The 115,343-nt window shown below is 57.8% G+C and carries 97 protein-coding genes, 6 tRNA genes, 3 rRNA genes and 1 pseudogene (2 of these 107 only partly in view); 60 read left to right on the top strand and 47 right to left on the bottom strand.

Annotated elements, in window-relative coordinates; translation table 11 throughout:
* Positions 1–608: the end of an HD domain-containing protein gene (locus ACZ5D1_RS11665; protein WP_011368441.1), read on the top strand. Its footprint begins 631 nt before the window's first position; the window shows 608 of its 1,239 coding nt (coding positions 632–1,239); its start codon lies beyond the left edge, outside the window; its stop codon occupies positions 606–608.
* A gap of 188 nt (positions 609–796) precedes the next feature.
* Entirely contained in the window at positions 797–1,273 is a 477-nt protein-coding gene (locus ACZ5D1_RS11660; protein WP_011368440.1) for a CBS domain-containing protein, read from the top strand.
* Between the two features lie 208 nt (positions 1,274–1,481).
* On the opposite strand, the gene ACZ5D1_RS11655 is transcribed toward ACZ5D1_RS11660, so the two are convergent.
* On the bottom strand, positions 1,482–3,797 hold the full coding sequence (locus ACZ5D1_RS11655; protein ID WP_464554951.1) for a DUF3536 domain-containing protein: 2,316 nt from the start codon (positions 3,795–3,797) through the stop codon (positions 1,482–1,484).
* 137 nt (positions 3,798–3,934) lie between these two features.
* The gene (locus ACZ5D1_RS11650) at positions 3,935–4,282 is read right to left on the bottom strand and encodes a DsrE family protein (protein ID WP_011368438.1); all 348 of its coding nucleotides are present in this window, start codon (positions 4,280–4,282) and stop codon (positions 3,935–3,937) included.
* Positions 4,283–4,569: 287 nt separating this feature from the next.
* Between ACZ5D1_RS11650 and ACZ5D1_RS11645 the strand changes: the two genes are divergently transcribed.
* The 3 genes from ACZ5D1_RS11645 (at position 4,570) to rnr (ending at position 9,329) form a co-directional block, all read left to right on the top strand.
* Positions 4,570–5,271, top strand: coding sequence for a Bax inhibitor-1/YccA family protein (locus ACZ5D1_RS11645; protein ID WP_011368437.1), 702 nt, complete (start codon positions 4,570–4,572; stop codon positions 5,269–5,271).
* A 55-nt stretch (positions 5,272–5,326) separates the two neighbouring features.
* Complete coding sequence (gene lpxK, locus ACZ5D1_RS11640; RefSeq protein WP_464554950.1) at positions 5,327–6,397, top strand: tetraacyldisaccharide 4'-kinase; 1,071 nt, start codon at positions 5,327–5,329, stop codon at positions 6,395–6,397.
* Positions 6,398–6,719: 322 nt separating this feature from the next.
* The gene (gene rnr / locus ACZ5D1_RS11635; protein ID WP_027181808.1) at positions 6,720–9,329 is read left to right on the top strand and encodes a ribonuclease R; all 2,610 of its coding nucleotides are present in this window, start codon (positions 6,720–6,722) and stop codon (positions 9,327–9,329) included.
* A 199-nt stretch (positions 9,330–9,528) separates the two neighbouring features.
* On the opposite strand, the gene ACZ5D1_RS11630 is transcribed toward rnr, so the two are convergent.
* The 6 genes from ACZ5D1_RS11630 to rdgC all read right to left on the bottom strand — a co-directional run bounded on the left by ACZ5D1_RS11630 (position 9,529) and on the right by rdgC (position 15,856).
* Positions 9,529–11,025 carry a hypothetical protein gene (locus ACZ5D1_RS11630; RefSeq protein WP_464554948.1) on the bottom strand — a complete coding sequence of 499 codons (1,497 nt, stop codon included), beginning with the start codon at positions 11,023–11,025 and terminating at the stop codon, positions 9,529–9,531.
* A gap of 25 nt (positions 11,026–11,050) precedes the next feature.
* Positions 11,051–12,664 (bottom strand): DNA repair protein RecN, encoded by a 1,614-nt coding sequence (locus tag ACZ5D1_RS11625; protein WP_464554947.1) that lies wholly within the window; start codon positions 12,662–12,664, stop codon positions 11,051–11,053.
* Between the two features lie 134 nt (positions 12,665–12,798).
* Complete coding sequence (locus ACZ5D1_RS11620; RefSeq protein WP_011368432.1) at positions 12,799–13,656, bottom strand: ABC transporter permease; 858 nt, start codon at positions 13,654–13,656, stop codon at positions 12,799–12,801.
* Position 13,657: 1 nt separating this feature from the next.
* Complete coding sequence (locus ACZ5D1_RS11615) at positions 13,658–14,608, bottom strand: ABC transporter permease (RefSeq protein ID WP_049753953.1); 951 nt, start codon at positions 14,606–14,608, stop codon at positions 13,658–13,660.
* Between the two features lie 84 nt (positions 14,609–14,692).
* Positions 14,693–15,226, bottom strand: coding sequence for a hypothetical protein (locus ACZ5D1_RS11610; RefSeq protein WP_011368430.1), 534 nt, complete (start codon positions 15,224–15,226; stop codon positions 14,693–14,695).
* 15 nt (positions 15,227–15,241) lie between these two features.
* Positions 15,242–15,856 carry a recombination-associated protein RdgC gene (gene rdgC / locus ACZ5D1_RS11605; protein ID WP_011368429.1) on the bottom strand — a complete coding sequence of 205 codons (615 nt, stop codon included), beginning with the start codon at positions 15,854–15,856 and terminating at the stop codon, positions 15,242–15,244.
* A 454-nt stretch (positions 15,857–16,310) separates the two neighbouring features.
* On the opposite strand from rdgC, the gene ACZ5D1_RS11600 reads away from it, so the two are divergent.
* The 5 genes from ACZ5D1_RS11600 (at position 16,311) to rrf (ending at position 21,455) form a co-directional block, all read left to right on the top strand.
* Positions 16,311–17,852 (top strand): 16S ribosomal RNA (locus ACZ5D1_RS11600).
* A gap of 66 nt (positions 17,853–17,918) precedes the next feature.
* Positions 17,919–17,995 (top strand) — tRNA-Ile (locus tag ACZ5D1_RS11595).
* A 14-nt stretch (positions 17,996–18,009) separates the two neighbouring features.
* Positions 18,010–18,085: transfer RNA gene (locus ACZ5D1_RS11590), tRNA-Ala, on the top strand.
* 205 nt (positions 18,086–18,290) lie between these two features.
* A 23S ribosomal RNA gene (locus tag ACZ5D1_RS11585) occupies positions 18,291–21,221 on the top strand.
* Between the two features lie 119 nt (positions 21,222–21,340).
* Positions 21,341–21,455 (top strand): 5S ribosomal RNA (gene rrf / locus ACZ5D1_RS11580).
* Together the 16S, 23S and 5S rRNA genes with 2 tRNA genes alongside form the textbook arrangement of a ribosomal RNA operon.
* Before the next feature lie 2,058 nt (positions 21,456–23,513).
* Here rrf and ACZ5D1_RS11575 read toward each other — a convergent pair.
* Positions 23,514–23,589 (bottom strand) — tRNA-Lys (locus ACZ5D1_RS11575).
* A gap of 82 nt (positions 23,590–23,671) precedes the next feature.
* The gene (locus tag ACZ5D1_RS11570; RefSeq protein ID WP_464554945.1) at positions 23,672–25,579 is read right to left on the bottom strand and encodes a protein-disulfide reductase DsbD family protein; all 1,908 of its coding nucleotides are present in this window, start codon (positions 25,577–25,579) and stop codon (positions 23,672–23,674) included.
* A 95-nt stretch (positions 25,580–25,674) separates the two neighbouring features.
* On the opposite strand from ACZ5D1_RS11570, the gene ACZ5D1_RS11565 reads away from it, so the two are divergent.
* Positions 25,675–25,750, top strand: a tRNA-Lys gene (locus ACZ5D1_RS11565).
* A 96-nt stretch (positions 25,751–25,846) separates the two neighbouring features.
* Here the strand turns inward: ACZ5D1_RS11565 and ACZ5D1_RS11560 are convergent.
* The 3 genes from ACZ5D1_RS11560 to ACZ5D1_RS11550 are packed head-to-tail and all read right to left on the bottom strand — an operon-like array spanning position 25,847 to position 27,650.
* Positions 25,847–26,677 carry a DnaJ domain-containing protein gene (locus ACZ5D1_RS11560; RefSeq protein ID WP_464554944.1) on the bottom strand — a complete coding sequence of 277 codons (831 nt, stop codon included), beginning with the start codon at positions 26,675–26,677 and terminating at the stop codon, positions 25,847–25,849.
* 50 nt (positions 26,678–26,727) lie between these two features.
* A complete protein-coding gene (locus tag ACZ5D1_RS11555) occupies positions 26,728–27,234 on the bottom strand; it encodes a YkgJ family cysteine cluster protein (protein ID WP_464554943.1) in 507 nt (168 codons plus the stop codon).
* Between the two features lie 5 nt (positions 27,235–27,239).
* Positions 27,240–27,650, bottom strand: coding sequence for a CoA-binding protein (locus ACZ5D1_RS11550; RefSeq protein WP_011367287.1), 411 nt, complete (start codon positions 27,648–27,650; stop codon positions 27,240–27,242).
* Positions 27,651–27,876: 226 nt separating this feature from the next.
* Here ACZ5D1_RS11550 and ACZ5D1_RS11545 point away from each other — a divergent pair, with 226 nt between their 5' ends.
* A complete protein-coding gene (locus ACZ5D1_RS11545; RefSeq protein WP_464554941.1) occupies positions 27,877–29,121 on the top strand; it encodes a M24 family metallopeptidase in 1,245 nt (414 codons plus the stop codon).
* 200 nt (positions 29,122–29,321) lie between these two features.
* On the opposite strand, the gene ACZ5D1_RS11540 is transcribed toward ACZ5D1_RS11545, so the two are convergent.
* The 3 genes from ACZ5D1_RS11540 to ACZ5D1_RS11530 all read right to left on the bottom strand — a co-directional run bounded on the left by ACZ5D1_RS11540 (position 29,322) and on the right by ACZ5D1_RS11530 (position 31,650).
* Entirely contained in the window at positions 29,322–30,527 is a 1,206-nt protein-coding gene (locus ACZ5D1_RS11540; RefSeq protein WP_455696160.1) for an iron-sulfur cluster carrier protein MrpORP, read from the bottom strand.
* 100 nt (positions 30,528–30,627) lie between these two features.
* Complete coding sequence (gene hypB, locus ACZ5D1_RS11535) at positions 30,628–31,287, bottom strand: hydrogenase nickel incorporation protein HypB (protein WP_011367290.1); 660 nt, start codon at positions 31,285–31,287, stop codon at positions 30,628–30,630.
* Positions 31,288–31,296: 9 nt separating this feature from the next.
* A complete protein-coding gene (locus tag ACZ5D1_RS11530) occupies positions 31,297–31,650 on the bottom strand; it encodes a hydrogenase maturation nickel metallochaperone HypA/HybF (RefSeq protein WP_011367291.1) in 354 nt (117 codons plus the stop codon).
* A 172-nt stretch (positions 31,651–31,822) separates the two neighbouring features.
* Between ACZ5D1_RS11530 and ACZ5D1_RS11525 the strand changes: the two genes are divergently transcribed.
* The 3 genes from ACZ5D1_RS11525 (at position 31,823) to ACZ5D1_RS11515 (ending at position 34,338) form a co-directional block, all read left to right on the top strand.
* Positions 31,823–32,614: a tetratricopeptide repeat protein gene (locus ACZ5D1_RS11525; RefSeq protein WP_027181490.1), complete on the top strand. Its 792-nt coding sequence runs from the start codon at positions 31,823–31,825 to the stop codon at positions 32,612–32,614.
* Positions 32,615–32,640: 26 nt separating this feature from the next.
* Positions 32,641–33,462, top strand: coding sequence for an AMIN domain-containing protein (locus ACZ5D1_RS11520; RefSeq protein ID WP_464554940.1), 822 nt, complete (start codon positions 32,641–32,643; stop codon positions 33,460–33,462).
* Positions 33,463–33,684: 222 nt separating this feature from the next.
* On the top strand, positions 33,685–34,338 hold the full coding sequence (locus ACZ5D1_RS11515) for a peroxiredoxin-like family protein (protein ID WP_162147951.1): 654 nt from the start codon (positions 33,685–33,687) through the stop codon (positions 34,336–34,338).
* 113 nt (positions 34,339–34,451) lie between these two features.
* Here ACZ5D1_RS11515 and ACZ5D1_RS11510 read toward each other — a convergent pair whose 3' ends face one another.
* Positions 34,452–34,658: a cation transporter gene (locus tag ACZ5D1_RS11510; RefSeq protein WP_011367295.1), complete on the bottom strand. Its 207-nt coding sequence runs from the start codon at positions 34,656–34,658 to the stop codon at positions 34,452–34,454.
* A 140-nt stretch (positions 34,659–34,798) separates the two neighbouring features.
* Here ACZ5D1_RS11510 and ACZ5D1_RS11505 point away from each other — a divergent pair, with 140 nt between their 5' ends.
* The gene (locus tag ACZ5D1_RS11505; protein WP_464554938.1) at positions 34,799–37,405 is read left to right on the top strand and encodes a heavy metal translocating P-type ATPase; all 2,607 of its coding nucleotides are present in this window, start codon (positions 34,799–34,801) and stop codon (positions 37,403–37,405) included.
* 120 nt (positions 37,406–37,525) lie between these two features.
* Here ACZ5D1_RS11505 and ACZ5D1_RS11500 read toward each other — a convergent pair whose 3' ends face one another.
* From ACZ5D1_RS11500 to ACZ5D1_RS11490, 3 genes are all read right to left on the bottom strand, one after another.
* The gene (locus tag ACZ5D1_RS11500) at positions 37,526–37,948 is read right to left on the bottom strand and encodes a hypothetical protein (RefSeq protein WP_011367297.1); all 423 of its coding nucleotides are present in this window, start codon (positions 37,946–37,948) and stop codon (positions 37,526–37,528) included.
* 195 nt (positions 37,949–38,143) lie between these two features.
* Positions 38,144–39,616, bottom strand: a complete 1,473-nt coding sequence (locus ACZ5D1_RS11495) for a UTP--glucose-1-phosphate uridylyltransferase (protein ID WP_464554936.1) — start codon at positions 39,614–39,616, stop codon at positions 38,144–38,146.
* A 271-nt stretch (positions 39,617–39,887) separates the two neighbouring features.
* On the bottom strand, positions 39,888–40,514 hold the full coding sequence (locus tag ACZ5D1_RS11490) for a YigZ family protein (protein ID WP_011367299.1): 627 nt from the start codon (positions 40,512–40,514) through the stop codon (positions 39,888–39,890).
* A 127-nt stretch (positions 40,515–40,641) separates the two neighbouring features.
* Between ACZ5D1_RS11490 and ACZ5D1_RS11485 the strand changes: the two genes are divergently transcribed.
* The 4 genes from ACZ5D1_RS11485 to ACZ5D1_RS11470 all read left to right on the top strand — a co-directional run bounded on the left by ACZ5D1_RS11485 (position 40,642) and on the right by ACZ5D1_RS11470 (position 48,145).
* Entirely contained in the window at positions 40,642–43,059 is a 2,418-nt protein-coding gene (locus ACZ5D1_RS11485) for a type IA DNA topoisomerase (protein ID WP_464554934.1), read from the top strand.
* A 289-nt stretch (positions 43,060–43,348) separates the two neighbouring features.
* Positions 43,349–43,846 carry a rubrerythrin family protein gene (locus tag ACZ5D1_RS11480; protein WP_011367301.1) on the top strand — a complete coding sequence of 166 codons (498 nt, stop codon included), beginning with the start codon at positions 43,349–43,351 and terminating at the stop codon, positions 43,844–43,846.
* 280 nt (positions 43,847–44,126) lie between these two features.
* Positions 44,127–46,160 (top strand): methyl-accepting chemotaxis protein, encoded by a 2,034-nt coding sequence (locus ACZ5D1_RS11475; RefSeq protein ID WP_273195953.1) that lies wholly within the window; start codon positions 44,127–44,129, stop codon positions 46,158–46,160.
* 146 nt (positions 46,161–46,306) lie between these two features.
* Entirely contained in the window at positions 46,307–48,145 is a 1,839-nt protein-coding gene (locus tag ACZ5D1_RS11470; RefSeq protein WP_011367303.1) for a UbiD family decarboxylase, read from the top strand.
* 111 nt (positions 48,146–48,256) lie between these two features.
* Here ACZ5D1_RS11470 and pgl read toward each other — a convergent pair whose 3' ends face one another.
* From pgl to ACZ5D1_RS11385, 17 genes are all read right to left on the bottom strand, one after another.
* Positions 48,257–48,997 carry a 6-phosphogluconolactonase gene (gene pgl, locus ACZ5D1_RS11465; protein ID WP_027181482.1) on the bottom strand — a complete coding sequence of 247 codons (741 nt, stop codon included), beginning with the start codon at positions 48,995–48,997 and terminating at the stop codon, positions 48,257–48,259.
* A 147-nt stretch (positions 48,998–49,144) separates the two neighbouring features.
* A complete protein-coding gene (locus tag ACZ5D1_RS11460) occupies positions 49,145–49,747 on the bottom strand; it encodes an ABC transporter ATP-binding protein (protein ID WP_011367305.1) in 603 nt (200 codons plus the stop codon).
* Complete coding sequence (locus ACZ5D1_RS11455; protein ID WP_455696153.1) at positions 49,740–50,663, bottom strand: ATP-binding cassette domain-containing protein; 924 nt, start codon at positions 50,661–50,663, stop codon at positions 49,740–49,742. Before ACZ5D1_RS11455 ends, ACZ5D1_RS11460 begins: the two co-directional genes overlap by 8 nt.
* A gap of 13 nt (positions 50,664–50,676) precedes the next feature.
* Positions 50,677–51,507, bottom strand: a complete 831-nt coding sequence (locus ACZ5D1_RS11450; protein ID WP_011367307.1) for an ABC transporter permease — start codon at positions 51,505–51,507, stop codon at positions 50,677–50,679.
* 1 nt (position 51,508) lies between these two features.
* Entirely contained in the window at positions 51,509–52,582 is a 1,074-nt protein-coding gene (locus ACZ5D1_RS11445; RefSeq protein ID WP_211232553.1) for an ABC transporter permease, read from the bottom strand.
* Complete coding sequence (locus ACZ5D1_RS11440; protein ID WP_464554930.1) at positions 52,567–54,165, bottom strand: ABC transporter substrate-binding protein; 1,599 nt, start codon at positions 54,163–54,165, stop codon at positions 52,567–52,569. The genes ACZ5D1_RS11445 and ACZ5D1_RS11440 overlap by 16 nt, the downstream gene beginning before the upstream one ends.
* A gap of 255 nt (positions 54,166–54,420) precedes the next feature.
* On the bottom strand, positions 54,421–55,167 hold the full coding sequence (locus tag ACZ5D1_RS11435; protein ID WP_464554929.1) for an N-acyl homoserine lactonase family protein: 747 nt from the start codon (positions 55,165–55,167) through the stop codon (positions 54,421–54,423).
* A 144-nt stretch (positions 55,168–55,311) separates the two neighbouring features.
* On the bottom strand, positions 55,312–55,884 hold the full coding sequence (locus ACZ5D1_RS11430) for a hypothetical protein (RefSeq protein WP_011367311.1): 573 nt from the start codon (positions 55,882–55,884) through the stop codon (positions 55,312–55,314).
* Positions 55,885–55,930: 46 nt separating this feature from the next.
* Positions 55,931–56,686: an acyl-[acyl-carrier-protein] thioesterase gene (locus ACZ5D1_RS11425; RefSeq protein ID WP_464554927.1), complete on the bottom strand. Its 756-nt coding sequence runs from the start codon at positions 56,684–56,686 to the stop codon at positions 55,931–55,933.
* Positions 56,687–56,794: 108 nt separating this feature from the next.
* Positions 56,795–58,030, bottom strand: a complete 1,236-nt coding sequence (locus ACZ5D1_RS11420) for an ABC transporter permease (RefSeq protein WP_011367313.1) — start codon at positions 58,028–58,030, stop codon at positions 56,795–56,797.
* Position 58,031: 1 nt separating this feature from the next.
* A complete protein-coding gene (locus tag ACZ5D1_RS11415) occupies positions 58,032–59,396 on the bottom strand; it encodes an ABC transporter permease (RefSeq protein WP_027181476.1) in 1,365 nt (454 codons plus the stop codon).
* A gap of 150 nt (positions 59,397–59,546) precedes the next feature.
* Positions 59,547–61,142, bottom strand: a complete 1,596-nt coding sequence (locus tag ACZ5D1_RS11410) for a sodium:solute symporter family protein (RefSeq protein WP_011367315.1) — start codon at positions 61,140–61,142, stop codon at positions 59,547–59,549.
* Positions 61,132–61,308 (bottom strand): symporter small accessory protein, encoded by a 177-nt coding sequence (locus tag ACZ5D1_RS11405; RefSeq protein WP_011367316.1) that lies wholly within the window; start codon positions 61,306–61,308, stop codon positions 61,132–61,134. The genes ACZ5D1_RS11410 and ACZ5D1_RS11405 overlap by 11 nt, the downstream gene beginning before the upstream one ends.
* Positions 61,309–61,593: 285 nt before the next feature.
* Positions 61,594–62,292, bottom strand: coding sequence for an ABC transporter ATP-binding protein (locus ACZ5D1_RS11400; RefSeq protein ID WP_011367317.1), 699 nt, complete (start codon positions 62,290–62,292; stop codon positions 61,594–61,596).
* The gene (locus tag ACZ5D1_RS11395) at positions 62,292–63,536 is read right to left on the bottom strand and encodes an efflux RND transporter periplasmic adaptor subunit (protein ID WP_027181474.1); all 1,245 of its coding nucleotides are present in this window, start codon (positions 63,534–63,536) and stop codon (positions 62,292–62,294) included. The genes ACZ5D1_RS11400 and ACZ5D1_RS11395 overlap by 1 nt, the downstream gene beginning before the upstream one ends.
* Before the next feature lie 104 nt (positions 63,537–63,640).
* The gene (locus ACZ5D1_RS11390; RefSeq protein WP_464554925.1) at positions 63,641–64,165 is read right to left on the bottom strand and encodes a GNAT family N-acetyltransferase; all 525 of its coding nucleotides are present in this window, start codon (positions 64,163–64,165) and stop codon (positions 63,641–63,643) included.
* 178 nt (positions 64,166–64,343) lie between these two features.
* On the bottom strand, positions 64,344–65,249 hold the full coding sequence (locus tag ACZ5D1_RS11385) for a hypothetical protein (RefSeq protein ID WP_011367320.1): 906 nt from the start codon (positions 65,247–65,249) through the stop codon (positions 64,344–64,346).
* 183 nt (positions 65,250–65,432) lie between these two features.
* Between ACZ5D1_RS11385 and ACZ5D1_RS11380 the strand changes: the two genes are divergently transcribed.
* The 8 genes from ACZ5D1_RS11380 to ACZ5D1_RS11345 all read left to right on the top strand — a co-directional run bounded on the left by ACZ5D1_RS11380 (position 65,433) and on the right by ACZ5D1_RS11345 (position 73,421).
* Positions 65,433–65,840, top strand: a complete 408-nt coding sequence (locus ACZ5D1_RS11380; RefSeq protein ID WP_027181472.1) for an Hsp20/alpha crystallin family protein — start codon at positions 65,433–65,435, stop codon at positions 65,838–65,840.
* 13 nt (positions 65,841–65,853) lie between these two features.
* Positions 65,854–66,219, top strand: a complete 366-nt coding sequence (locus ACZ5D1_RS11375) for an Hsp20/alpha crystallin family protein (RefSeq protein ID WP_011367322.1) — start codon at positions 65,854–65,856, stop codon at positions 66,217–66,219.
* Between the two features lie 295 nt (positions 66,220–66,514).
* Positions 66,515–67,051: a hypothetical protein gene (locus tag ACZ5D1_RS11370; RefSeq protein ID WP_011367323.1), complete on the top strand. Its 537-nt coding sequence runs from the start codon at positions 66,515–66,517 to the stop codon at positions 67,049–67,051.
* Positions 67,052–67,342: 291 nt separating this feature from the next.
* Entirely contained in the window at positions 67,343–67,822 is a 480-nt protein-coding gene (locus ACZ5D1_RS11365; RefSeq protein ID WP_148204119.1) for a FlxA-like family protein, read from the top strand.
* Positions 67,823–67,893: 71 nt separating this feature from the next.
* Positions 67,894–68,433, top strand: a complete 540-nt coding sequence (locus ACZ5D1_RS11360; protein WP_051363864.1) for a FlxA-like family protein — start codon at positions 67,894–67,896, stop codon at positions 68,431–68,433.
* A 654-nt stretch (positions 68,434–69,087) separates the two neighbouring features.
* Complete coding sequence (locus ACZ5D1_RS11355; RefSeq protein ID WP_011367326.1) at positions 69,088–69,642, top strand: hypothetical protein; 555 nt, start codon at positions 69,088–69,090, stop codon at positions 69,640–69,642.
* A gap of 69 nt (positions 69,643–69,711) precedes the next feature.
* Positions 69,712–70,614 (top strand): EamA family transporter RarD, encoded by a 903-nt coding sequence (gene rarD, locus ACZ5D1_RS11350; protein ID WP_011367327.1) that lies wholly within the window; start codon positions 69,712–69,714, stop codon positions 70,612–70,614.
* A 92-nt stretch (positions 70,615–70,706) separates the two neighbouring features.
* Entirely contained in the window at positions 70,707–73,421 is a 2,715-nt protein-coding gene (locus ACZ5D1_RS11345; protein ID WP_051363863.1) for a putative bifunctional diguanylate cyclase/phosphodiesterase, read from the top strand.
* A gap of 59 nt (positions 73,422–73,480) precedes the next feature.
* On the opposite strand, the gene ACZ5D1_RS11340 is transcribed toward ACZ5D1_RS11345, so the two are convergent.
* Positions 73,481–73,873: a winged helix-turn-helix transcriptional regulator gene (locus ACZ5D1_RS11340; RefSeq protein WP_011367329.1), complete on the bottom strand. Its 393-nt coding sequence runs from the start codon at positions 73,871–73,873 to the stop codon at positions 73,481–73,483.
* 193 nt (positions 73,874–74,066) lie between these two features.
* Here ACZ5D1_RS11340 and ACZ5D1_RS11335 point away from each other — a divergent pair, with 193 nt between their 5' ends.
* The 3 genes from ACZ5D1_RS11335 to ACZ5D1_RS11325 all read left to right on the top strand — a co-directional run bounded on the left by ACZ5D1_RS11335 (position 74,067) and on the right by ACZ5D1_RS11325 (position 75,582).
* A complete protein-coding gene (locus ACZ5D1_RS11335) occupies positions 74,067–74,576 on the top strand; it encodes a nitroreductase family protein (protein WP_027181469.1) in 510 nt (169 codons plus the stop codon).
* A 103-nt stretch (positions 74,577–74,679) separates the two neighbouring features.
* Positions 74,680–74,985 carry a hypothetical protein gene (locus ACZ5D1_RS11330; RefSeq protein WP_464554923.1) on the top strand — a complete coding sequence of 102 codons (306 nt, stop codon included), beginning with the start codon at positions 74,680–74,682 and terminating at the stop codon, positions 74,983–74,985.
* 132 nt (positions 74,986–75,117) lie between these two features.
* Positions 75,118–75,582, top strand: coding sequence for a rhodanese-like domain-containing protein (locus ACZ5D1_RS11325; RefSeq protein ID WP_464554922.1), 465 nt, complete (start codon positions 75,118–75,120; stop codon positions 75,580–75,582).
* Positions 75,583–75,594: 12 nt separating this feature from the next.
* Here the strand turns inward: ACZ5D1_RS11325 and ACZ5D1_RS11320 are convergent, their stop codons facing one another.
* From ACZ5D1_RS11320 to ACZ5D1_RS11300, 5 genes and pseudogenes are all read right to left on the bottom strand, one after another.
* Positions 75,595–75,816, bottom strand: coding sequence for a SlyX family protein (locus ACZ5D1_RS11320; protein WP_011367333.1), 222 nt, complete (start codon positions 75,814–75,816; stop codon positions 75,595–75,597).
* A complete protein-coding gene (locus tag ACZ5D1_RS11315) occupies positions 75,813–76,280 on the bottom strand; it encodes an EVE domain-containing protein (RefSeq protein ID WP_027181467.1) in 468 nt (155 codons plus the stop codon). The genes ACZ5D1_RS11320 and ACZ5D1_RS11315 overlap by 4 nt, the downstream gene beginning before the upstream one ends.
* 32 nt (positions 76,281–76,312) lie before the next feature.
* Positions 76,313–77,740, bottom strand: coding sequence for a DNA integrity scanning protein DisA nucleotide-binding domain protein (locus tag ACZ5D1_RS11310; protein ID WP_464554920.1), 1,428 nt, complete (start codon positions 77,738–77,740; stop codon positions 76,313–76,315).
* 40 nt (positions 77,741–77,780) lie between these two features.
* Positions 77,781–78,287, bottom strand: coding sequence for a hypothetical protein (locus tag ACZ5D1_RS11305; protein WP_011367336.1), 507 nt, complete (start codon positions 78,285–78,287; stop codon positions 77,781–77,783).
* 85 nt (positions 78,288–78,372) lie between these two features.
* Positions 78,373–80,312: pseudogene (locus ACZ5D1_RS11300) on the bottom strand (YgiQ family radical SAM protein).
* A 181-nt stretch (positions 80,313–80,493) separates the two neighbouring features.
* On the opposite strand from ACZ5D1_RS11300, the gene ACZ5D1_RS11295 reads away from it, so the two are divergent.
* Together ACZ5D1_RS11295 and ACZ5D1_RS11290 are read left to right on the top strand one after the other, a co-directional pair.
* Complete coding sequence (locus tag ACZ5D1_RS11295) at positions 80,494–83,406, top strand: hybrid sensor histidine kinase/response regulator (protein ID WP_464554919.1); 2,913 nt, start codon at positions 80,494–80,496, stop codon at positions 83,404–83,406.
* A gap of 46 nt (positions 83,407–83,452) precedes the next feature.
* A complete protein-coding gene (locus tag ACZ5D1_RS11290; protein ID WP_027181464.1) occupies positions 83,453–85,414 on the top strand; it encodes a FapA family protein in 1,962 nt (653 codons plus the stop codon).
* A gap of 369 nt (positions 85,415–85,783) precedes the next feature.
* Here ACZ5D1_RS11290 and ACZ5D1_RS11285 read toward each other — a convergent pair whose 3' ends face one another.
* The 3 genes from ACZ5D1_RS11285 to ACZ5D1_RS11275 form a co-directional block, all read right to left on the bottom strand.
* Positions 85,784–86,185, bottom strand: coding sequence for an EF-hand domain-containing protein (locus ACZ5D1_RS11285; RefSeq protein WP_011367340.1), 402 nt, complete (start codon positions 86,183–86,185; stop codon positions 85,784–85,786).
* 229 nt (positions 86,186–86,414) lie between these two features.
* Positions 86,415–86,490, bottom strand: a tRNA-Asn gene (locus ACZ5D1_RS11280).
* Between the two features lie 533 nt (positions 86,491–87,023).
* Positions 87,024–87,099, bottom strand: a tRNA-Asn gene (locus tag ACZ5D1_RS11275).
* 276 nt (positions 87,100–87,375) lie between these two features.
* Here ACZ5D1_RS11275 and lysS point away from each other — a divergent pair.
* The 15 genes from lysS to ACZ5D1_RS11200 all read left to right on the top strand — a co-directional run bounded on the left by lysS (position 87,376) and on the right by ACZ5D1_RS11200 (position 102,854).
* Complete coding sequence (gene lysS, locus ACZ5D1_RS11270) at positions 87,376–88,881, top strand: lysine--tRNA ligase (RefSeq protein WP_464556548.1); 1,506 nt, start codon at positions 87,376–87,378, stop codon at positions 88,879–88,881.
* Positions 88,882–88,955: 74 nt separating this feature from the next.
* Positions 88,956–90,182, top strand: a complete 1,227-nt coding sequence (locus ACZ5D1_RS11265) for a lipoprotein-releasing ABC transporter permease subunit (RefSeq protein WP_011367342.1) — start codon at positions 88,956–88,958, stop codon at positions 90,180–90,182.
* Positions 90,179–90,874, top strand: coding sequence for an ABC transporter ATP-binding protein (locus tag ACZ5D1_RS11260; protein WP_011367343.1), 696 nt, complete (start codon positions 90,179–90,181; stop codon positions 90,872–90,874). The genes ACZ5D1_RS11265 and ACZ5D1_RS11260 overlap by 4 nt, the downstream gene beginning before the upstream one ends.
* A complete protein-coding gene (gene bamA / locus ACZ5D1_RS11255) occupies positions 90,858–93,539 on the top strand; it encodes an outer membrane protein assembly factor BamA (RefSeq protein ID WP_011367344.1) in 2,682 nt (893 codons plus the stop codon). Before ACZ5D1_RS11260 ends, bamA begins: the two co-directional genes overlap by 17 nt.
* A gap of 178 nt (positions 93,540–93,717) precedes the next feature.
* Positions 93,718–95,532, top strand: a complete 1,815-nt coding sequence (locus ACZ5D1_RS11250) for an N-acetylmuramoyl-L-alanine amidase (RefSeq protein ID WP_011367345.1) — start codon at positions 93,718–93,720, stop codon at positions 95,530–95,532.
* A gap of 133 nt (positions 95,533–95,665) precedes the next feature.
* Complete coding sequence (locus ACZ5D1_RS11245) at positions 95,666–96,199, top strand: OmpH/Skp family outer membrane protein (protein WP_011367346.1); 534 nt, start codon at positions 95,666–95,668, stop codon at positions 96,197–96,199.
* 27 nt (positions 96,200–96,226) lie between these two features.
* Positions 96,227–97,255: a UDP-3-O-(3-hydroxymyristoyl)glucosamine N-acyltransferase gene (gene lpxD, locus ACZ5D1_RS11240; RefSeq protein WP_041277132.1), complete on the top strand. Its 1,029-nt coding sequence runs from the start codon at positions 96,227–96,229 to the stop codon at positions 97,253–97,255.
* Entirely contained in the window at positions 97,255–97,719 is a 465-nt protein-coding gene (gene fabZ, locus ACZ5D1_RS11235) for a 3-hydroxyacyl-ACP dehydratase FabZ (RefSeq protein ID WP_011367348.1), read from the top strand. Before lpxD ends, fabZ begins: the two co-directional genes overlap by 1 nt.
* A gap of 1 nt (position 97,720) precedes the next feature.
* The gene (lpxA, locus tag ACZ5D1_RS11230) at positions 97,721–98,506 is read left to right on the top strand and encodes an acyl-ACP--UDP-N-acetylglucosamine O-acyltransferase (protein WP_011367349.1); all 786 of its coding nucleotides are present in this window, start codon (positions 97,721–97,723) and stop codon (positions 98,504–98,506) included.
* A gap of 165 nt (positions 98,507–98,671) precedes the next feature.
* Positions 98,672–99,514: an LpxI family protein gene (locus tag ACZ5D1_RS11225; RefSeq protein WP_011367350.1), complete on the top strand. Its 843-nt coding sequence runs from the start codon at positions 98,672–98,674 to the stop codon at positions 99,512–99,514.
* A 32-nt stretch (positions 99,515–99,546) separates the two neighbouring features.
* Positions 99,547–100,719 (top strand): aminotransferase-like domain-containing protein, encoded by a 1,173-nt coding sequence (locus tag ACZ5D1_RS11220; RefSeq protein ID WP_027181460.1) that lies wholly within the window; start codon positions 99,547–99,549, stop codon positions 100,717–100,719.
* A gap of 10 nt (positions 100,720–100,729) precedes the next feature.
* Positions 100,730–101,011 carry a hypothetical protein gene (locus ACZ5D1_RS11215; RefSeq protein WP_464554916.1) on the top strand — a complete coding sequence of 94 codons (282 nt, stop codon included), beginning with the start codon at positions 100,730–100,732 and terminating at the stop codon, positions 101,009–101,011.
* Positions 100,998–101,798, top strand: coding sequence for a hydroxyethylthiazole kinase (thiM, locus tag ACZ5D1_RS11210; RefSeq protein ID WP_011367353.1), 801 nt, complete (start codon positions 100,998–101,000; stop codon positions 101,796–101,798). Before ACZ5D1_RS11215 ends, thiM begins: the two co-directional genes overlap by 14 nt.
* Positions 101,799–101,803: 5 nt before the next feature.
* Positions 101,804–102,451, top strand: coding sequence for a thiamine phosphate synthase (thiE, locus tag ACZ5D1_RS11205; protein ID WP_041277133.1), 648 nt, complete (start codon positions 101,804–101,806; stop codon positions 102,449–102,451).
* 64 nt (positions 102,452–102,515) lie between these two features.
* Positions 102,516–102,854: a NifB/NifX family molybdenum-iron cluster-binding protein gene (locus tag ACZ5D1_RS11200; RefSeq protein ID WP_011367355.1), complete on the top strand. Its 339-nt coding sequence runs from the start codon at positions 102,516–102,518 to the stop codon at positions 102,852–102,854.
* 100 nt (positions 102,855–102,954) lie between these two features.
* On the opposite strand, the gene ACZ5D1_RS11195 is transcribed toward ACZ5D1_RS11200, so the two are convergent.
* Entirely contained in the window at positions 102,955–103,707 is a 753-nt protein-coding gene (locus ACZ5D1_RS11195) for an FAD/NAD-binding family oxidoreductase (protein ID WP_464554914.1), read from the bottom strand.
* Positions 103,708–103,888: 181 nt separating this feature from the next.
* Here ACZ5D1_RS11195 and ACZ5D1_RS11190 point away from each other — a divergent pair, with 181 nt between their 5' ends.
* From ACZ5D1_RS11190 to ACZ5D1_RS11135, 12 genes are all read left to right on the top strand, one after another.
* Positions 103,889–106,843 carry an NAD-glutamate dehydrogenase domain-containing protein gene (locus tag ACZ5D1_RS11190; protein ID WP_464554912.1) on the top strand — a complete coding sequence of 985 codons (2,955 nt, stop codon included), beginning with the start codon at positions 103,889–103,891 and terminating at the stop codon, positions 106,841–106,843.
* 200 nt (positions 106,844–107,043) lie between these two features.
* On the top strand, positions 107,044–107,220 hold the full coding sequence (locus ACZ5D1_RS11185; protein WP_011367358.1) for a hypothetical protein: 177 nt from the start codon (positions 107,044–107,046) through the stop codon (positions 107,218–107,220).
* A gap of 49 nt (positions 107,221–107,269) precedes the next feature.
* Positions 107,270–108,085, top strand: a complete 816-nt coding sequence (locus ACZ5D1_RS11180; RefSeq protein ID WP_011367359.1) for a transporter substrate-binding domain-containing protein — start codon at positions 107,270–107,272, stop codon at positions 108,083–108,085.
* A 166-nt stretch (positions 108,086–108,251) separates the two neighbouring features.
* A complete protein-coding gene (locus ACZ5D1_RS11175) occupies positions 108,252–109,265 on the top strand; it encodes an amino acid ABC transporter permease (protein ID WP_011367360.1) in 1,014 nt (337 codons plus the stop codon).
* Positions 109,262–109,993: an amino acid ABC transporter ATP-binding protein gene (locus tag ACZ5D1_RS11170; RefSeq protein ID WP_011367361.1), complete on the top strand. Its 732-nt coding sequence runs from the start codon at positions 109,262–109,264 to the stop codon at positions 109,991–109,993. The genes ACZ5D1_RS11175 and ACZ5D1_RS11170 overlap by 4 nt, the downstream gene beginning before the upstream one ends.
* Positions 109,994–110,267: 274 nt before the next feature.
* Positions 110,268–110,954 carry a LysE family translocator gene (locus ACZ5D1_RS11165; protein ID WP_011367362.1) on the top strand — a complete coding sequence of 229 codons (687 nt, stop codon included), beginning with the start codon at positions 110,268–110,270 and terminating at the stop codon, positions 110,952–110,954.
* A gap of 59 nt (positions 110,955–111,013) precedes the next feature.
* Entirely contained in the window at positions 111,014–111,469 is a 456-nt protein-coding gene (locus ACZ5D1_RS11160) for a hypothetical protein (protein ID WP_011367363.1), read from the top strand.
* Between the two features lie 62 nt (positions 111,470–111,531).
* The gene (locus ACZ5D1_RS11155) at positions 111,532–112,380 is read left to right on the top strand and encodes a MogA/MoaB family molybdenum cofactor biosynthesis protein (RefSeq protein ID WP_011367364.1); all 849 of its coding nucleotides are present in this window, start codon (positions 111,532–111,534) and stop codon (positions 112,378–112,380) included.
* Between the two features lie 61 nt (positions 112,381–112,441).
* The gene (locus tag ACZ5D1_RS11150; RefSeq protein WP_011367365.1) at positions 112,442–113,704 is read left to right on the top strand and encodes an HD-GYP domain-containing protein; all 1,263 of its coding nucleotides are present in this window, start codon (positions 112,442–112,444) and stop codon (positions 113,702–113,704) included.
* Between the two features lie 30 nt (positions 113,705–113,734).
* Positions 113,735–114,592: a 4-hydroxybenzoate octaprenyltransferase gene (locus tag ACZ5D1_RS11145; RefSeq protein WP_011367366.1), complete on the top strand. Its 858-nt coding sequence runs from the start codon at positions 113,735–113,737 to the stop codon at positions 114,590–114,592.
* A gap of 27 nt (positions 114,593–114,619) precedes the next feature.
* Complete coding sequence (locus ACZ5D1_RS11140) at positions 114,620–114,934, top strand: hypothetical protein (protein WP_464554910.1); 315 nt, start codon at positions 114,620–114,622, stop codon at positions 114,932–114,934.
* A gap of 214 nt (positions 114,935–115,148) precedes the next feature.
* Positions 115,149–115,343, top strand: the 5' end (the start) of a protein-coding gene (locus ACZ5D1_RS11135) for a hypothetical protein (RefSeq protein ID WP_148204121.1). Its footprint extends 222 nt past the window's final position; only the first 195 of its 417 coding nucleotides appear in the window; the start codon lies at positions 115,149–115,151; the stop codon falls past the right edge of the window.

Here is a 115,343-nt window from a genome sequence, read left to right as displayed (position 1 = left end):
GCTGGTCGCAGACACCGCGCATCCCCGAAACGTCAGTGCTCGGCCATATGTTTCTGGTGGCATGCTATTCGTATTTTTTCAGCCTTGCCGTCAACGCATGCGGCGCGCGCAGGCAGAATAATTTTTTCATCGGTCTGTTTCACGACCTACCGGAGCTGCTGACCCGCGACATTATTTCTCCTGTAAAAAAATCGGTGGAAGAGCTGGACGCTGTGATAAAGGAATACGAAGAAGCCGAACTGCGCCGCAAGGTGCTGAACCCGCTGGAAGAAGAGGGCTTCGGGGGCATTGCCGCGCGTCTGTCGTATTATCTTGGTCTGGAGGTGGGGTCGGAGTTTACAGAGGCGGTTGTGGATAACGGCAATGTACTGGCGGTGGACTTTGAGCTTTTGCAGAGCAGGTACAACCACGACCGGTTTGACCCGCGCGACGGAAGAATGCTGAAAACCTGCGATACGCTGGCCGCGTTTATCGAGGCGTATACCGCTGTGCGCAACGGCATCAGTTCTGATCAGCTGCAGGCGGCTTTGTGGCGGTTGCGTGACAAAAACCGCCGCACGGTCATCGGGCCGGTGCATGTGGGAGCCCTTTTTGCCGACTTTGACTGAAATGTTGCATAGGGTGCTTGTGCAATCTGCCGTTCTTATGGATTTTTTTGCAGCCCTGCTGTATGGTGGTGTTGTATATACGCTGCAAAGGGCGTTGCTGCGCCGTTCTGCGGACATGGGTGTCCGCTTTGCCAAACAGTTTTCTGCGGGCCGCTGCGGCACGGGCGGTCTGCGCGGAGGAGCCTGATATGCTGTTACGTAAACGAGCCTGGGATATAGCCCGGGAAGAGTTTCCCGTTGTCCGCACCACCGATTCACTGGCCGAGGCCATGCGCCGCCTCAGAGAATTTCAGGCGCGGGATTCCGCCTGTATCTGCGCTCTGGTCAACGATGAGGGCGGCAGTTTTGCCGGTGCAATTTCCGTATGGGACACCATGCGTTTTATGGAAAGGCATCTGCTGCGCGGCAGTGCCTTGAACGGATTTGACGAAAGCGGTTTTGACAGGGTGTTTCACAACGCCTGTAAAGTTGCCGGCTCAACCCCTGTCAGCAAGATAATGGACAGGCATGTGACCGTGCTGCGGCCTGATGAGCCCCTGCCGCTGGTGCTGGAACAGATAGTACAGCGTGGCCGCAGCTATGCCGTGGTCAAAGAAGGACCCAAGGTCATCGGTGTGGTGATGATTACCGACCTGTACCGTGAAATAAGCGGCGAGATGACCTGACCGCGCTTGCCGCCGGTCTCTGTAGGGTCATGCCGCCGTTCCCTGTAGTGGCATGCTGCCGGTCGTTGTGGGGGGATGCTGCCGGTTCCTGTAGGGGCATACGCTATCGGTCGCCGCTATTTTTATTGCAGACAAAAAACGCCGCAGCATCTGCTGCGGCGTTTTTGTGTACGGAAACATCATATCGGGGAACACCGCTGCGCGCGGACTACTGCGGGTCGTCCGGCCTGAATCCCAGCGCGCGGGCTGCCGCACCTGCCTGCGCGTTCCACGGACGCATGGCCCATACGCGGTTCTGCACGGGCCACCAGTCCAGTCCGGCCACATGTTCCGACAGGGTGCGTACCAGTTTTTCCAGCGCCGTCCACTGCACAGGGGACTCCAGCAGTTTCAACGCGGTCTGCTGGGCTGTTGCTTCCAGCCTGCGGCGCGCACCTGCCGGCAGTTCCACCTTGTAAAGCCATGCCGCGGCGGCCTGTGCGCGGGCGTCCTGCGGGCCCGTTCCGGTGGCCAGCGCCAGCAGCATCTCCGGCGCAAATTCCTCCCACAGGTGTGCGTCCGGCTGATCCTGCTGCGCTTCCTCCCACGGCAGGAACAGGGCAAGGGCATCGGGCGTGCGGGCCAGCGCATCCGCCCGCCGCTGGGCCACCGAATGCAGAATGTATGTCATGGCCAGCGCCTGTTTTTTGTTCCATGGCAGCTGGTCAAAGCCGCACGACGAGTCGCCCCCCTGTGTGCCGGTCACCGTAACCTGCAGACCGTCGGGCGGCGACAGCAGAATGTTGCCGCCGCGCCGGAGCGTCCGGCCGCAGGTGTTGCACAGCTCCCAGCTGAACGGCTGATCCCATGCCGCTGGATGCCAGCGTATCCGGGCCGTGCCGCTGGCGGCGGGCGCGTTCCGGCTGTTTTCCGCGGGTTGCCCGTCCGTGCCGGCGGGAACGACTGTTATTTCCACATCCACTGCCGGCCACGAGGCACAGGCCGGTACTCCGGCCTGCAGTCTTCCCTGATAGGCTGTGGTCAGCAGGGCCTGCAGCACCAGCGATGCCTGTGTTTCGCAGCGCGAGAGCACGCGGTTTTCAAAAATGGTTCTGCCGGTGCCTTCTTCCGGCTTGTTTGACAGGGCCTTTTCAAGCTGCTGTAGAAACTCTTCGGGAATGTCTCCGCCGCCTGTCTGGCGCCGGATTTCCAGTGCCCGCAGGGCATAGGTCAGAGCGTTGACCGGTTCGATGCGCGAAAGCTCGTCAAAAAACCAGGCGCAGCTGGCATATGCGGCCAGCATCTGTTCTTTCATGGTCAGCAGTTTCCAAGCTGAACCGGCCGCGGCGTCATCAGCTGACAGCATGATATGCCGCGCGGCGAAGTCCTGCCGCTGCTCCGCACCGCACAGCACCAGTCCGAAACCTGAGAGCGCCTGTTGCGGGTTTGTGAAAAAAGCCGGTGCCTTGCTTTCGAAATGGGCGTCAACAGCATGGCTTGCAATGTCCAGTGCGTCCCGTAGCGGTTTGCGCCATGCCTGATTCCAGCCGGGATGCCCGCCGTCCGTGCAGCCGCAGTCCGAACGCCAGCGTTCCACGCCGTGAACGCAGCTCCACGAGGATGGTTCGTGCAGTTCTGCGCGCCATTCTGCAGGGTGCCGGGCCAGAAAGGCCGCCATGTTGGTGGGACGGATGCCGTCTCTGCCGGAATAGGCCTGCGCAAGGACGTGGGCCAGTGCCATCTCGCCGAAGGTGAAGTGGTGGCCGTAGGTTTCTCCGTCTGTGCACAGTGTCAGCAGACCTTCGCCTGCTGCTGCGGCTATGCGGTGCCAGAAGCTTTCTCCGTCGCGCAGCAGCTTTTCAAACGCCACGGCGCGCGAGATGGCACCGTGATAGAAAAATACAGTGATGCGGGCGCCGGAAGGCAGATCTATACGATAGGGCCGTCTTACATCCAGAGAATGTTCGTCCACGGCGTTCCAGCTGCCGTCCGGCGTGCAGATCCGGCGGGCCTGCCGGGGAGCCAGCACGGTGAAACGCACTCCGTGTGCAGCCAGTTCTTCCAGTGTAGCGGTGTCTGCGGCGCTTTCTGCCAGCCACATGCCTTCGGCCTGTCTGCCGAAACGATGGGCAAAGTCGTCAAGTGCCCATTGTATTTCCAGCCTGCGTTGTTCCTTGCCGGCCAGCGGCATAATGATGTGGTGATAGACCTGCGCCAGTGCGTTGCCGTGGCCCCAGCGCGACATGCTCAGCCTGTCGGCTTCCAGCATGCGGGCATAGGTGTGCGGATCATCTCTTTCCAGCCAGCGCATCAGGGTCGGGCCGGCATTGAAGCTGATCCATTCATAGCAGTTCAGTATGTCTGCAATGCGTCCGGAGCCGTCCAGCCTGCGTGCCCAGCCCATGGGGGCATAGCTTTCACGCAGTATGCGCTCGTTCCAGTTGCAGGCCGGTGCGGCGCTGCCTTCGGGCAGCACGGTGCCCAGCCACGGGTCTTCGCGGGGGGGCTGGTAAAAATGGCCGTGAATGCACAGGTATTTGTCCATGCCGGACCTCCGGAGCGGTAAAGATGTCTTGGCAGGGCGCCGGTAAACACAGTCAGCATACACCGTTTTTGCAGCGGCGGACAGGCAGGTGCGCAAAAAGTGCGCGGCGGCCCGCATGTGGCGGCCGCCGCGTTACGTCAGGGTTTTATATAGGCGAATCCTTTCTGCTGCAGCTGCACTATTTCAACCACGCCCGCGGGCACGACAATGCAGTCTGCCAGCAGATCCTGCCGGGCTATGTCGAATTTGCGCAGCGCATTGGCGCACAGGCGGAAAGAGGCTCCGCGTTCCTGCAATGCCTTGATTTGCGCGGCATGCGGGGCTTCAGCGGTTTTAAAAAGCTGCACCGCGGGGCCGTTGACAACCATGACTGTTTCAAACTGCTCTTCGGGCAGGGCGTTCAGGTAGTTGTCGATATTGGTCAGAGCCAGCCCCAGACGGGCCGGGTCGGCAAGGTCAACATGGAATACGACGGAATAAGACATGGCAGCTCCCGTTGGGTGTCCGGCAGCCGGGGTGCCGGAGCGCAGAGGTTCAGCCGTCAGAGACGGAACTTTACTTACTGCGGGCATTGTTCCATATTGTTCTACCCTTGCCAAGCGGTGCAAGCGTTGTTACCCATTATATCACAACGCACCTGCCGGTACCGCACCCGGTAGAACCCTGTTTCGCACCCGGTTCCGCCGGATGCGTTGCACGCGCCTGCTGCTTTTGCAGACAGGGCAGGCCCGTTAAAAATTTGTATTCAATTTCCCAAGGAGGGATAATTACAATGTTGAGAACCGCCCAGCGCAGCCAGAGCCGTACTGAAGTCGTCAATGCCTTCATGCGCGGCGTGTACCAGTGGATGGCGGCAGGACTGGCCGTAACAGCCGTATCCGCTTTTGCGGTGGCCAGCAGCCCCGCGCTGCTGCAGCTTATTTTCGGCACCCCCATGCTGCCTCTTGTGCTTATGATCGGCCTTGTGGGGCTGGTGTTTTATATGTCGGCCCGCATCGGCACCATGTCTGCAGGCACGGCAACCACGCTGTTTATGGTGTACAGCGCGCTGAACGGCGTTGTGCTCTCCAGCGTGCTCATTGTTTATGCCACAGCTTCGGTTTTTCAGGCTTTTGTCACCGCGGCGGCCATGTTCGGCGCCATGACGGTGTATGGCATGACCACCAAACGCGACCTTACATCCATGGGCAGCTTCATGTTCATGGGGCTTATCGGTATTCTTATCGCCTCGGTGGTTAATATCTTCCTCGGCAGCTCCATGATGGAGCTGGTTATCAGCGCCATCGGCGTCATTGTGTTTACCGGGCTTACCGCGTACGATAGCCAGCAGCTGCGCCAGATGGGTGAAACCGCTCCCATGGATGATCCGGTGGCCATACGCCGTGGAACCATTCTTGGCGCGTTGCGGTTGTACCTTGATTTTATCAACCTGTTCCTGATGCTTCTCAGGCTCTTCGGCGGAGCACGGGATTAACCGTCAAATGAGTACACGAAGGGAGCCGTGAGGCTCCCTTTTTTGTGGTGGCTGCATGTCTTCTCTGCCGTTGCAGAAATCTCTTTACCCCCTGCTGCGTCCGCTGGGCGCGGCATATCGTGTATTGATGCGGGCGCGCAGACGCCGGTACGAAAACGGCGCCGCCTGCCGCACTGATGTTCCGTGTGTTTCCGTGGGCAACATCGGCTGGGGCGGCAGCGGCAAGACGCCGGTGGTGCAGTGGTTGCTGCAGTGGGCTGCCGTACACGGCCTGCACGCCGTGGTGCTGACGCGCGGTTACAAGGCTTCGCCGCCCGGACTGCCTTATGTGGTGACGCCGCAAAGCCCTGCGGCACATGCGGGGGACGAACCGCTGATGCTGGCGCGCAGCTGTCCGCAGGCCACTGTGGTAGTGGACCCTGTGCGCAGCCGGTCCGCCCGTTGGGCGCAGGAGCGGCTGGCTCCCGATTTTTTTGTGCTGGATGACGGATTCCAGCATGTGCAGGTAGCCCGCGATACTGATCTGGTTCTGCTGAAAAAAGATGATCTGCACGCGGAATGGGGGCGTGTATTGCCTGCCGGTTCATGGCGCGAAGGGCCGGAAGCCCTCTCACGCGCAGCGGCGTTCTGCATAAAGTGCGGCAGCGGTGAATTTTCCGGTCTTGTTCCGGATTTTGAGAACCGGCTGGGCAGCTTCGGAGTGCCGGTGTTCGGTTTTTCACTGCGGCCCGGCGCCCTGATACCTGTCTGCGGTGCGCATGAAGGTGCGCAGCTGCCTGCGGGGGCGCCGTATGTGCTTTTCAGCGGTGTGGGCGACCCTGCTCAGGTTGCAGTTACCGTCAGCAGTTTTTTAGGGTATGATCCCGTCAGGCATCATGTGTTTGCCGACCATCACGGGTATACACGGGCGGACATGGACCGCATGGCCGGTTACGGGCTGCCGCTGGTGTGTACTCCCAAAGATGCGGTAAAACTGACGGCACCGTGCGGGGTTCCGGTGTGGACCCTGTCGCTGGAGACAAATTTTCATTCCGTATGGAACGCGCAACCTCCGGCAGGGCAGGCCGGTGAAGGTTTTGCGCAATGGTGGCAGTGCCGCTGGCAACGGCTGGCAGGCCTGCGCTGAAGGTGCGGCATGCCGGATATACGGTGGCGTATGTCCGCATGTTGCCGGATGACGGCAGCATGACAGCTGCCGGTTTTTTAAAGGTTCTTTCGGGGCCGGTTTGCACCGGCCGCGGTCTGCATGCCTTTCATGCCGCTTGCAGCGGTATGCCGGCATCTGATGCAGACAGGCACCCCTCAGGCTTTTTTCTTTACAGAAAGCGGGCAGAGGGCTGCCGTCCTTGCCGGTACTTCCCGCGGCTCAATGCCGGGCAGGGATGATCCGGTTACAAATTTTTATACGTTTCCGGCTTGTTTTCATTCCGGATTCATGAGGTTTTTTTATGGGTAAAAAGAAAAGAAAGCAGGCCGAGAGTCTGCCTGTACGCAGCGGTGATCTGCTGCAACTGTTCAAGGACGAAAAACGCCCTCTTAAACTGCAGGATTTCTTCCGGCTGCTGGGACTGAGCAAAAGCTACAGGGCGGCGCTGGAGGAAGCGCTGGAAGACCTGCGGGCCAAAGGGCGCATTCTGCAGCTGCGCGGCGGCTCGTGGGGTCTGGCGGAACAGTTGAAAATGGTTACCGGCACGCTGGAAGTGCAGCGCTCAGGAGTGGGCTTTGTTTTGCCCGAAGACAAGCGCCGGGCCGATATTTTTATCAGTCCCGCGCAGATGGGGCAGGCATGGCACGGTGACAAGGTTATGGTGGCGCTGCTTTCCGAGCGGGCAGGCAGAAAACCCGAAGGCCGTATTGTGCGCGTACTTGAACGCGGGCACGAGCTTGTACCCGCCCGTGTGGTCAAGCTGATGGGCAAAGCCGGTGTGCTGGCGCAGCCTGCCGACACACGTCTTAGGTTCAGCATGCTTGTCAGCAGGGGGGCTCTGGACGGCAAACCGCGTAAAAACGAGCTGCTGCTGGTCGAACCGGGCGAACGGCTGGAACCCAACCTGTGGTCCGGTGTGGCCGTTGAAAGTCTGGGTGTGGAAGAGGATGTTTCCACACAGGAAGTGCTGGTCAAGCTGAATCATAACGTGCCCACGGAGTTTCCGCAGGAGGTTCTGGATCAGGCCGCTGCATTGCCCGACCAGCCATCCGAGGACGATTTCGCCGGTCGTGTGGATTTGCGGCATGTGGATTTCGTGACCATAGACGGTGCCAAAGCCCGCGATTTTGACGACGCCGTCTATGTGGAAGAGCAACACGACGGCTGGCGGCTGTGGGTGGCCATAGCGGATGTGAGCCATTATGTGCAGCCGCGCACCGCACTGGACGAGGAAGCGCTGACCAGAGCCAACTCGTATTATTTTCCGCAGTCTGTCGAGCCCATGTTTCCCGAAGCGCTTTCGAACGGATTGTGCAGCCTCAATCCGCGGGTGCCGCGTCTTGCCATGGTGGCCGAGGTGTATTTTTACGCCGACGGAACTCCGGGCAAAAGCCGCTTTTATCCCGCTGTTATTGAAAGCAAGGCACGCCTTACCTACGGGCAGGTGAACAGGGCCGTGCTGCAGAAAGACCCGCACGAGCGCAAGCTGCTGGGGCCTGTGCTGCCCATGCTTGAACAGGCGGAGCAACTGGCGCGCGTGCTCAAGCGCAGGCGGCGTGACAGGGGGTCGCTCGATTTTGATCTGCCCGAACCGGAAATTATTTTTAACATTTACGGCGAAACAGTCGATATCGGCCGCCGTGTGCGCCATTTCGGTCACCAGATGATCGAGGAATTCATGATAGCCGCCAACGAGGCGGTGGCCCGTTTTCTGACGGAAAAAGAAACAGGCCTGCTGTACCGTGTGCACCCTGCGCCGGACATTGACAAGCTGGAGAATTTCTTCAAGCTTATGCGCGGCACGGCGCTGGCGCACAAGGTGCCGCCTCAGGCCGGTGCCGCCCAGCTGCAGACGCTGCTGCATGCGGCCGAAGGAACAGAGCAGGAGTTTCTGGTAAACAGGCTGGCACTGCGCACCATGATGCAGGCACGGTATACACCGGACCTGGAAGGCCACTTCGGTCTGGCATCAGAGTGTTACTGCCATTTCACCTCTCCCATCCGCCGTTATGCCGATCTGGTGGTGCACAGGGCGCTTAAGCACGCGCTGGGACTTGCCGGTGCCACGCCGCCGCCTGCGCCGCGCACGCTGCTGCGTATCGGCGATCAGCTGAATATCCGCGAAAGGGCGGGTATGGAAGCAGAGCGGGAAATTTTAAAACGTATCACCGTGCTGTACCTGCGTGACCGTGTGGGCGAGGAATTCAGCGGTGTTATTTCCGGTGTTTCCGATTTCGGCTTCTGGGTGGAACTCGGTGAGGTCATGGCGGAAGGACTTGTGCGTCTTTCTCTGCTGCATGACGATTACTATGAGTTCATCCCCGAACGTCAGGAGCTGATGGGCGAGCGTACGGGAAGAACCTTCCGGCTGGGTCAGAGCGTGCGGGTGCTGCTTTCCGGCATCAATGTACCCCGGCTTGAGGTTGACCTTGAACTGCTGGAGCATGAAGACAGCCGTGTGCCGCAGCGTAAAGAGGGAAACCGTTCCGCAGAGCGTGACCGGCGCCGTGGCGGTTCCGGTGACAGGAAAGGTATGACCGTTGCCGCGCAGGCCCGCAAGGCGGAAGCACGCCTGAGGGCGCAGGGCGGGGCACCGCAGGAGCACGAAGACTTTCAGGCCCCCGCAGCGCAGTCCGGTGATGCGGATGTGCTGGTACGTGCCGAGGATGGTTCCTTGATTGTTGCCGATGATGCAGATGACCGCCCCGCCGCCAGCGGCAAGCCCGCACGTGGCAGGTCACGTCGTTCTTCCGGAGGCAGGACCGGCAAAAAAACGGCCGGAGCTTCAGGCAATTCCGCAGGCGGTAAAAACGCAAAACGCGGCGCGCGTCCCGCAGCCGCCGGAGCAAAGAAGAAAAAACCAGCCGCGAGGCCTGAAAAGGCGGGCGGTACAAAGAAAAAAACTGCCTAGCGCAGACACTCCGGCACGGCGGATGCCGCTGTTTTAGACGGCCGGCAGAGCATTGCCGGTGGAGTGAATAACCGTACACCATATCGCCGGAGGCAGTGAAAGCTGTCTCCGGCGTTTTTGCGCGGTTCCGGAAAAATGAACTATGTGCCGCCTGCCGCAGAAGTTGTGTCCGCCGCGCGGCCCGGCGGGGGGGATCAGGTCAGAGCCTGCTGATGCCGAAGCGTGCCAGAATTTCAGCCAGTTTCTGGTTCAGGTTGGTTGTTGTGCGTGAAAGCAGCTCAAGATTGATGTGCACCCTGATATCGACTTTGAACGCAGCGGAATCCCACAGCTTTGTCACTGCGTCAGTCAGAGCCGCTTCCATCTGGAAAAGGTGCATGATGTTTTGCAGTTCCTGTACTGAGGCCATCAGAAAAAGCATGGATTCATCATCATCCGGATCCTGCCGCCATATCTTGTTGCGGCGTATACGGTTCATGCCCAGTTTTTCCAGATCAGCCACTGCAGCCGCAGGTACGCGGCGTTCCCTTACCGTGCGTATCTGCATTTTACCGGCATCCTCGCCGAAGCACCGGCGCAGAATGGCGATAAACTGGCTTTCCAGCACAAAGCTGATCACACGGTGCAGCCCTCTGAGACTGAACGGGCCCAGCAGAGCGCGGATAACGGAAAGTTCTTTGGGGGTAAGCATCTGCGGCGCACGCAGAAAATCTTCACGCATGACGTTAAGGCCGATGATGGCCCCGGCGGCGATGGCCGCCACCTGTTCCAGCACAAACAGTGCGCTGTCCCGCGTAAAAGTTGTGCCTTCGGGCTGGGCGCCGGAATGCAGAAAAGTTCTGGCCGCATCAAGCTGGGCGGTGCAGGGATCGATACAGATAAGCTGGCTGACGTGGGCCAGATCCGATTCACTGCACGGCTTGCCGGTTCGGGCCATTTCCGCGCGCAGAAAATCCATCACCAGCTTGCGGGTGCGGCGTGATTCAAAGCTGGCGTCTTCATCCTCAAAACGCAGCTGAATCCGGCTTTTTTCGGGGGCGGCAGGTGAAACGTCCAGTGTGCGCAGCAGGTTGTCAAAACGGTAAGTAAGCACCAGCAGGTTGCCTTCCCGCCCGAGCGAAAACTGCTCTTCGCGGGTCATGGCGGCAAAGGCCGTCTCCACCGAACTGTCGATGAAAGCTTCAAAGTACCGCTGCCACAGCCTTACGCCCAGTTCTTCTTCCTGAATGATGGTATCAATGGTCTTGTAAGCCTGCTCGCCGAAATAGCCTGTGAGCGTTTCGGAAAGATTATCAAGCGTGAGCGCCGAGACAAACACCACCCCCTGAATGCTTTTGACCAGCAGCACTTCCAGATTGGAAAGTTCCGGTATCAGCTGCTGTGTTTCGTCGGGGTTCTGGTTTTCCAGCGCTTTTCCGTATTTATTCAGACACTGTATAAAACCGGTGATGATGTTTTTCACGCGCTCGTACTGCGGGTCTTCCAGCCCCCGCAGAGTGAAAAGCTCCGAAATGGATCGCTGCTGCGCTTCAATGAGTGGAAATTCGTTGATGCGGCCACGGTTGATTCTGATAAATTCAAGCAGCAGCTCTCTTTCCAGAATCTCGCGTACCGCGCGGCTTTCTTTCATTTTGCTGAGTCTGGCCGCATACGCGGAAAACCGTTCCTGCTGGGACATGTTGTCCGTTGGTTCCATGCGGGTCTCCTCGGTCTTTTCCGCTTCAGCGATGCTGCAGGTGCGGTGTCAGCAGATTGCCTGCAAAGGCTTCTCCCTGTTCACCGCCGCCGGCCATGCGGCTCAGCTCGTTGCTTATGCCTTTTGCATCCAGTGCCGTGCAGTAGGTGTATGTGGCGTCGTCATGTACTTCTTTGCGGACATGAAAGTGACGCTGGGCCTTGGCCGCCAGCTGCGGCCAGTGTGTTATCAGCAGCATCTGCCGTTGCGATGCCAGCGAGCGCAGGCGCTCTGCAACGCTGTTCAATGTCAGTCCGCCCACGCCGGAATCCACCTCGTCAAAAATCAGCGTGGCTGATTCCTCTCTGGCCATCAGTCCCACCACGGCCAGCAGAAAACGTGAAAGCTCACCGCCGGAGGCAATTTTATCCAGCGGCTGGGGGGGCTGGCCCGGGTTGGGCAGCCACAGCATTCCGGCTTTTTCTTCAATGCAGTTTTCTGCCAGCTTGTGCGGAGTATGGGTAAAACGTACCTGCACCTGATCGGAAAAACCCAGCCCTTTCAGCTCCGCAACAATGTCCGCCGCCAGTTTTTCACCTGCTTTGCGGCGTGCCGGATTCAGCTTTTCCAGCAGAGCGGCCAGCTTTTCACGGGTTTCCTGCTCCTGCCGTGCTATCCGCTTCAGGTCCAGCCCGCACGAATCTAAAAAAGACAGGTTTTCCTCGATTTCCCGCTGCAGGTCAACAATCTCATCCAGCGAGCGTTTGAGCTTGCGCTTCAGTTGCGCAAGTTCGTACAGCCGGGCTTCGATTTCTTCCAGATCTTCCTCGTCTGCATCGTGCACGGGCTGACGGCGCAGGCGTCCTTCGATGTCATGCAGCGTCTGCCTGAAGCCGGACACGGTGGTTGCGTCCTCCTCGTATTCCGGCAGAGCCGCGGCCAGCTGGCGCAGAGTGCTTTCCAGCGTGCCCAGCGCGGGAATGATACCGCCCTCGTACCCGCCAAGACACGAAAGCGCATCCTCAACCAGTTGCTTTGATTGAGTCTGGCCCCGCAGCAGGCGTTTACGTTCAAGCAGCGCATCCTCTTCACCGGGCTGCGGGTCAACCTTGGCTATCTCCTGCTGCTGAAATTCCAGCAGTTCCCGCCTGTCGGCCAGCGACCGGCTGCGTTCATGCAGGGCTTCTTTTTCTTCGGCAAGGGTGCGCAGGCTGCGTAACAGGCTGTCCCGCTGCTCCAGCAGGTCGGGGCGGTTCATGTACGTGTCCAGCAATGCAGCCTGAAAAGAGGGCTGCAGCAGTTTCTGCTGCCCGTGCTGGCTTGTATGGATGATAAGAGAAGAGCGCATGTCGCGCACGGTTTCCTGCGAACTCAGCTTGTCGTTGATAAAAAGACGGCTGCGTCCGCTGTGGGCGGTCAGTTCTCTGCGGATGATAAGATCGCCGTCGGAAAGGGCGAACAACGCCTCAACCGTGGCTTTATCAGCTCCGGCGCGCACGATGTCGGCTGACAATCTGTCGCCGGTAAGAAAATTGAGCGCCTTGAGGATAAAGCTTTTACCGGCACCGGTTTCACCGGTGAGTACATTCATACCGGGAGCGAACTCCAGCTCCATATCTTCGATCAGCGCGAGATTTCGGATTCTAAGCAGTTCTAGCATGATTCAGTGCACTACATACTGGTGACAGGTTTGGGCGAAAACTTTTTTTACCGTATCTACCCTCAAGAGTATAGGGCGGCAAGAGGTAATGCCGCATAACAACGCGGGAAAGGCTTGCGGTGACCGGTGCGGAGTCAGCGGCGCAACCGCGGATCCAGAATGTCGCGCAGGCTTTCTCCCAGCAGGTTGTAACCCAGAACGGTGATCAGTATGGCCGCACCGGGAAAGAGAGACTGCCACGGAGCAAATTCCATCACGTCTTTGCCTTCCATCAGCATGTTGCCCCAGCTGGGCATGGGCGGCTGAACTCCCAGCCCGAGAAAGCTCAGGGCGCTTTCCGTCAGTATGGCGCCGGCCACGCCCAGTGTGGCGGCCACCAGCACCGGCGCGATGGCGTTGGGCAGAATGTGCATAAAAAGAATGCGGACCGTACCTGCCCCGGCAAGGCGTGATGCCGCAATGAAATCCCGCTCCCGCAGGGTCAGCGTTTCGGCACGCACCAGTCGGGCCACTCCCATCCACGATGTCAGGCCGATGACGATCATTATGTTGCCAAGGCTCGGTTCCAGAAAGGCAATGACCGCGAGAATGAGAAAAAATGAAGGAAAGCAGAGCATCACATCGACAAAGCGCATGATGATTTCATCGGTCAGTCCGCGGAAATAGCCTGCCACCAGCCCAAGAACAGTGCCGATGGCCGCGGCAATGCCTACCGCCACAAACCCTACCCAGAGAGATACCCGCGCGCCGTACAGCATGCGCGAAAAAATGTCGCGCCCCAGTGCATCTGTTCCGAAAGGGTGCACCGTGCTGGGCGGTTGCAGTATGGCATGAACATTGAGAAGCGTGGGGTCATAGGGTGCTATCCACGGTGCCAGCAGCGCCAGTACGGACATGCTGCCAACTATGGCTGCGCCGGTCCACAGCATGCCGTAACGTCCTGCTGCTTTGCGAAAGAAAAGACCGACGCGCAGGGGAAATAAACCGGCCATGTCAGCGAGCCTCCCGTGCAGAGCGGATACGCGGGTCGGCCAGTCCGTAGCAGACGTCCGCCAGCAGGTTGCCTGCCAGAGTAAGCACCGCACCCAGAACAAGGTTTCCCATAATAAGCGGATAATCACGGGCCATGACGGCACCGTAGAAAAGCTGCCCCAGACCGGGCAGGGCAAAAATGGATTCTATGATCACGCTGCCGCCTATAAGGCCGGGTACAGAAAGCCCCAGAATGGTTATGACCGGAAGCAGGGCGTTGCGCAGTGCATGGCGGAAAATTACCGTGCCCAGCCCCAGCCCTTTGGCGCGGGCTGTCAGTATGTAATCCTGCCGGAGTACCTCCAGCATGGAAGAACGCATAAAGCGTGACATGCCGGCAAGGCTTCCGAACGTATAGATAAACAGCGGCATGGCAAGGTGCGCTGCCACATCAAGTATTTTGCCCGTGGTGCTCAGCTGGGCGTAATCAAGAGACGTTATGCCGGAAATGGGCAGCCAGCCGAGATGAATGCCGAACAGCAGCATCATAAGCAGCGCAAGCCAGAATCCCGGCATGGCAAAGCCTATGAATACAAGCACGGTGCTGGCGCGGTCAAACCAGCGCCCCTGCCAGTAAGCCGAAGCAATGCCGACAGGCAGGGCAATGAGCAGCGTTAGCAGCATGGAGGCAAGGTTCATCCCCACGGTCAGCGGAAGTCGCTCGCTGATTTTGTCCCATACGGGCCGCATGTCTCCGGACATGGACATGCCGAAGTCAAGCCGGATTAGCCGGTTAACCCATTGCCCGTATTGCACATGCAGCGGCTGGTCCAGCCCGTACAGCTTTTCCAGCCGCATGCGGGCGTCGGCTCCGGCCTGCGGGTTCAGAGTTGTCTGCAGGTCGGTGGGCGACCCCGGCGCCAGATGTATGACGGCAAAGCTGATAAGCGTAATGCCCCAGAACACCGCCATAACCCATAAAAGACGTCTGCCTGCCCGTACGGCCAGTCCGGCAGCCTTCCGTCCCGCTGCTTCTGCCGTTGCCGCGTTCACTGCCTAGTCTCCGGCTGCAAGCCAGTTGCGCAGAGCTTTGACTTCTTCCTGCCAGTCGGCGGGAGCCAGACGTACCGTAAGAAACTGCCTGTACACTTCATCAATATACCCGAGACATGTCTCGATCAGGTATATCTTTTCCAGAAATGCAGCATCGGGGTCGTCATCTTCACCGTCTTTTTCAATAACCGGTGTTTTCAGGCTGTTCATCTGAAAGTCTTCAGCTTTGACGGAAACAGTCCATGTGTCGGCATCGCGTTCGATGCGCAACAGTGCCCGGTTGACTTTTTTGCCGGTGGAAAGACCCAGCCGTGCTTCGCGCAGCTCGGACATGGGGCCGGAAACAGTGGCCGTTTCCAGGCTTTCACCTTCTCCGCCCTGAACGGATATGCGCTGTTCCATGAACAGTCCGAAAGTGACCCCCTCAGGGGTGCGGAACTGCCCGTTGCCGGCTTCGCTTCTGAACCAGAGCCATGTAAGAAATTCCTGCCCCAGAACAACATCCGTCAGTTCACCCATATATGGTGTGTCGCTCATTATATATCCTTAAGGTTACGCAAAGCTGGTAGGTTCAACGGCGTCCAGTCTGGGCTGTATCTCTTCTCCCAGCAGACGCAGCGCCAGTGAGTACGGTGTCAGTTCTTCCAGATGCAGATCAAAGGTCAGAGTGAAATAGTCGGTAAACAGGTCGACAACCTTTGACTGGGTGGAAGCAAAGTAAACATCGTTGGTCTGCATGTTCCAGACAACATTGAATTCTGCCGGAACCGGCAGCGTGCGCGCCATCAGTTTAAGCTTAACCTGTTCTTTCAGCTCTGTCTTGCGCGCGCGTGATATGAACTTCTTCCCCTGATCCTTGTTGCGGGCTTCTTCGTCGCGCAAAGCCAGGGCGAGGTGCTTCTTGATCACCGCGGCAGACAGGCGCCGCGTATCAAGCCGCAGAGAAAATGTTATGTAGCTGCCTTTTTCCGGCGGAGCGGCACGCCACCACGGATCCAGCATATCATCAAAACAAACCCAGCCCCAGCCGCGTTCATCGGCTGTGTCCTCTATTTCTTTAAAGCCGAACTGCTTGAGTTTTTCCGGTATCTGTCCCCACAGTTCCTTGGGTATGTCGTCGGTAATCCTGAAGCGCGTAAAGCTGCTGCTTGCATTTAAAAAACCCATTTGGTTCTCTCCGGTCAATGAAATGTGATTGCTGTGTGTAGCGCATCTTCACGCCGTGCGCCAGCGCATAGGGTGGTACATGCCCTCGGATTATCATGCTGTAACGGCGTTTGTTTCATGACAAAAGTCTTATGAATTAAGAGTGTTGAGATGTTTGTTGTTTTTATTTGAAAAAAGCTGTTGACTTTTTCTTGCTTCAGCGTAGATTCCCTCTCCGCGCCAACGAGGCGCAGACAAACGCTCTTTGCAGACACCGCTCAGCGGTTTTTGAAAAAAAAATAAAAAAGTTGTTGACGCGGAAAACGGGTTCGTCTAGAAAGACCGTCCCCGCAGCGAGAAACGCTTTTTGCTTCAAGGGCGGGTCTTTTGGAGTTCTTTGACAATTAAATAGCGAGTTGGACAGGAAATAAGTTCAGCTTTATTTTGGCCATAGAATTTTGTGGCTTCAGTTTTCTAACTGGAGAGTTTGATTCTGGCTCAGATTGAACGCTGGCGGCGTGCTTAACACATGCAAGTCGTACGCGAAAGTTCCTTCGGGGATGAGTAAAGTGGCGCACGGGTGAGTAACGCGTGGATTATCTACCTGCATCACCGGAATAACGGTTGGAAACGACTGCTAATGCCGGATAGTCTTGAAAGGGTAAAGGGGGCCTCTGCTTGCAAGCTTCCGGGTGCTGATGAGTCCGCGTCTGATTAGCTAGTTGGTGAGGTAATGGCTCACCAAGGCAACGATCAGTAGCAGGTTTGAGAGGATGACCTGCCACACTGGGACTGGAACACGGCCCAGACTCCTACGGGAGGCAGCAGTGGGGAATATTGCGCAATGGGCGAAAGCCTGACGCAGCGACGCCGCGTGGAGGATGAAGGCCTTCGGGTCGTAAACTCCTGTCAAGAGGGAAGAACCGTATGCGGAATAATACGCCGCATGCCTGACGGTACCTCTAGAGGAAGCACCGGCTAACTCCGTGCCAGCAGCCGCGGTAATACGGAGGGTGCAAGCGTTAATCGGAATCACTGGGCGTAAAGCGCGCGTAGGCGGCTTGGTAAGTCAGGTGTGAAAGCCCCCGGCCCAACCGGGGAATTGCACTTGATACTGCTAGGCTAGAGTTCAGGAGAGGGTGGCGGAATTCCAGGTGTAGGAGTGAAATCCGTAGATATCTGGAGGAACACCGGTGGCGAAGGCGGCCACCTGGACTGACACTGACGCTGAGGTGCGAAAGCGTGGGTAGCAAACAGGATTAGATACCCTGGTAGTCCACGCCGTAAACGATGGATACTAGGTGTCGGGGACTTGATCCTCGGTGCCGTAGCTAACGCGTTAAGTATCCCGCCTGGGGAGTACGGTCGCAAGGCTGAAACTCAAAGAAATTGACGGGGGCCCGCACAAGCGGTGGAGTATGTGGTTTAATTCGATGCAACGCGAAGAACCTTACCTAGGCTTGACATCCGGAGAATCCCTCCGAAAAGAGGGAGTGCCCTTCGGGGAGCTCCGAGACAGGTGCTGCATGGCTGTCGTCAGCTCGTGCCGTGAGGTGTTGGGTTAAGTCCCGCAACGAGCGCAACCCCTATCTTCAGTTGCCATCAGGTAATGCTGGGCACTCTGGAGAGACTGCCCCGGTTAACGGGGAGGAAGGTGGGGACGACGTCAAGTCATCATGGCCCTTACGCCTAGGGCTACACACGTACTACAATGGCGCATACAAAGGGTTGCGATACCGCGAGGTGGAGCTAATCCCAAAAAGTGCGTCTCAGTCCGGATTGCAGTCTGCAACTCGACTGCATGAAGTCGGAATCGCTAGTAATCCCGTATCATCATGACGGGGTGAATGCGTTCCCGGGCCTTGTACACACCGCCCGTCACACCACGAAAGTTGGTTCTGCCCGACGCCGATGAGCTAACCCGCAAGGGAGGCAGTCGTCTACGGTAGGGCCGATGATTGGGGTGAAGTCGTAACAAGGTAGCCGTAGGGGAACCTGCGGCTGGATCACCTCCTTTAACGATTCCATTTGTCCAACTCGCTATTTAATTTCAAGGAGCTTGACTCTTTGACGCGGGAAGCCTGGGCCTATAGCTCAGCTGGTTAGAGCGCACGCCTGATAAGCGTGAGGTCGGAAGTTCAAGTCTTCCTAGGCCCACCATCACCACGCACCGTGGGGGCGTAGCTCAGCTGGGAGAGCACCTGCCTTGCAAGCAGGGGGTCATCGGTTCAAATCCGTTCGCCTCCACCACTTTACGGTGGCATGGCCCGCGAGTTCTTTTACATAACGGCAAGTCCGACAGCAGCGGCAAAGCATACGGCTTTGCAATTGCAACCCGCACTTGCCGTGCGGCCGGAGCGAAAGCTTCTGCTAAACGCAGTACACTGAACTGCGTAAGAGGAACATATGTTCCTCGCTCTTTGAAAATTGAATAGGGATGGAAAGGAACGAGAATTAATAAGTTATTAAGGGCAACTGGTGGATGCCTAGGCGCCAGAAGGCGATGAAAGACGTGGTAGGCTGCGATATGCTTCGGTTAGGAGCCAAACATCCTGTGATCCGGAGATCTCTGAATGGGGAAACCCAGCGGGAGTCATGTCCCGTTACCGCTTGACTGAATACATAGGTCTTGCGGAGCAAACCCGGGGAAGTGAAACATCTCAGTACCCGGAGGAGAGGAAATCAAACGAGACTCCCTCAGTAGCGGCGAGCGAACGGGGATCAGCCCAAACCGTGTGGATTCGTCCATGCGGGGTTGTAGGACCTTCATAAGAGATCCGTAAGTACGCAGGGGAACAGGCTGGGAAGCCTGGCCATAGAGGGTGAAAGCCCCGTACCTGAAACGGAACACGGCTCGGAAGGCACCTGAGTACCGCGAGGCACGTGAAACCTCGTGGGAATCCGGGAGGACCATCTTCCAAGGCTAAGTACTCTCTGGCGACCGATAGTGAACCAGTACCGTGAGGGAAAGGTGAAAAGAACCCCTGTTAGGGGAGTGCAATAGAACCTGAAACCAGTTGCCTACAAGCTGTGGGAGCATCTTTAAGATGTGACCGCGTGCCTTTTGCATAATGAGTCAGCGAGTTATTCTGCTGTGCAAGGTTAAGCGCAAGTGTAGCCGTAGCGAAAGCGAGTCTGAACAGGGCGACAAGTACAGCGGAGTAGACCCGAAACCGAGTGATCTATCCATGAGCAGGTTGAAGCCAAGGTGAAACTTGGTGGAGGACCGAACCAGTATCAGCTGAAAATGATTTGGATGACTTGTGGATAGGGGTGAAAGGCCAATCAAACTCGGTGATAGCTGGTTCTCCCCGAAATATATTGAGGTATAGCCTCAGGGATTGTCTTACGGAGGTAGAGCACTGACAGGGCTAGGGGGCCTACCAGCTTACCAAACCCTATCAAACTCCGAATGCCGTAAGATGTACCCTGGGAGTCAGACTGCGGGTGCGAAGGTCCGTAGTCGAAAGGGAAACAGCCCAGACCGACAGCTAAGGTCTCCAAATCCATGCTCAGTGGCAAAGGTGGTGGGATTTCCTAGACAGCCAGGAGGTTGGCTTAGAAGCAGCCATCCTTTAAAGAAAGCGTAATAGCTCACTGGTCTAGAGATCCTGCGCCGAAAATGTAACGGGGCTAAGCATGGTACCGAAGCTTCGGGCTCGTCTTTGACGAGCGGTAGGGGAGCGTTCTCTATGGGTCGAAGGTGCGCCGTAAGGCCAGCTGGACTGTAGAGAAGTGATTATGCTGACATAAGTAACGATAAAACAGGTGAGAAACCTGTTCGCCGTAAACCCAAGGTTTTCCGGGTAAAGGTAATCTGCCCGGAGTTAGTCGGCCCCTAAGGCGAGGGCGAAAGCCGTAGTCGATGGGAAACGGGTTAATATTCCCGTACCTGTGTGATCGCGCGATGGAGGGACGCAGAAAGGTAGGCCAGCCGGCTGTTGGATTAGCCGGTGCAAGTGTGTAGGCTTGGAAGACAGGCAAATCCGTCTTCCTCTAAGGCCGAGGCACGATGCGGTGTCCGCAAGGACGTAAGTGGTTGAGCCTATGCTGCCTAGAAAAGCTCCTAAGTATAGTTCATGCAGACCGTACCGTAAACCGACTCAGGTGGGTGGGGTGAGTAACCCAAGGCGCTCGAGAGAACACTAGTTAAGGAACTCGGCAAAATGACCCCGTAACTTCGGAATAAGGGGTGCTCTTCCGGGTGAATGATTTACTCAATAAGCCCAGGAGAGCCGCAGAGAAATGGCGGTGGCGACTGTTTACTAAAAACATAGGTCTCTGCTAAGTCGTAAGACGACGTATAGGGACTGACGCCTGCCCGGTGCCGGAAGGTTAAGGGGAGAGGTTAGCGCAAGCGAAGCTTCGAACCGAAGCCCCGGTAAACGGCGGCCGTAACTATAACGGTCCTAAGGTAGCGAAATTCCTTGTCGGGTAAGTTCCGACCTGCACGAATGGCGTAACGATCTCCGCGCTGTCTCAACTAGTGACTCGGTGAAATTGAAGTCGCGGTGAAAATGCCGTGTACCCGCAGCAAGACGGAAAGACCCTGTGCACCTTTACTATAGCTTGACATTGGGTTTTGGGCTGACATGTGTAGGATAGGTGGGAGGCTTTGAAGCCGGTACGCCAGTATCGGTGGAGCCAACCTTGAAATACCACCCTTGTCAGTCTAAGGCTCTAATTCCTCGCCGTTAGCCGGCAGGAAGACAGTGTCTGGTGGGTAGTTTGACTGGGGCGGTCGCCTCCCAAAATGTAACGGAGGCATGCAAAGGTTCCCTCAGGCTGATTGGAAACCAGCCGTCGAGTGCAAACGCATAAGGGAGCTTGACTGCAAGACAGACATGTCGAGCAGGAACGAAAGTTGGTGTTAGTGATCCGGTGGTTCCGCATGGAAGGGCCATCGCTCATTGGATAAAAGGTACGCCGGGGATAACAGGCTGATCGCGCCCAAGAGTTCATATCGACGGCGCGGTTTGGCACCTCGATGTCGGCTCATCACATCCCGGGGCTGAAGCAGGTCCCAAGGGTACGGCTGTTCGCCGTTTAAAGTGGTACGCGAGCTGGGTTTAAAACGTCGTGAGACAGTTTGGTCCCTATCTGCTGTGGGCGTAGGAGATTTGAGAGGACCTGTCCCTAGTACGAGAGGACCGGGATGGACGAACCACTGGTGTTCCTGTTGTCTCGCCAGAGGCACCGCAGGGTAGCTATGTTCGGAAGGGATAACCGCTGAAAGCATCTAAGCGGGAAGCCTGCCTCAAGATAAGATCTCCCTCTCTTTTAAGAGCTGAAGGGCCCGGGTAGACTACCCGGTTGATAGGCTGGAGGTGTACGCATGGCGACATGCTCAGCTGACCAGTACTAATAGCCCGTGCGGCTTATTGATTCTCATAAATTCCTTTCCACCCTATTTAATTAAAATTTCGGCCAGGCAGTCGTCGACGTGGCGCGGGGAGATATACCCGCCGCCTTACCGGTGACCACCAAGCCCGGCCACGAATTTGCCTTGGTGACCATGGAGGCTGGGGTACACCCGATCCCATTCCGAACTCGGAAGTTAAGCCAGCCATCGCCGATGATACTGCAAGGGAGCTTGTGGGAAAGTAGGCCGTCGCCAAGGCTTTTTCTTTAAAAAGCGCAACAGGCTCTGATCCAAAACGGATCAGAGCCTGTTGTCGTTTCTGAACCCCTCCATCTTCCTCCGCACGCGCACTAGCTCCGTATCTGCCGCCTTGCTCCCTGCCATCCGGTAAGGCTGAAGGGGCTTAATTGATGCTCCACTATTGTGTGGCATGATCAGAACAACCATCTCCCTGCCCGCCGGAGGCAGTTACTGAACAACCCTAAATACGCCTCCGGCGGGCAAGGGGAATGATTCCCCTTGCATCCCCCGTTGCGCCCGCCCTGCACCGGTCAGTTCCACTGCTTCGGGCGTATGGTTGCGGCATACGTTGGGCCTTAGGGTGCCTTCCGTGCAACGCTGCTTTATGGACCAGCTCATCGGGCGATTTATGTCGGTTCGGCAAGGCATGACGTAATTTGGCAGAGCAAACACCGTCCGCCGCGCCGGAGCCTTTTGTCTGCCGCCTGCCAACGCCGCGCATTGCGGGTGCAGGGAGATCATCTCCCTGCCCGCCGGAGGCAGAGACTAAGCAACCATAAATACGCCTCCGGCGGGCAAGGGGAATGATTCCCCTTGCATCCCCCGTTGCGCCCGCCCTGCACCGGTCAGCCCGACTGCTTCGGGCGTACGGCTGCGGCATACGTTGGGCGTTCGGGAGCCTTCCGTGTAAACGATACTTTATGGACCAGCTCATCGGGTGATTGACGGGATTCGGCAAGCCATGACGTAATTCGGGAGAGCAAACACCGCCCGCCGCGCCGGAGCCTTTTGTCTGCCGCCTGCCAACGCCGCGCATTGCGGGTGCAGGGAGATCATCTCCCTGCCCGCCGGAGGCAGATACTGAACAACCCTAAACACGCCTCCGGCGGGCAAGGGGAATGATTCCCCTTGCATCCCCCGTTGCGCCTGCCCTGCACCGGTCAGCCCCACTGCTTCGGGCGTCCGGCTGCAGCATACGTTGGGCCTCAGGGTGCCTTCCGTGCAACGCTGCTTTATGGACCAGCTCATCGGGCGATTATTGATGGGGATTCGGCAAGCCATGACGTAATTTGCAGAGCAAACACAGCCCGCCGCGCCGGAACCATTTCTCTGCGACTTTCCAACGCCGCGCATTGCGGGTGCAGGGAGAACATCTCCCTGCCCGCCGGAGGCAGTTACTGAACAATCCTAAATATGCCTCTGGCGGGCAAGAGGAGTGATTCCCTTTAAAGCACAGTAGGTGATGCTCTGTGTTGGCAAGCTGGAAGGTGTATTTGTTACAAGGTGAAATCTGTAAGGCTGCCGTGATGAAGAAGGCTTGATTTGTAGGCTCGCGGGGTTTACAGCTTTACTATACTGTGCAGTGGCCGGACAGAAGATGTGTGGTGAATGCTTGTTGTTGGGCGACTGTGGACAGTATTTTTTGCTGTGCTGCTGTTGACACTTGTCAGGTGGTTGTGGATAGTGACTGTAAGCGCTGACTAGCTGCTCAAACAAACTGTCTGTGCTGATGGCTAAAACCGTACCACGTTGAAACAATTTGCTACCGGCTGGCTTTCAGCGGATATCTATGCCAGCGTACTGATTCTGTATTTTTCCGCACTGGCTTTTTTTGCGGACGGTATTTGTCCGAGGACTTTCTGTTGCCGTTCATGGCCGGCAAACCTTTACTGCATGCATCGGGCTATTAGGGGCTTGAAAAGATTCTGCGAAGATATGTCCGGTTTCGATGTCATGCGGTAGAGCGGCGCAGATAGTTTTGGGCTGAGGGCTCCGGAGTTTTCCGGAGCCCTCTTTCGTTGTTTTTTCGTGGGATGAGATTGTTTATATGAGTCTGGCAGCGTTGTTACTGAAATTATACATGAGTAGTGTTTTTGCGGGGCTGGTACTGATGTGCTCTGATTCTGCACGGTTAGTTTTGCACGCTGCACCTGAAAAGGAATTGGCGGACGGTCTGGATACAATGAAAATAGGGCGGGCAGCCGGAAGAGCGGTGAAGTGATGTGGGGCGTGGGAAATCGGGTGACGGGTACACAAAAAAAGACTGCAGTGTAACTGCAGTCTTATACTAGCGGATGGTGGGCCATCAGGGACTCGAACCCCGAACCAACTGATTAAGAGTCAGCTGCTCTACCAATTGAGCTAATGACCCGCTCTTGCGTCAAGCGCGGAGTGCAAATTATGCAGAACTCCACAGGTTGTCAACACTATTTTTCCATTTTTTTGGGGTGCGGCTATTCTGTCGCAGGCAGGCCGAATGCCTGCTGCAGAGCCTCCTCCATTTGCTCTGTTGTGAATATATCGCGCAGCACGAGCGGCTTGTCCGAATGTTGTCCGGCAGGGAAAAGAGCCACAACGGGGATGGAACTGCTGCCCAGTGATTTGAGCAGCGATTCACCCTGAACAGACGGCTCTGTAAGATCGACCTGCACGATGCGTGCATTGTACTGCTTCATCCAGCGACGCAGGTTTTCGGCGTGTAGCGTGGTATGCTCCAGCACTTTGCAGTTGGGGCACCAGTCGGCGGTAAAGTCAACAATGACAGGCTGCTTGCCAAGCATCTGTTCAAAGCGGGCAGCCTCGAAGCGTTCCCACCCCGGGTGTGGAGCAGGCGGCTGATTGAGCCACCATGCCGCAGCCATCACAGTCGCTGCACACAGCACTCGCACACAGAGGCGTTGGCGGAATGATTTTTCAAGCCCGGAAAAACGACCCCACACCCACGCGGCAAGGCCGGTGATCCACAGCAATACCAGCATCGACGGCCAGAGGGTTTCAGGAAGAATACGCAGCAGGTAAACGGTTGTTCCCATGAGGAAGAAGCCGACGAGGCGTTCGAGTATACCTATCCAGCTGCCCGGTCGGGGAAAGTGCTTTACCAGTGCGGGAAACACTGCCATGGTGAGATACGGTGAAGACATGCCCAGTCCGACGCTGGCGAATACGGCCCCCAGCACCAGCGGAGACTGCATGAACGCCCAGCCCAGCACGCCGCCCAGAAAAGGGCCCGAGCAGGGAGTGGCAAGCAGGGTAGCCATCATGCCTGTAAAAAATGCCTGCCCGCGCGGGGAGCTTTGCGCTTCTGCGGGGACGGCTTTCAGGTCGAGCACCGGCAGGTTAAATACCCCGAACATGCTCAGACCCAGCGTAAACACCAGAACCACAAGAACGGCAACAAGAGTCTGGCTCTGGAACGCGCTGCCCCAGGCCAGTCCGGCCAGCCCCAGAACTGCGGCAAGCAACAGGAAAAAGCACATGATGCCGGCGGAAAACCAGATATTATGCATTCTGAAATGGTGTATGCGTTTATTCTGGTCCTGAATGCCGCTGGCGGTGAGCAGGGTGGACAGCTTGAGACTGACCACAGGCAGCACGCACGGCATGAAGTTAAGTATAAGGCCTGCAATCAGGCCGAAAAGCAGGGCCTTTCCCATGGAGCGCACTTCCAGTGATTCCATGAAAAATCGCGGGGTGAAGTTCCAGCTGAGCCGTACTTCATTTCCGTCAGCGGGGTGTTGTTTTACAGCCGCCATACCGGCATCAATGCGCCGGACGGCTGAAGGGGTGCGTGAAGTCTGTTCCAGTCGGGCGTATTCGCCCCACCACGGCTGTGCTTCTGCGCGTTGCAGCTGACCGGCCAGTTTCGTAGTGCCTTCGCGCGAGACCGGCCAGCAGTTCGCAGCCGAGCACATAAGGGCCGAAACACTCCATGAGAGCGTCTGTACCGCGGGGTCATCGGGCAGCGGCACATAAAAACGTGCCGGCCCGTCATGCACGTTTACGGTGAGGGAAGGATCAAATGTGTCCGGTTTCGGGGTGCCTTGCGGGTATAGTACCGGCCTTTCCTCATCACCTGCCAGCGCGATGATGGCGACCGGTTTGCCGGCTTCTCCTGCCTCGCGGGCATAAAAATGGTAGCCGGCGGCAGGGGTCAGGGTGATAACCGCCACACGTCGCGCAGGGCCGTTTATGCTGACAGAAAATGCCTGACTAGCGGTTACCAGCGGATCCGGAGTGTCCGGCGTGCCTGCGGCAGAGGATGCAGCAGGAGGCAGCTCAACGGCCCGGGCGGTCAGAAAGGCCGGCAGCAGACAGAGTAAAGTGAAAAGACAAGAGAAAAAAGATATACGAAGTGTCTTCATGGACAGGCACACTACTTTTTTTATGAAGAAACGAAAAGCCGCTTGACATCACGGCCCGATCCACTTAAATCACACTCCGCGCTTGACGCAAGAGCGGGTCATTAGCTCAATTGGTAGAGCAGCTGACTCTTAATCAGTTGGTTCGGGGTTCGAGTCCCTGATGGCCCACCATCCGCAAGAAATAAGGTTACGGTTTGTTCCGTAACCTTTTTTTGTGCCGCGGGCAAGGGATATCAAATGATATCTGAATGCTAGCCGGTAAAATGATTACTGCGGACCGGTTTTTACCAGAATGCGTATGTACAGATCGCCGCGCCATGCGCCGATTTTGCGACCCTGACCCCGCAGGCGGATGGGCCGCCCCACCACAAAGTCAGGGGGCAGGGTTACTTCCAGTGTCTTTTTTTCGCCGGTGAACCCGACAGATATGTTCAGCCGCACTTTGCTGCCCGGCACCAGATTGGCAGGTGGCAGATAAACGGTCTGCTCATCGTCCATCTGCCCGCGCATCCAGCCTCTGATACCTGCAACCAGCCCCTGACTCAGGTCCAGATTCAGCTTTGATTCTCCCCATTCCAAAGCCAGCTTACGCCGTTTCTGCGGTTTTTTGCGGCTCAGTGCGCTGCCTTCGCGCCTGACCTGTGCATAAATGTCTTCAAACACGCGTCGGGCGAAAGGATCTTTAAGGATGTCCTGCAGAACATCTTCCTGCCGGTAATAGAAGCTGCCGGAGGCTGCATCCTGTCCTGCTGCGGTCTTTCGGGTGGTCTGCTCTTTCTGTTTGCCGGTGCCGGAGCGGAAGTTCTGCTTGGCGCGGGAGTATGCTCTGAATGCGTCGTCACGTGCCTGCCTGCCCGCTGCAGCGCCGCCGGAAGGTGCCGCGCCGGAGGTGGTGCCGCCATTACCGGCAGCTGTCCCGCGGCGGGTCAGAATGACATAAGCCTCGTTAAGGCGCCGGAACTGACGACCTGCATCCGGTTTGTCAGGATGCAGGTCGGGGTGCAGTTCAAAGGCGCGGCGACGGTACGCCGCTTTGACAGCTTCGTTGTCCGAGCCTCCGGGAATCTGGAGAATGCGGTAACATTCCTGCAGGGTCACGTTGCCACCTGTGGGTTGTCGCGACTACGCTGCTGCAGTGGTCGCCGTGGTTATCGGGTACCGGCGGGGGTAAGCGGACAGTCCTGCGCCAGCCGGGCGGCTTCGTCGTCATCAATGATAAGCGCTCTTGCCTCCGCGTTTCTGTCGCGGGCCAGCAGGCCCTGTTCGCGCAGATACCGCACCCCCTGTGCCGCAAATTCGGCATGTGTCACATTGCTGCGGATTCCGGGGCAGAAATCTTTGGCCATGGTCAGACTGTTGCTGTCTATCAGATTGCCGCGGAAAAAAGGCCATGCGCGGCAGATGTCAGGTTTGGCCACATGTACCGAGCATCCCTTGTCTTTCTCAAAGAATATACAGTAGTTGTCGCTGTCTGTCCGGATCATCAGCTTGCCACAGCGGCGTTCTCCGTAGGCGGCCTCAAACTCTTGCGGTGTCAGCCCCAGATGCGCGCATATGCGGGCAAGGTCTTTGGGGCCAACCACTATGCCGCCTTTACCTAGACAGCAGTGGCCGCACATTTTGCAGTCAAATGCTTCTTCGTCTTTTATGCTCATATTCTTTACCGCATAACGCGTTGATGTTCCACCATGATGCATCTGTCCTCGATGACGGCCACATGTTTTTCGGCCATCATGGCTCCGGCCTCGGTGCTGCGTATGCCCAGCTGCATCCAGAAAGCAGCGGGCAGCTGCGGCATGCTGAGCACCTCGCGGGCGTGGTCGGGGCAGTACTGCGGGGCACGGAACAGATTTACAATGTCTACCGGTACGGGAATGTCCGTTACCGAGGGATACGTTACCAGCCCCCACACCTCACGCCGCACCGGATGGACGGGGATAACCGTGTAACCGGCTGTGATGAGGTAGCGTCCCACGTTGTCCACAGCCTGACCGGGCTTGTCTTTGGCGCCTATGATGGCGATGGTTCTGGCCTTGGCAAGCAGTTCGCGCAGAGTCTCGTCGAAAAGCATAGTTAGCACCTCGCTGGTCGTGTGGGAATTTTGGCAGAAAAAAACGGCGGCCCGCGCCGGAACGAGCGAACCTATATGATATGCATGCCTGCCGTAAAGTGCAATTGTCGCTTTGGTGCAGGCCGGCTGTGCAGCGTTGCGCCGGTGCGGACGTTGTTCTACAAGCAGATGAGATATCCGGGCGCGCACACGAGCTGCCTTGTCCTTTTACTTTACAGGAGTTGATATGCCTTCAGTTTCAGCGGGGCGTTTTGCCGCAGCGGAAAGAATGCCGGAAGATGAGCTGCAGCAGCGGCATGAGCACCTGCGCGGCATCATGCACCGGCGTGTGCCTGCGGCTTCGGGCATGCTGGTTTTTTCACGCGTCAATATTTATTACCTGACCGGAACGCTGGGCAACGGCGTATTGTGGCTGCCCGTGCAGGGTGACCCCGTGCTTATGCTGCGCAGGGGGCTGCAGCGGGCCCGTGCAGAAAGTCCTTTGCGGCATATCGTGCCCTTCCGTTCGTTTTCAGACGTGATGCCGCGCTGTTCCGATGCCGGTGTGCCTGTGGGCGATGTGGCCGCCGTGGAACAGGGCGGGCTGACGTGGCAGCTGGGGGCCATGCTGCAGGAACGCATGGGCGGGGTGTCTTTTGCACCCGCAGACAGCTGTCTGAGCGCCTGCCGCAGCGTGAAGACAGAGTGGGAACTGAAGAAAATGCGGCTGGCAGGGGCGCGGCATCATCAGGCTTTGCGGCATCTGCTGCCCGACAGGCTGCATGCGGGCATGACGGAGCGTCAGGTGGCCCATGCAGGCTGGCAGGTTTTTTACAGTCTGGGGCACTGCGGCATGATGCGCATGAACGCCGCCGGAGAAGAGATTTTTCTGGGGCATGTCTGCGCGGGCGACAGCGGCAATTATCCCAGCCATTTTAACGGGCCGCTGGGGCTTGTGGGCGAACATCCGGCTGTGCCGGCCATGGGTTATGCCGGAAAGGTGTGGCAGAAAGGGCAGGTGCTTTCGTGTGATATCGGTTTTTGTCTGGAAGGGTACCACACGGACAAGACGCAGATATATTTTGCCGGTGCAGCTGCTGCCGTGCCCGATGTCGTGCGCCGGGCGCATGATGTGTGCGTGATGATACAGCAGAAGACCGCTGAGGCGTTGAAACCCGGTGCCGTCCCTTCCGAACTGTACGCACAGGCACTGCAGACTGCGCGGCGCGAGGGATTTGAGGCCGGATTCATGGGCGTGGACGACAGAAAGGTGGCTTTTCTGGGGCACGGCATCGGTCTGGCCATTGATGATCAGCCCGTTATTGCCGCCCGTTTTGACGCACCTGTGGAAAAAGGCATGGTCTTTGCGCTGGAGCCGAAGATAGGCATTGAGGGAACCGGCATGGTGGGCGTTGAAAACACGTATGAAGTGACGGAAGACGGCTGCCGGTGCCTTACGGGTGACGATTTCGGTATTGTGTGCGTGGAGTAGCCTGCGGCGCGGTCAGGCTCCGGAGTGCGTGTAACCGGTGCTGCGGACGTAGCGGGTTGCTTTTGCTTATTAGCGGAAGGGGCGGAAAAAAGACAGCCCCGTCCGGTCAGGAAGGGGCTGTGAATTGGCTGTGACGGGTAGCGGCGTGTCCGTCTGGTGCTGCGCTGCTGCCGCGCATGCTCCGGCCGGTGGCCGAACGGTCAGCCCGCTGTCAGCCGGCCTTCAAGCCATGCGCTGACTGCCTCCTGCGGCGGGCAGTCGGGAGCACCCGTAACACATGTGATGCCTTCGCGGCGCAGGCGGTTTTCCATCTCGGCGGAAAGCCCGCCGGTGATGAGCACGTTGACTCCCTGCCCGGCGAGCCACTCCGGCAAAGTGGTCGAGTCTGCGGGTGCAGGAACGGTGCGTACCTCTTGCACCTGCCTGCTTTTACCGTCAGCCTGCGCCAGAATAATTTCTTCGCAGTAACCGGCGTGGCGGCACAGCGTGCCTCCGGCGGCAGTGACAGCCACGGTGACCGGCCCGTGCAGTGATGGTGCCTGCGGCCTGTCGTTTTCCGAAAGGGCAAGCACTGTCTGCACCACATGCATGACAGCCTGCGCCGCTGCTGCTTCAGGGCGGGCCTGCACAAACACCAGCCCCTTGTCACCGGACCGCACAACCTGAGGGTCCAGCGGGACGGCGCCAAGAAAAGGCACGCCTGTTTCTTCTGCCAGATCTTTTCCTCCGCCTTTGCCGAACAGCGCCTCCAGATGGCCGCACTGCGGGCAGGCTATGCCGCTCATGTTTTCTACCAGTCCCAGTACTGGATTGCCCAGATCCCGGCAGAACGATATGGAGCGGCGTACGTCGTCAACGGCGACAGCCTGCGGCGTGGTGACAATAAGGCCCTGTGCGTCGGCACCGAGCAGTTGCAGCACCGAAAGCGGTTCATCTCCGGTGCCGGGGGGGCAGTCGGCGATCAGATAGTCAAGGTCGCCCCACACCACGTCGGCCAGCAGTTGCCTGATAAATCCCATTTTTACGGGGCCGCGCCAGACAACTGCCTGATCCATGTCGGGCAGCAGAAAGCCCAGCGACATGACGGAAAGACCGGCACTCCAGCGGACAGGCTCGATATAGTCGTTTTCAATGGTGACGCGGGCATTGTGCAGGCCGAGCAGGCGGGGCACGCTGGGACCGTGGACATCGACGTCTATAAGGCCCACGCGTTTGCCCGCCAGCGCAAGCCCTGCCGCCAGATTGACGGCAAATGTGGACTTGCCCACGCCGCCCTTGCCCGACATGACCACGACTTTGTGGCGGATGCGTTTCAATGTACGCTGCAGGCGCATTTCTTCGGGGTTCAGTTCCTGCAGACCCTGTGCCTGTGCTCCTGCGGTCTGCCCGCAGCCGGTATTACTCATGGCTTTATGCTTCCTGAAAAAAGTTGTGGCGCGGCGGAATGTGCTGCCCGAAAAAAAGCCCGCAGCGCGGTGCGTTGCGGGCCGGTGCATATACGGAAAATCAGGCCGCGCGCTTGGCGGTTACGGCTGTGCGTATCCAGTCGTACCATGCTTGCAGCCCTTCGCCGGAGCGGCATGAAACAGGCAGGAAAGCAAGGTCCTTATTAAGGTGAGTGGCAAACCGGCGTGCGCGTTCCACGTCAAAATCGACATAAGGCAGCAGGTCGGTCTTATTCAGCACCATGGCTGCGGAAAGGTTGAACAGCAGAGGGTATTTTTCCGGCTTGTCGTCACCTTCCGTCACGCTGAGCAGGGCGATTTTAAAATCTTCGCCGCAGTCAAATTCCACGGGACATACCAGATTTCCCACGTTTTCGATGAACAGGATATCCGTTGCTTTCAGGTCGAAATGCTGTACGGCATCCAGCACCATGGCGCTGTTCAGATGGCAGCCGCCGTCGGTGTTTATCTGTACTGCCTTTGCTCCGGTGGCCGCAACGCGCCGCGCATCGTTGGATGTCTGCAGGTCGCCCTCCACCACGGCCATGACGAATTCGTCCTTCAGATCGGTAAGAGTGCGTTCCAGCAGGCTGGTTTTGCCCGCGCCGGGTGAACTGATAAGGTTCAGAACCAGCAGATCGCTTTGAGCAAACAGTTTGCGCAGCTGTGCCGCGGTCTGTTCGTTGGCTTCCAGAACGTTGCGGATAACGGGAATTTCCATGGCGCTTCCTTATTCTGCTTCGATGTGATCGACAAAAAGCTCGCGCCCTGTCAGCACCTCGTGGGCAAACTCGCGCCCGCAGCGGGGGCAGGGCATGTACAGTATGTCCTCATGTTCGGGGGTGAAAGTTTCACCGCACCCGCCGCAGGCAACCGTCAGGGGAACCTCTTCCAGTTCCAGTCTGGCATCTTTGATGCCTGCCTCAAGGCAGGTGGCTTCAAAGCCCATCTGCAGGGCTTCGGGAACGATGTTGGTCAGCCTGCCGTAGCGTACCCGCACCATCAGCAGGCGGGTGGCTCCGTGCTTGGCCATTTCTTCCTTGACGATATCTATCAGGCTTGCGGCGATGGACATTTCATGCATGAATGATAGGTAAATCAAAAGAAACACGGCGTAAAGTGCTGTTGTGATATTCAGGGTTTGCATGGCATGCCGCGTTGCGTGTATGCTGTGGCTGCGTGCGGGATGCGGCGGGCCGCTGTCCGGCCGTATGGCCGCGCATATCAGCTTAATTTGCAATACCAAGGATCATACCGTGAGGCTAGACAGGTATCTGGGTGTATATTCAACTGTGGAAAGCGCGCCTTTTTCCGCCGGAAGGCCCGGAAAACCTTCGTCACGCAAGCGTTACTGGAGTGTCTGGGCAAAAGACGGTGAAGAGGTGCTTGTGCAGCCGCTTACCGGCAGCCTTGACCCCGGCGGTGACATACGGCCTGTGCCCCGCGCCGAACTGGAAAGCCGCTTTATGCACGAACCGGGGCTGACGGCCCTGTTGCCGGCAGAACCCGATGCAGCAGCCGGCGGTCAGCTGAAAATTGAACTGGAAGGCGATGACCCTTTCTACGCGTCAGATGCCGCCGCCGGAGAGGATTACCGTCAGGAGGATGAACGGCCGGCACGGCTTGATCTTGACGAGCTGACGCTGGAAGAGGCCGAAGAAACAGAGCATGCCGCCCGCACCGACTTTGCCTTTGCCCTTACCTATCTGCGCAGGGGCGAAACAGACAGGGCCAGAGCGCTGTTTGAAAGTCTGGCCGCGCCGGATGCGCGTTATCAGCCCGGACACCGGCATATGTTTACCGATTTCGGCATAAGTCTGCGCAAAAGCGGTCTGCCGGAGGTGGCGCTGATGCACCACAAAAGGGCATTGCAGCTCAGTCCGTCCGACGACCATATTCATTTCAATATTGCCAGAGTCTGTTTTGATATGGGAAACATGCGCGATGCGTTGCATCATCTTGAGGCATCGCTTGCGATGAATCCGCAGCTTGAAGCGTCGAAGCGCTTCAAAGAGTATATTCTTAACCATGAGAAACATGGCCGCTAGCGCCATGAGACCACCGGAGTGAATACATGAACCGCGTAATTGCCATGCTGATTCTTGGCGTGCTGCTTACCGCCATGGTGCTGATCGTGGCTAACTACATGTCGCGTCCTGATGTGCCGGCCAACTATGCACAGGAAGAAACCGTGCCTTCCGTGGCTGTGCCTGCCCCGCAGGACGGCAACGCCACTCAGCCGGAAAACGTTGATCTGCGCAGCATGCTGCAAAAGCCTGCCGCCGTGCCCGAAGATCTGCCCGAAACCGTGGACGGCGGGCTGCCTCAGCCCGAACCTGTGGCTCCGGGAGCGGCAACCCCCGGAAGCGGCGAAAATGCGAGCGTGCCCGCTCCGCCGGCGGTTGACCTGAACGCTGTGCGCGCCGCGGCGCCGCAGAAAGACACCGCACAGGATGACGTTGCCGCCGTGTCCGGCGGCAGTGAAGAACCGGTGAAACAGGCTCAGCCTGCCGCACCTTCCGTGGCGGAAAAAACTCAGCCTGCGGCTGCCGCGCCTGTCGTTAAAAAAGAACCCTCCGTGCGCAAAACCGGAGCCATAACAATGGAGGCATCCGGTTTCCGCTTCGACGGCAGCAAGCTTATTTTTTATGTCAGAGGGGCGCGTCCGTTCGAGCATTCGGTGTTTACGCTGAGCAAGCCCGACAGGCTGGTTGTGGATGTGAAGGGGGCGTGGACAAAGGTCAGCACGCCGCAGACACCTTCCAACCGCCTTGTGAAAAACACCCGCTCCGGCGTGTACAAAGATCACGTCAGATTTGTTCTTGATCTTAAAGCTCCTCTTGTGTCGCATACTGCAAAAATGCAGGGTAATGAGCTTGTGATCATAATGAATTGATGTTCTGAAAGCCTATATACTGTTTTTTCTGTTCAAGCGTCCTCAGCCTGCAGGCTGAGGACGCTTGTTTTGTGGTGTGCAAGAGAATGTGCTGTTTCATTTATGACACAGTGTATTTTTGTTTTTAATGTTTGCCAAAAATAACATTCGCCATTATATTTTTATAATAGTTATCGTTTAGTGGCAATTGCGGATCGGATGTGCGCAATCATCGGGGGCTGTATGGCATTGCAGAAGCGGCTTGATGCGGTAAGCAGACGTCTGGAAAGTCAGTTGCCGCGCGAGATAATTGCGGTGATGGATACCGTTGCAACGCAGCTGCGGCTGGCTGATGTGCAGGGAAAAGCGGCACGGCAGGGGGCATATGCTCCCATGTTCAGTATGCGTGATATGCTGGGCAACGTGATCAATCCTGTGGACAGGTTGCTGCAGGGGCCTGTGCTGATCAGTTTTTTCAGAGGAAAATGGTGCAGGTACTGCATCGAGGAACTGCTGGAACTTAATGCGCTGGCGGCACAGGTGCGGCAGGCCGGTGGCAGCATTATTGCTGTTACCCCTCAGTTGCCCCGTTTTAACAGGGCCATGGCGTACGAGTGCTCACTGGGGTTTGATGTTCTGACTGATACGGGCTGCCGCATGGCTTCGGCGATGGGGCTTGCCTATCAGGTGCCGCCGGCGGTGAAGAATCTTTTTGTACATTTCGGCATTGACCTGGCCAGATATAACGGAGCTTCGGGGTGGCATCTTCCTGTCACGTCGCGGTATGTGGTCGGCACAGACGGTCGTATTGCCTGCGCCCATATTGATCTGGACTACAGCAGACGGACACCGCCGGAAGAAACGCTGGGCGTTTTGCGGTCTCTGGGCGCGGCCTGACAATCCCTTCCGGCTGCAACTGCGGCCGGCTGCCTTGTTGCATAAAAAAGACATCGCATTGCGATGTCTTTTTTATGGCGCGGTCATGCTCTGCCGTGCAGGGCATAAAAGGCCTATTCCGCTTCAAATCCTATGCCGGTGATGGCATCTTTAATCTTTTGCACATCCACAGGAGCAGAAGGATCTGCCTCTTCCCATGTTGCTTTGCCTTTTTCCAGATCAACGGACACGTTCTTCAGCCCCTGAATGGCGGAAAGTGCATTGGTGACTGATGTCTTGCAATGGTTGCACGACATTCCTTTTACTGTGATGTCCGGCATGTCTGCCTCCTGTGTTTTGTTCCGCGACGGAATCGTTGTGTATAAAAAGTTGACACTCTTTTTTTTGCACCTGATGAATTGCTTTCGCCCTTGAAATGAGTATGGTATTTTGAGAATCGATGTCAACTGGGAGAGCTCAAATGAAAGACGATTCACAATTGTCAGCCGCGGACGGGGGCGAAACCGGCGCGGCAGGTGTAACGCACGACGGTGCACAGCCGCCCCGTACAGCCAGAATGCCGGTCAAGGGTATGACCTGCGCGGTCTGCGCCGGACGGATAGAAAAAGTTGTCGGCGCCATGCAGGGCGTGCAGTCCGTCAATGTCAACCTTGCTTCTGAAATCATGGACGTGAGCTGGAATCCGGAAGTGGTCCGGCTTGATGATATTACTGCCGGAGTGAAAAAACTGGGCTTTGAGGCGATGCCGCCCCGGGACGAAGCTTTGGAAGAGACTGTGCTGCGTTTTTCTGTGGGAGGCATGACCTGTGCCGCCTGTTCCGGAAGAATAGAAAAAGTTGTGGGCGGCATGGAGGGCGTTGCTTCGGTGACGGTAAGCCTGCCGGCGGAAACGGCCACCGTGGTGCCCATGGCGGGAACGGCGCACCGGGCACTGGTTGACGCTGTGGAAGCGCGCATACAGGCGCTGGGTTTCACCGCGCAGTACATGGTGCCCGAAGCGGCGGACGATGCACATGCTCTGTGGGAAAAGCAGAAGGCCGAAAGCGACGCCCGCCTTGCCGAAATGCGGCGCAGGCTTGTTCCTGCTTTTCTTTTTGCACTGCCGCTGTTTGTCATCTCCATGGGAGAAATGGCGGGGTTGCCCATGCCCGCGTTGCTTTCACCGCATCGGTCGCCGGTGTCGTTTGCCCTTGTGCAGCTTATGCTGGTGCTGCCTGTCATGTGGTCGGGCCGCAATTTTTACCGCGTGGGTTTCAGAAACCTGATCAACGGCGGACCCAACATGGATTCGCTTATTGCAGTGGGTACGGGAGCGGCGTTTGCCTACAGCCTGTGGAACACCGTGGAGATTGTGCTGGGCGTGGATGTGATGCAGCGCGCCATGGACCTGTATTACGAGTCGGCAGCCGTGATCATTGCCTTGATTTCGCTTGGCAAATACTTTGAAGTCCGTTCCCGCGCCCGTACGTCCGAGGCCATACGGGGACTCATGGAGCTGACGCCTGACACGGCTCTGCTGGTTGAGCCGGAAGGCCACCGCGAGGTTCCCGTGGCAGAAGTGCATCGCGGCGACAGGTTGCTGGTGCGCCCCGGTGACAGAATTCCCGTGGACGGGATATTGGTTTCCGGCACTTCAAGTGTTGATGAATCCATGCTGACGGGTGAAAGCATGCCGGTGACCAAGCGTGAAGGCGACAGCGTGGCGGGCGGCACCATTAACGGTACCGGCTCGTTCACCATGCGCGCGGAACGCGTGGGAGCCGACACTGTGCTGGCGCGTATCATCCGGCTGGTGCAGGACGCGCAGGGATCCAAGGCTCCCATTGCCAGTCTGGCAGACAGAGTGTCGTTGTATTTTGTTCCCATTGTCATGGCTGTGGCACTGCTGTCCGGTCTCAGCTGGTTTGCTTTCAGCGGAGAAGGCTTTGCTTTTTCGCTGCGCATTTTCATTGCGGTGCTGGTTATCGCCTGCCCGTGCGCCATGGGACTGGCCACTCCCACTTCCATTATGGTGGGCACGGGACGCGGAGCGCAGCTGGGTGTGCTGATCAAAAGCGGTACCGCGCTGGAAGCCGCCGGCAGGGTGCAGGCCGTGGTGTTTGATAAAACCGGAACCCTGACGGAAGGGCATCCTGTGCTTGAGGATGTGGAGCCGGTAGGCTCTGCGGCACAGCCGGATGTTCTGGTACGGCTTGCCGCGTCTCTCGAATCTGCTTCTGAACACCCGCTGGGCGCGGCCATTGTGGAAGGTGCCCGCAGGCGTCAGCTTTCGCTGTGGCCGGTGGACGGCGTATCTGCCGTGCCGGGACGCGGGGTTACGGGCACTGTCGCTTCACCGGAAGGTGAGCGCAGGATTCATATAGGCAATACCGCCTTTCTGCGTGAAGCAGGTATGCAGGCCGATTGGGACGCTGTGGGGCGGCTTATGCAGGGTCATGCCGAAAAAGGCCGAACCCCCCTGCTGATGGGGGTGGACGGTCAGGTGGCCGGGGTGCTTACGGTGGCTGATCCGTTGAAGGAAAACGCTCCGGCTGTGGTTGCCGGTCTGAAAGATATGGGCATCCATGTGGTGATGCTGACCGGTGACAACGCCACCACGGCGCGGGCCGTGGCGGAGCGTGCCGGTATAGATGACGTGGTGGCCGAAGTGATGCCCGATGAAAAGGATGCCAAAGTGGCGGCGCTGCAGGAGCGCGGCTACAGAGTGGCCATGGTGGGAGACGGTATCAACGATGCTCCCGCACTGGCGCGCGCCGATGTGGGCATAGCCATGGGAACGGGCATCGATGTGGCCGTGGAGGCCGGCGACGTGGTGCTGATGAAAGGAGACCTGCACGGTGTGCTGACTGCGCTGGCGCTTTCGCGTGCCACGGTGCGCAATATCAAGCAGAACCTTTTCTGGGCATTCGGCTATAACGTGCTCGGCATTCCGGTGGCCATGGGGCTTTTGCATGCGCTTTTCGGCGGCCCCACGCTTTCGCCCATGATAGCCGGCGCTGCCATGGCCATGAGTTCCGTGTCCGTAGTCAGCAATGCGCTGAGGCTGCGATTTTTCAGGCCCTCATAGGCATGCGTGCAGAGCTGCTGTAATCTTGTATGACGGCGGGCGTGACAGCCCGCCTTTTTTATTGCCGGCGGGGATGATTGTGCGGGGCTGTAAGGTCCGCAGCGGACTGTACAGGGCGGGTCAGTAGTTTCTTATGTATGCGTCCAGATTTTCTGCTGTGCAGTTCTTGCTTACCCAGAAAGCGGCAGCCCATACGGAAAGCGCGGCGGCCTGCGTATCGTCCAGGCGGCGCAGTTTGGCTTCCAGCGATGCTTTGCCCGCTCCGTGTCTGGTGTGCAGCAGGTTCAGTTCGCAGGCGTCCTGCACGCGCAACAGCAGATAATCAAGCCGCGTCTGTTCCGGCATGAGCCTGATGTCTTTATGCGCTTCGACTATGGTTTTCAGCTCAGGAGCGGTAAATTGATCCTTGATGCTGGATATGGCGCGGAAAAAGGTATCCACTGCCCACGGCAGAATGAATTCGGCTCCCGCACTTTTGGTGCGGAAATAATCTTTGAGCCACTTTTCCTGATCGCCGGAAATTCTGGCGGCTACCTGCGGCATGGCTTCCCCCTGCGCTGTGCGCAAACGCTTGTCCGGTGGGGCGTTCCGGATTTTAGGACAATATCGGAAAACATACCTTGCCCGGAGCCAGAGTTCAAGACATTTTCTAGAGCTTTGCGGAACACTGAAAAAGGCAACGGCTGCAGACCGTTGCCCTGAACTCTGTGTTTTGTATGGATGCGAACGCGTGAAAAACTACAGTATTACTTCGCCTTCAAGTTCCGTATTGTCCGGAATATGTGCGGTTCCGCCGGTTGTGATGGTTGTGTCGCCGCGGATAACCACGTTTCTGCCAAAGGTCACATCGCCTTTTATGGTCAGACTGCTGCACTCTTTCAGCGAAGGCGGACCATATGGAATGCGCTGCAGCAGTTTGTCGTAATGGTCGTAGTACCTGTCGTCCAGAGTGACCTGCGGGGTGGGGTAGCGGCATTCCGGACTGAAGCTCACCGTGCCCTGATTCAGCGCGAAGCAGTCGGACATGACGGCCAGCAGGTCGGAACATTTTTTGACGGGGATGAATCTGTCACGGTTGACCACTACGGCCTGCGCACCGGTAAACATGGAAATACCCGCTCCCATGGCTGTTTCCACCTGCCAGACCGGTTCCGAGCTTTTGTCCCGCGGGTTCACCGTTTTGGGATTGAGGATGACCGGCAGACGCAGGAGTCCCTCTTCTTCAATGCGTTTTTTAAGCGCGTGCAGGTCGACCCACAGGTTGTTGGTATTGAAAAGTCCGTAACGGCGGATATCCTGAAAGGCGTCGGTTTCATCGGGGGGGCACTGCGCCAGTTCGCGCAGTATCAGACCGCCGTCGCGGTGTTGCGCCAGATGACCGCCCTTTTTGTCAGAAGCTGTGCGCGGAGCCACCTCCATGATAAAGGGCAACTCGTTGCCGGCCATGTATCCGAGAATGCGCATATCCAGCACGGCACCCAGATTGTCGGAGTTGGAGACAAAGGCATAGCGGCGCCCGTGGGAGAGCAGATCGTCCAGCACGCCTGAAGTGACCAGCGAAGCATACAGGTCGCCGTGTCCGGGCGGGTTCCATTCCATGTCCGGACTTTGCGGGTACGACACAGGCTGCAGCGTACGGCGTGAAACCTTGGGAAATTTGTGCTGCACAAAGCACACCGGTGTGCACTGGCGGCAGTCTTCTTCGCGTATGTCGGCAAGTGCCTGCAGAGTTTCTTCGTGCGTGCTGAAGCTGTTCATGAGAGCAAGCGGCAGCGGGCCGCCGCACTCTTTTTGCTGCAGCAGGGCCTGCTGCATAATAATGTCCAGAAAGCGCATCTCGCCGAAAACGGGTATAAGCGATTTTGCATGGGTCATGCCCATGCTGGTACCCAGTCCGCCGTTCAGCTTGATAACCACAGCCTGACGCGCCGCCTGTCTGCCTGCTTCGCGGAAGGACTCCAGCGAATCGACATGAGGCAGGTCGGCAGCGGAGACAGGCCGCAGTTCCGCTTCGTGCAGATAGCCGGTGTGGCGGGCCACGATTTCGTCGTAGTAACTGTTAAAAAGGCGTATCAGCCCTTCGGATAGGCCATGCAGCCGCATTTTGCGGGCAAAAGGGGCAAAAGCCGTCTGGCCGTTACCGGCGCGGGGGCTGTCGTCTGCAGCAGGTGTCTGTTGTTCTGTCATGGTACCGGATGGAAAAACCCGCATGGGTGTCACAGGCTCCGTGTGGGTTGCGGTTGTGATGCGGAAAACCGGAAAAACGAACCTGTATATTACGATAACTGTGGTATATTGCCAGTATAAATTTGTCCGCGGTCCAGATGTGCGGGCATGCCCCGCAGCATCGGGAAATTTGGTGTTCAACTGTCTATACTATTTCGTGATTTATGGCAAAGTCCGTGCAGGGCTTGCGGTGCGGCAGACCAACGGACGGTAAAGGCGGAGCATGCAGGCGGGGTGTGCGGGTTCCGGATGTGTATCAGGCCGGCTCTCCGGCTTTTTCTATAAGCACTGTGCCGTTGGTGAGCTCTGTCAGTGCCTGTCGCAGAGCGGCTACGTTCTCCTGCGGCAGGGTTATGGTAAAACCTGCATCAGCGGCGTATTCTTCGTGCGTCACTACGGCCTCGTGTTCTTCAATCAACCGTTTGAAAACGGTCACATGAGTGTATTCCATAATTATATTCAGATGGGCGGGAAAAATTTTTTCACGCACGGGCAGGCTTTCCAGTCCCAGCGAAACCATGCCCCCGTATGCGCGTACCAGCCCCCCTGTGCCCAGTTTGGTACCGCCGAAGTACCGCGTGACCACCACGGCGATTTCTCCCACGCCGCCATGCAGCAGCACATTGAGCATGGGGCGTCCTGCAGTGCCGTGAGGTTCTCCGTCGTCGCTCATGCCCACGCGGGCGGTGTCACCCGGCGCGCCGCACATGAAAGCCCAGCAGTTGTGGGTGGCATCGGCATGGCGGGTGCGGATGCTGTCAATGAACTCTCTGGCCGAATCCGGACACGGGGCATGGGCCAGATAGGCAATAAACAGACTGCGTTTAATGGTGTCCTGCACGGTATGCACTGCCACCGCGGGCACAGGATAGCGCTGATTCATGGCCTGTGCCTACTCTGCAGGCGCGGCGGGGTCAAGATGCGCGCCAGCTGTCATTTGACGCCCGCCTTTCAAGCGGGTAGGTAGCGGCTCAGACTGGCTCAGAGCCTGTCAGGCGGAATCATATATTATGTCTAAAATACTTATTATTGCAGAAAAACCATCCGTAGCGCGGGAAATTGCACCGCTGGTCGGTGCCGTTTCCAGACGTGACGGCTTTCTGGAAGGCCCGACGCATATCGTCAGCTGGGCGGTGGGGCATCTGGTTAACATAGCCGAGCCGGAAGAACAGGACGAAGCATGGGGCGGACGCTGGGCGCTGGAACAGCTGCCCATGATTCCCCGGCAGTTTCGACTGACCGTGCTGCCCGAAGCCCGCAGACAGTATGAAACCGTGCGGCAGCTCATGCATCGCGATGATGTGGCGCATGTGGTTAACGCCACCGACGCCGGACGGGAGGGTGAGCTTATTTTCCGGCGCATCCAGCTGCATGCCGGCTGCACAAAGCCTGTGCAGCGCATGTGGGCCAACGATATGACGGAAGAAGGGCTGCGCCGCAGTCTGGGCAATCTGCTGGAGGATGCCGCCAAGCGTAATCTGGGGCTTGCGGCCTTTGCACGGGCCGAGGCGGACTGGCTTATCGGTATGAATCTTTCGCGCCTGTTCACGCTGAAGGCCGGTTCACTTATTTCTGTCGGCCGTGTGCAGACGCCGGTGCTCAAGCTTATCTGTGACCGGCGTGCGGAAATAGAACATTTTGTTCCTTCTGATTTCTGGACGGTGGAGGCCCGTTTCGGCCGCAGCGCACCCTGTAATGCCGGTGGTGCCGCAGCTGCAGCCGGTTCCGCCGCGCCGGTGTGTTTGTCTGCCGGGGTGGCGGCCGCGCAAGGAGCGGAAAAACACCCCCCGCAGGCCGCTGCGGCAACTGCCGGTCAGGCATCATGCCCGCCGGATGAGAACGCGGATGCCCGAGGCACGGGAACGGAGACACCGGCTGATGATGTGTTCAGTGCCGTGTGGCACCTGCCGCCGGACTTCAAGGAAACACGTCTGGAGCGGCAGGATGATGCCGAAGCAGTCATCGGTCGTTGTCAGGGCGGTACAGGCGTGGTGGACGCCACGGAAAACCGCAAGGGCTCTCAGAAACCTCCGCTCCCCTTCGACCTGACTACCCTGCAGCGCGAAGCGAACTCGCGTTTCGGCTATTCAGCCAAGGAAACACTCGCCATAGCGCAGGCTCTGTACGAACAGCGCAAGCTCATCACTTATCCCAGAACTGATTCGCGATACCTTACCCGTGATTTGTTCAAGGAAATTTTAAAGCATTTCAGAGCGGTATATCATCTGTACCCGCAGGAGACGGTTCCGGCAGTGGAGCGTGTCAAAGCGGGGTGCAAGTTTGACTGTGTCAATGACAAAAAAGTCACCGATCACCACGCCATCATTCCCACAGCTGCCAAAGGCAGGCCTGATGCGCTTTCTGCCGAAGAACGTAATGTTTACGACATGGTCTGCCGCCGTTTTGTGGCCGCGTTCAGCGCTCCGGCCAGTTTCATGTCATCCACGGTACGGGTGCTCTCCGGTGAAGATGTTTTTGTAGCGCGGGGAAAAGTATTCAAGGATATCGGCTGGCTGGCTGTGGAACCGTGGCGCACGGCCGAGGACAACCCGTTGCCCGCACTGCGCAAGGGGACACGGCTGCATGTGCATGAAGTTTCGGCTGTCAGACGGCAGACAAAAGCTCCGGCGCATTTTACCGATGCTTCGCTGCTTGCCGCCATGGAAACCGCGGGGCGGCTGGTGGATGACGAAGAGCTGCGCAATGCCATGAAGGAGCGCGGGCTGGGCACTCCGGCCACAAGGGCACAGATTATTGAAACCCTGCTGGCGCGGGGGTATGTGGAAAAGAAAGGCAAAAGGCTGATTGCCACCGATTCCGGCATGCAGGCCGCGGCGCTGGTCTCTTCCATGCTGCCTGATATGGCCTCGGCGGAACTGACCGGTCTCTGGGAAAAAAAGCTCAAAGATATCGAAGCGGGAAATAATACATACCCTTTGTTCATGCAGGAAATCAGAACCATGCTGGCGCAGAGTGTCGAAAGCATAAAGCCCCGCAATGTCAAAAACATACTGGTAGAAACCGCTGCGCGTCTGGCCTCGCGCGAGCTGGACGGTAAATGCCCGTTGTGCGGGGCAGAAGTGGAAGAGCGGGACAAAGGGTTCGGGTGCAGCCGCTGGAAACGCGCTGACGGCGGGTGTCCCTTTATGATCTGGCGGACATTTATGGGTACGCAGATTGATGCGGGTATGGTACGCGAGCTGCTGGAGACGGGCTGCACCAGTCAGGAACTGCAGCTTACTTCCCGCGGCGGCAATACTTTTTCGGCACGGCTCAGACTGGAGCAGGGAAGAGTGCGCCCCGACCTGCCGGAAAAACATGCCCGTGCGTCCGGCGGCGCTGCACCGTCTGCCGGTGTGGACATGCACGACCCGGCCGAAAATCCTTTTTTCGCGGATGAAAATCCGTTTCCGCCGGAAATGCCCTGATTAACCTGCGTGCTTGATGCCTGCCCGTTTTTGCGCAGCTCAGGCTGACCTGTATGGCTCGACCGGAAAAAGCAGACTTGCTCCGCTTTTTCCGGTCTGTTTTTTGTTCCTGTTGCTTTTTGATGCCGAGATGTTAAGTGTGGCGGTGCTTTTTTCCTCCGGGCAAAAAAAAAATTGCAGAAAAGGGTTTACAAAGAGAAAAAAGTTTGTTTAATAGGAATCGTTACTGATTGAGAGCGGAGTGCTTCCGCAGAATATAACTGAAAACAAAACATACAGGAGCATTGAAATGTCCAAGACCATGGAAAATCTGATGGCTGCTTTTGCCGGTGAATCTCAGGCCAACCGCAAGTACCTTGCCTTTGCCAAGCAGGCAGAAAAGGAAGGCCACCATCAGGTTGCCAGACTGTTCCGCGCTGCCGCCGATGCCGAGACCATTCATGCTCACGGTCATCTGCGCAATGCCGGTAAAATAGGCACCACAGCCGAAAACCTGAAGGCCGCCATTGAAGGCGAGACCTATGAATTTGAAAAGATGTACCCCGTGATGATTGAAGAAGCCGAAGCCGAGGGCGAAAAGGTTGCAGCACGGTATTTCGGGTTTGCCAACAAGGCGGAAGAAGTGCACGCCAATCTGTACAAGAAGATGCTTGCAGCGCTGGAAAGCCCCGAAGAAGTTGACTACTACAACTGTTCCGTGTGCGGATACACCCACGAAGGTCCTTTTGACGGCGATAAGTGCCCCATCTGCGGCGCCGCCTCCAAGGCTTTCTACAAGGTAGATTAATTTACGGGACAGGGTTTTTGCCCTGCCTGAGTTGCCTGCGGGCCGGAAATATATTTCCGGCCCGTTTTTTTTGTGCCGGACGGTGTGCTGTGCGGCTTCCGGGTGGCCTATGGGCGGGTGCAGGCCGGTAATGGTTCCGGATTATTCAGAATAATAACGTTGTATATATCGACGCGTGTCATTTTTTATCCGCTGTTTATGTGCTATGCTCCTTTAAGGTAACCGTGCGCACATCCGGCGGCGCACGGAACGTATGAAAACAATTATTCCGGGGCAGGGTATGACAATTAAGGTAAGGCTGATTGCAGGACTGGGGGTGCTTGTTTTTCTGACAGTTCTGCTGGGCGGTGTGGGTATATTCGCGCTGGAGCAGGGTAAAAAAGATCTCAGCCATCTGATAGACGAACAGGTGGAGCTGCGTGACATGGCGGATGCCATACGCTATGGCGCGGCGCAGCACCGCAGGTTTGAAAAGGACCTGTTTCTGAACATCGGCGACAGAGAGCGGCAACAGCGTTATCTTGCCCGTTTCCGCGAGGCTTCGGCCGCGCTCGGCGCAGATATTGAGCGTCTGGGCCGCATAGTTTCCGCCAGCAGTGCCATGAGCGAACACCGGAGACTGCCGGATGTGCTGAAACAGGCGCACGCGGAGTATGTGCGGGCATTTGAATCGCTGGCCGCGGAAACCATGGATGACCCTGACCTGACTCCGCAGGAAGCCAACAGGCGGTTCGGCTCGGCCAAGGAGCATATCTACCTGCTGGAAAGTACAACAGATGAAATTGTCCGGCTGGTGACACACGGTCTGGACAGTTACATTGAGCTTATTCTCAGCCGTAACAATACATTGCGCCTGTTGATGATCTGCCTGACGGTGTTTGTGGCTGCGGCGGGAGCGGGGGCGGCCCGCTGGCTGTTCCGTTCTGTGGAGGTTCCGCTCGCGGCTGTTATAGAACATACGGAACAGGTGGCCGACGGCAGGCTGGATCATCGCAGCACATACCGTTTTTCCGGTGAAATGCAGACGCTTTTCGGTGCTGTGGAACGCATGGTGCAGTCCATCAAAGAACGAATTCTGCATAATCAGGCTATCATTAACGGTGTACCCGATCCTATTATCGTGACGGATGCCGGCTGTATGATAACCTCGGTGAATGCTGCCGCACTGGAGCTTCTGGGCAAGGATGAAAAGACGCTGGCAGGGCAGGCGCTGACTTCTGTGCTGGGGCGCGATTTTCACGGTGGCGAGTCTCCGGTGGAAACCATTGCCCGCAGCGGCGCAGCGGGGCACGCCCTCACGTTTGCCCATGCTTCGGGAGGGCAGGAGCGGTATTACCATGCGCGGGCCGTGAAGCTGGCGGACGGCGGGGGGCATGTGTACGGCTATATGGAGGTTCTGCAGGATATCACATCAGTCAAGGCGGGCGAGCTGAACGCTCTGCGTCAGTCCGAGCGTCTGGCGGGAATCGCACGCAAGGCTGAAGGAATTGCTGCCAATGTGGCCGAGGCTTCCGGAATTTTGGAAGAGCAGGTTACCGAGGCTGCCCGGGGTGCCGACCAGCAGCAGCAGCGCAGTTCGGAGTCGGCCACAGCCATGGAAGAGATGAACGCCACGGTACGGGAAGTGGCGCAGAATGCTTCGGATACGCATCTGATGACCGAAGACGTGCGCCGCAAGGCGTCGCATGGTGCCGAACTGGTTGACGGCGTGGTGCGTGCGGTGGACGGGCTGGAACGTCAGTCGCTTGAACTGCGTACGGAAATGGAGCAGCTGGGGGCCAAAGCGGCGGATACAGGCAAGGTGCTGGGAGTGATAACGGATATTGCGGACCAGACAAACCTGCTCGCCCTTAATGCGGCCATAGAGGCAGCCCGTGCCGGAGATGCCGGAAGAGGGTTTGCCGTAGTTGCCGACGAGGTGCGCAAGCTGGCGGAAAAAACCATGCAGGCCACCGGTGAGGTGGAGCAGGTCATCATGGGTATTCAGCAGTACACCGCGCGCAGTGTGCAGGCTACGGAAACCGCAGTACGCGCCGTAAGCGAAAGCCGCGGGCTGGCCGGAGAAGCAGGACGTATGCTGCACGAAATAGTGGGTGCGGTGCATACTGCCAGCGATCAGGTAAATTCCATTGCCACCGCAGCGGAAGAACAGGCCGCCACCAGTGAGGAAATTAACAGGATAATTATGGAAGTAAATGAAATTTCTGATGATACGGCACAGCGGATGGCCGAGGCGGAGCATGCTGTGCGCAGCCTTTCCGGCGAGGCTGCCGCTTTGCGGGCTCTCATTGATTCCATGCATGACGAAACCTAGCCGCGGCGGAACACCGTCACAGCGGCAGGAAGGGTATGACAGCGCGGCGTTTAACGACGCCGCGCGCTTGCGCTGAAAGCATATTTGCGCCACTCTTGCGCCTCGACGACACACCTACTCACCTTAACAGAGAAGGAGATGGTTCCGTGCGTTACCGCAACATGACCATGCTTCTGGAAGACCTTGAGCGCCACGGGCAGCTTATCCGTGTGGATGCCGAGGTGGACCCGTACCTTGAAATTGCCGCCATCCAGCGCCGTGCGTATCGCGCGGGCGCACCGGCAATGCTGTTTACCCGTGTGAAAGGCACGCGTTTTCCCATGGTTGCCAACCTGTTCGGCACCATGGACCGCACGCGGTTCATTTTCCGCTCTTCGCTGCGTGCGCTGGAAGGACTGTTCCGGCTCAAGGTTGATCCGTTCGACTTTTTCAAACATCCCTGGCGCTATGCCGGGGTTCCCCGTGCGCTTTTCAGCGCCATGCCGCGCACGGTGAAAAAAGGTTCTGTTTTTGAAAACACCGCTGCCGTCAGCGAACTGCCGCAGCTTGTCTCGTGGCCGCGTGACGGCGGCGGGTATGTGACGCTGCCGCAGGTGTATACAGAAAGCCCCGAGCATCCGGGGTACAAACATTCCAATATGGGAATGTACCGCGTGCAGCTTACCGGCCCGCACTATGAAAAAGACAGGGAAGTGGGGCTGCACTACCAGATACACCGGGGCATTGGGTACCACCACGCGCAGGCACTGCGTGTGGGCGAGTCGCTGAAAGTCAATATCTTTGTGGGTGGCCCCCCGGCCATGACTCTGGCCGCGGTGATGCCTCTGCCCGATGATATTCCTGAAGTGGTTTTTGCCGGTGCGCTGGCCGGGTTCCGTATTCCCATGGTGCGGCGCGGGGGTGACCTGCCCGTGCTGGCAGACGCCGATTTCTGCATCAGCGGCACCATAATGCCGTATCAGAAGCCGGAAGGGCCTTTCGGGGATCATCTGGGGTATTACAGTCTGGAGCACGATTTTCCCGTGCTGCGCGTGGATAATGTCTGGCACCGTAACGGCGCTGTCTGGCCGTTTACCACTGTGGGACGCCCCCCGCAGGAAGATACCGTTTTCGGCGATTTTATCCACGAGCTGACTGCGGCCATGGTGCCGCAGGTGTTCAGCGGGGTGCACGAGATACAGGCGGTTGACGCCGCGGGTGTGCATCCGCTGTTGCTGGCCATAGGCAGCGAACGTTATGTACCCTGGGCCAGCGAACGCCAGCCGCAGGAACTTATCACATCGGGCATGGCGCTGCTGGGCAACACCCAGACCTCGCTTTCCAAGTATGTGATGATCACCGCGCGCGAAGACGCTCCCGCGCTGACAACTCATGACTACGACGGGTTCTTCAAGCATATGCTGGAGCGTACCGACTTTGGCCGTGACCTGCATTTTATCACGCGTACCACGATAGATACGCTGGATTACACCGGTATCAGCCTTAATCAGGGTTCCAAACTTGTCTGGACAGCCTGTGGCGAGAAAAAGCGCGCCCTTGCCCACCATCTGCCTGCGGATCTTACTCTGCCTGCGGGGTTTGGTGATGCGCGGCTGTTCGGGCGGGGTATTGTGGTGCTCAGAGGACCGGCGCATACGGCAGCGCGTGACGAACATGACGAGGCCATGTTCCGGCTTGCCGAGCACCTCGGCGGTATCGGCGGGCTGGAAGGAACACCGCTTTTTGTGGTGGCGGACGATGCCGCTTTTACGGCAGAGGACTGGACGAACTTCCTGTGGGTCACGTTCACCCGCTCTGATCCCGCAACGGATATGTACGGTGCAGGCGCCTTTACCCATTGCAAGCACTGGGGATGCCGCGGGCCGCTCATCATTGACGCCCGGCTGAAATCGTTCCATGCCCCTGCGCTGGAGACAGACCCTGATGTGGAACGCAGGGTGGACGAACTGGGTGCCCCCGGGGGGCCGCTGCACGGATTTGTGTAAGGCGTTTACATACGAAACAAAAGGACGGGAGTACGCTCAGGTACTCCCGTCTGTTTTTTAGCAAATGCCTGCGTCCGCAGCGGAACCGTTATGCTGCGGCCTGCAGAACGCTCAGGCTGCCGGCTGCGCTGCGGCCTGATCAATGACCCAGCTCAGCCTGCCGGCAGCGGGGGCGATGTGCTGTATGGGCAGGAGGCGTGGTTCCAGCAGGTTGAGCGCTTTTGCCAGCACCGGATGTTTCGCGTGACCGCTGGCCATGACAATGACATCGCGGGCATTGTTGATGACCGGCAGGGTCAGGGTCAGACGCGTGCTGTGCAGCGAGGGTACATACTGGTCAATGACCAGTTTTTCGCGCTCCTCCAGTCCGGTGGAGTGCGGAAAAAGCGATGCCGTATGACCATCGGCGCCTGTTCCCAGCAGCACGCAGTCAAAGCGGGGCAGCTCACCCGCTGACAGCCCGAACTGCCTGCGCAGCAGTTCTTCATATGCCTGTGCGGCAATTTCCGGCTGTGCTTCTCCTTTCATACGGTAGAATTTTGTGGCGTCCACCTTATGCAGCAGCTCGTCGCGGGCCACACGGTAGTTGCTCTGCTCGTGGTCGGGGTGGACGCAGCGTTCGTCCACCCAGTATACGCTGACTTTATTCCACGGAATGCGGTCTGCGTATTCCTGCCCGGCAAGCAGCCGGAACAGCGGCACCGGCGTGCTGCCGCCGGAAAGCGCTATGGTGAAGGCATCGTGCGCGGCCACTGCCGCGGCGCAGCGTTCTATTATAAGCTCCGCCGCCTGCCGTGCCATGGCATCGGGGTCGGGTGTGATATACAGCGAAAGATGCGAAACCAATGTCATGATGTAACCCCCATGGTGATTTACGACGTAATCCGTGGCGGCATGTGCCGTCCGGAGCCGTACGTCGTGTGCCATGGTGCCACACCCTGCGTTGTTTTGGAATAGAGCAGATGCATCCGGTGCAAAGGCGCAGCGCCGGTGGGGCTGCTAGGCGCTGAAAGCATTGACGGTGCGGCTGCAGATTCTGTCCAGCAGCGCGGCATCGTGGCTGATGACCAGCATGCCTATATTCCGCTCTGCGGCTGTTTCCAGCACGCTTTTCCAGATGGTTGCCTGCGTCAGGGCATCCAGCATGGATGTCATTTCATCGCACAGCAGATAGCGTGTACGCCTGTCCAGCGCCCGTGCAAGGCAGACCCGTTGCAGTTCGCCGCCGGAAAGTTCATGCGGATACCGTGCAAGCCACGCACCGGCTATGCCCAGCCTTTCAAGCAGGCGGGGCTGGGGGGGGCCCGCCTCGGCCAGAATGTCACGTATCTGCCAGCGGGGATTCACAGCCAGTTCCGGATGCTGGAAAAGCAGCTGGACGGGATTGAAGTTCCCGCGGACATACCTTTCTCCGTCAACGGAAACCGAGCCTTCCTGCGGTGTCAGGTAACTGCTCAGAACTCTGGCCAGTGTGGACTTGCCGCGCCCGCTCGGTCCGGGCAGCCCCACTCTTTCTCCAGCGGCGACGGTTATGTCCAGCCCGCGGAAAAGCCAGTTTTCGCGGCGGTTGTAGCGGAAGCCCAATCCGCGGCCTTCAAGCATTCCAGCACCTCACTTTACCGCCGGACAGCGGCGTCAGTTCCGGCAGGGTTTCGCGGCAGCTGCCGTTGCTGCGCAGGCATGCCCCGCTGAAAGGGCAACCGCCGTTCTGCGGGGCTGTTTCCGGTTGCGGTACCGCCTGAGTGAATCCGTTACGGGGCAGCGATTCCCACAGGGTGCGGGAGTAGGGGTGACGCAGTGAACCGTTGCCGTTGAAGTCCGAGGCCCGGGCCTCTTCCACGGTCACACCGCCGCAGAAGACGGTTACGCTGTCCGCCACACTCAGGGCGGCTTCGATGTCGTGTGTAATCAATATGACAGCCTTGCCCGTATCGGCCAGACTGCGCAGGTGGCCCAGTGTTTCACGGGCGGTAAGCGGATCAAGCCCGTTTGTGGGTTCGTCTGCAATGAGCAGGCTGGCCGACCCTATGGTGGCTGTGGCTGTCAGCACGCGCCGTGTCATACCGCCGGAAAGCTGAAATGGAAACCAGCCCAGGGTCCGGCGCGGCAGTCCGTAACGTTGCAGGGCCTGCTGTGCGGAGCTGCGTGCCTCTGCCGCGGACATGCCTCCGCAGATGCCGGCTCTGGCTACCTGAACCCCGACTTTGAGCAGCGGGTTGAGAAAGCTGACCGACTGCGGGATGAGTGCGATTTCCTTGCCGCGTAGTGAGCGGATGCTGCGGGGCGTGAGCCTGCGGCCGTTGTAGAACATGTCGCCGGAGCAGGTTGCGTTGGCGGGCAGAATGCCCAGCACCGCATGGGCCAGCAGGCTTTTGCCGGCGCCCGACTGTCCCACCACGGCTGCGATGGTGCCTGCCTGTACCGTAAGATCAAGGCTGCGTATGGCAGGCACACTGTGGCGTCTGAGTCCGGCGGAGTAAGTACTGAATTCTACGGAGAGATTGCGTATTTCCAGCATGGCCGCTCCCTGTTTATTCTCTGCATGTGCGCGGGTCGAGCAGCGCACGTATGTTGGATCCCAGAATGTCAAATGTCTTTACCGTGATGACCAGCGTGAGTCCGGGCGCCACGGCAAGCCACCATAATCCCATGGAAAGATAGCGCATGGATTCTGCCAGCAGTACGCCGATGGCCGGAGTATGCGGCGACATGCCGAAGCCCAGAAATGTCAGGGCAGCGGCATGCAGGATGGCATGCGGAAACAGAAGCAGCAGGCCGATGATGAACTGGGGTATGACATGCGGCAGCATATGTCTGCGGGCAATGAACATGCGGCTTTTACCCAGCTGGTGCGACAGCATGACGTATTCGGAGGACTGCAGCTGCATGACCTCGGCGCGGATGACACGTGTCAGCGACGGCCAGTGCGACGCCGCCACGGCGATGATCACACCTTTTGCTCCGCCTCCGCAGGCGAATGATATAAGGATGAGCAGCACCAGATGCGGTGTGGCCATGGCTACGTCCACCAGCCATGTGACAACGGCATCCACCGTTTTGCCCATGGTGGCTGCTGCCAGCCCCAGCACCAGCGCCACAACGGCGGAACAGGCCGCGGCGGAAAGCCCCACGAAAAGACTGATGCGCAGTCCCTTGAGTGTCCTTGCAAACATGTCCCGTCCCAGCCAGTCCGTGCCGAAGGGATGACTGAAGTCCGGCGGCAGTTTGCGCAGCGTAAGGCGGGTCACCTCGCCCGAATCGCCGTACAGCCATGCACCCGCAAACACCGCGGCAAACAGGGCGGTGCAGGCGGCAATGGTCATTATGGTGCGGGTTCGTCTGTCTGTGGCCAGTGCCGCCATGTTACCGGTCTCCTTTGCGGGCATTGCGCCGCATGCGCGGGTCTACGATCATATACAGCAGGTCGGCCACCGTGTTGCCGGTAAAGACAAATACCGTGCTGAAAATGACCAGCCCCAGCAGCAGGGGCACATCCCCCCTGAATCCGGCTTCCACTGTGGCTTTGCCCAGCCCCGGATAGGCGAAGACCTGTTCTGCCAGCACGGCCCCCCCGAACAGTTCGCCCAGTGAAGCAAACTGCAGTGTTACGGCGGGCAGGGCCACATTGCGCAGCGTGCGGCAGAAAACAATGGCCAGAGGGCGTTCTCCCTGCGCCATGGCAAAAAGGGCGTGTTCGCTGCGCATGACGTCGATGGTCTTTTCACGCGTATGCAGGGCTATCTGTGCCACTCCGATGAGTGAAAGCGTGACAGCAGGCAGGATGAGATGATGTATGCGCTGCATCAGGCTGACGTCGTGTGCGGCCATGCCGGCGGGCCATGCCCCGTGTACCGGCGTCCAGCCCAGATGCACGGAGAAAAAGGTAAGCAGCACCATGCCGACCCAGAACGTGGGAGTGGACGCCATGAGGTAGGCATAGAAGCTGATGGTTTTGTCCAGCGGACTTGCGGGATAGGCCCCCGCCAGCAGCCCCAGAGTGAATCCGAGCACGCCGGACACCGTCCAGGCGGCGAACATGAGCCAGAAGGATGTGGTGAAGCGCTTGACGATGACGGTAAGTACCGGCTCGTTGAAAATGGTTGAAGTGCCGAAGTCGCCCTGCAGCAGATTGGCCGCCCAGCGGGTGAACCGCTCCACCGGCGGCTGGTCCAGCCCCCAGCGCTGTGCTATGACCTCGCGCTGTTCCGGAGACACCTTGAGAATGGACGGCCCCAGATAGGCGTCTATGGGGTCGACCGGGGAAAAGCTGACCAGTACAAACGACAGGGTTGCCACAGAGACCAGCAGCAGCGCCAGCCGGACGGCTTTTGCAGCGGCAAAGCGTGCCAGCCGGCCTGCTGCGGAGGATAATACAGACCGGCGGAGCGGCGCAGGCTCTTCCGCCGGTCTGTTATCAGCGCTTAATCGCACGTCCATGTCCATTCAACAATGTTGGCTGTGATGGGCCAGCCGTGACCGTGGGGTTCCATCTGCGATGTACCCACATCAAGGCATTTGTTGACAAAGTAGGTGTGATCGAGGTTGACCATCCACGCCCATGCGGCATCGCCGGGCACGGTGAAGCCGGTGGTGCCGTCCCACTGGGCTTTCTGCCAGTGAGGTATGGAAGCTTCAAAGGATTCTGCCGAACGGGCATTTTCCAGATGGCTGTCCACGACGGGGTTGGAATAGAATCCGGCGTTCCAGTACATGGGGTCAGGACCGGGGGTGTGGTAGAGCTTGTACATTTCGAGCGGGCTGTGGTCGCCGAAACCGTATACGACCACCTGAGAATGGGTCAGCCGGGTTTTGATGCGGTCCCAGTTTTCACCTTTGGGCACGGCATGTATGCCCACGGGGCGCAGCATGTCGCTGGCTGCCAGCGCCAGCCCCTGACGCAGCGAGTCCTTGGCGTTGTAGATAATGGTGAACTCAGCCTTGCGTCCGTTCTTTTCGCGTATGCCGTCACCGTCGGTGTCTTTCCAGCCCGCGGCTTCCAGAATGGCCCGCGCTTTTTCCGGATCGTTGTCGGCAAAGCGCACTGCGGGATTGTCCCACGGCAGATCGTCCACCACGCCGTAAGCCGGCCTGCCGAAGCCGTCCAGCACGCCTGCGACAAGCGCCTGCCTGTCCAGAGCGTAGTTCACGGCTTTGCGTATGGCGATGTCCGCTGTCACATCATTGCCTATCGGAGCACCCGAAGGCGTGGTGCGCCCTTCATCAGGCACAACGGGAAACATGAGCCCGCGGTTGTCCACGCTTTTGACAACATGCAGCCGCATGCCGCCGATATCCTGCGCCGCCAGATTGGAAGGAACGCCGAGCACGTCCACCTGCCCCGCACGGGCTGCCGCCAGAGCGGCGTCTTCGTCGGCAAAGAGAAAGACAAGCTTTTTAATCTGCGGCTTATGGCCGTAATACCGTTCGTTGGCTTCCACCACCAGCTGCTGCCCCTCATCCCAGCGCACCAGCTTGTAAGGGCCCGACCCGACGGGGGTGCGTCCGTATGCGGGGCCGTACTGCGTGCGGGGCACTATGCCCAGCGTCACAAGGTGCTGTACAAATGTGATGTCCGGCTGCGAAAGGTGCAGCTTTACCGTGCGGCTGTCAGTTGCTTCGGCTTTGACAAGGGGCGAAAGATCAATTTTGCCTCCTGCTTCAAGCCCTTTGTTGTAGGTAAATGCCACATCCTCAGCTGTCAGAGGAGTGCCGTCGGAAAATTGCACATCATCGCGTATGGTGATGGTCCAGACTTTTTTGTCGGCGGAAAGTTGCCGTTTTGTGGCCAGATCGGGAACAATGTTCAGGGTTGCGTCACGTTTGAACAATGTGCTGTGAAAAAGCGGGTTGCCGTAGTTGCCCCAGCCCAGAAGCGGGTCATAACCTTCGGTATTTTCGCCGCCCACGGCGAGTATGAGAGTGTCTTTCTGTGCTAGAGCCGGAAAGGCCCCGATGACAAGCAGCAGCAGAACAACGCCTGCAAATCCGGCCCTGCGGGCAAATGTGTGCATGGAATTCATGGCTCCTCCGTGTATATTTTACTAATGGAGTAGCCTTGTGTGCCACTTAAGTCAAAAAGATATTACTAAAAAACTGGTGTTGTATACATAAATTGTCATTGAGCACACAACCACCGGCAAGGATGCCTCAGATGGATAGCTTTCGGGGGGGCGGGATATGGTGCAGCCTTCTTTTTGCACGTCAGGTGCGGTGTCATGCAGGGCACGCAGCCGTTAAAAAAGGGCCCGGAGGCCCTTGTGATATGCGGCTGCCGCTCAGCCGATGCGTTCTACGGACGCGTAATGCGGTTCATGCAGGGGGATGATGATGTCCGCCATCTCTTTGACCCGCATCATGATGTCATAGGCGCGTTCCGGACTGGTGCAGGTGCCGGGGGGAATGACATCCATTTCCATGGCTTTTACCGCCGCAGGCGGGTTCAGGTTTTCTTCGATGACGCAGAACCCCGTGATGGCGACAGACCCCTGAGCCGTCTGCACGACAATGGTCATGCCGCCTTCGGTATGGGCAGGCGTATGCACCGCACGTATGCCGGGCACAATCTCTTTTTCGGCTTCGCTGATAACGCGCAGCTGACCGTTTTCTTCCACTTCCTCTATGTAATCCTCAAGGTACCGGAAATCCAGCGGGTGCGGATTGTGAATATGTTCCAGCTCTTTTTCGTGAACCCATATTTCCGCGTTCACGCATTTGGAATCGTTTTCGCAATGGTCGTTATGCAGGTGCGTGTGTATGACGACGCCTATGTCTTCGGGAGTGAGTCCGTGCCGGGCCAGCCCTTCTTCCAGAGTGACAATGGGGCCGCCCAGTGCTTTTTCCCTGTCTGCCGACTTGATGGGGTGCATTTCTCCGGTATCGATGAGCATGGGCCTGTCGCCGCCCTTTATCAGCCAGCTGTATATGGGAATGGTGTACGGGGTGCCGTAATTCTGCTGATAGGTCATCATCCCTTTGTCGAACACTTTTGAGCCGACAACCATCGGGTGAATAGTATAGTTCATTGTATGGCTCCTTTACGGAATGGCCTGATGCATGAAGTGATATAAAGCGGGGGCGGTCCTTCCGCAGCAGTATGCATCCGGCGCCCACCCGGTAACAATAATCACCGTATGCCCGTCTGCAAGTAATAAAGGCGGCACGCGGCTTCAGCGCCGGGGCTTTCTGCCGCCGGCGGCACGGACGGTTTTGCCGGGTATGAACGTGGCCCGTAGAAATTCCGGATGGAAGAAAAACAGCGGATTACGCACGATGGCGTCGGGCAGAATGTGATACCAGCGGTAACCGCGCTCCTTGAAGTAACGCACGGCCTGCACACGGTAGCCAGTCTCCCGCGCGGCCAGCAGCGCGGCATCGCGCTGACAGCGCGAAGAAGAAACCGGACGCAGCAGGCGCGGGTTGAATCCGTAACGTGCCAGCATGGCACGCACCCGTTTGAATTCACGGAAGCGTGAAAATGCGTCGGCCTGACATAGCACGACCCCCCACAGGAAGAGCGCGGCCAGCAGAGTCAGCACCCATGCGGGTCCCCACAAGGCAAGCCACTGCCACAGGCGGGGCTGGGTCTCGGCCATCTGGGCAAGGCTGCCGGCCTGTGCCATCAGCGCTCTGGCTTCGGCTCCGGTTACGGCGGCCAGCAGGGTCACTTTGACACTTGTCAGGTGCGGAAAAGGGGCAGCCTGAACATATCGCAGTATTTCGGCGGCAAGATTGCGCATCATGGCTGGTGCGTTCTCCTGTCTTTCATGGCTCCGGCCGGGGTGATATTCAGCCCAGAGGGGCTGCCCACCGGCTGCGGGCACGGCACAGTTCTTTCGCGTCGTCCGCGGTGCGTATGCAGTGCAGCACGGTGTGCTCTCCGGTCAGTGCACCTCTGGCGCTGACAATTTCCGTATCGGCAAAGCATTCCGCGCGGAATGATATATCCACGGCGCGCAGCTCGTTTTGCCGGTCACACGGCATACATTCCAGCAGCCATTGCAGATAATGCCCATTGTTTACATGGCCGTTGATATCCAGATCTGCTCTGCGGGTGCGTATGCGCACACCTGCAGCTTCTTCACGCAGTCTGGGCAGGGTGCGCGTTTCAAAAGGGCGGCATGGCGGGTTGTCCTGCGGATAGCCGTCCCTGATGAAATCAGGAAGCGGAACCATGCTTCTGTCCGCAAGATGTATGGTTACCCATGCACTGGTACCTGCGGCCAGCAGTTCTCCATCCTGAGTATACAACTCGTAACAGCGGTAGGCCATGTGTCTTTCATGCGCGGCCGGCCAGGTTACGGCGGTCACTGTTTCTCCTGCCGGAGGAAAGCGGTTTACAGTTATCTGCAGCCGGGCAAGAACCCATGCGAGCTGTTCCGCTCTCAGGCGTTCGGCAGGAAAGCCCAATGTGCGGGCATGGCCGGAGGCGGCTTCCTGAAAATAATCAGCTATGGCCCGTATACCTGCTCTGCCGGTGCTGTCGGCATCGTATGTGCGTACCGGAAACGTTTCCGTGCCGGTGTGTCCTGCAAAAGGGATCATGTGGTCTCTCTGTATGCACCGCATCTGCCTGAAACGGGTGCGGGCGCCGGTGGATTGTTTTTATCCGGCATATCGTGGTTTGCGATGGCGCGCAATGTGCGGCCACCGTCATGCGCTGCGCAGTACGGCCAGAATTTCAAGGCGCGATGCCTGCCAGGCCGGATAGGCCCCTGCGGCCAGTCCCAGCAGAACGGAGCCTGCGCATATGCCGCCGATGAGCAGCGGGTCGTATACAAACGGCAGGCCGGCAAAATAGTAGACAATTGTAATCAGTCCGGCTGACGTAATCACGCCTGCGGCGCCGCCAGCACCGGCCATGATGGCTGATTCCATAAGAAACTGTCCCATGATGTTGCCCCGCGTGGCTCCCACAGAGCGGCGTATGCCTATCTCCAGCCGGCGGGCGCGGACTAGCAGAATCATTATGGACAGAATGCCCAGACTGCCGACGGAAAAAGAAATGCCGGAGGAAAGCAGTCCCAGCGTCCATACGAGATCCAGAGCCTTTTTCTGCAATTGCGTGGCTTCGCGTGCGGTAAGGATGGAAAAGTCGTCATCATTTCCGGAAGTGCCGTGGCGTTGCCGCAGTATCTCCGTGGCGGCTCTGCGTGCGGCGTCTTCCGAAGCGCCGCGTTTCAGGTTCATGAACACGCCCGAAACCCATGTCTGGTTTGACATGCGCCGCATGTAGGTTGTCAGCGGCACAAACACCTGTTCGTCCTGATCGGTACCGGAAAGATCACTGCCTTTTTCGGCCATTATGCCGACTACGGTAAGGTTGGCGCGGTAAAAGAAAACCGTCTGGCCCAGAGCCTGTGCAGGGGAACCGAACAGCCGTTCCGCAATGGTACGGCCCAGCACGATGACTTTAGCCATTTCTTCCACCTCGCGAGAGGTGAAGAACCGGCCCGCATCAATTTCGATATTGCGCACGTCGGTGTACAGCGGCAGGGTGGCCACAAGCTGACACTGCGTGGCCATGCGTCCTTTGCGGATGGGCATGGTGCGGGTGACATAGGGCACGCCTTTTTCTATCTGCGGTACAGAACGTAACAGTGCTTCGGCGTCGCGCAGGGAAAACGTGGTGGTTTCTCCTCTGAAGCGTGCAGAACCGCTTCTGCGGAAGCTGATGGTGCCGGATGCTGCCTGAAACAGGTTGGGCCCCAGTTTTTCTGTTTCTATTTCAGCCTTGCGCACCAGCGATTTGGAAATATGAAGCACGCCGGTAAGCACCATGGCACCCAGAAAAACTCCCAGCATGGCCAGAACTGTACGCATACGGTGGGTGGAAAGCGACTGGCGCGCGATGCGCAGACCGCTGAGCATGCCTGTGGTTCTGCTCATGTTACTGGTTTCCTTTCAGCGCGTGTATGGGGTCCAGTGCGGCCGCGTTGCGTGCGGGCCGCAGGCCGAAAACAAGCCCTACCGCTACGGCCGAGGCCACGCCGATGATAAAGACCTTCCATGAAAGTTCCAGCTCGATGAGGTCGAATCCGGAAAGAATACGGCCCAGCACGATGCCTATGCACAGCCCCAGCAGGCTGCCGATGACGGTCAGTGTCACGGATTCGATGAGAAACTGGAGAACAATGGCGCTGTTGCGGGCTCCCATGGCTTTGCGCAGCCCTATTTCCATCTGGCGCTCGGCAATGGACAGATACAGCAGGTTGGCCAGCACAAAACCTCCCACAACCATGGCGGAAGCAGCGGTGATGCCCAGAAACACCACCAGTCCGCCCTGCAGCATGGCGATGAATTTCATCACTTCATCCGCGGTGATGATGGAAAAGTCGTCGGGGTCGCCGGGACGCAGGTTGTGCAGGTGGCGCAGCAGGCTTTTAAGCCCCTCTTTGTGCTCGTCCATGGCTTCGGCATTGGTGAATTTCACCCGCAGGGCGGGAAAGTGGCGCCTGTCCATATTAAAGCGCTGGGTCAGTGTTGTCAGCGGTACAATAATGCGGTCATCAAGCCGTGCATTGGGGGAACTCGTGCCGCGTTTGCTCAGCACGCCCACCACGGTGAAGGGGATGTTGTTGAGAAACACGGTGCGGCCCAGCGGCGGAACACCGGCAAACAGTTTGTCGCGGGGATCGACACCCAGCAGACATACCCGTGCGCCTCTGTCCACATCGGCCTGAGTGAAGTCGCGACCTTGTGAAAGCGGCCAGTTCCATGCTTCCGCATAGTTTGCCGTTGCCCCGACAATGCGTTCGACTTCGGCGTTGTTGCCGTTTGCTTTGGCCGTGATGCCGCGCTTGGAGCGCATGGGCACCACCAGATAGACACCGGGCAGCATCTGCCGGATACTGCGGGCGTCATGAGGGGTCAGGGTGGTAAGCCGCTGTCCCACTGCACGGTTGAAAATGTCGCCCCCGAAAATCAGGGCGGCATCCGGGCCGAATTCTTTGGTGATTTCGAGCGCTTTTTTTTGTGCACCGTCCACTGCCGCTATGATGACCGTCAGCGAGGCTATGCCCAGTGCAATGGCTGTGACCACAAACGCACTGCGCAGGCGATGCGCCCATACAGCCGTAAAGGCGATATGCTGTATGCGCCACAAAACCCGTGCCGCGTGGATGACGCGCCGGTGCAGCGCCCGTGTCTGCGCCCGTGTCTGCGCCGGCGAATCCGGCGGACCGGACAGCGCCCCTGTGCCCGCCGAGGGAACAGAATCAGACGAACCGGATATGGTGTGCGGGTGTGACTTCACTGTGACGGTGCTCCTTGCAATGCGTTATCATACCCGTAAGCGCCGCGTAAAAAAAGCCCTGAAACGGCTGTCCGGCGGCCGCGGAAAAATGCGGCACGCCGGACAGAGGCGATAACGGCACTGCATTGTACCGGCAGATGTGCCGGACCGTCAGCACCTGCTGTAACACAGGTCCAGATGTTCCCGTGCCACCGGGCGGGTAGCCGTACTGACGCCCGCCGCCAGCAGAAACGACAGCGGCAGCGCCACCACATTGGGGTCTACCCACTGCAGCAGATGCAGTGCCGAACCGGGCACTGCGTCGGCAACCAGAGTGGCTTTGCCGGTCAGCCAGCGGCACAGCCCGATGGCTGCGGCTTCTTTTTCATGGATGAACAGCAGCCAGAACATGGATGCTGCGAATCCGCCCAGCATGGACACCTTGGCGCCGGTTTTGGTCATGCCGCGCCAGTAAAGCCCCAGAGAATAGGCAGGCAGAAAAGTGGCTGCGCACAGCCCGAAGAAAAAAGCGGTGGCTCTGGCAATGACAGAGCCGGGCAGTACCCATGCCCAGACCAGCGAGGCAAGTATGGTTATGACCACACCGATGCGGTTGGCGGCAAGCCCCTGCTGCTTTCTGCCCAGAGTGCGTGTGATGATGTCGTGCCCCAGCGCCGTGCCGCCGGTATGATATTGCCCCGACATGGTGGACATGGCGGCGGCCATCATGGCCAGCAGAAAAAATCCTGAAAACCAGCCGGGCATCATGGTTTCCACATAGGCGGGAATTATCTTGTCCACATTTCCGCCGCCCATCTGTATGGCAATTTTACCGAACTTCTGAAAAAACACCGCGTTGGAAAGTGCGCCGACCGTGAAAGCCACGCCGGTCATCAGCAGAATGAACACTCCGCCGAACAGTACGGCCCTGTGCAGTTCTCTGTCCGAGGGCACAGTCATGTAGCGCACGGCAAGCTGCGGTTGCGCCAGTACCCCCACGCCCACGCCGTAAACGATGGTGGTGTAGATGACCAGCCACAGGGGCGAGCCGGTCACGGTGCCCTGTGTCCACCCCAGCATGCCGCCGGCGCGCAGTTTCTCGGGCATCAGCGGCGCCATGTCCGAAAGGGTTTCGTGCGCGGGAATGACGCCGCCCAGCATCCAGTAGGTATAGCCCACAAGCATCAGCATCATAAGCACCATAAGTGTGCCTTGAAATGCGTCGGTGTACATGACGGCCTTGATGCCGCCGGTGATGACATACAGTGCCAGAATGGCCGTGACGCTGAGCAGTGCCGCCACATAAGGCACACCCAGCGACACTTCGGCCAGCCGCGCAATGCCGATGAGAACTGCTGCGGCGTAAACCGGAATGAACAGAAAAATGATGCTGCCGGAAAACCCCTGAATGAAACGCGAGTCATATCGTCTGCCCAGCAGTTCCGGAAACGTGTGCGAATCGAGAGCCAGCCCCATGCGGCGGGTGCGTCTGCCGAAAAACACCATGGCAATGAAAACGCCCACACCGATGTTGAGCACCGTGAGCCACAGTACGGAAAAACCGAACATGGCCGCGGCCCCGCCGAAACCGATGATGGCCGACGTGGAAATGAACGTGGCTCCGTAAGACATGGCCATGACAAAAGGCCCGGCCTGTCTGCCGGCCAGCATGTAGTCGGCATTGCTGCCTGTTTCTTTCCAAGCCTTCCAGGAAAGCCAGAAACAGCAACCCAGATATACGGCGGTGGCAATAAGTTTACCTGTCATTCTCTGTCCCTCCGGCTTTGCCGGTATCCATGCGGGGCAGGTGCCCTGCATCGGAAGAGCCTTTTTCGTTCCAGTTCCATATGCCCCAGCCTACGCAGCCGCATGCCGCCATAATGCTCAGCCAGAAAGCCAGCGCGGCTTCCAGCGACCCCAGTCCCAGCATCATATGTCTTTATCCTCCGTGTCTGCCCCGCCGGGGCGTGAAACAAAAAAGGCCGCGGGCGGTAAGCCTGCGACCTTCGGGTGCACTGTGTTGTTTGCGGTTGTTACTCAGACAACAGTATCCACCTTCCGGTCACAGGTGCGACCGAAAAAGAAAAAGCTGAAAAAGCTGAAGGAAAAAACGGATAGCTGTTGTGTCATGGCCGGATAGTGCAGTATTGCTCTTTTGCTGTCAATGGAAAATTCTCTGCAGGAATGAGCATCATGAATGTGCGGCATGGCTGTGCTCTTATGACATGACGTGCTCACGTTCAATGGCTCCGTCGCGGAAAAAAAGCCGCCGTCTGGCTCGTGCCGCCGTATCTTCGTCGTGGGTTACCATGACAATTGTTTTGCCGGTGGCGTTTATCTGGCAGAACAGGTCCAGAATGTCGGCGCTGGTGGCGGAATCTAACTGCCCTGTAGGTTCATCGGCCAGAATGAGGGCCGGATCGAGCAGCAGTGCCCGGGCCAGAGCCACACGCTGCTGCTGACCGCCCGACAGGCTGGAAGGTTTGAAGTCCATCCTGTCGCCCAGCCCCACCTGATGCAGCAGATCCGCCGCACGCTGGCGCAGCGTGCGCAGCGGAATATCGCTGTACAGTCCCGGCATGAGCACGTTGTCCAGCGCCGATGAGTAAGGAATGAGATAGAAATTCTGGAAGACGAATCCCGTGAGCTTGTTGCGGTAATCGCTCAGTTCGTCATCGGTCATGGTGGCCACATCACGCCCGTGCAGCTGATAGCTGCCGCCGGTGGGCCTGTCGAGCAGTCCCAGTATATGCAGCAGAGTGGATTTGCCCGAGCCGGAAGCTCCCTGCAGGGCCACAAATTCGCCCTGCATGATGTCCATATCAAGCGGTCGCACGGCCTGCACGGTCAGGTCACCCTGTGTGAACGTGCGGTAAAGTCCGCGTGTGCTGATGAGCGGGGCTGCGGTTTCATTCATCAGTGTGCCCCGCCACGTTTTGCGGCAGGGGCGCTGCCCAGATCTACATCCACGGCCACCATGTCTCCGGCATTCAGCCCGCTTACGACTTCACTGGCGTCCAGCCCGCGCAGCCCCAGCTGCGGGTAGACTTTTTCCACGTTGCCCGCGGCGCGCTGTACAAACACCGTCTGTTTGCCGTCTACCCATTTAAGCGCGGCATTGGGCAGGGCAAGCACGTTGTCCTTTTCGTGCACAATGACACTGCACTGCGTGGTCATTTCCGGCCGCAGCTTGCGCGATGTTTCCGGTGCAAGTTTGACCAGCGCCTGATAGTACACAATGTTGTCGCGTACTTCCGGCTGCGGATATATCTGGTCCACGGTGCCGGTGAACACCGCATCGGGATAGGTGTCCACACGGAATTCCGTCGTCATGCCGGGCCTGACTTTACCCACATCGGTTTCATCGACATATATCCACATTTCAAGCCTGTCGGGGTCAAGCACGGTGATGAGGTTTGCCACCTCAAGTCCGGCCACAACCGTTTCGCCTTCCTGTGCAGTCACCTGGCTGACAATGCCGTTTATGGGACTGTATATGGTGGTATACGACATGCGTATGCGGGCGGACTCCAGCCCGGCCTGAGCCTGCTGCAGCGCTTCGCGGGCTTTGGTGCGCTCCAGCTCAAATTCCGCCCTGAGGCGGCGCAGAGTGGCTTCACGGGCCCGCACGGTGTTGCTCGATACCGTGGCAGCCTGCTGGGTGTCGTCCAGTTTGTTCTGGGTTTCAAGATGCTGGGTGACCAGCTGCTGGGTGCGCTGCAGCGTCAGTTCGGCAAAGCGCAGTTCCGCTTTGGCCGCTTTAAGCTGGGCTGCGGCTTCGTCAATGCGCAGCGGGTACGAAAGTTCGATCTGCCGCAGTTCCGCTTTGCTTTTTTCCACATTGGCACTGGCTTCGTTTAATGAAGCCTGCTGCTCTCTGTCATCTATTTCGGCAATGAGGTCGCCTTTCTGCACACTGTCGCCCACCCGGACGTACATTTTGCGGATGAGTCCTGTGGCGCGGGTGCCTGTTTTTACAATGGCTCCCACTTCCGGCTTGATGATGCCGGTGGCTTCAAGCACTTCGCGTATGGTGCCCGGACGCAGTTCCTGCGTGCGGGTGATCACAACGGCGTGCCCTGTTTTTTTATTTATGAAAAACCAGCCGCCGGCGGCTGCCGTACAGACAAGTATCAGGGAAATGACTATGAATTTGCGCATATAGGTGCCGTGTGTTGGGTGTTGGATCAAAGCTGCATGTATACCTTCGGGGCCTGCATAAATCCAGTGCTGATATTTGTCCGCATCCGGCGTTGCGGCCTGTTTCAGAGCCCGTGGCGCCGTTGATGCTCTTCTTTGTCTGTGCGGTACAGGCAGTGTGCCCGTAACGGGCTGTCCGCAGGCACTGCCGGATGCTCGAAATCCATGGCATGTCGCATGCCCAGACGCCGCATGACTGCCTGAGAGGGTGTGTTGAGTACAGCAGTGAAGGCGACCACTTCATGGAGTCCCAGCGTATTGAAAGCGATATCCAGAGCGGCCGCAGCCGCTTCCGTTGCATATCCTTTGCCCCAGTGGTCCGGGTCCAGCCGCCAGCCGACCTCCACACACGGAGCAAACGGCAGGTCGCCCGACGGACGGTGCAGACCTACCATACCGGCAAACAGGCCGCTGCTGCGCTCTTCCACCGCCCAGAACCCCCAGCCCTGACTGTCGATGAGCATGCTGCAGCGTTCTGCCATGGCGTCGCTCTGCCGGCGTGTGAGCGGTGCGGGAAAAAAGCGCATCACCCTGCGGTCCGCATTCATACGGGCAAAGCAGGGCAGGTCGCTTGTACGCCATTGGCGCATAAACAGTCTGGGGGTGAGGGGCTGATACAGGGGCATACGTCACAGGGTACGCATTGCGGATAAAAAGACAAGACTCAGGTGTTACATCATGTGTTTTTTCAGGCGGGAAAGCGCGGAGAAATGCGCAGAACGTTAAAAAGGCCGGCACAGGGCCGGCCTTTTCAATCTGCGGGGGCAGTTAAATATCCAGTACTTCGCAGCGCATGCCTCCGCGTTCCGTATCGGTAAAGCGGAACCCGAAATTGGCCCACAGCCCTTCCATCAGGCCGATACCGTCCACAAGATCTGCCGATCCTCTGTTGTAGACAAACCGGAAGTATTCCAGAAAATCACGGGTTTTTTCGTTGAGCATGGGCGCTTCTTTCAGCGCTTCTTCTTTAACGCGGTATTCCGGATAGTGGTCCATGGTGGCATAGGCATAGATGAGGGAAAAAGACAGCTGGGTAACTTTTTGCCGCACATTCTGAAGAAAAATCGATGTGTTGTTATGCTTGCGGTATTCGGAGATCTGAAAGCGTATCCAGTCGTAGTACTCTCCGCGGTTGTTGAGCAGGCGGATGTTACCGTCCAGCGAATTTTCCAGATCCTGACGGGCTTTGGCGGAGAGGGGAGCCTTGTACACCTGCTGCACCAGTGCATCGCGGAATTCAAATGAACGGCGGCTTGCCTCGTATTCTCCGTACAGTGCGTACAGGTTCATGAAATAATTTGCGAAACTGTCAGGGCGGCCCCGGCGTACAAGCAGCGGAAAACGACCGCGGTTAACCAGCTTGGTGAATTCATGCCAGTAGATGCAGAACCGTACCTGCTCGTCATACCAGCCCGTGTACAGGTTGGGGTGAAACAGCAGCACATATCCGGCGCGGGTATGCACCGTGCGCGCCACAGGCTCCAGCCCGGGGGTGGAGCGGAAATCATCGGAATTTTCCAGCTCGTTAACTTTGGCGTCGAAGTCCTGAGGCACTATAATCTGGTCAACGGGGAATATCAGCGGAACCCGTGTGGCCGCTTCTGCCAGCATGCCGAGTTCGGTCTTGATGGCGCTGCGTTGATCGTTGTTTCCTGTTTCTACATAAATCTGCATAGATAAATCTCCCGGCGGTGTTCCGCCCGCGTCACGTTTAGCCCGTGAGGGGGTGGTTGTAAACCCCGCGGGTGCGCCGCTGCGGCAGGGCATTTTTTTGCGCAGAAAAAAATTAACTGCTGTTGACAGCGCATAAAGCTGCTTTATCTTGAACGCAAGACGATGAATCAGGAGGTCATTACTATGGTAATTGATTTCAGTTCTCTTTATGAAATGCCGAGAAGTTTTGAAAAACTCTTTGATGAGTTTGCAAGAGCCAGCAAAGGCGGATACATCAGAAACGCCACTGCAGGACTCAACATTGTTGAAGATGATGAAAACTATTATGTAGATCTTCTTGTTCCTGCTGTAGACCCCGAAAAGATTGATCTTACTATTTCTGACAAGAATCTTATAATTCGTGGTGAAGTGGAAAAAGAAGCTGGTAAATTCTTCAGGCAGGAAAGGGGCTATGGTTCTTTTCAGCGTGTCATTACGCTGAATGCACCTGTTGACCGTGATGCCGTGCAGGCAACCTGCGAAAATGGCATTCTGAGGGTTGTTCTTCCTAAATCGGAAGCCGTCAAACCCAGAAAAATAGCTATTTCCTGATGGAGGTCTTCACATGAACACTGAAGTTGTAAAACACGAAGAAAAGGCATTGCCCAAAGTTATTCCTTCCACGGACATTCTTGAAATGGAAGACGGGTTTCACATCATGCTGGAACTGCCCGGTGTTTCGGGAGAAGGACTGAGCATTGATCTGGAAGAAAATGAAGTGATTGTCACCGGACGCAGCTCATATGTACAGAAAGCCGGCAGAAAGCTGCATGCGGAATTCGATGCCTGCGAGTTTGTGAGAACCTTTACCATTTCCGATGTGGTGGACAGAGAACGCATAACGGCGACCATCAAAAACGGTCTGCTGAACCTGCATCTGCCGAAGGCGGAAGCAGCCAGACCCAGACGTATTGAGGTGCGCGCCGTATAGCTTGCCTTTCGTCGCCAAATCCGTTTCAATAAGGGTGCCGCCGCTGGTGGCACCGCAAGCGATACGAGTACGACCTGACAGAATGGCTTTCGCGCAAAGGCGAAAGCCATTCTGTCTGCTTTTGGGGGGACAGGCAGGCTTGCCATGATGGCAGCAAAGGCGTATTAAGCCCGTCCGCCCTAAGAGGCGTTCTGCCACAGGTTCGCCCTGTGGCTCCTTTTTTGCCGGCTGTCCGAGCCGGACTATGATTCGTTCGTCTACGGGTGTTTACCCGTCTGAAACACAAGGGGATTCCATGAGTACATCCGGACTGACGGCTGGTGACAACATTACCACCAGCTGCACCAGATGCAATGACGTTACCGGTCACGTGATAGTGGCCATGGTAGGCAATGAGGTAGTGAAGGTTCAGTGTAAGGCCTGTGGCAGCGAGCATAAATACCGCCCGCCCAAGCAGCCCAAATCGCGGCCTCAGGCTCCTGCCGTGAAAAAAGTACGTGCAGGTTCCGCACGGGAAACTGCTACCACCACCGGCGCATCCGGACGCACCGTTTCGGCTTCTCGTTCCGAAGCTGCCCGCAAAGCCGCAGACACCCGCGCAGCCGCCCGTGCCGCCCGTGAAGCAGCACAGACCGCTGAAGTATGGCTGAAAGCCATTGCCGGTTCAGAAGACCGCGACGCAACCCCTTACAGCATGAAAAGCACATACGAAGTGGGGCAGATTATTTCTCACCCCAATTTCGGAGTGGGTAAAGTGCAGCAGCTTGTAAAACCTGATAAAGTGGAAATTCTTTTCAGGCAGGGCATCAAGCTTTTGCGCTGCACCATGTGACGACGGCTGTACGCCGCGTTGAAACGTCCGGCTGGTTCCGGACGTTTTTTTTATGCTCTTCTGCCACCCCGTTGCCACCCGTTGCCGCTCCTGCGGCGGAGCGTTCAGACGGCACTTTCTGCTGCGCATGCGGCCGGATTCTGCCTTCCTTTCAGACTGTACAGTTTGTAAGTTCATGCATTTTAAAGAGTAAAATGTTTTCCTGCACGGAGTCATGGTGTGAGAACATTTTTTGCAGCGGATTGCGGCAATGAAATTTTTGCCGCCTGCAAAGGTGTTCAGGAGGGTGCCATGCAGATTGACGGAAGTTCTGTCGGGTATGTGCTTCAGACCGGTTCTGCGCATCAGGTCTCGAAACGGCAGTACGGCAGTGCCGACTCCATTACCGGTTTTTACGGTCAGGGTGACAGGGTGACTATTTCTGACGAAGCCTGGCGTCTGCTGGAAGAGCAGAAAGCCGCCGCGTTGGAAAACAGTAAGCATGTACGGGGAATAAAGGAAGAAGAAGGCGAAACCGTTGAAAGCATCAAGGCGCGGGCTGCCGCTCAGGAGGGTGAGGAAGCAGCATCTTCCGGCAGTGTCAGCGGTAACGGCGGGATAGAGCAGATTGAAAAACTGAAAAAGCAGATTGAAGAGCTTCAGGCCCGCATAGCCGAAATCACTTCGAGCCCTGTTTCGGATGAGCAGAAAATGCAGCAGATAGCCCCTCTGCAGGCGCAGGTGCAGTCTCTGGAGCAACAGCTGATGGCTCTGCAGGCTTCACTCAAGTGATGGGTCATGACAACGGACGGCCTATAGTTTTTCACCGTCTGGCCGATATGCCGGACAGACGGAGGTGAGTTATGGCTATTAGTTTTGACAGTTTTCCGCTTGGTATGTCGGCGCTGAAGCGTGACCTGCATCTTGTGGACGAGGATGCAGGAAAAAAATCCGGTGCTGTGGGAACACTGCGCACAGGCAGTGCCGCAGCCGGTGAAGCCGCTCAGGGTGCCGCCTCCGCTGGCGGCGTGGTGGTGGAAATATCCGACGAGGCAAGGCGCAGGGCCGCCGGCGAACCGGATACTACGTTCACAGCCGCACCGGCCAAGGCAGATGGCGGTGAAGGTGAAGATAAAACTACCCTTGAACAGCTGATTGACCGGCTGAAAGAGCGTATCGAAAAGTTGAAGCAGGAGATACGCGAGCTTGAACAGAAAAGTATGCCGGATGAGGCGAAGCAGAAAATGCTGGAGATGAAGCGCAACGAGCTGATGCAGTTGCAGCAGCAGCTGGCGGAGGCTCAGATGAAGCAGGGTGAAGGCGCCGAAGGTTCTTCCGGCAGCTCGTTTGACGGGCGCGGCACCAGCGCGCAGGGTGCCACCACTATGGTTCGTCCCGATTAGGCGCTGAAACAGACCGGCGCTGACGGTGTGCAGTGGGCCTGCCGCGGCGATTGCGCCCTGTGCGGCTGAGGACGGTGCCGATGCCTCTGGGCTTCCGGCGCCTCTGGCCTCCGGTACCTCTGGCTTCAGGTGCCTGTTGTGCCCTGTGTCAGTGGTTTCCGGTCGGGAATAGTGTTTTTGCCGGAGCATCTCCGGCCGCAGAGCCGCGCAGCGCTCCGGTGATATCCGGAGTCTGCGCGTTTTTGCAGTTTTTTCTGCCTGCCGGACATCTGTCTGTGGTCTTTTTCCTTTTCCGGCAGTCCCCCCTGCTGGTGTATTTCCCCGTGCGGGTATGTGTTTTCCTGTGCAGGCAGGGCAGGCCGCGTTTTGCTGCGGCGTGGAAAACGTTGGCTGCGCTCACGCATTCTCCTGAATATGTATGCACCGTGATGACGACGGCCTTTCCGGGCCGGTGCTGTTCCGCCGGTTCGTGTCCGGTCCGGCGGCGGTAATGCCGTGTCTCTTGCGGGGTGCTGCCGCGGCTGGTCTTCCGTACTGGCATTATGGGGTATACAGAACCGCGGTTGTTGGTATAGTACACACATAAGGCCGCGGTTCCGTTACCTGCCGCGGTCGGACTCCGTTATGATTCATACCGCTACACTGGAGGTTCCGATGCTTGATCCGAAGGAATGCATTCTTTACAGCGGCGGTGCACGTGGTGCCGAGGCTGTTTTCGGCAGGCTTGCTGAAGAGTTCGGCCTTCAAGAGGTCAACTACAGCTTTGAAGGCCATCAGGCCGAACGCAGCCGCGGCGTGCGGGTGCTGACCAGTGAAGAACTGGCGCTGAAGGATGTGAGCCTTACCTATGTCTCCCGCCTGATGAACCGCAGCTATACCAGTGCCCCCCTGTTCCGCAAGGTGCTACAGTCCATCTGCTGGCAGGTGAGCAGCGGACACGAGGTTTTTGTAGTGGGTACCATTATGGATGACCACACCGTCAAGGGCGGCACCGGCTGGGGTGCGGAATTTGCCAAGATATGCAACAAGCCGCTGTTTGTCTTTGATCAGGACAGAGGCAGCTGGTACCGCTGGGACAAAGCCCAGTGGCAGCCGGTGGAAAATCCGGTGATAACGCACAGACATTTCACCGCCACGGGTACCCGCTTTATGCAGGCTGACGGAGAAGCGGCGATCAAGGCTTTGTTCGAACGCAGTTTTTCTCGCTGACGACCGGTTTCACACGGGCCGGAACCTGCGGGTTCCGGCTTTTTTTTTTGCGCATGCGGAGATATTTTCATGTTTGATTCCGGAAAGAATCCGGTTGCCGGCGGTCTGGCGGCTGTCGGCGCTTTTGTGCTCTGGGGACTTTTGCCGCTGTACTGGAAAATGCTGCACAGCGTGCCTCCGCTTGAAGTGCTGGGACACCGCATAGTCTGGTCACTGGTGTTTGTGGCTGTGCTCATGCAGGTCACCCGCCGGTGGGACGAGCTGCGGCGGGCTGTTTCTTCGGTGCGCAACATGGCTGTCATGGCTGTTGCCGGTGTACTGGTGGGCGGAAACTGGTTTTTGTACATCTGGGCGGTTAACAACGGCAGAGTGCTGGAAACAAGCCTGGGCTATTACATCACCCCGCTGCTTAATGTGCTGATGGGCTGTGTGCTGCTGGGTGAACAACTGTCAAAAGGCCAGAAGGCCGCACTGGTTCTGGCTGCTGCGGGGGTTGCCGTCCAGCTGACCATGCTGGGGCGTCTGCCGTGGGTGGCGCTGGTGCTTGCCGGTTCGTTCAGCGTGTACGGGCTGCTGCGCAAAACGGCCAATGTGGAATCTGTGCCCGGACTGTTTTTTGAGACAGCCGTCCTGACGCCGGTGGTACTTGTGTATCTGGTATGGCTTGACGGCAACGGTGGTGCCTTCGGCCATGCGGGAACTGCTGTTTCGTTGCTGCTGGCCGGTGCGGGGGTCTGTACGTCTGTTCCTTTGCTGCTGTTCGCTTTTGCCGCGCGCAGAATGCATCTGGGAACCGTGGGGATATTGCAGTACATCGCTCCCACAATCGCTTTTATGCTGGGCGTGTTTGTGTTTGACGAGCCTTTTTCAGCAGGACGACTTATATCATTCTGCTTTATCTGGCTGGCTGTGGCCATATATAGCGGCGAGTCTCTGTGGAAACGCCGCAGACGGGCCGTTCAACAGGGGTAGCCGGCAGCGAGGTGTTTTGTATCGGGTCGTATATAATATTATGTTGCATTTATTATTACATCCAGTAGGCTGATTCCGGAAGGAGGACGGCCTTGTTCTTTGACGCATCGCATTCCGGCTTTTCCAGAAAGTCATTGCCGCGTTTCGCGTTGTGGTTTGCAGCCGCTTCATGCGTGGTCATGGCCATTGCCGTGGTGGTTTCGCATCGGGTGGCCACGCAGGCACTGCAACGCCACGAGGGCCTTTTTTCGCGCCAGCAACTGCGTATGACCCTGCTGTCCGCACAGGCCATGCAGGGATATTTTTCTTCAGTTGCCGGCCATCTGCGCATTGCCCGGCCTCCCGCCCCTGTGCCGGATGAGGCTCTGTTCACTGCTCCTTCCGGCTCTCTCAGTCATCTTTTCGACAAACACCCTTCACTTGTGGCTGTGTGTTTCGGCACGCAGACCGGCGCCGATGCCGGTATATTCGTTATCCGGCCTCAGGCTTCCGCCGCATTGCGCGGTCAGGCACGTCTGTGGCTTCGGCAGGCGGTGCTGCATCCTGTCCGGTGCCCGCCGCCCGACGGCTGGTGGTTTGCCCCTGTGTTTGTAGAGCACAAGTCTGTGGTTGCCGTGCAGGTATGCACAGCGGATGCGGCGCAGGCTCCTGTGGTGGCTGTTTTTGACATGCACGGACTGGCGTTGCGCTATGCGGGGCAGCTGGGCATAGGGGACAGCGGTTCGGGTTTTGTGCTGGATGAACGGGGTACGGTCCTTTTTCATGCCGGTTCTCCTGTAGCGGGCCGCAATGTGTTTGACGGTATGCATGCCGGTTTTCCCGCGCTGGAACAGCTTGATTCCCGCATGGTGCAGGAGCCTTCCGGCGCGGGCGGCTATGAATACGCTACCCGCCGCAGCGGGGGAACGGTGCGTAAAATGGTGGCATGGAACACTGTGGAACTGCCACCGCACCGGCTTGTAGTGGGACTGGCCGCCGCCGTGCAGGACATCAACGCCGACATGTACGCCCTGAACCGTCAGCAGGGATTGCTGGCGGTTACGGCGTTTTTGTTTTTTGCCCTGATGGCGCTGTGGTTTCTTCGTGAACAGCGCACACGGGCGTTGCGTCGGTCTGCCGAACTGTACCGGCAGCTGGCCGACACAGCCTACGACATTGAGCTGTGGCATGACGCGGAAGGAAAGCTTTTGTATGTTTCTCCTTCCTGCGAACGCATTACTGGATATCCTGCTGCCGATTTTATGGCTGATGCCGGACTGCTGGAACGGGTGGTGCACCGCGAAGACCTTCCGGCTTTCAGAATGCACATGAGTGCGCCCGGTATGCTGGAAGGCGAATCGCTGGAGTATCGTCTGTTACACCGGACGGGCAAAGTACGCTGGGTTTCTGTCGTTGCCCGTGAAATATGGACATCGGACGGAATCTGTCAGGGGGTGCGTTCTTCCGTGCGTGACGTGACGGAAAGCAAGCTGATGGAAAAGGAGCTGGATTACAAATCGCAGCATGATGAGCTGACAGGGGTTGCCAACAGATCGCTGTGTCTGGCGCGCATCCGCAAAGCCATGGTGCGTACGGCTCCCAGACCGGAGGTAGGGTTTGCCGTCCTTTTTCTTGATATCGACCGCTTCAAGATTATCAACGACAGTCTGGGGCACGAACAGGGCGATATGGTGCTGGCTGAAATGGCCGAACGTCTGGTGGCGTCGGTCCGGCCCTGTGATACTGTGGCCCGTTTCGGCGGTGACGAGTTTGTCATTGTGCTGGAAGAGTTGCCCGGTCCGCGTGAAGCTGTGCGCATGGCGCGGCTGATCAAAAAGCGTTTCAAGGAGCCTTTGCTTCTTGAAGGCCATGAAATGCGCATAACATGCAGTATCGGAATGATTTTTGAGTACGGCGGCGACAGCGTCGGCGCTCAGGCTGCTGTGCGCAATGCCAATATTGCCATGTACCGCGCCAAGGCTGCGGGCCGTGACAAGCTGAAAGTCTTCCGGCCCAAGATGCTTGCCGCCGCTGCCAGCGTGATGACTCTGGAAAACGATATGCGTTCGGGGCTGCAGCGCGATGAATTTTTTATGGAATACCAGCCGGTGCAGCGTTCCGATGACGGAACTCTGACCGGATTCGAGGCACTGATCCGCTGGCGGCATCCCGATAAAGGTATCATAGGACCGGATCATTTTATTCCGCTGGCCGAGGAAAGCGGTCTTATTGTGGATATCGGGCTGAGCGCGCTGCGCAAATCATGCTGCGAAATGGCCCGCTGGTGCAGGCGCTACCCCGGCTGCGAAGAACTGTTTCTGGCGGTGAACCTTTCTGCGCGGCAGTTTTCTCAGCCCGACCTTGTGACCTGTGTAAGCGGTATATTGCAGGATTCGGGCCTCGACCCCCGTCAGCTCAAGCTGGAAATTACAGAATCCACCATCATGTCCAACGCGGAAACGGCTCTGGCCATGATGCACCGGCTGAAGCAGATCGGTGTACAGCTGGCTATCGACGATTTCGGCACGGGATATTCTTCACTGGCGTATCTGCAGAAGCTGCCTGTGGATACCCTGAAGGTGGACAGAATGTTTGTGAGCGCCATGGAAGAACAGGCCGGATGCCTTGAAATAGTGCGCAGTATTATCGTGCTGGCCAACAGCCTGCAGTTGAATACCGTGGCGGAAGGCGTGGAAAACAGCAGACAGCTGGAGATGCTGCGTAATCTCGGCTGCTCCTACGTTCAGGGGTTTTATTTTCATAAACCGCTGCCGGTGGCCGCTGCAGAACTGTTGCTGAACGGCAGAGAACCGGCGGAAGCCGTCTGAACCTGCCATTATTGCCGTCATGCCGCGCCGTTCAGGTTGTGCCGGTGCTGCCGCGCCGGTCAGGCCGCGCTGGAGCTGCCGTTTTGCTCTGCGGCGGGACTGTCCGCACCGAAATGCTTTTCGTAATCCTTGCCCCACTGACACAGCTGCTTGAGAATGGGCATCAGGCTGTGCCCCGTTGTGGAAAGTGAATACTCCACCTTGGGAGGCACTTCCGGATAGACTTTACGTTCGATTATTCCGTCTTTTTCCAGTTCGCGCAGTTGCTGGGTAAGCATTTTCTGCGTGATATTGGGAATGGTGCGCCGCAGTTCGCCGAATCTGTGCGTGCCCCGCGTGCCCAGATGATACAGAATGATAGGTTTCCATTTGCCCCCGATCAGCTGGATGGTCAGCTCTACGGAGCAGTAATAGGTTCTGCCTGCACAGTGTTTAAGTCCGCACCCGCTCATATCGTCCTCCGGATTTTTTTTTCCACTACCGGCAAAAAAGGTTTCGCGCAAGACTGCAGGGCGCTTGAAAGCCTGCATGGTTCCCTGAGGGTATGTACCTGCACAAAAGACCTGTGTTGTGTTAGTATCTGTGCATATGTGTGCGATACAGCGGCAGCCGGTTGCTGTAGTCTGCTTTTTTAAGGAGAATGATATGGAATTTAAAGATGTTGTACGTATGCGCCGCAGTGTGCGCAAGTTTACGGAGGAACCCGTGACTGAAGAGCAGCTGGCGGCGCTGCTGGAAGCCGCCATGGCTGCGCCCAGCGCAGGCAATGCACAGCCGTGGCGTTTTATCGTGGTGGACGACAAAGATACGCTGGCCGCAGTGCCCGCCATTCACCCCTATGCGGCCATGGCAGCATCGGCGCCGCTGGCCGTGCTGGTGTGCGGTGATCTTTCTGCAGAAAAATACCCCGGATTCTGGGTGCAGGACTGCGCCGCGGCAGTGCAGAATATGTTGCTGGCAGCGGTGGACGCCGGTCTGGGGGCGGTCTGGACAGGAATTTATCCTGAGCAGGAGCGCGTGCGTCAGTTCAGTGCCATGTTCGGCCTGCCCGAACATGTTGTGCCACTGGCACTTGTTGTTGCGGGACACGCGGCAAAAACACCTGCTCCCGGTGGCCGCTTTGATGCAGCCAAAGTACGTCGCAACCGGTGGTAGATTATCCGCACAGCCTGTGCTGCGGCTTGAATAACGGCGTAAAAACATATACCTGCCATGCAGAGGCGTGCAGTTGCCCGCCCGCACCATAAAGGAGTGACGCATGAAGGTATTGGCTATAGACAAGGTGTCTCCGGATGCCACGCCGGAACGGGTCCGTGAACTGTTCATGAAAGAAGTTCATCAGACCATCAAGATGTATCTCGCAGATGTGGTCCGGGAAATTTATTTCAGGGAAGACCGTTCCGGCACGGTGATGATGCTGGAGGTGCCTTCCATGGAAGAGGCCAGAAAAACTGTGGATACGCTGCCCATGGTCCGTGACGGTCTGCTTGAATACGATCTTATCCCGCTGGGACCGTTCATGCCGCTGGCTCTGCTGGTCAGCGACGACGAACAGGCCGCCTGATACCTTAAGCTTCTGTATCATATACAGTGATAACGCCGCGGCCGTGTGCCGCGGCGTTTTATTTTTTGGGGCAGGCGCAGCGCATTGACATATAACAGGGCCTGTACTGTTATGAATGCATGGAGGTGCATCATGCAGGAAGAACCGGCAGAAGGAGGACGTTTTCCGCACAGGCAGACTGCCGCGGCGGAAATGGGCGGCTACAGGCTGGTGGATGCACAGTCGGCGCATGGCATGTTGCTGGGCGGCGAAGCGCTGTTTGTGGATGTGCGCGATGCTTTATTGTACCGGCAGGGCCACTTGCCCTCTGCTGTGTGTTTTCCGCTGCCCATGACATGGCGTGCCCGCCTGCAGCACAGATGGAAGCTGCGCAAGCTGCTGTGCACGGCAGAGTGCAGACCCGTGGTTTTTTATACCGAAGGGCCTACGTGCCGCCGCAGCGATGTGGCAGCACGCGCGGCGGTGATAACGGGTTTTCCGGCCGTGTACCGTTTTGCGGGCGGTGTGCAGGCATGGGTGGCTGCCGGTCTGCCGCTGGAAGCCGGTACCTGTCCGCCGCCGCTGCGCAGTTTTGAAGAGCACGGCCACGACTACTGACCGGCTGCCGCGTTACAGATAGTGGGGGGGCGGGCCGTCATCGCCTGCGTCCGCATCGCGCAGCAGCGGGGCCATCTGGCGCAGTTTGATTTCCACGGCCTGCTGCAGCTTGTGCATTTCGTCCAGCTGCAACTGCTGCTGCGTCAGCGCATCATTCAGTTCGCTTATGGTTTTTTCCTGAAAATATACCGTTTCTTCCAGCTTGATAATGCGGTCTTCAAGCGTTTTTGTCATGCCTTCATCTCCGCCAGCGTCATGATGACGTTGAATTCGTTTTCAGTTACGGGCTGTACGGACAGCCTGTTGCCCTTGCGCAGCAGCGCCATGTCCTGCAGCTCGGGTACGGTTTTCAGATAAGCCAGAGGCAGCGGACTGGAAAAAGTGCGGATGTATTTCACATCCACCATGAACCAGCGGGGCGCTTCCGGCGTGGAGCGCGGGTCAAAATGGTTGTTTTCGGGATCCCACGCCGTATGGTCGGGGTAGGCTTCGCGCGATACTTCTGCCAGCCCTGCAATGGCGGGGTTTTTTCCGCTGTGGTAAAAAAGCACCTTGTCACCCGGGCGCATTTCGTCCCGCATGAAATTGCGGGCCTGATAGTTGCGTACTCCGTCCCACGGGGTGGTCTGCTCCGGAGCGTTCACCAAATCTTCCAGTGAAAAACACTCCGGTTCACTTTTCATCAGCCAGTAACGCATATTGCCTCCGGTCTGCGTCCGTCAGTTTTCAGTCAGCCGCGCAGCCAGTCTTCCAGCACGGGCGGCTGCGGGGCAAAGCCCGGCAGGGGGCTCCATTCGCAGCGGGCGGTAAGCTCTATGCCGCGCTGGATTATGGATACGGGCCTGTCGGATGAAACAACAATGACAATCATATCATCATTTGCGGCGGTAAAACGCAATGCCGAGTTGAAGCGTGCTCCTCTGGCCCTGTTTTCGCCGGGCACGGTTCTGCCGTCCAGCAAGCAGGCGAAATTATGCAGTTCGCCGGTGCCGGAGATGTGCAGAGCCCCGTCGATTTTAGAAAGCGATGTGGCCAGCCGCAGGTGGTCTTCGCAGCGCAGATCAAGCGGGGTTTGCAGGGTCTGCCCGGCCAGATTGCGCGGAACGGCGCGCAGGTCAACGGCCAGAGTGCAGCCGTGTTTGCGTTCGCGGGCGTGACGTACGATGTGCGATACAATGCGCATAAGATTGAGCTGGTGGTCTTCAGTCAGCCCGCTTTCCAGCAGGGCCTCTTCAAACTGCACCAGATTGGCCCGCCGGTTGGTGGAGTGGAACACTCCCTCTTCAAAACTGCATATCACTTCGTCGTCCAGCAGCAGAAAGCCGTGCCTGCCCTGATAATCGGCAATGATGGTACCCGGCGGCAGGGCATCGCAGCTGATGCCCACAATGGAGCGTCCGTCTGAAATCAGTGTGCGGGGCGCGCATTCCACAGCCTGAAGAAACTTGCGGCAGTGGCGCAGGTTACGCAGCACAGGCTGCTCCATGCGTGGAAAACCTGCCATGAATCTCATGCGGCACAGCATGGAAGGTTCCACAAACGCCAGCCGTCCGCAGGGCCATGCTCCTTCCTCCCGCGTGCATGAAATGCCCAGTATGGCGTCCAGTGTGGGGTAGACGCGCAGTTGGGTGTCGGGGCCCAGCGTGTAGTTGCGCTGGTCCACAATATAATCGCGTACGGCATGAAAGGCGTAGCTTTGCAGTACAAACGCCGAGGTGGAATTGCGCAGTGTGCCGGAAATGGCCGTATCCTGCGCCAGCTGCCCCGCGGCATGTTCAAGCCAGCGCAGGGTCGGCCCCGGAGAGCACAGGTCCGGATGCTGTTCGGTAAACCACATCTGAAAAAACGCCGAACTGCTTTGCCCGCCGAACGCCAGCAGGCCGGTAAGGCCCGGATCCGGCGCGGGTATGATGTCTCCGCTGCGCAGGCATGCAAGGGCCGGATGCGGGGTTTTCCATCCGGCTGTGGAACAGTAGAGCTCTTCCAGCCGTGGTTCGTGTCCGTTAAGAAGCTGCTGCGGATCAATGACATGCAGCGGGTCACCGGGGGCAAGAGCAAGCAGCAGGGCGACACGGCTGGGGCCGGAAAAATGGCTCAGCCCTTCGCGCAGGCCGTCTAGACTGTTGTGGATGAACAGGCTGCGGTAGGGGGACTTCACACACTGCTCCTTGCGTTGGGCTGCGGCAGGGCGGGCGGCATCAGTCCTGACCGTCTGTCTGCTGCAGCATGCTGAAAAAATATACTCCGGCCATGACGGCCTCGGCAGCGTCGTGGGCGGGCGGTCTGACCAGCGCTTTTCCGTGACGGCGGAACAATGCCGAGGCCATGGCCACGGCTGCCTGCTTGCTGTCTTTGCCGCTGCGCACCGCATGTGCGGGCAGCAGTGCGCGGCGCCATGCTTCGGCACCGATGGCATGCACCTGCAGACCGGCGTGTGTTCCCTCCCGCTGCCATGCCCCGCCCGCTGCGCCGCCGCCTTCAACCAGCAGGTGCTCCAGCTGTGCATGGCGAAAAAACAGGGCGCGGGCGGCCCTGCGCATGGACCCGATGGTGGCGTAATGAAATGAACGGCACCACAGCGGGGTTCCGTGCCGGTCAAACATGGCCACACCGGCGCGCAGACCGCCATCGACGGCCAGCAGCCAGCCGGTGCCGGCGGTGTATGAGTGGTCTGTCAGTCTGTGCATGGTCTGTGTTCTGGTCATTACGTCAGGGGACACTGCTTTTTCAAGTATGAAAAAAGGATGCGCGCGTTGCGTGCATCCTTTGAGGAACGGTATCCGGTCCGGCTCAGCCCCTTCTGCGCTGCGGCCGTGAGGGGCGCGCGCTGCTGCGACCGCGGGATCTGCGGTCGTCGTCCCGCCGGGTCTGCTGTGCAGCCTGCTGTTTTCCGGCGGCATGGCGGGGGGCGTTTTTTCGCTGTTGCCCGTGCTTTTTGCCGGCAGCGCCCTGTGCCCCCCCGTGGGAGGGAATGAGTATGTGGTGCTGGCGCAGACGTTCGGCATCGGTGCGGGCGACATATATGGGGTCTCCCTGCAGGTCGATACCGGCATAGTACATGGCGGTGGCCACTGTTCCGGGCGTGGGTATGAAACACTGCACCTGCTGGGGCTGCCAGCCGCGCTGACGCAGCCAGCGGCCCAGTGTGCGCATGTCGTCGTCCGTGCAGCCGGGAAACGCACTCATAAGGTAGGGAATGACATATTGCTCTTTACCGGCTTCACGCGAGAAAGTTTCAAAAGCTTCGAGAAAGGCTTCAAAGGCGGGAAGTCCGGGCTTGCGCATGCGCTCCAGTACGTTGTCACAGATGTGTTCCGGCGCCACTTTAAGCTGGCCGCCGGTGAATTCCATGGTATAGGCGCGCAGCGCTGTGTCATCCTTCAGCGCCAGGTCATACCGCACCCCGCTGGCCACGCGCACATGGCGTACTTTTTCCATGCCGCGTATGGTGCGCAGAAGGTCAATGGCGGCGGGCTGCTGAGCCTTGAATGCCTTGCACACCGAAGGGTGCATGCAGCTTTCCCTGCGGCAGCGGGCGGGGTCGGCCGCGCATGCGGCCTGCCACATGTTGGCGCTCGGTCCGCCCACATCGCTTATGGTGCCTTTCCAGTCTGCACGGCGGGTCATGGCCCGCACCTCTTCGATGACCGATTTGCGGCTGCGCGATGCAATGCGCCTGCCCTGATGGAGCGCCAGTGAACAGAATGAGCATCCCCCCCGCAGCCGCGGTGTGTGGTGACTGAAGTCAGCATCATATCCGTTGCCGGAATGGGACTGGTGTAGGCAGGGTGCGCCGTGCGTGCAAAGGGCAGCGAGTACAGACGGTCCATTTCCTCTTCAGCAAGGGGGTGGGCCGGTGCCGTAAGCAGTACCTTGCGGCCTCCCGCGGGCTGGATGGCCGGAGCGTTCATGGCGTGCACCTGCTTTTCCAGCATCACGGTAGCCTGCAGCAGCAGGTGGGGGGCTTTTTCGATGGCTTCGTGGGCGGGCAGCTCAAAAACATCGGCTTCCGCCGGAGCGTAGTCAGCGGGTACCATGCAGGCCATGCCGCGCAGGGCGGAAAAAACAGTCCACAGCGGCGGCAGTGCTCCGGTGTCCTGCTGGTGCGCATAGCCGTTTTCATCCAGAGCCACGGCCGCTTCCAGCATGGCCCGTTCGCCCATGCCGTAGATTATGGCGTCGGCTTTGCTGTCCAGCAGCAGCGGTCTGCGCAGTTTGTCCGTCCAGAAATCGTAATGTGTTATGCGCCGCAGCGAAGCCTCTATGCCTCCGAGAATTACGGGCAGACCGGGAAAGGCGCGCCGCACAAGATTGGTGTATACTATGGTCGCCCTGTTGGGGCGTGCTCCTGCTTTGCCGCCGGGGGTGTATGCATCGTCGGAGCGTTTTTTGCGAAATGCTGTATAGTGGGCCAGCATGGAATCGAGCGCTCCGGCTGTTACGCCGGCAAAAAGAGCCGGTCTGCCCATTTTTTCCAGATCGGCTGTGCTGTCCCAGGCCGGCTGGGCGGCCACGCCCACCCGGTAGCCATGCGCCACAAGCCACCGCCCCAGTATGGCTGCGGCAAAGCTGGGGTGGTCTACGTATCCGTCACCGGTTACCAGCAGAATATCTATGCCGTCCCAGCCTATGTGTTTTACATCGGCTGCGGTCATGGGTAAAAATTCGGGTTGCTCAAGGGGCGTTCGGCCCGCAGGCATGGCGGGCACAGAGGATGTATGTATGCGCATGGCGCGAATATAGGGTGCGCCCTGCCGCTGCGCAAGGCCATTGTGCGGGGTGGCGGTGCTTTCCTGCTGCAGTGTGTTGAACTGGCACCGCAAATCAGATAATAACAGGCGCAAGTGTGAGTGACTGCTTGCTTTGATCCGGTAACAATCTTTGCCGTTTTGCGGTGAAATGGATAACGCGATGGAAAATGAAGTCGAGCTGCTGAAAAAGCAGATTGTCGAACTGCAACGCGAAAATGAGATTCTGAAGTCAGGGAATGTCTTTACAGGCAGCTCCAGAGAACACGATCTTCTTCTGCGGCTTTTTGATAGCGTGAAAGAGTATGTATATGTTGCAGATATGGAAACATATGAACTGCTGTACGTTAACAGGACGCTTGAGAAAGATATCGGCTCGTGCACCGGTAAAAAGTGCTACCAGTTTTTACAGGGACTTGAAGAACCATGTCCTTTCTGTACAAACGATATAATACGTAACGATCCTGATTCATCACATATATGGGAGCTGTATAACCCTGTACTGAAGCGTTGGTACAGATGCATCGACAGGGCCATACCATGGGTGGGCAACAGGCTGGTCCGGTACGAACTGGCTCTGGATATATCAGACATCCGTACTGCGGAAGAGGAAATGCGGCGGTTCCGCATGGCGCTGGAGGCCTCGTCGGATGCGGTATACCTGACAGATCTGCGGACGGGACTCTTTGTGGATGTGAACAGCCGGGCGTACACTCAGCTTGGCTATACGCGTGAAGAAATTCTGGGCATGCGTCCGGAGGACATCAATATAGCAGTAAGCGAACACGGTCTGGAGCCGTACCTGCGTAACGTGCTTGACGGCAGGGACGAAGGGGCTGTGGAAACGTATCACAGGCACAAGGACGGCACTCTGCTGCCCGTGGAGGTGGGGCTGCGCAGGCTGACCACCGTTTCCTCGGAACTGCTGGTCTCGGTGGCGCGTGATATCAGCGAACGCCGCGACGCCCAGCGCGATCTGGCCACGCGGCTCATGTACGAAAGAGTGCTTTCCACCTGTGCGCGCGAACTGCTTTCGCAGTTCAGTTCGCTTAACGCCATGCACACCACACTGGAAAGCCTGCGTGAAACGGTGGACGTGTGCCGCGTTTATATCTTTGAAAATTTTATAAATGACGACGGACAGCTGTGTTGCCGCCACCGTTTTGAGGTCTGCTCCGAGGGGGTTGCCTCGCAGTTCGGCAAATCAGAACTGGAATGCGTGCCCTATCTGCCGGCTTTCAGCCGCTGGGCGCAGACTCTGGAGCAGGGTAAGGCGCTGAGCGGGCTTGTGGATGAATTTCCGGAAGAGGAACAGCCGTTGCTGCGGGCGCAGGACATCCAGTCCATTCTTGTGCTGCCGCTGAAGGTCGGCGGGCAGTGGTGGGGGCTGATCGGGTTTGACGACACACGCACCATGCGCCGCTGGACGCAGCTGGACGAACAGCTGCTCATGACCGCGGCAGAAATCATCGCGGCTGCCATAGAGCGTAACAGAGCGCAGAAGCAGCTTGAGAAGACCTCGCGTGAAGCGGAAGCGGCCAGCAGATCAAAAAGCGAATTTCTTGCCAATATGAGCCATGAAATCCGCACACCGCTTAACGCCATCATCGGCCTTACCGAGCTTTCGCTGCAGGAGGATCTGCCCGAAGGCGTCGGGGAAAACCTCAGGGCTTCACTGTCGTCTGCCGAGGCGCTGCTGGATATTGTTAACGATATACTGGACCTTGCCCGTGTTGAGTCTGGTAAGCTGCATCTTGAGGAAGTGGAGTTCAGCCTGCCCCGTTTCCTCGGCGGGGTCATGCGCGTTATGCGGCATGAAGCCGAACGTAAGGGCCTTGATTTTTCGATGTTTCTTGGCAGGGGGTTGCCCCGCGAGCTGATGGGCGATTCCGGAAGACTGCGTCAGATTCTGGTGAATCTTATCGGCAACGCCATCAAATTCACGGAAGAAGGCGGCGTCAACGTTGCTGTGGAATGTGTTTCCTCTTCTGGTGGTTACATAGCCGGTGTACAGCGTGTACGCTTTACTGTGCAGGACACGGGCATAGGGATTCCGGAGCACCTGCACGGCATCATATTCGAAAACTTCCGTCAGGCGGACGGGTCCATAACACGCAAATATGGCGGCACAGGGCTGGGACTGACCATCAGCAGGCAGCTTGTCGAGATGATGGGCGGCAGTATTTCTCTGCGCAGCGAAGCCGGAAAGGGCAGCCGTTTTGAGGTGGAACTGCCCTTTAAAGTGGCCGAGACGCATGCGTGTGCCATCGAGGAAGGGGAAGATGTTCCTGAAATGCTGCCTTTGCGCATACTGCTGGCGGAAGATAATGCCCTGAACAGACGCACTATGATTCTGGCGTTGAAAAAACTTGGTCACCAGGCGGATGCGGTGCAGAACGGTGCTGAAGCCGTGGAAAAGGCCGCGCTGAAGCGCTATGACTGTATTTTTATGGATGTGCAGATGCCGGTGATGGACGGGCTGGATGCCACAAGGGCCATACGCGGCTTTACCCCTGATACGGCGGCAACGGCGCCGGATGTGCATATCATTGCGCTGACTGCGCATGCGCTGGCAGGTGATAAAGAGCGCTTTGTTCAGGCGGGCATGTCCTCGTACCTTTCCAAGCCTGTACGCCTGGAAGCGCTGAAAAAGCATCTTGTCCAGCTTCAGGCCGGGACCGCAGACGGCGGCGGGGCCGATGCGCCGCTTATGCCCGCCTATGATGCGCATCCTGTCATGGAACCGTACACCGGCGGCCAGCGCGAGGCCTACCGGTTCCGGCGTTTTCTTGTTACAGTGGCGGCTCTGCGCGAAAGCCTGTGGTCTGCCTTTGACCGCGGCAACTTGCTGGAACTGCACTCGCTGGCGCATACGCTGATGCACGAAGCCGACAAAATGGGCGCCCCCCGCGTATGCGTGATGGCTTCTCGGCTTGAAAGCCGTGTGCGTGATGCGAGACCGGAAGAAGTGCGCCCTATTTTTCTGCTGCTCATGGATGCCATCAACCATCTGGAGCACGAACTGCTGAAGATTTTTCCTGACGCCCGCGGAGCTGAAGGCCACCATGCCGGATGATGGCAGAGCGTCTGCAACCGATGACTCGTAAACTACGGTTTCTTTAATGAGCCATGACGACACCGCACATAGCGGGCAGAAAACCGGTTCCGCCAACGCCGACGCCGTGGTCCGGTTCAATGCCAGCAAAGATTACATGAAAGTGGGCATAGCCCGCTATGTGCCGCCCAAGGGTAAAGGCAGCCCCTTGAGCGTTGATCTGATGGCGGAGCAGCTGGCAAAAGCCGGTATACGGGTTCCGCTGGATGTGAATGCCGCGCGGACGGTCATTGAAAAGCTTCAGGCCGGCGAGGATGTGACTAAAATTGTGGTCGCCCGCGGGGTGCCGCCTGTGGCGGGAACCAACGGGCGGCTTATGTGTTTCGGCGATGAACGTTTTCCCGTTTTTCCGGGTATGGCATTCGGCACGCTTATGCCGGCCATTCCTGCACAGGGCGGCATGCGTATCGACGGCAAGCCTGTGTCGCCTCCGCCCGAGTTGTTGTCGTGCGACCTGCAGATTGCCGACCATGGCAACTGCAGCATGCAGGAGCAGGGCGGGCAGCTGGTTGCCGAAGTGTACGGCACTGTGATGGTGACCGGTTGCGTGGTGCAGGTGCTGCCGCTGATAACCGTTGCCTCGGACCGGTTACGGATTACGGCTACACTGTACCACCGTGACTGTCTGGGCATTCCCGTGACGCTGGAACGGCTGCGTGAACTGCTGGATACGATGGGGGTGGTGGCGCCGCTTAATGAAAAACCTGTCAGGGACGCGTTGCTGCGTGCTGCGGAAACCGGCGGGCCTGTGCACGATGTGGAAATCGCCCGGGGGGTCATGCCCCGTCACGGCACCGACGGCTGTCTGGAGCTGCTGTTTGACACCATGGAGATGGCGGGCAAGGTGGGGGCGGACGGAACCATAGACTATAAGGACCGCGGCAGTCTGCCGGTGGTCACGGAAGGTGAAGCCGTCGCTCTGCTGTATCCTCCCACTGCCGGTGATGCGGGCAGGGATGTATTCGGCGAAAGCGTCGCACCGCATCCCGGACGTCCCGTACCCTGTGTGCTGTGCCCTAAAAGCATAGTGGAAGATGAAGACGGTGTGACGCTGCGTGCTGCGCTGGACGGGTTTGTACAGCATGCCAAAGGGCGCCTGTCTGTCGAAAACATGTATGTGGTACGCGGCGATGTAAGTATGGAGACGGGAAACGTTGACCTGCAGCGCGGAGCTTTGCTGGTGCGCGGCAATGTGCTGAGCGGTTTTTCCGTGAACTGCCCGGAAAATGTCACTGTGCAGGGGGTTGTGGAGGCGGCGTTTCTGCATACGGGTGGCGACCTGCTTGCGGGGGGACTGGTATTGCAGGATCAGGGGCATGTGATTGTTGAAGGCAACCTGAAAGCCGGCTTTATAAGCGAGGGAAGCGTAGACGTACGCGGCAACATACAGGTCACCAAATCTATAGATAATTCCGATGTCACCTGCGGCGGTCTGGTTGCTCTGGGCGGCAGCGGGCGCATTGTGGGCGGCACTGTGCGTTCCAAGGGCGGTGTGCGTGTGGGGCAGCTGGGCAATGAGCTGGGCGTGCGCACACACGTGATCATTGAGCTGGACATGAAAGCGCTGGAAGACATGGAAGAAGAAGTGCGCACCCGCAGGGCGGCCATCAAGCGCATCAATGAGACGCTGGGTACCGGCAGTGACGAAGATATACTGAATCAGGTGCGGCAGGAAAATTACAAGGCGGTGGAAAAGCTGCTTGTTATCAGAGAAGAGGCGCAGCGGAGCATTGAAAGCGGCAAGGAAAAACTGGCCGAATTGAAAAAGGTGACCAAAGAACGGCTGGCCAATGTCAGCGTGCAGGTAAGCGGGGTGGTCTATCCGGGTACCGTGGTCACGTTTGAAGACCGCTCCTTTGAGGTCAGCAGCCCCGTAAGCCAGTGTGAATTCCGCATGGCTTCGAGCAAGCGTGTGGTGGAACTGCGTTCGCTCGGAAAGGTGATCGCCGCGTCTGAAGAAGAGGAATGACGGCGGGCTTGTCTGCGTAGTTCTGCCCATCGGGGCGTGGACAGATTTTTCAGGGCTTGTCAGCGCGGGCGTCGGCATTCAGCAGGGTGCCCGTGGCCTGCTGCGGACGGCCTGCATACGGATGACCTGTATGCGGATGACCTGCCTGCGCAAAGACGCGTATACAGAGACAGAGGCGCAAAGCATTCTTGCGGCACCGGCTGACGCGTCAGTGCCTGCCGTGCATCAGCCGGTACAGAAAAGCGGACACAGGTCCGTTTTTTTTGTACCGCGGTTCGTGCGGAGGGAAGGTCCGGCAAAGCCGTGCGGGCAGACTGTGGCGCATGGCATGAGGCGGAAAAAAAGGCCGGATTGGTCCGGCCCTGCATATTATTCTTTAGGAGGTTCGATCAGCATTTTTCCGTTTTGCGGTTTACCGTGCCCTGCGGGGGGCATGATCATGGGTTTACCGTTTTTGCCGGGCATGCCTTTGGGCGGCATGGTCATCCCTTCGGGAGGCATTTTCATGCCTGAGCCCATATTCTGCATGCCGGCACCGTCTTTGCCGTGACGGTTGCGGAAATTATGCCATTCTTCGTGGCTCATCAGTTTGTCGCCGTTGGTGTCAATGGCGGCGAAGGCGGGTTCCCGCATGGACGGGTAGGCCGCGGAGAATTCTTCCCATGTGACCGAACCGTTACCGTCGGTATCCATACGGCCGAACTCTTCGCCAGCAGCCAGAGGACCGGCGCTTGCAAGAATGAATGCGCTGGCCAGCAGGAGCCGTTTCATGTGTGTACCCTCTCTATTTGCAGGCGGTTTGCAGCAGGAGCAGCCGCCCTGTTGATTCGGGATGCCGCGGGGCGACGCAGACCGGAGCCTTCCGGTACGCTGCGGTCGCAATGGCGGCAGATTCGCCCTACGTTCTAGGAAGTGGCAGAGCAATCGTCAAGCACGACTTTGCATAATACCTGCCGGTGCATGAAAAAAAAGCCCCTGCCTAAGCAGGGGCTTTACGTTCTGGCTCCCCGGGACGGACTTGAACCGCCAACCTAGTGATTAACAGTCACCCGCTCTGCCGATTGAGCTACCAGGGAGTGTGCTGTTGAGCGCTGTTGCCCTCAACGAGGAGAGGTGTATATGCTGTAACGTTTTCGTCGTCAAGCATAAAAAACAAAAAGTTTAAAAAAAGTCATGAAAAGTGTCCGGCGTTTTTGCAGTGCGCTGAAGCGTTACGGCAGCGGGCCGACGGCAGTTCGGCAGCTGAAACTGAAAATACATAAAATATCCGGCCGGCAGTTTCGGGCAGCGTGCGGGGACGGGGGGAAAGTACGGGCAGATGTGCGTCATGCTGCAGGCAGATTCGCCGCGGCGTGCAACATTTATATATACCGTGCTGCCGGCTGGTGCATGAGCGGAGAGGTGCAGGGGAATTTAAAGAGGCGCCGCGGGTACACCATCTGTTGTGCAGGCGGGCATAGTACCGGTCCGGCAGCGCGGCAGGCGGCGCTACGGGGGCTTGTTGTTGCAGGCTGTGGCACGCGGCAGCATGTGGCTATGGCCGCGGTGCGTTGCCGCCCCTGCGCGGGACGCAAAAAAAAGCCCCTGCCTGAGCAGGGGCTTTATGTTCTGGCTCCCCGGGACGGACTTGAACCGCCAACCTAGTGATTAACAGTCACCCGCTCTGCCGATTGAGCTACCAGGGAGTGTGGTGCGGACAACTCGTGTCCGGCGAAGGGAAGAGATATAAAGATCGGCTGTGTTCGTCAAGTACAAAAATGATAATGTGAAAAAAATCTTTAAAAACTCACGGGGGGCGGGCTTCCTTGACGGAGCGTCCCAATTGGAATACCCATACCCGATTCAGCGTTTGCGACCAATTTAAGAGCATGGAGATATTTCCCTTGAGTAATCAAGAATCCTCAAACCGCAAAAAGATCAAGCTTCCCACCAAGTCCGAGCATTCCGCTTACTTTATGCCCATGCTTACGAGGCTTGATGAGCGTGACGAACTGAACGAAGTCATCAAGAGCCGTGTTGCCAAGTCCTGTGACATGATGGACGCAGGGGTGCCTCTGTTTCCCAACAGGTTCAACAAAGAAATTGATGTCGCTGAAATTCAGGCAGGCTATGAAGGTCTGGAAGCCGAAGAACTGGAAACTCTGGATCAGGAGTTCAGCTGCGCCGGGCGTATCGTGTCCCAGCGTTCGTTCGGCAAGGTTACCTTTTTCCACCTGCTTGATAAAAGCGGCAAAATGCAGTGCTACGCTTCGCGGGATTCGCTGGGAGCCGATGCCTACAGCGTTTTTAAAAAATTTGACATAGGCGACATTGTGGGCGTGTGCGGTACGCTGTTCCGCACCAAAACGGGCGAGCTGACCATACAGTGTTCTTCCGTGCAGCTGCTTACCAAGTCCATCCGCCCCCTGCCGGAAAAGTACCACGGGCTGAAAGACGTGGAAACCCGCTACCGTCAGCGCTATGTGGACCTGATAGTCACCCCGCGTACCCGCGAGATATTCCGCAAACGCGGCCAGATTGTGCGTGAATTCCGCAATTTTATGGAAGAACGCGGGTTCATGGAAGTGGAAACACCCATGATGCAGCCCATTCCGGGCGGCGCCACGGCAAAGCCTTTTGTCACGCATCACAATGCGCTTGATATGCAGCTGTACATGCGCATTGCGCCGGAGCTGTACCTGAAGCGTCTGCTGGTGGGCGGCTTTGAAAAAGTGTTCGAAATCAACCGCAACTTCCGTAACGAAGGGATTTCCACCCAGCATAATCCCGAATTCACCATGTGTGAGTTTTACTGGGCATATGCCCGCTTTGAAGATCTGATGGATCTGACGGAACAGTTGTTTTCGCGTCTGGCGCAAAAGGTCTGCGGCAGCACCGTCATTACCTATCAGGGGCAGGAAGTGAACCTGACGCCCGGCAAGTGGCAGCGGATGACATTCCATGACTCGCTGGAAAAAGTCGGCGGACACGCGCCGGAATTTTACAACGATTACGAAAAGCTGTCCGCATATATCCGCGAACGGGGCGAAAAGGTCATCGAAGGCGAAAAGCTGGGCAAGCTGCAGGCAAAGCTTTTTGATCTGGATGTGGAATACAAGCTTATCCAGCCGCATTTCATCTATCATTACCCCACTGATATCTCGCCGCTTTCGCGCCGGAATGATGACAATCCTGACGTGACTGACCGTTTCGAGCTGTTTATAACGGGCAGAGAACTGGCCAATGCGTTTTCGGAACTGAATGACCCCGTTGACCAGCGCAAGCGTTTTGACGATCAGGTGGCGGAAAAAGAAGCCGGCGATGATGAAGCGCACTTTATGGATGAAGACTACCTGCGTGCGCTTGAATACGGTATGCCTCCTGCCGCAGGGCAGGGCGTGGGCATTGACCGTCTGGTCATGCTGCTCACGGATTCGGCTTCCATCCGCGAGGTTATCCTCTTCCCGCTGCTTAAGCTGGAGAGCTGATCTGAAAACGGCAACAGCAGTCGCCATACCGGGCCGCAGTCAGGCCCGCCAACCGGAAAGGACAAGCCAGCAGCATGCGTTTTGAGCTGTTTGTTGCGTTGCGTTATCTGTTTGCCCGCCGCAAGCAGACTTTCATTTCGGTCATATCCGTCATTTCGGTGCTGGGTGTGGCTCTGGGCGTGGCATCGCTCATTGTGGTGCTGGGCGTTATGAACGGCTTCACCGTGGATATGCGTGAAAAGATACTGGGCGTGAACGCCCATGTCATCACGCTGGCTGCGGGCGGCGGTATTTCCGGCTATCCTGAACTGGTGCGCAAGGCCGAAACCGTTCCGGGAGTAAAGGGCGCGACCCCGTTCATTTATTCCGAGGTCATGCTTTCGACCCGCTACGGAGTCAAAGGTGTGGTGCTGCGCGGGGTGGACCCCGTTTCGGCGCCGGCGGTGCTGGGCATTGCCGGCCGCATGGTAGACGGTTCTCTGGCCGACCTTGAACGATCCGGTGCGCCGGGTCTTGTCATCGGTAAAGAACTGGCCAAACGGCTGGGTATCACCGTGGGCAGCAGGGTCAACCTGCTGTCTCCTTCGGGCGAAAAAACAAGCGCGGGGTTTACCCCGCGCATCCTTTCTTTCAAGATCGCAGGTATTTTTTCTACCGGCATGTTCGAGTATGACTCGTCGCTGGGGTTCGTCTCGCTTGATGCCGCCCGTGATCTGCTGGGAATGCCTGCTGGCACTGTTTCTGGTCTTGAAATAGTGGTGGATGACATTTACCGCGCCGATACCGTGGCGCAGGCGGTTACTCAGGCTCTGGGCGGGTATCCTTTTTACAGCCGCAACTGGATGGAAATGAATGCCAACCTTTTTGCGGCGCTCAAGCTGGAAAAAGCTGCCATGTCCATCATGCTCACCCTCATAGTGCTGGTGGGGTCTTTTTCCATTGTCACCACACTGGTGATGCTGGTTATGGAAAAATCGCGCGATATCGCCATCATGATGTCCATGGGCGCTACAAAATCACATATCCGGCGCATTTTTATGCTGCAGGGTACTATCATAGGCGTTGTGGGCACCACTCTGGGATTCGGGCTGGGGCTGCTTGTGTGCTGGCTGCTCAAGCGCTATCAGTTCATCAAACTGCCGCCCGGCGTCTATTCGCTTGACCATCTGCCCGTGCTGCTGCAGTGGCAGGATCTGGCAGCCATTGCCGTCGGTGCCATGGTGCTGTGCTTTCTTGCCACCATCTATCCTGCGCGGCAGGCGTCTTCACTGGAGCCTGCCGAGGCGCTGCGGTACGAATGATGGAAAAAAATACCATGCTGTTCAGCCTGAAAGATGTGGGTAAAGAATATCAGGGTCCTGCAGAAAAAATTATTATTTTCAGCCGGTTGAATCTTGATATTGCCCAAGGTGACTCTGTGGCGGTTGTCGGGGCGTCCGGTTCGGGCAAATCGACCCTATTGCATCTCTTGGGAACCCTTGATAATCCTTCTCGGGGAACTGTTCTCTTCAGGGGAAGAGACATCACAGCCATGACGGCGGAACAGAAGGCCGCCATGCGCAGCAGAGACGTTGGATTTGTCTTTCAGTTTCATCATCTGCTGCCGGAATTCAATACGCAGGAAAATGTGGCCATGCAGGCTGTCATTGCGGGTATGCCCCGCCGTGAAGCCATGAAAAAAGCCGCACACGCCCTTGAGCTTGTGGGCATGTCCGGCAGGGCAGGTCACAGGGTGGGTACGCTGTCGGGCGGAGAACGCCAGCGCGCCGCCATCGCAAGGGCCATCCTTATGCATCCTGCCGTGCTGCTGGCTGACGAACCTACCGGTAACCTCGATGAACGCACGGGCGACAGTGTCGGGCAGTTGCTGATGGATTTAAACAGAGAGCTGGGTATGACGCTTGTTGTGGTTACCCATAACAACTCCCTGGCATCACTCATGAATAGACGTCTAGAACTGAGAGCTGGAGAACTGTATGACCAGAATTGCTAGGCTGTGGCTTTACGTCGCCTCAAGCCTGCTGGTTTGTCTGGGGGCCGTTCAGGCCAATGCCGCCGCGCCCGCCAACGTGCGTGTGCTTGTCCTTCCTTTTGAAGTGAATGCCGAGCCTGATCTGGCCTATCTGGAAGACAGTCTGTCCGACCTTGTGATTGAACGTCTGGTTGCTCAGGGCTTTTCTGTTGTTCCCCGTGCCGAAGCCGCCGACCTGCTGCAAAAACAGGGCGTGGACGTGCTTGATATCACCTCTGCGCGTGATCTGGCGTTGCTGGCACGCGCTGATTATGCCGTTTACGGCAGTTTTACCCAGCTGGGCGAAAGCATAAGCCTTGATGCCCGCCTTGTGGAAGCTGTGGGCGTTCGTCCCGCAAAGCCGCTGTTCATACAGAAAGACGGCCTTATCAATATTTTGCCTGCAGTGGATGAGCTGGCACAGGTAGCCGCGGCCAGTCTGCTGCGGCAGGATACCGTTGCCGCCGTGGAAGTGCGCGGTACAAAAATTCTCGATCCCGATGTGGTGCTTATGCGGCTCAGCTCGCGCAAGGGCGATACGCTGGACCCCAAGCTGGTCAACAGGGAAATCAAACGTATTTACGACCTCGGGTACTTCAGCGATGTAAGCGCCACCGCCGAACAGACCTCCGACGGACTCAAGCTTGTCTATACCGTGCAGGAAAAGCCGCGCATTGAAGCCATTACCGTGGAAGGTTCCGATGCTGTGGACACTGATGAAATCCTCAGTGTCATGAGCACCAAGACCGGCTCGGTAATGAACGAAAAACTGCTGGCGCAGGACATCATGAAAGTGACCGACCTGTACCGTAAAAAAGGTTACTATCTTGCCGATGTAAGCCACAGGGTGGTGGAAGGCAGCGGCGGCGCGGCCAGCTTGGTGCTTTCGGTGCAGGAAGGCGACAAGCTGTACATCAAGGCGGTGCGTATTGTCGGCGCGGAACAGCTGGATGAAGACGATGTGCTGGATGAACTGGCGCTGCGTCCCCGCAACATGATTTCATGGATTACCGGCACCGGTGTGCTGCGCGAAGAATACCTTGAACGCGACAGCGCGGCCATCGGGGCGTACTACCTCAACCGCGGGTTTATGGACGTGCGTGTGGGTGACCCCGATGTCCAGTACGAGGAAGACGGCATTGTGGTTTCCTTTGCCGTCAAGGAAGGCACCCGTTACAAAGTGGGTAACATCGCTTTCGGCGGTGACCTGATTGATACCGACGAGGCGCTGCTGAACGTCATTAAAATGGACGAACAGGCCGCTGATGAAGAATATTTCAATTACGACGTGCTGCAGAAGGACACCAAAAAGCTGACCGAGTTTTACAACGACTACGGTTATGCTTTCGCCGACACCAGTTTCCGTACCGAACGGCGCGACGGTTCCATTGTGGACATCACGTATGTGATGACCAAAAAACAGAAAGTCTATGTGCGCAGGGTGGAAGTTGAAGGCAACAAGCACACCCGCGACAACGTTATCCGCCGCGAAATGCGTCTGACGGACGGCGACCTGTACAGCGGCTCCGGACTGCGCCGCAGCAACCAGCGTCTGAATAACCTCGGTTACTTTTCGCAGACTGACATCGAGCTTATTCCCACAGCCAATCCCGAGGAAGTGGATCTGAAAGTAAAGGTGAAGGAAAAGAATACCGGACAGATAGCTGCTGGTATCGCTTACTCCACCTATTCCAGCTTCGGTATCGGCGGTTCGGTAAGCGAAGCAAACCTGTTCGGTAAAGGGTACCGTGCCGCGCTTTCCGCCACGTTCAGCGGCAGAGACAACGAGTACGATTTCACCTTTATCAACCCGCATTATAATGACACCAAGCTTCAGGTCGGTGTGAACGCCTATCTGCGCAGCAGCGACATGGAAGACTATGACAAGGACACCGTGGGCGGCATTCTGAGCTTTGCCTATCCTCTTGGTGAATTTACGCGGGCCAGCTGGTATTACCGTCTGGACCAGTACAAATATTCCGACGTGGACGACGATGCCGCAAAGACCATCCGCGACTACGAAGGCACAAACCTTGCCAGTGTGACGGGATTTGCACTCTCGCGCGATACCATTGACAACCGCATGCGTCCCACCAGCGGTACGTACCTGAAAGGTGCCGTGGACTACGGCGGAGGCGTACTGCAGGGGACTGACCATTTCATCCGCCTGTACGGTGATGCGCGGTATTTCCAGAAGCTGGCCAACAACCATGTGCTGCATGTGCGCGTGCGCGGTGCCACCCTGTTTGAAAACGATCAGAGTGAGGAAATACCTGTCCACGAACGTATCTATCTGGGCGGTATCAACTCCATACGCGGTTACGACCGGCGCGATATTTCGCCCAAGGATCCCGAAAGCGGCGACAGCATAGGCGGTACCCGCGCGGCGTATGCAAACTTTGAATACATCTGGTACTTTGATGACGAGATGGGCATTTACCTGATTCCCTTCTTCGACACCGGTTTCGTCATCGACCCCGACATGGGGCACGAATGGAGTGACGAAATCAAGAGCAGCGTGGGTCTTGAAGTGCGCTGGCAGTCCCCGCTGGGCAACCTGCGCTTTGCTTACGGTTACCCGCTGAACGAGGTGGACGGCGAACGCAAGGACGGCAAGTTCGAGTTCACCATGGGACAGACCTTCTAACCTTCCGGAACGCATCAAGGGGATGTCGCAAGACATCCCCTTTTTTCATGTTCATGTGCATGCCTTATGGGCTGCATCTGTGTCGGGTTGCGATAAATGGCCGTATGCCGTATGGTTTCGCAAATTATCGCACTCCCCGGCTGCACCGGAGTTGCCGCCGCTTATGGAATAGCTCACAATGCCGATGCATCTCAGATTTTCATCACGCCTGCTGTGGCTCTGGCTGGTCATTGCGGTGTCTTTGGCGTGCCTTCCCGCTCCTGCGGGTGCCGCTTCGCTTGATGCCTCGTTCAACAGCGCATGGCGCCAGTTTCATTCGCTCACCAAAGACGCCCGCAAAGGGAAATACCGTGACAACTGGTTGCGCATAGAACAGGATTTCATGGATGTGTACAAGCGGAGTCCGCGCGGCCCTCTTGCACCCAAATCACTGTACTACGCAGGGCGAGTGCGCTCCGAACTGGGGGCCCGCTCATATCTTGCTTCCGACTACAGGCGTGCTGTGGAGTATTTCCAGCGCCTTGCCAACCGCTTTCCATCACATTCCTGGACAGATGACGCGCTGTACCGCGCCGCTGCCATATACAAGGACAGGCTGGGTGATCATGGTACGGCCAGAAGCCTGCTGAACACCATTCTGCGCGACCATCAGCAGGGCGACATGTACTACAAGGCCATAGCATTGCATCGCTCTCTGGACGGAGGCAGCGGCGCTGCCGGAGCCCCTTCCGCCTCTTCTGCGCCTGCGCCTGCTCCGGAGCCCGCGCCGGCTCCTGCACGCTCCGCTGCAGCTGATGAACCCCTGAAGGCTTCTGAAATAATCAAAGGGGGCACCGCCAACAGCGGCGCTCCGGCCACTCTGGTTGACGTGCGCTACCAGTCCAGTGATGATTACACCCGTGTGGTGCTTGAATGCAGCAAGGAAGTCGCTTACCGGTATCAGTTTCTGCCTGAAGACAAAAAGGCCTCCAAGCCGTTCCGTCTGTATGTCGATCTGGAAAATGCATCGCACGGCAAACTGGTGCGGGCAAAGGAGACCGTTGCGGACGGTATTCTGCGGGAGGTGCGCACAGGTACGCCGCGCCCCGGTGTGAGCAGGGTGGTTCTCGATTTTTCATCTGTCCGTAAATACAATGTCTTTACGCTGGATAACCCGTTCCGGGTGGTCATCGATGTCACTTCTCCGGAAGAAAAGGCGCAGACTGCCGTAGCCGGTGCACCCGCCAGCCGGCCCAGACCCGCAACCCCCTACAAGGTGCCTTCGGGCAGCAAAGAACAGGTTAAAGACCTTGTGGAACAGCTGGGGCTGACGCTTGATACCATCATGATAGATGCAGGGCACGGCGGCAAGGACCCCGGCACGCAGCATAACGGTATACGCGAACGGGACTATACGCTTAAGATGGCCAAAATAATTGGCGAAAAGCTTAAGAAAAAAGGCTTCAACGTGGTGTACACCCGCACAAAAGATGTGTTTGTGCCCCTTGAAGAACGCACGGCCATGGCCAATGTTAAAAAAGCAGACCTTTTTCTTTCCGTGCACATCAACGCCAACAGAAGTTCAAAAATCCACGGATTTGAGACCTACTATCTGAACCTTGCCCGCTCTGCCAGTGCCGTGCGTGTGGCCGCGCGTGAAAACGCCGTCAGCGAAAAGCGCATCAGCGATTTGCAGTTCATTCTTACTGACCTTATGCTCAATTCAAAAATGCAGGAATCAAAAGATCTTGCAGAACTGATACAGAGTAATGTCATCGGCACGGTAAAAGGTAAGTACGGTTACCCCACGCGTGACAACGGAGTCCGCTCGGCGCCGTTTTATGTGCTGATGGGCGCAAAAATGCCTTCTGTTCTTATGGAACTGGGCTACTGCACCAACGATGCAGAAGCCCGTAGGCTCAAGTCTGACAACTACCTTAACCGTATGGCGGATGGCATTGTGGCGGGCGTGGTGGCGTACAAAAAGAAAATCAACAGGTATGCATCCATGTGATGTTTCTCTGCCGCTTGACGGGTGCCCCGCATGGCGGTATTCCACTTAATCTTTAACCCCAGAACAGCATGAAGTGTCACAGGGTTCAACCCTGTGTATTCGTTGCCAATAAAAGACTCACAGGAGAGCTTTAATGCGTAAAATTCTGCTTGCGATCATCGCACTTTCCCTTTTTGCCGCCGCTCCCGCACAGGCAGCCGGTCCCCAGAAAATCGGCCTGATCAACCTTAAAAAGCTGATGCTTGAAAGCGAACCGGCTGCCGAAGCCAAGAAAAAAATGGAAGAAAGCTTTTCTGCTGAAAAGAAAGAAATCGATAAAAAATCTGAAGAGCTGAAAAAAATGTCCGAGCAGCTGCGTCTGCAGGCTGCTGCCCTCACGCCCGAAGCCCGCGAAGATAAAAAGGTGGAATTTGTGCGTCTGAAGCGTGATCTTGAAGATCAGGCCCGCACCTTTACCCGCAAAGTGCAGTCTGCCGATGCCCAGATTCGTCAGGACATTCTGACCATCATTGCCAAAGCCTGCAATGAATACGGCAAAAAGAACAATATGGCTGCTATTTACGATGCCACTAATGCCGGTGTGGTGTACGCCAACCCCGAACTGGACGTAACCGCCGAGGTGATGGTTGAAGTGAACCGCATCTGGCGCGCCGGTGCCAAAAAGTAGTAAGACGGGCACATGCAGAAAACCGTCATGAAGGTTTCGGATATAGCCGGAGCACTGGGGCTGAAGCTCAAAGGTCCGGACCGCGAAATTTCGGGTGTGAACACGCTTGAAGCGGCTGGACCGGAAGAAATCAGCTTTCTGGCTAATCCGAAATACATTCCCATGCTGGCCGGTACCCGGGCGGCAGCTGTCATAGTGAGCGAGGAATACGCCGGTCAGGTGGAAACCGCGCTTATCAGCGCCAACCCCTATTTTGACTTCGGCCGTACCTTGCATCTGTTTGCCAGACCGCAGGGCAGCTTCAGCGGCATCAGCGATATGGCATACATTCATCCGGAAGCGGAAATAGGCGGCGGCTGCACCATTTACCCGCATGTCTACATAGGGGCCAGAGCGCGTATAGGTGAGGGAACCACGCTCTTTCCGGGCTGCTATGTAGGGGAAGACTGTGCGGTGGGTGAAAACTGCCTGTTGTACCCCAACGTGACGCTGATGGCTGCCACAACCGTGGGTGACGACTGTGTGCTGCATTCCGGAGTTGTTCTGGGGGCCGACGGGTTCGGCTTTGCCCGTACCGAATACGGGATTCAGAAAATTCCGCAGATAGGCAGGGTGCATGTCGGCAACGATGTGGAAATCGGGGCCAATACCGCCATAGACCGCGCCGTGCTGGGTGTGACCACCATTGGTGACGGCACCAAGATGGATAATCTGGTTCAGGTGGGGCACAATGTCACCATCGGCAACGATTGTCTTATCGTTGCGCAGGTGGGTATTTCCGGCAGCACGCACGTGGGTGACAGAGTGACCATGGCCGGTCAGGTGGGGGTTGCCGGACACCTTACCATAGGTGACGATGTGACCGTCGGGCCTAAATCGGGCATAGCCAGAAGCATAGAGCCGGGCAAAACCATGGGCGGACAGCCTGCGGTTGAGCGCGATGTGTACATGCGTACACTGACGGTGATGCCTAAACTGCCTGACATGTACAAGCGGCTGAGAAAATTAGAAAAAGAGCTTGAGGCGCTGAAAGGCGAATCAGGCAGGGATAGCTGATGAACGACAAGGCGAAAAGCATTTTGGATATTCGACAGATTCTGGGACTGCTGCCGCACCGGTATCCTTTTCTGCTGGTGGACAGAGTGCTCGACTACACCCCCGGCGAGTGCATTACCGCTGTAAAAAACGTCACCATGAACGAGCCTTTTTTTCAGGGGCATTTTCCTGATGTGCCGGTAATGCCCGGCGTGCTCATTATGGAAGCGCTTGCTCAGGCCGGTGGCATTCTGGTGGTCAAAAGCACCGACACCAGCGTGGAAGGTAAGCTTTTTCTGTTTACAGGCATGGAAAGAGTGCGCTTCAGAAAGCCGGTATACCCCGGCGACAGGCTGGAGCTGCATTGCCGCCTTTTGCGCCACAAGCTAAAGCTGTGGAAGATGGAAGGCAAAGCCTATGTGGACGGACAGCTTGCTGCCGAAGCCGAAATGACCGCCGCTGTCATGAACAGAGAGGATATGTAGCGTGGCTGCGCAGATTCATCCTTCCGCCTTTGTGGACAGCAAGGCCGTTATCGGAGAAGACGTTGTCATCGGGCCGTGCGCCGTTGTCGAGGCAAACACCGTCATCGGCGACCGTTGCCGCATTGATGCCTTTGCTTCGGTCAAGCAGTATACCCGCATGGGAACGGACAACCATATCTATTCCTATGCCGCCGTGGGCGGCGAACCGCAGGATCTCAAGTTTCACGGTGAGGAATCGTGGCTTGAGATAGGCGACCGCAACCGTATACGCGAGTTTGCCACTCTGCACCGCGGAACCGAAGGCGGAGGCGCAAAGACCGTGGTGGGCAGTGATAACCTGCTTATGGCCTATACTCATGTGGCGCATGACTGCCACGTGAAAGACGGCATCATCATGTCCAACGGCGCCACTCTGGCGGGGCACGTGACCGTGGAAGACCATGCCATTCTGGCCGGTCTTTCAGCTGTGCATCAGTTTGTGCGCATCGGCCGCAACGCCTTTGTGGGCGGTATGAGCGGCATCGCGCAGGACCTGCCGCCCTTTATGCTGGCCGTGGGCAACCGCGCCGGCGTGCACGGGCCCAATCTTGTCGGGCTGCGCCGGGCAAAGGCTTCCCGCGATCTCATAGCGGCGCTTAAAAGCGCTTACCGGCTGATCTGGCATTCCGAAACTCCCCGTAAGGAGGCCTTGGAACAGCTGGAATACGAGTATGGAAACTTCCCTGAAGTGCTCAATTTTGTGGAGTTTATCCGCAGCAGCGAGCGGGGGATTCTGTCCGTGGAATAGTACACGGCCGGTCAACTGAAATACCAAGCAGGGGAAAGCGGGCACGGCCTTCTTTCCCCTGTTTTGTCTGCACACGGTCGCATTGCCGCCGTGTGCGGCGCGGGTGGCAGGCAGGCATGGCCACCACCCCGCGGGGTGTATATGCATGATGAGGCAGGACAGCATATGAATCAGGAATCCATAGGAATCATTGCCGGCAGCGGACAGTTTCCCATGCTGGTGGCCCGTGCCGCCCGTCTGGAGGGGCACAGGGTGGTCATGTGCGGCTTTCAGGGGCACACGGACTCCGCACTGGAACACGAGGCCGATGTATGGTCCATGCTCCATCTCGGGCAGCTGGGCAGGCTGATAGATTTTTTTGTGTCCGCTGGTGTGACGCGGCTTTGTTTTGCCGGAGCCATCAGCAAACCCCGTGCTCTTGATCTGCGGCCCGACATGCGCGCGGCCAAGGTGCTTTTCCGGCTGCGCTCCAAAGGCGACGATGTGCTGCTGCGTGCAGTGCTGGCCGAACTGGAATCCGAAGGGCTTGTCATAGTGCAGGCTGCGGAACTGGTGCCCGGACTGCGCGGGCCGGAAGGAGTGCTTACCCGCAGGCAGCCTTCTGCCGAAGAATGGCAGGATATCCGTTACGGGTGGCCTGTGGCCATGCAGATAGGTGCGCTGGATATCGGGCAGTGCTTGGTTGTCAGGCGCGGTATGGTGGTAGCCGTGGAAGGTCTGGAAGGCACTGACGCCACGCTGCGCCGCGGGGGCGAACTGGGCGGAGACGGCTGTGTGGCGCTGAAGTTTGTGAAGCCGGGACAGGACGAGCGTATCGACCTGCCCGCTCTCGGGCTGGCAACTGTGCGCACTCTGGCACAGGGCGGATACACATGTCTTTGCTATCAGGCAGGAAATACATTGTTTTTCGACAGAGAGGAGAGTATCTCTCTGGCCGATAAACATGGTATATCCATAGTGGGAATCGGTCCCGCACTGTCGGCGGAGCTGACCGCCGCCGCGGAGTAATCTTTTACTGATTGTGTTTATGGGGGCAACTCATGCGTTTTGCCGGAAGAATGAATACTGTGCACCGCTCGTATATTCGCGAGATTCTTAAAGTTACCGCACGACCTGAAGTGATTTCATTCGCCGGCGGACTACCGAATCCCGATTCGTTTCCGGTGGCGGGGCTTGCTGCGGCCGCAGCAGAGGAAATGAAGGAATGCGGGGCGCAGACCCTGCAGTACAGCACGACGGAGGGGTATCTTCCGCTGCGCCGCTGGATTGCAGAACGTTATGCCGCGCAGGGCCTGAGCGTGACTCCTGATGAAATTCTCATAACCGGAGGATCGCAGCAGGGACTGGATATTGTTGCCAAAGCCATGCTGGACGACGGTGACGGAGTGCTGCTTGAAAGGCCCGGCTATCTGGGTGCCATTCAGTGTTTCAGCATGTACCGCGCGGCTTTTTCCACGCTGGAGCTGACCGCCGACGGGGTGGATACTCAGGCACTGGACAGGGCTTTGCAGGCAGGTTCGCCCAAGCTGTTTTATGCTGTCCCCAGTTTTCAGAACCCTTCGGGCATCAGTTATACCGAAGCCACACGACGCGAAACCGCACGGCTGATGGCGCAGTCTGACTGTCTGCTGGTTGAGGACAACCCCTACGGAGAGCTGCGGTTCAAGGGGCAGGCACTGCCGCCCGTCAAAGCATATATGAACGGCGCGCCTTCGGTGCTGCTGGGGTCGTTTTCCAAGGTGGTGGCCCCCGGTCTCAGGCTGGGCTGGGTGTGCGCTCCCGCAGAGCTCATGGATAAGCTGGTCACCGTCAAGCAGGCTTCGGACCTGCACACTCCGACATTCAACCAGCGTGTGCTGTATCGTTTTCTCGAACAGAACGACGTGGACGGTCACATTGCGTCCATCCGCAGCCTGTACGGCCGTCACAGGGATGTGATGGTGGAGGCCATAAGAGAACATTTTCCGCAGCAGGTGCAGTATACCGAGCCGGAAGGCGGTATGTTCCTGTGGTGTACACTGCCGGAGCAGTGTGATGCGGAGGTGGTCTTCCGCAAGGCGCTTGAGCGTGATGTAGCTTTTGTGCCGGGCAGACCGTTTTACGTGGACGGCACGTCCAATACGTTCCGGCTGAATTATTCCAATGCCAGCGAAGAGACCATACGCGAAGGCATAGCAAGGCTGGGAGCCTGCCTGCACGAAGTGCTGGCGTGATCCGCGGCGTATGGCTGACGGCAAACGGGACTTCTGCCCCGTGACGGACGCCTTTGCCGCTGAATTATTCTGTAAAAACGATAGCCGCCTGCGGGCGGCTTTTTTGTGCGCCGCACAGTTGCCGCGTCCGGGGCGCGCTGCTGTAACAGGTTTACGGCACGGTGCTTTCTGTGCCGGTCGCATCCTGCAATACTTTTTAGAGCATGCAATGGACGTGACCGGCTGTCCGCGCTACAGTGAGTGCGTGAAAACAGTGATAAATAAGGAGAAGATTTTCAATGAGCGAACATAGCTTCGTCTGGGACGCGGTACAGCGCGTCCGTACCGGTGCTCCGCTGGTGCATAATATAACCAACTATGTAGTGATGAATACCACCGCAAACGCGCTGCTGGCCGCCGGTGCATCCCCCGTCATGGCTCATGCGCGGGAAGAGGTGGAAGAACTGGCCGGTCTGTGCTCTTCTCTGGTGCTGAATATCGGCACCCTGAGCAAACCGTGGATAGAGTCCATGTTCGCAGCCGGACGCATTGCGCAGTCGCGCGGTGTGCCTGTGGTGCTCGATCCCGTGGGGGCTGGGGCGTCTTCGCTGCGTACATGGACAAGCCTTGATCTGCTGCGCGAGCTCAATATAAGCGTACTGCGCGGTAATGCCTCTGAAATTCTGGCACTTTCCGGTGCCGGATCACGCACGAAAGGGGTGGACAGCATACATCAGGCTGCCGATGCCGCCGATGCCGCACGTGAACTTGCCGGTAAGTTCGGTTGCGTGGTTGTTGTCAGCGGGGCGGAAGATCTGATTACCGACGGTTCCAGCGACGTGCTGGTGCGCGGCGGACACGACATGATGCCCCGTATTACCGGCATGGGCTGCACGGCCACTGCTCTGGTGGCGGCGCATGCGGCTGTTGCCGGCAGTGTGCTGGACGGCGCGGCCGCAGGCATGGGAGTTATGGCCGTGGCGGGTACCATGGCCTCGCGCAAGGCCAAAGGGCCGGGCAGTTTTCAGATGCACTTTATTGATGCGCTGTACGGCATGCAGTCATTTGATGTCGAAGCCGGCGTGGAGATTGTGCGGTGACCCGTATGCAGCCGGATTATTCGGTTTATCTGGTCACTGACCGTACGCTGTGTGTCAGTGGTACGCTGGAAGATGTGGTGGCCCGTGCCGTGCAGGGCGGCGTGACCATGGTGCAGCTGCGCGAAAAGCAGCTTTGTACCCGTGAGTTTGTCGAACTTGGCCGGGCGCTGCGGGCGCTGCTGGCCCCCCGCGGGGTTCCGCTGCTTGTCAACGACCGGGTGGATGTGGCTCTGGCCTGCGGGGCCGACGGGGTGCATATCGGGCAGAGCGATATCCGTTATGCTGATGCACGCAGGCTCATGGGGGCCGGTGCCGTCATCGGCGTATCGGTGGAATCCGTTGAACAGGCTGCGGAAGCGGAACGTTGCGGCGCCGACTATATGGGCGTGAGCCCCGTATTTGCCACCCCCACAAAAACAGACACTTCCGCGCCGTGGGGGCTGGAAGGGCTGCGCGGTCTGCGGCGGCGGTTTTCTTTGCCGCTGGTGGCCATAGGCGGTATCGGTCCGGATAATGCGGCTGAGGTTTTTGAAGCGGGAGCAGACGGCATTGCTGTTGTTTCTGCCATTTGCGCCAGTCCGGACCCGCAGCAGGCGGCAGCAACACTGCGTGCCGTTGCCCGCGGAAAAAGGCGTGCGGCAGCCGTTTTATGATCCGGCGCAGTGCTGACCGGCAGTTGCATCCGTAAACAGGGATAACAGTAAACTGGGAGGCTGTATGCTTATTGCAGTGGCGGCGGACGGAAAAACTCTGGACGCCAGAGTGGAGCCTGTTTTCGGCAGAGCGGACTATTTTCTGCTGGTTTCTACGGAAGACATGGACTGCAAAGCGGTGGAAAATCCCTTCCGTGACGATCTGGAAAAAGCAGGCAGACGCATGGCCGCGTTGCTGCATGAGTATGGCGCTGTGGCTGTACTGTGCGGCGAGTGCGGTCCCAAAGCGCGCCTCGGGCTGGCCGAAGCCGGTATCCGTGTGGGGATAGGTTTCGGCGGCTCGGTGCGGGGCGCCGTGGAACGCTTTCTTTCACTGGAAGAAACCGTCGCGGGCGGTTCCTGAATGTTGTGCATGCCATGTTGTAACGGCGCGGGGTGCGTTGCGTGCAGGCGCGCATCCCGTGCGCGGCGGCGGAGAAAAAGACCGCCGCAGGGCATGCCTGCTATTTTCCCGTAAAGACGAACTGTTCCTTGTTCACTCCTGCAGGGTCTATGCCGTAGGCGGTCATCTCGTCCAGAACATGCTCCTGCATGGGGCCCGGACCGCACAGATAAAACGACGCCGTGGTGGAACGGATGTGCCGTTCCAGCATATGGCGCGAAAAGTGCCCTTTTTCAAAACGGATGCGGGGCTTGTCCTCTTCTTCGTACAGATCGGGTTTGTGCTCACGGCTGAGCACATGCACCACCGTCAGATCAATTGTATCCGCAATCTCTTCCAGCTCCTGCGCGGCAAACGCGTCCGCGTAGGTTTTGTTGCACCAGAAAAGCACTATGCTGTTGGCGGCGTCAGTATTGCGAAAATGGCGTAACACGCTGAGAAACGGTGTTATGCCCACGCCGCCCGCCACAAATACGATCTGTTCTTCCCCTTCGATATCGCGGCAGAAAGCCCCGAACGGTCCGGCACACTGGATGGGCACGCCTGCCTTGAGCGCGGGAATGATTTCGCCGGTAAAACGGCCGTTGCGTTTGATGGTCATGCGCAGCGTATCGCCCGGAGCTCCTGATATGGTAAACGGATGCGGTTCACTCCATCCTTCTTCGGTCATCACCCGTATGGATGCGAATTGTCCGGGTCTGAATGCCTTGAAGCGTTCGTCATCTTCGGGCCGGAAGAATATGCTCGTGGTGTCGTCGTTTTCGCGTACGGTGTCGACAATGACACCAAGTTTTTTTTTGCCGGTATCGCTCATGCGTTCTCCGTGGCTGTTATGATGGGGATTTGTTTTTTTATAGTGAACCAACGGGGCGGGGGTGTCCAGCCCCCGCACGACGCCGGAAAGGAAAAATCAGGGAAAAAAGTATTGCTCTTGCACCATGATGCGGTATTCTGCACCCGATTGTATAGTGAGCGGCTACGCAAGGAGGAACTGCATGGCTAGGCACGCATCAGAGACAGACCGTGTTCTGGAGTCGGTCAAAAGCGGACTGGACAGCGTTGCGCAAAGCGTTGTCCCCTGGTTTTACGCCAACATGCCCGACTACTATTTCAAAACCCATTCGGTGGAAGATCAGGTTCAGCACCTGCAGACCATTATCACCGGCAGGGTGACCACAGACAACCACACCGTCAATCTTGTCAGTCCCGACAGGCGGACTGTTACCTACATTGCACCCGAAGGCAGCGACATTGAGTTGCTGCAGATTCTTGAGAGCCATCTGGATGACAGCATTGAAACGGCAAGGCTGTACTCCAGCCATGACGGGCAGCTGAAGCTGTGCACCATATTGCTTTCCGGACAGCCCAAAGCTTCGCCCGAATCGGAGGAGTTTGCCGCTGCTGTGCAGGCCGTGCTGGATGAAGGGCTGATACGCGGGGATGAGCGCGGGGCGTTTGAGATTTTTCTGAGCGGCACCAATAGTGACTATGTGCATAAATTTGAAACCCTGCGCGCGGCGCGTCACTTCCGCGCCATGCAGGGCTTGCGCGGCAGCGAGGATACATGGGTCACGCTGGAGCAGTGCCCCGGCGGCAACGAATCACGCATTGCCGTGGCCATGGTCAACCCGCCATCCACCGGACTGCTGTTGCAGGTGACCAAGATTCTGCACCGCGAAAAACTGTCTGTCAGGCGGGCATACGGCGACCTTTTCACACTGCCGGACGGCAAGACCATGGCGCTGCTCAGTTTTTATGTGCGCCTGAGAGATGATCTTGTGCTGCCTGATTCTGAGCTGTGGCACAAGCTGACCCGCAAACTGAAGTTGGTGAAGTGGTTTGCCCCGCATGATCTGGAAAAATATGCAGATGAGGAAGGCTGGAACCTGAAAAGGGTAATGCTGCTGCAGGCGGCCTGCGAATTTGCCCATGTATTTCTGGTCAAAGATAACCTGTGGGCTTACACGGCGGACAATGTGGTCAATGTGGCGCTGGTGCGCCGGCGCGAAATTGCTCTTCTGGTGGAATATTTCGAGGCACGGTTCGATCCTTCGCTGGGCAGCAGGCAGGACAGGGTGGCATCGCTGGAAGACCGCATAGCCACCATGCTTGAGGAATGCGTGGAAGAAAACGAACGGCGGATTCTGGGAATCATCTTCGGATTTTTCCGCAACACGCTGCGTACCAACTATTATCTCGATCAGATATACGGGCTTTCCTTCCGTCTTGATTCCTCGTTTATGGCCGAATGCTCCGGCGGATGTCCGCCGGAAGACAGACCCTACGGTGTCTTTTTTTTCCACGGGCCTTATGCGCAGGGGTTTCATGTACGGTACCGCGATATGGCCCGGGGCGGCGTGCGCATGGTAACCACGCGTACACAGGAACAGTTCGAGCTGGAGTCTAACCGGCTGTACGACGAGGTCACGGCGCTGGCCCGCGCCCAGCATTACAAAAACAAGGATATTCCCGAAGGCGGCTCCAAAGCGGTGATGCTGCTGGGACCGAGGGGCGATGTGAATCTGGCCGTGCACAGCATGATCAATTCGCTTCTGGATGTCATACTGACGGGGGAGGATTCTCCCGCGCTGCCGGGGGTGGTGGATTATCTGGGCAAGGAAGAAATCATCTATCTGGGGCCCGATGAGCACATCACTCCAGAGCACATAGACTGGACAGTGCGCCGTGCACGTGAACGCGGGTACCGCTGGCCGTCGGCTTTCATGAGTTCAAAGCCCAATGCCGGTATCAATCACAAGGAATACGGGGTCACCAGTCTGGGGGTGATGGTCTTTGTGGACGAAGTGCTGCGCAGCATGGGTATTGAGCCTGAAAAGCAGCGCTTTACCTGCAAGATAACAGGCGGTCCCAAAGGGGACGTGGCAGGCAACGTGCTCAAAATTCTGTACAGGGATTACGGCGAAAATGCCCGCGTGGTTGCCATCACCGACGGACACGGCGCGGCCTATGACCCGCAGGGACTCGCATGGAGCGAACTGAACCGTCTCATTGACATGCAGCGGTCCATCGATTCTTTTTCTTCGCTCAAGCTGACGGGAGAAGAGGCCTTTGTCATCAGTGCCGACACTCCGGAAAATGTCCGCATACGCAACGCGCTGCATAACAGGGCGCAGGCCGATATATTCATCCCTTCGGGCGGCAGGCCCGATACCATCAACAGCAAAAACTGGCGCGATTTCTTTGCCGCCGACGGCACTCCGTCGGCACGGGCGGTGGTGGAAGGCGCCAACCTGTTCATTTCACCCGATGCACGGCAGAAGCTGTCTGAAAAAGGCGTGCTTGTGGTGCACGGCTCGTCGGCCAACAAAACCGGGGTCATCTGCTCGTCATACGAGATTCTGGGCGGCCTTGTGATGACGGAAGAAGAGTTTGTGGCCAACAAACCGCGTTATGTGGAAGATGTGTTCGACATCCTGCGGCGCAGAGCCAGAGACGAGGCGCGGCTGCTCCTGCGTGAACGGCGCAAATGCGACGACTGCAAGGCGCTGCATGAAATATCGCTGGAACTTTCAACGGAAATCAACAGCGTGGCCGATGCGCTGTATGCAGGGTTCATGGCGGACCAGCCCGATATCGCCGCAGACGATATGCTGCGGTCATTGCTGCTGGAATATTGTCCCGCCGTACTGGTGGAACGCTACCGCGACCGTATTCTCGGCAGTGTGCCGCTGCGGCACCAGTATTCGCTTATCAGCGCGTATGTGGCCTCGCGCATCGTGTATCAGGAAGGTATGGGCTGGCTGGGCGAACTGGTGCGTAAGCGTGATGTGCGGCGTGTCATGCGCGTTTACCGCGAAGCCGAAAAACAGGTGGCCGGATATGTGGCCGCACTGCGGGGCGCCACTGTGGACGATGCCGACAGCATAACGGAACTTATGGAATCGGGCGGAGTGCGCTACCTGACCATGCAGCAGCTGGGGCTTGTCTAGCAGCTCCTGCGGTATAGCGCTTCTTTTTACGGCATGTTCCGCCCCGGCGGAACATGCCGTTTTTTCATATTTGTCGTTTCGGCAACACACAACCTGTGTTTTCGCTTGATTTTGAATACAAATTCGCGAAGAATGACCGGTCTGCCGGCATCGGGAACACGGTGCCGGAGACATCACTTTTTCAACCCGCGAGGTGAATCGTGAACAAGGACACTAAGCCGCTGCAAGACCGCTACAGGCGTGAGTTTGTGGAAGTCATATGTCCCAAATGCCGGCAAACCCAGATCATCGCTCTGCCGGAGGAAACCATGCCGCGTTGCCCCACATGCCGCAGAGATATGATCATCAAGGAAGTGCTGACCGAGGGCAAATATTGATGAGGAGAGGCCCCGCGGGGTCTGACGGGAAAATACTGGAGGTGTCCAAATGAAGTTTGTTAAGGCGCTTGTCCTGCTGCTGGTTACTGTTATGGCGGTACCGGCTTTTGCAGGCGACATCGATCTGGCCAAGAAATCCGTTCTGAACGACATCCTGAAGCGCGGAGAACTGCGCGTCGGCTTCGACGCCGGTTATCCCCCCTTTGAGATGACGGACAAGTCCGGCAATTTTGTGGGCTTTGACATTGACCTCGGCAAAGAACTTGCCAAATCCATGGGTGTTAAGTTCGTTCCTGTGAATACCGATTTCGACGGTATGATTCCTTCGCTGCTTTCCGGAAAGTTTGACGTGATCATTTCCGGCATGACACTGACGCAGGAACGCAACATGAAGATCGGTTTTTCCGAACCGTACCTTGTCATGGGGCAGACCGTGCTGGTAGCTGCAAAGCATAAAGGCACCGTGAAATCCTACAAGGATCTCAATGATCCCAAGTTCATCGTTGTTTCCCGCATGGGTACCACCGGTGAAGAAGCCACCAAAAAATACCTGCCCAAGGCGACCTACAAGTCGTTTGACAAAGAAGTGGACTGCGCCATGGAAGTGGTGAACGGCCGTGCCGACGCGTTTGTGTACGACCTGCCGGTGAACGAGGTGTTTCAGGCACAGCAGGGCAAGGACAAAACCTACCTGCTGAACGAGCCTTTCACCTTTGAACCCATGGCTGTGGGCTACAAGCAGGGTGATCCTGACTTTGCAAACTTTATCAATCATTTTCTGCGTCAGCTGAAAAACGACGGCCGCTACGAGCGCATGTACAACAAGTGGCTGCGTTCCGACGCATGGCAGTCTCAGCTTAAATAATCAGGGCGTAAGCCATATGGCGGGCCGGAACTCCGTGCTCCGGCCCGCTTCAGCTTTTTTTGATTCCTGGTTTCCGGGGGGGCGGCGTGCCGCGTTGTCACCCCCGCAGCCGGGAACCTCTGCGCCGCCCGTTGGCGGCGACATCGTTTGTGAGGTTTAGCATACAATGACGGCATATAGAGGGCTGGATGCGCCCAGAGGTCCGGGATACTTTCTCTTCTGGAAGGCGGCTTTTGTGGCGATGCTGCTTGTCACTGTCGGTTTTCTGTGGGCTGCGTCCAATTCTGTGGAGTATGTATGGCGGTGGAACCGCATTCCCCAGTATTTCTGGGTGCAGAAACATGTGGACGTGCGCGCTGAGCAGCAGGGAACTCTTGTTGAGACGCTGACAAAAGACGGCGCACGGTTTGTGGTGCTGCAGGAAGACGACGGTACCCGTGTGCAGCAGAAGCTGGAACCGGGTATGTCTCTTACTCCGGCGCAGGGGGATTACGTTTATCTGGGCGATGTGCTGGGCACATACAGGGTCAGCGAGCCGGGAGTGCTGCTGCAGGGGCTGTGGGTCACGCTGGAGGTCAGCCTCATTTCCATTGTGTTCGGCATCACCTTCGGTGTGCTGACCGGCCTTGCCCGCATTTCCGAAAACCCCGCGCTTAAATGGGGGGCCATCACCTACATCGAGCTGATCCGCGGTTCCCCCCTGCTGGTGCAGATTTTTCTGTGGTATTTTGTCGCCGGTACGCTGGTGAACAATCTGCTTATGCAGGCCGGTCTGGGGCAGGTGCCGCCCATGTGGTTCGGTGTGCTGGCGCTGTCCGTGTTTACGGGTGCCTATGTGGCCGAAATTGTCCGTGCCGGTATACAGTCTGTGCACCGCGGGCAGATGGAAGCAGCCCGGTCGCTGGGTCTCAATTACAGTCAGGCCATGCGCAAGGTCATTCTGCCGCAGGCCTTCCGCCGCATCATGCCGCCGCTGGCAGGGCAGTTCATCAGTCTGGTCAAAGACTCTTCTCTGCTGGGCGTCATCGCCATCCGCGAACTGACCAAGGCAACACGTGAAGTTGTCAGCTCTTCGCTGCAGCCTTTCGAGCTGTGGATTCTGTGCGCGGTGCTGTACCTGCTGCTTACCTTCACGCTTTCGCTGTTTGTCTCTTATCTGGAAAACAAGGCCGTACGATGATCAAGGCAAAGAACCTGAATAAAATATTCTACACCCCCGAGCCGCTGCATGCGCTCAGCGATGTATCGCTGGACGTTGCCGCGGGCGAGGTCGTGGTGGTTATCGGGCCCTCGGGATCCGGCAAATCCACATTTCTGCGCTGTCTTAACCGGCTGGAATATGCCGATGAAGGCGAAGTGTGGATAGAAGGCCGCAATATTCTCGATCCGGCCTGCGACATCAACAAAGTCCGTGCCGAAGTGGGTATGGTTTTTCAGTCGTTCAATCTTTTTCCGCATATGAGCGTGCTGGAAAACCTGACCATGGCCCAGATGACGGTTCGCGGGCGCAACCGCAGTGATTCAGAGTCCAAAGCCATGGGGCTGCTGAAAAAAGTGGGTATCTCCGACAAGCACGGGGTATATCCCGACCAGCTTTCGGGCGGGCAGCAGCAGCGTGTGGCCATTGCCCGTGCACTGGCCATGGACCCTAAGGTGATGCTGTTTGACGAGCCGACATCTGCTCTTGATCCCGAAATGGTGGGCGAAGTGCTGGATGTTATGAAGACACTGGCCCGCGAAGGCATGACCATGGTTGTGGTCACCCACGAAATGGGTTTTGCCCGCGAAGTGGCAGACAGGGTTGTCTTTATGGATATGGGTAAAATCATTGAAGAAGGAACTCCGGAACACTTCTTCACCAGCCCCCGCCACGAGCGGGCCAGAAACTTCCTTAATCAGATTCTGTAATCGGGGAGAAAACAGCATGCACACTGGCTGTGGGTGCCTGTTTTTATAGTCCCGCCGAGGGACGGGCGGCGGTTTCCTGGCGGGCCGCCGCCTTATGTTTTACGGAGGGGTGCGGCTCTTGCGTGTGCACGGCACACAGGCGTACACTGTGCATATGGCGCGCCGCACGGGCAGACTTCCGGCACTTTGCAGTGTGATCACGGACGGAAAAGCCGGACACAAAGCAGACAGTAACCGGATGAACGTTTTTTGAGCTTCGCAGACAGGAGAATACATGCCCGCTGAATCATTATGGAGCCTGCTTGCTGCCGCAGGGCCGGAACTGGCCATGCTGGCAGGCATAGCGGTGGTGCTTACCGTTACTCCGGGGCCGGATACTTTTCTGGTGCTGCGCAATGCTCTGACCGGTGGCTCGCGGTGCGGTTTCATGACTGCCTGCGGCATTGCCAGCGGGCTGCTGTTTCACGCTTTGCTGGCCGGTCTGGGGTTGTCCGCCGTGCTGGTGCATTCCGCGCAGGCATATGCTGTTGTGCGCTGGTGCGGCGCGGCGTACCTGATATGGCTGGGCGTAAAAGCGCTGGCCGGTGTCCGGCGCGCCGGCGGACTGCGTGCAGGCCCTGCAGACGAGGCAGCCCCGGCCCCTGCGCTGCAGGCGGAAGCGCCGGGCAGGCGCAAAGCCTATTGTGAGGGGTTGGTGACAAATGTACTCAACCCCAAGGTTGCTGTTTTTTATCTTGCAGTGCTGCCCCAGATAATGGGTGCCCGTCCGGAAATCTGGCGTGCGGTATGGTTCGCCGCCGCGCATCTGGCGGCCACCGTGTTGTGGTTTGCGTTGCTCAGCAAAGGGTGCGGCAGAGCGGGCAGGCTGCTGCGTCCGGTGGTCATGCGTCGTCTTGACGCTGCTGCAGGCGGTCTTATGCTGCTTTTCGGCGTGCGGCTGGCACTGGAACAGGGGCGCTAGTCCGGTATTTCTTGCAGGCAGGGCGCAGCCGTGGCACTTTTCTGCGGACGGAGTTGCACATGACGAGTCGTTTTTTCCTGATGCTGGGTCTCGGTTTACTTTTTGTGACTGCAGGCTGCACGGCCGGCGGCCGGTCTGCCGGCGTGTATCTGTCAGCGGATGCGGCGGACCATGGCGGTACGGCTTTCCGCGTGGACGAGCGTGTGTTGTATGAAGCCTGTCTTGAGCGTTGCCGCCGCGATGACGAGCTGGCGCGCATGACAGTGAAAGGCTGCGTGCCGGGCTGCGACATGGCCCGTGAAAATTTTGTACTGTATGACAGTGTGTTCACCTCCGAGGCGCAGTGTCGTGATGCCGTGGAACGCTATGCTGTGGAAGAGCAGACGCAGGTCATGAAGTCCCGCTGCGATGAGCGGTTCTCACATCTGTACCATCGCAAAGGGTGCAAAGACGCTGCGGACGCTTACTACCGCATATTGTTTCCCGCATTATGCAAAGACCGGTTCAGGCAGTGACGTCAATTGCCGCGCTGTCCGCTCCGGACAGAAATGTGCGCGGCGCAACGCGGGAGTCCGGCATGGTGTGTACGGCGGATGTTGATCTGGAGCTGAAATCTCCGTGCAGGCGCGGAGAGATGATTTTGCTTGCCGCTCCGGTGGCGGACAGGCAGAGTGCGGCGGTTGAAAGCGGCTGTGCCGGTGACATGCCGGATGGTTTTTCCGGTATGTGCGCGGGCTTTTTTACGGGCGGTGCGGACGGTACCGGTCTGAAGGCCGGTGCGGTGCTGCATGATGCGTCGCGTCGCGCCGTGCTGCGTGTGACGGCCAGAGTGCCGCTGGTGCTGCCGTGCATGCAGCATGCGGCATATGGCTATACAGCAACCGTGCTGGAAGACCTGCCCGCGGGCCGTCTGTCTGCGGCGGTGTGCAGTCCGCAGCTGACCGCCGCATGGGTTACTCTTTCTGACAAAGGCGCCGCGGGACTGCGTACCGACTCCAGCGGACCGGCCATCGGCGAGATGTTTCGCGGGGCGTTTGCGGACAGCCATGTGCAGGGGTATCTGCTGCCCGATGAGGGAGCGGCCCTGAAGGCTCTGCTGACCGACCTTGCGCTGACCCAGCGCTACGATGTCGTTTTCACGACGGGCGGTACGGGGCTGGGCCCCCGTGACGTGACGCCCGAAGCGACGCTGGCCGTCATTGAAAAAAGGCTGCACGGATTTGAGCAGGCCATGATGGCCGCCAGCCTGTGCAAGACGCCGCATGCGGTGATATCCCGCGCGGTGGCGGGTACGCTGGGTACCTGCATTATCATTAATATGCCGGGCAGCCGCAAGGCTGTCCTTGAAAACATGCAGGCGGTGCTGCCCGCTCTTGCTCATGCTTCAGCCAAGCTGCGGGGAGACAAGGCCGACTGCGGAACGTAATCTGAACGTCTCATACGGCGGGGGGGACATATCTTGCCGGTATGAGCTTGTGAGACTGATAATGGATTGTGGAATTCGGGTCGGGCTTTTTCCTTTGGTGGGGGCACTGGCCAGAGCGCTGGACCTTGTCAGCAGAGAGGTCTCGCACCATCACGCCCGTGTGGCCTGTCTGACGGACAGCATTGCGCTGGAGCTGCGGCTGCCCGCTGCAGAGCGACGCAACCTGCTGCTGGCGGCACTGCTGCACGATGCCGGTGCGCTTTCTTTGCAGGGCAGGCTTGATGCGCTGCAGTTCGAGACCGATGGAGTGACGCACGCCCGTGCCGGGTATGCGCTGCTGGGTATTTGTCCGCAGCTGCGTGACGTGGCGGAGCTGGTGCTGCATCATCACACCGGCTATCAGGTGCTTGCGCGCAACATAGGCAGGGCGCCCATGCTGGCCAATGTTATCAACCTGGCTGACAGGCTGGATGTTTCTTTGCCCCGCAGCGGCGGGCAGGCGGTTGATATCTGCGCCACGGCGCGTGGTATGCGCCGGTACGCGGGTTCTCTTTTTCATCCTGACTATGTGGAGGCCCTGTGCCGCGCCGTGGAAACGGGCGTCGCGCAGGAGTGTTTCACCACGCCCTGGGGAGTGCTGGGCCGCCTTGACCCGGACATGATGGGTGAGACGCTTGACAGCGACGGGCTGTTCGATTTCGCCTCTGTATTTTCTCAGGTCATTGACTTCCGGAGCAGGTTCACCGCCACCCATTCCAGTGGTGTGGCCGCGTGTGCGGCCAAGCTGGGACAGCTGGCAGGTTTTTCACACTCCGAACAGGCGCAGCTGTATCTTGCCGGTCTGCTGCATGACGTGGGCAAACTGGCCATCAGCAGCGAACTGCTGGAAAAACCGGGTCCCCTGACGGAAGAAGAATTTGCACGGATGAAACGTCATCCGGAATATACCGCCGAGGTGCTGGGTGAAGTGCCGGGCCTTGAAAGGGTGAGCCACTGGGCTTCTCATCATCACGAGCGTGTCAACGGCAGCGGATATCCATACGGGCGCAAGGGAGGCGAGCTTGAACTGGGAGCGCGCATCATGGCTGTGGCGGATATTTTTACCGCTTTGTCCGAAGACAGACCATACCGCAGCGGCATGACGCGTGAACAGGCGCACGGTGTGCTGACGGCTTTGTGCAACGAGGATGCGCTGGACCCGGTGGTGGCCAACCTGCTGTTCACCCATTACGATGAACTGGACGATGTAAGACTGACAGCCCAGAGCAAGGCTTTGAAGGAATTCAGAGCGTTTGCCGCCAGACTGGATGATGCGGATCAATAAACTGCAACCCTTAACAGAACGGAACGGAAGATGACAGTGTTCGGCAGATTCGGCGCGGTGTGCCGCATGGTTAAAATTGAACATTCCGTATTTGCACTGCCTTTCGCCTATACCGGCGCATTTATCGCCGCAGGCGGCTGGCCCGGTTGGTATACCATGGTGGTGCTTACCGCGGCCATGGTGGCTGTGCGCTCTTTTGCCATGGCTTTCAACAGGCTGATAGACCTGCCCGTAGACCGCGCCAACCCCCGTACGCAGGGACGGCCGCTGGTAACGGGTGAGATAACCCCCGCGCAGACATGGGCCTTTATCGGTGTCATGGCTGCAGTGTTTGTTGCCGCGTGCGCGGCCATGAACCCGCTGTGTCTCAAGCTGGCACCTGTGGCTTTGTTCATGTCCGCGGTGTACAGCCTGTTCAAGCGGTTCACATGGGCCTGTCATTTCTTTCTCGGCGCGGTGCTGGGGTTGGCTCCCATTGCCGGATATATTGCCGTGACGCCTGAATTCACCGTCCCTGTCATTCTTTTCTTCTGGGGCGTGCTGTTCTGGGTGGCCGGTTTTGACATTTTGTATTCGTGTCAGGATGAAGACTTTGACAGAAGAGAGGGGCTGCATTCCGTACCGGCCAGAGTAGGCGTGCGTTCGGCGCTTATCGTTTCTTCTTTCTGTCATGTGAACACCTCTGTTTTCTTTCTTATGGCCGGATGGGCTGCAGGGCTTTCGTGGCCTTTTTTCGCGGTGTGGGGGCTTGTCAGTCTTATTCTGCTGGCCGAGCATAAGATAATTTCGGCAGAAGACATGAGCCGGGTTAATATGGCATTCTTCACCATGAACGGTGTTGTCTCGGTGGTTGTGTTTGCCGGAGTGCTGCTGGGCATATACATGTAGGTTTTTACAGACCGCGGGGAGGCCGCAATGCAGTACAGCATGCAGCAGGAATTTATGCGGCGCAGGGTGCAGGCCATGTATAACGAAGTGGCCGTGCCGCTGACGGCAGAAAATATCATGCTGGAGGCAGATGCCCGTAAAGCTTTTGAATCTGCGCTGGAGCAGATAGCCGACAGCGCCCGGGTGACCCGCGGAGAGGTTGCGCGTCGGCTTACAGAGTTTATGTATCTGTTGGACACCTCGAAAACCATCGTGGGGGTGCTGGCGCTGCCGGAAACAGGAAACGAGCTGTTTGTGGAAGCTCCTTCTTCCCAATGGTCGTATGACACGCAAAAGCCCTAGGCGGATGGTGGCCTGATTTACGCCGGATATCCGGCGGCGGTTGCAGTGGTCTGTTTTTTCCGGACAGCCGGGCAGAGAGCTTTGAGGCGGGGGACCTTCCTCTCTGCGGGCATTGTCTTTTTTATCCAGAGGCGCACTCTTTGCTTACAGCAGTGCAGAAGAACCCATGCGGCAGGTTCTGCGCGACAGCTGCCGCTTTGACCGGGGGGTAGATATGATACATCGTGTATGGCCGTTTCGTGCGGGATGGCAACATGGCGAGGATGTCAGAGATCTTTTTGATGCCGAGCGGGCGGCGGAACGCTTTGAGCCGCCGGGCAGCGAACTGCGCAGAATTTATGCCGGAGAAACGCTGCTGGCCGTGCGCGAGGACGAAATTCACCTGCTGAGCGGTGCCGAGCGTATTCTG

Source organism: Oleidesulfovibrio vietnamensis, from assembly GCF_055388115.1.
This window is presented reverse-complemented; position numbering and strand designations above follow the sequence as displayed.

Coding starts and splice junctions, on each gene's coding strand:
- ACZ5D1_RS11365 (WP_148204119.1), top strand. CDS start 67,343: ATGCAGATTGACGGAAGTTCTGTCGGGTATGTGCTTCAGACCGGTTCT.
- ACZ5D1_RS11520 (WP_464554940.1), top strand. CDS start 32,641: ATGAACCGCGTAATTGCCATGCTGATTCTTGGCGTGCTGCTTACCGCC.
- ACZ5D1_RS11360 (WP_051363864.1), top strand. CDS start 67,894: ATGGCTATTAGTTTTGACAGTTTTCCGCTTGGTATGTCGGCGCTGAAG.
- ACZ5D1_RS11620 (WP_011368432.1), bottom strand. CDS start 13,656: ATGGCCGGTTTATTTCCCCTGCGCGTCGGTCTTTTCTTTCGCAAAGCA.
- ACZ5D1_RS11265 (WP_011367342.1), top strand. CDS start 88,956: ATGCGTTTTGAGCTGTTTGTTGCGTTGCGTTATCTGTTTGCCCGCCGC.
- ACZ5D1_RS11660 (WP_011368440.1), top strand. CDS start 797: ATGCTGTTACGTAAACGAGCCTGGGATATAGCCCGGGAAGAGTTTCCC.
- ACZ5D1_RS11355 (WP_011367326.1), top strand. CDS start 69,088: ATGCTTGATCCGAAGGAATGCATTCTTTACAGCGGCGGTGCACGTGGT.
- ACZ5D1_RS11260 (WP_011367343.1), top strand. CDS start 90,179: ATGATGGAAAAAAATACCATGCTGTTCAGCCTGAAAGATGTGGGTAAA.
- lpxK (WP_464554950.1), top strand. CDS start 5,327: ATGTCTTCTCTGCCGTTGCAGAAATCTCTTTACCCCCTGCTGCGTCCG.
- ACZ5D1_RS11375 (WP_011367322.1), top strand. CDS start 65,854: ATGAACACTGAAGTTGTAAAACACGAAGAAAAGGCATTGCCCAAAGTT.
- ACZ5D1_RS11440 (WP_464554930.1), bottom strand. CDS start 54,165: ATGAATTCCATGCACACATTTGCCCGCAGGGCCGGATTTGCAGGCGTT.
- ACZ5D1_RS11450 (WP_011367307.1), bottom strand. CDS start 51,507: ATGGCGGCACTGGCCACAGACAGACGAACCCGCACCATAATGACCATT.
- ACZ5D1_RS11320 (WP_011367333.1), bottom strand. CDS start 75,816: ATGACAAAAACGCTTGAAGACCGCATTATCAAGCTGGAAGAAACGGTA.
- ACZ5D1_RS11630 (WP_464554948.1), bottom strand. CDS start 11,025: ATGGAACCAACGGACAACATGTCCCAGCAGGAACGGTTTTCCGCGTAT.
- thiM (WP_011367353.1), top strand. CDS start 100,998: ATGAGCGAACATAGCTTCGTCTGGGACGCGGTACAGCGCGTCCGTACC.
- ACZ5D1_RS11490 (WP_011367299.1), bottom strand. CDS start 40,514: ATGAATCAGCGCTATCCTGTGCCCGCGGTGGCAGTGCATACCGTGCAG.
- ACZ5D1_RS11175 (WP_011367360.1), top strand. CDS start 108,252: ATGACGGCATATAGAGGGCTGGATGCGCCCAGAGGTCCGGGATACTTT.
- ACZ5D1_RS11400 (WP_011367317.1), bottom strand. CDS start 62,292: ATGAATGAAACCGCAGCCCCGCTCATCAGCACACGCGGACTTTACCGC.
- ACZ5D1_RS11285 (WP_011367340.1), bottom strand. CDS start 86,185: ATGAAACGGCTCCTGCTGGCCAGCGCATTCATTCTTGCAAGCGCCGGT.
- ACZ5D1_RS11385 (WP_011367320.1), bottom strand. CDS start 65,249: ATGCAGATTTATGTAGAAACAGGAAACAACGATCAACGCAGCGCCATC.
- ACZ5D1_RS11435 (WP_464554929.1), bottom strand. CDS start 55,167: ATGAACTATACTATTCACCCGATGGTTGTCGGCTCAAAAGTGTTCGAC.
- ACZ5D1_RS11290 (WP_027181464.1), top strand. CDS start 83,453: ATGAGCCATGACGACACCGCACATAGCGGGCAGAAAACCGGTTCCGCC.
- ACZ5D1_RS11325 (WP_464554922.1), top strand. CDS start 75,118: ATGCAGGAAGAACCGGCAGAAGGAGGACGTTTTCCGCACAGGCAGACT.
- ACZ5D1_RS11305 (WP_011367336.1), bottom strand. CDS start 78,287: ATGACCAGAACACAGACCATGCACAGACTGACAGACCACTCATACACC.
- ACZ5D1_RS11500 (WP_011367297.1), bottom strand. CDS start 37,948: ATGCCGCAGGTAGCCGCCAGAATTTCCGGCGATCAGGAAAAGTGGCTC.
- ACZ5D1_RS11555 (WP_464554943.1), bottom strand. CDS start 27,234: ATGAGCATAAAAGACGAAGAAGCATTTGACTGCAAAATGTGCGGCCAC.
- ACZ5D1_RS11515 (WP_162147951.1), top strand. CDS start 33,685: ATGGCATTGCAGAAGCGGCTTGATGCGGTAAGCAGACGTCTGGAAAGT.
- ACZ5D1_RS11220 (WP_027181460.1), top strand. CDS start 99,547: ATGCGTTTTGCCGGAAGAATGAATACTGTGCACCGCTCGTATATTCGC.
- ACZ5D1_RS11420 (WP_011367313.1), bottom strand. CDS start 58,030: ATGAGCAGAACCACAGGCATGCTCAGCGGTCTGCGCATCGCGCGCCAG.
- ACZ5D1_RS11430 (WP_011367311.1), bottom strand. CDS start 55,884: ATGATGCGCAATCTTGCCGCCGAAATACTGCGATATGTTCAGGCTGCC.
- ACZ5D1_RS11445 (WP_211232553.1), bottom strand. CDS start 52,582: ATGGACGTGCGATTAAGCGCTGATAACAGACCGGCGGAAGAGCCTGCG.
- ACZ5D1_RS11390 (WP_464554925.1), bottom strand. CDS start 64,165: ATGCGCCAATGGCGTACAAGCGACCTGCCCTGCTTTGCCCGTATGAAT.
- ACZ5D1_RS11155 (WP_011367364.1), top strand. CDS start 111,532: ATGGTGTGTACGGCGGATGTTGATCTGGAGCTGAAATCTCCGTGCAGG.
- ACZ5D1_RS11145 (WP_011367366.1), top strand. CDS start 113,735: ATGACAGTGTTCGGCAGATTCGGCGCGGTGTGCCGCATGGTTAAAATT.
- ACZ5D1_RS11645 (WP_011368437.1), top strand. CDS start 4,570: ATGTTGAGAACCGCCCAGCGCAGCCAGAGCCGTACTGAAGTCGTCAAT.
- ACZ5D1_RS11195 (WP_464554914.1), bottom strand. CDS start 103,707: ATGAGCGATACCGGCAAAAAAAAACTTGGTGTCATTGTCGACACCGTA.
- ACZ5D1_RS11570 (WP_464554945.1), bottom strand. CDS start 25,579: ATGAAGACACTTCGTATATCTTTTTTCTCTTGTCTTTTCACTTTACTC.
- ACZ5D1_RS11245 (WP_011367346.1), top strand. CDS start 95,666: ATGCGTAAAATTCTGCTTGCGATCATCGCACTTTCCCTTTTTGCCGCC.
- rarD (WP_011367327.1), top strand. CDS start 69,712: ATGTTTGATTCCGGAAAGAATCCGGTTGCCGGCGGTCTGGCGGCTGTC.
- ACZ5D1_RS11335 (WP_027181469.1), top strand. CDS start 74,067: ATGGAATTTAAAGATGTTGTACGTATGCGCCGCAGTGTGCGCAAGTTT.
- ACZ5D1_RS11340 (WP_011367329.1), bottom strand. CDS start 73,873: ATGAGCGGGTGCGGACTTAAACACTGTGCAGGCAGAACCTATTACTGC.
- ACZ5D1_RS11165 (WP_011367362.1), top strand. CDS start 110,268: ATGCCCGCTGAATCATTATGGAGCCTGCTTGCTGCCGCAGGGCCGGAA.
- ACZ5D1_RS11160 (WP_011367363.1), top strand. CDS start 111,014: ATGACGAGTCGTTTTTTCCTGATGCTGGGTCTCGGTTTACTTTTTGTG.
- ACZ5D1_RS11480 (WP_011367301.1), top strand. CDS start 43,349: ATGTCCAAGACCATGGAAAATCTGATGGCTGCTTTTGCCGGTGAATCT.
- ACZ5D1_RS11625 (WP_464554947.1), bottom strand. CDS start 12,664: ATGCTAGAACTGCTTAGAATCCGAAATCTCGCGCTGATCGAAGATATG.
- ACZ5D1_RS11610 (WP_011368430.1), bottom strand. CDS start 15,226: ATGAGCGACACACCATATATGGGTGAACTGACGGATGTTGTTCTGGGG.
- rdgC (WP_011368429.1), bottom strand. CDS start 15,856: ATGGGTTTTTTAAATGCAAGCAGCAGCTTTACGCGCTTCAGGATTACC.
- ACZ5D1_RS11550 (WP_011367287.1), bottom strand. CDS start 27,650: ATGCTTTTCGACGAGACTCTGCGCGAACTGCTTGCCAAGGCCAGAACC.
- ACZ5D1_RS11215 (WP_464554916.1), top strand. CDS start 100,730: ATGGCTGACGGCAAACGGGACTTCTGCCCCGTGACGGACGCCTTTGCC.
- ACZ5D1_RS11295 (WP_464554919.1), top strand. CDS start 80,494: ATGGAAAATGAAGTCGAGCTGCTGAAAAAGCAGATTGTCGAACTGCAA.
- ACZ5D1_RS11485 (WP_464554934.1), top strand. CDS start 40,642: ATGTCTAAAATACTTATTATTGCAGAAAAACCATCCGTAGCGCGGGAA.
- bamA (WP_011367344.1), top strand. CDS start 90,858: ATGACCAGAATTGCTAGGCTGTGGCTTTACGTCGCCTCAAGCCTGCTG.
- ACZ5D1_RS11495 (WP_464554936.1), bottom strand. CDS start 39,616: ATGCGGGTTTTTCCATCCGGTACCATGACAGAACAACAGACACCTGCT.
- ACZ5D1_RS11200 (WP_011367355.1), top strand. CDS start 102,516: ATGCTTATTGCAGTGGCGGCGGACGGAAAAACTCTGGACGCCAGAGTG.
- ACZ5D1_RS11370 (WP_011367323.1), top strand. CDS start 66,515: ATGAGTACATCCGGACTGACGGCTGGTGACAACATTACCACCAGCTGC.
- fabZ (WP_011367348.1), top strand. CDS start 97,255: ATGAACGACAAGGCGAAAAGCATTTTGGATATTCGACAGATTCTGGGA.
- ACZ5D1_RS11405 (WP_011367316.1), bottom strand. CDS start 61,308: ATGATGCTGGGACTGGGGTCGCTGGAAGCCGCGCTGGCTTTCTGGCTG.
- ACZ5D1_RS11315 (WP_027181467.1), bottom strand. CDS start 76,280: ATGCGTTACTGGCTGATGAAAAGTGAACCGGAGTGTTTTTCACTGGAA.
- thiE (WP_041277133.1), top strand. CDS start 101,804: ATGCAGCCGGATTATTCGGTTTATCTGGTCACTGACCGTACGCTGTGT.
- lysS (WP_464556548.1), top strand. CDS start 87,376: ATGCTTACGAGGCTTGATGAGCGTGACGAACTGAACGAAGTCATCAAG.
- ACZ5D1_RS11425 (WP_464554927.1), bottom strand. CDS start 56,686: ATGATCCCTTTTGCAGGACACACCGGCACGGAAACGTTTCCGGTACGC.
- ACZ5D1_RS11170 (WP_011367361.1), top strand. CDS start 109,262: ATGATCAAGGCAAAGAACCTGAATAAAATATTCTACACCCCCGAGCCG.
- ACZ5D1_RS11410 (WP_011367315.1), bottom strand. CDS start 61,142: ATGACAGGTAAACTTATTGCCACCGCCGTATATCTGGGTTGCTGTTTC.
- ACZ5D1_RS11460 (WP_011367305.1), bottom strand. CDS start 49,747: ATGCTTGAAGGCCGCGGATTGGGCTTCCGCTACAACCGCCGCGAAAAC.
- lpxD (WP_041277132.1), top strand. CDS start 96,227: ATGAAGGTTTCGGATATAGCCGGAGCACTGGGGCTGAAGCTCAAAGGT.
- ACZ5D1_RS11655 (WP_464554951.1), bottom strand. CDS start 3,797: ATGGACAAATACCTGTGCATTCACGGCCATTTTTACCAGCCCCCCCGC.
- ACZ5D1_RS11475 (WP_273195953.1), top strand. CDS start 44,127: ATGACAATTAAGGTAAGGCTGATTGCAGGACTGGGGGTGCTTGTTTTT.
- ACZ5D1_RS11190 (WP_464554912.1), top strand. CDS start 103,889: ATGGCTAGGCACGCATCAGAGACAGACCGTGTTCTGGAGTCGGTCAAA.
- ACZ5D1_RS11180 (WP_011367359.1), top strand. CDS start 107,270: ATGAAGTTTGTTAAGGCGCTTGTCCTGCTGCTGGTTACTGTTATGGCG.
- ACZ5D1_RS11150 (WP_011367365.1), top strand. CDS start 112,442: ATGGATTGTGGAATTCGGGTCGGGCTTTTTCCTTTGGTGGGGGCACTG.
- ACZ5D1_RS11510 (WP_011367295.1), bottom strand. CDS start 34,658: ATGCCGGACATCACAGTAAAAGGAATGTCGTGCAACCATTGCAAGACA.
- ACZ5D1_RS11395 (WP_027181474.1), bottom strand. CDS start 63,536: ATGCGCAAATTCATAGTCATTTCCCTGATACTTGTCTGTACGGCAGCC.
- ACZ5D1_RS11250 (WP_011367345.1), top strand. CDS start 93,718: ATGCCGATGCATCTCAGATTTTCATCACGCCTGCTGTGGCTCTGGCTG.
- pgl (WP_027181482.1), bottom strand. CDS start 48,997: ATGACATTGGTTTCGCATCTTTCGCTGTATATCACACCCGACCCCGAT.
- ACZ5D1_RS11380 (WP_027181472.1), top strand. CDS start 65,433: ATGGTAATTGATTTCAGTTCTCTTTATGAAATGCCGAGAAGTTTTGAA.
- ACZ5D1_RS11615 (WP_049753953.1), bottom strand. CDS start 14,608: ATGGCGGTGTTCTGGGGCATTACGCTTATCAGCTTTGCCGTCATACAT.
- ACZ5D1_RS11225 (WP_011367350.1), top strand. CDS start 98,672: ATGAATCAGGAATCCATAGGAATCATTGCCGGCAGCGGACAGTTTCCC.
- ACZ5D1_RS11530 (WP_011367291.1), bottom strand. CDS start 31,650: ATGCATGAAATGTCCATCGCCGCAAGCCTGATAGATATCGTCAAGGAA.
- ACZ5D1_RS11455 (WP_455696153.1), bottom strand. CDS start 50,663: ATGCTGGAAATACGCAATCTCTCCGTAGAATTCAGTACTTACTCCGCC.
- rnr (WP_027181808.1), top strand. CDS start 6,720: ATGGGTAAAAAGAAAAGAAAGCAGGCCGAGAGTCTGCCTGTACGCAGC.
- hypB (WP_011367290.1), bottom strand. CDS start 31,287: ATGGAAATTCCCGTTATCCGCAACGTTCTGGAAGCCAACGAACAGACC.
- ACZ5D1_RS11140 (WP_464554910.1), top strand. CDS start 114,620: ATGCAGTACAGCATGCAGCAGGAATTTATGCGGCGCAGGGTGCAGGCC.
- ACZ5D1_RS11545 (WP_464554941.1), top strand. CDS start 27,877: ATGCCTTCAGTTTCAGCGGGGCGTTTTGCCGCAGCGGAAAGAATGCCG.
- ACZ5D1_RS11540 (WP_455696160.1), bottom strand. CDS start 30,527: ATGAGTAATACCGGCTGCGGGCAGACCGCAGGAGCACAGGCACAGGGT.
- ACZ5D1_RS11650 (WP_011368438.1), bottom strand. CDS start 4,282: ATGTCTTATTCCGTCGTATTCCATGTTGACCTTGCCGACCCGGCCCGT.
- ACZ5D1_RS11505 (WP_464554938.1), top strand. CDS start 34,799: ATGAAAGACGATTCACAATTGTCAGCCGCGGACGGGGGCGAAACCGGC.
- ACZ5D1_RS11330 (WP_464554923.1), top strand. CDS start 74,680: ATGAAGGTATTGGCTATAGACAAGGTGTCTCCGGATGCCACGCCGGAA.